This is a genomic window from Leptospira borgpetersenii serovar Javanica, from assembly GCF_003046425.1.
GTDB lineage: Bacteria > Spirochaetota > Leptospiria > Leptospirales > Leptospiraceae > Leptospira > Leptospira borgpetersenii.
Genome location: NZ_QAJG01000001.1, coordinates 175,001 through 260,000, shown reverse-complemented (window position 1 = coordinate 260,000; position 85,000 = coordinate 175,001). Strand labels below are relative to the sequence as shown.

Genomic DNA, 85,000 nt, shown 5'->3' with positions numbered 1-85,000 from the left:
TTCTTCTTTCGTAAAGTATTGGTATTGGACTTCTTCGCTGGCGAGCGCAAACATTGCCTGAACGGCTAATTTTCTACTTTTGATTTTTTTAGGTAATTCGAGTCTTTCAATCCGATCCAACGTATGGAATCCGGCAACTGCTTTTTCATATTTGTTACGCTTTGCTAATTCGATGAGAGTTACGATGTCAAATTCTGAATTTTGGTTCATTCGGATTCCCTGAATAGATTGGAAAGAAGCTTAAAAACACTACGAAATCAGGCAACAGAGGGATGTCAATCTCTTTCTTGATTGGATTTGTGGAAAGCTTGATTTTGATAAATTGTTTCCTTTTGTCTATCAAGAAACCTGATCCTCTCGTTTGTGAATGGAATGGGGAATCATATTGATTTATATACTTAAGTCTCCAAAGTTTGGTCGTCTTTTGTTTCCCGCTTGATTTCTTTGGATATGGACCGTTTCATAATCCTAACTCCGAACAAAATCGCCAATCGCGAACATTCAACGGAAAACATACATAGATCTCAGGAAACAAAATGTCTCATAACTCTCAAATTCAGAAAATTCAAGCCAGGGAAATTATCGACTCTCGAGGAAATCCAACAGTAGAAGTGGATGTAACACTTATGGATGGTTCTTTTGGTAGGGCGGCCGTTCCTTCCGGAGCATCTACCGGAGAATACGAAGCCGTCGAACTTAGAGACGGTGATAAACAGCGTTATCTCGGGAAAGGAGTTCTCAAAGCGGTAGAGCATGTAAACGTAAAAATTCAAGAAATACTAAAGGGTCAAGACGCCCTGGATCAAAACCGGGTAGATCAACTGATGCTCGACGCAGACGGGACCAAAAACAAAGGTAAACTCGGAGCCAACGCGATTCTCGGCACTTCTCTTGCGGTAGCAAAAGCGGCTGCTTTTCATTCTAAACTTCCTTTATATCGTTATATCGGCGGAAACTTTGCCCGTGAACTTCCGGTTCCTATGATGAACATTATTAACGGAGGAGCGCACGCGGACAACAATGTGGATTTTCAGGAGTTTATGATTCTTCCTGTGGGGGCCAAAAATTTTCGTGAGGGACTTAGAATGGGGGCCGAAGTGTTCCATTCTTTAAAGTCGGTCCTCAAAGGTAAGAAATTGAACACCGCGGTTGGTGACGAAGGCGGCTTTGCTCCTGATCTTACGAGCAACGTGGAAGCGATCGAAGTTATTCTCCAGGCGATCGAAAAAGCAGGGTATAAACCGGAAAAAGACGTTTTATTGGGTTTAGATGCGGCTTCTTCCGAGTTTTATGACAAAAGCAAAAAGAAATACGTACTCGGTGCCGAAAATAATAAGGAGTTCTCCAGTGCAGAACTGGTGGATTATTATGCGAATCTCGTCTCCAAATATCCGATCATTACGATCGAAGACGGACTGGACGAGAATGATTGGGACGGCTGGAAACTTCTTTCCGAAAAGTTGGGAAAAAAAATTCAGCTCGTGGGAGACGATCTTTTTGTGACGAACATCGAGAAACTCTCCAAGGGAATAACTTCCGGAGTCGGGAATTCGATTCTCATCAAGGTGAATCAGATCGGTTCCCTCTCGGAAACTCTTGCGTCGATCGAAATGGCGAAAAAGGCGAAATACACGAATGTCGTGAGCCATAGAAGTGGAGAAACGGAGGATGTTACGATTTCTCACATTGCGGTTGCGACTAATGCGGGGCAGATCAAGACAGGTTCTCTTTCTAGAACGGATCGAATCGCGAAATATAACGAACTTCTGAGAATCGAAGAAGAACTCGGAAAATCCGCGGTTTACAAAGGTAAGGAAACTTTTTATAATCTATAAGAATGTTTTCCGATCATTTGGACTGGAAGTTCTAAGAGTCCATAAAAACTAAGAATTCGGTTCGAATTTTTGTGTGAGAATCGATTTCGGGAAAAAGGAATTTAGGAAACGGGATCAATGATGACTACTCTTTCGACAAAAGTCTTTTGGTTCTCTTGCTTTCTTGGCGGACTCTTCTATTTTGTCGTTCTGGGTGAATCCGGAATCGTAGTAAGGTCCCAACTTGAGGAATCTCTTGCATCCCTACGGCTGGATGTGGAAAGACTTACCTACGAAAATCGACAATTGGAAGAGAAGCAGAAGATTTTAAAAAACGATCAAGTGGCTTTGGAAAGAGAAGCTAGAAGGTTTTATCTTTTGAGCGAAAACGCTCATATCGTGAAATTTCGGGAAACTTCGAACAATAACGAACTGAAACCCGTTCTGGCTTCCAGATTGAATGCATTTCGTCCCGGAAAACAATTTCCGCTTCCTCCCATCCATTTTATTCGGATTTTCTACGCAATCTTCTCTAGTTTTACTTGTATTGGAGTTTTCATAAAAATGAGGAAGAAGAAACTGGACTTTACCAACTAATAAAGGAAAGGTTCAGGAATGCCAGAAATAGAAAAAATCACGGAAGTATTCGAAGAACTCACAGGAAGTAAAATTTCCAAAAAATTCCTCGACCACAGAAAGATTTTTCTTTGGGGTCCGGTAACCGACGAATCATCCAAAGACTTGGTCGGAAAACTTCTCTACCTGGAAATGAAAGACCCGGGTAAACCCATTACGTTTTATATCAATAGCCCCGGCGGTGTCGTCACTTCTGGAATGACCGTATTCGATACGATCAAAATGATTTCTTCTCCCGTTCACACAGTTTGTATGGGAATGGCGGCTTCTATGGGTTCGGTTCTGCTTGCGGCGGGAACAAAGGGAGAACGTTCCATTTGGCCGAACGGAAAAGTGATGATTCACCAACCGAGTATTGGAGGACAGATCGTAGCCCCTGCTACCGATTTAAAAATCCACGCCGAAGAAATTCTCAAGACAAAAGCGAAGTTGAATCAGATTCTTGCGGACGCTTGTGGACATCCAGTTTCTAAATTGGAAGAAGACACGGACCGTGACTACTACATGGATGCGGAAGAAGCGATCCAATACGGGATCGTAGACAAACTCGCTACAAAAATCGATTTTAATTAATCGGAATTTTTTCCCTTGTCTAAGACGTTATCCTTAGAGGAATTCTTAAAAGAATTTTTAACTTCTCCGTATCAGAAAGGAAGAAATCCGAAAGAGGATCAAAACTTAAGCGAACTCTTTCTGGAATTTTCTTCCCTTTTATTTTTAGAAGGAGAAAAAGAGACTCAGGAAGAAGTTCTCATCAAGGACATCGGCTCCTTTGAACTCGACGAGTTCGTAAATTTTTATCTTTCCGATATGCACCCGGACGACCCGGCCATCGTAAAACGGGGAGTTGATTTTCTAAGAAGGCTTCATAAGTTCGCGAAGAAAACCTCTCGTATCGACAAAGAACAGATGGAAGATTGGGACGAATTTTTTCAGGGAATCTAATCGGAACGTTAGATGTCTTTTATGAGTTTCCAATCCTTCAAACCGAAACGATTCTTTAAAAGCGGACATCTTCAGACCGTTTACAGTACTTTCTTTCCTCCCGAAAATCACCTCAGAAGTAAGTTTTATTTTGAGGATATTCTCCTGCAACTTTCGGATAATTCGGGAGATGCTCTCTGGTTGGAACACAATCCTCCGATCGCTCATTATTCTTCTTCAGGTCCGGTTTGGAACGGAATTTATCTCGTAATGATTCACGGAATGGAGGGAACTTCCGACAGTGCATATCTAGTGAGCCTCGCGCAGAGCGCTTTACTGAGAGGTTACGGGTGTGTTCGAATGAATCTCAGAAACTGTGGGCGAGGTCAGGGATTTTCCAAGGGAACGTATAACATCGGTCAAACGAAAGACGTTCAGGACGTGATCGATTTCGTTTGGAAGAAGTTATCTCATAGGATTTTTCTTTCCGGTTTTTCCCTTTCGGCGAGTCTCGTCTTAAAGTATCTCGGAGAAAAAAGAAATCACAAAGTGGAAGCTTTTTCTTCCACAAATCCTCCTTTGGATCTTTTCAAAGGTTGTAAATTTATTGATTCGAGGAAGGCAAGATTTTATAGGAATCGTTTCGTGTCGGGATTTCGTAAAAAAATCAAAAACAAAGTCATTCAACTTCCACCCGAACTAGAAAAAAACGCGTTTCGGGTAAAAACGTTCTTCGAATTTGACGATCAGGTTACCGCTCCGTTTTTCGGATACAAAGGGGCAGTTGAGTATTATCAAGACTGTTCGAGCATTCGATACATTCCTAACATCCGTCATCCGGGAATCGTAATCCATTCGGAAGACGATCCTGTCGTTCCTCCATTCGATTGGGAAACGATTTGTTGGGATAAACTTCCTCAAATCCAAACCATTCTCAGTCCCAAAGGCGGACATGTGGGATTTTTGACGGATCCCACCCCGGAAATTCCGGATGGAAGGTGGTTGAATAAAATAATTCTGGATTATTTCGATTCGAAAACGAATTCTGGGAGTTGATTTGGATTCCTCAAAGAAGAATACGCCTATCAAGGGAAAATTGGCCAAACCACCTGGAGCTTCTTTTTTTATCGTGGTCGTTTACGAGAATGCGGAAATCTTCTATTCTATCAAAACAAAGACCGAAAAAAAATTTTCCGCAACTTTGTATGAAAGTAACTCAATGCCTGCTTGGAAGGATCCGGAAGAGGAACTTTGGAATCAGTCTCCTGGAAGACACACTAAAATCCTTTCCTTCAAAAGAAGAATTCATAGGGAAGAACTTCCTTCCATTCAGAAAGAATGTCTCTCGATTCAAAACGCTGCAATTGAAAGAGATAGGGGCGTTCGTATTTTTCCGGGATATCTTTGCAACCATTCCGTCGTGATTTCGAGTATCCAAGACGATTTCCATAGGATTTATCTATTCAACGGAGTGTATGCCGAAACGGTTTACAACTATCAAAAACAAAAAATGGTCTATCGTGAAACGGCGCCTTCCTTTTTCAAAACGACGGAAGCGGTTTACTTTTTTACGAGTTTAAGAGAATCCTATGTTCAGAATATCAGTAAAACATAATATTGTTCCTTTTGCATTCTTATTTCACTTGTTGTCTTTTTCGGGGGCCTGTGTTCCCGTACAACTGGAAATAACTTCCGTCACTCTCTGCGATCATTTCAATCGTTCGGGGGAGTGTCTCGAACCTGTGGAAAAGGATCATCATTACAAGGTGGAAATTCCCCACATCAAAAAGCCGGATACTTGGGAAAAGTTTGCGAACTACCTTTACTTTCATGCGAGAGAAACTCCCGGTTTTCTCATTCGGTTCAATCGAAAGTTGACTCCTTCCGAGTCCAGGGCGATTCAGGATTCTTACTATGCGACTATGAGTTTTTCAGGGACCGTGGAACGGATGGAAGGGTTTGAAATAGGGGAAGATTGGATCGGCTCGTTTCAATATTTAGGTTCTATCATTAAGAACAAATTGAAAAAAGAAAACCGTCTCGGTTCTTATCCTTATACAAATATGATTTTTCCCGCGGAAGTGGAGTTCAAGTTCAATTCCTCTCTTTTTGAAGGAGGAGAAAAGACAAAGATCAATTTAAGCTATATTGTACTTCCTCCGGAAAAGTGATGGAAAAAAATTATCTTTGTTTTTCATTTTGAAAGTTGAAGGTCTATTTAGAGAATAGGCGAGCGTCTTTCGATTAAACCGGTTTTCGCAAAGGGGAGTAAAAAAAGATAATTCGATAGAAAGGATACCTTCGATTTTATTCCTTGAATTTCCATCTGTTAGGCTTTCTTTTGGTATTATCCATGAACTCGGAACCCCATTTCCGTATCATTTCTTCTTTTTTCTTAGGAAGTTATATCTACTTGATGAATCGGATTCTTCTCTGTTTTGTTTTCTGCATATTGACGGTTCATTGTACATTGTCGGAACAACCCAATCTGGGGATTCATGAGTTCCAAGGAATTACTTTGGACGGAACACTGGTTCGGCTTTCAGAAGTCGAGGCGCCTCGGTTGGTCTTAAACGTTTATGGGCCGAATTGCGTTCCTTGTATCAAAGAAATTCCCGCTCTCAACTACCTTTATCAGGATATGCAAAAAGATCCTAAGATTCAATTTTATATGGCAGTGGATCCGACTTTGTTTTTTGATGAAGCGGAGACGATGTCGGAAGAGGAATTATTGACCAAGGGGATTTTTTTGGTCAAGGAAGAAATTCGTAAGTACGGAATCCAAGTTCCGACGCTTCTTATGAAAAAACCGTTTCGGGTAAGTAGAACGGGTTCTATCGTTACGGGGACTCCTGAAACGCTTCTTTTTAAAACGAAACCTTTTGTACTCTATTATAATTTTATCGGACCGATCAGTGAAGAGGCGAACCCGCAAAGGTTAAGCGTGGATCAAAAAGTCCTTTTTTTCAAAAGAATGGCGGGATCTTCATGAGGAGTTTGATCGTTCGATTTAAGGATTGTGAGGGGCCTGGTATTCTACTCGATTCCTTAAAGGAAAGAAATTATAAAATCACCTATCACAATGCATACGATTCGAGGGTAAGGCCGTTTCCCGACGCACATTTGGTTTTCGATTTGATCGTTCTTCTCGGAGGACCTCAGTCCGTTACGGATCCGGCACTCGTTCCTTTCTTCGAGCCTTGGTTAAATTTAGTACGTTACACGGCATCGATGCCTAATCGCAAAGTGATCGGAATTTGTCTCGGTGCGCAAATTATTTCCAAAGCGCTTGGTGGGGAAGTCCGACGGGGTGAGAAAGGACCGGAAGTAGGTTTTTACGATGTTCAGGTTCAGGAGCCTACTCATCTTGTATTCGACGGAATCACTTCTTTTCCCGCGTTTCATCTTCACGAAGATATCTTTTCGATTCCACAAGGGGCAAAACATCTTTTAAAGAGCGAAATGTATTCCAATCAGATGTTTTCCTTTCAGGATCGAATTTTCGGAATTCAGTGTCATATGGAAGTTACGGCTTCTATGCTCAAGGTGTGGCGAGTGGTACATTCAGATTTTATCCGAAGTTGGGTTCCCGGACCTGACACGGAGATTTTGAGGTCTCAAATGGAAAACGTCGGGCGAAGAGTTTTCGCAGCGATCCTCGATCTTACACCCGATTCTACAGTGGATCGGTCCGCTTTCATTCCGCAAAGCCCCGACTTTGTTGCGGCCGAAAACGGATGATCAAACTTAGAGGAGTTTGGGAATCACGAAAGGTCCTTTGCGGACTTCTTTCGGATCGGGTTTGGACTTGATAATCTTAAAAGAAATGATTCAAATGATAGAATATACGGAAAAATGAATATGATTCAGAACATTCTCCGGGTGATCCTCGGAAGTAAATTCGAACGAGACTTAAAGAAACTCATCCCGATTGTCGGACAGATCAATTCTTTGGAAAAAGAAATGAAAGAGATGAGCGATTCTCTACTTTCCTCTCAAACGCAAAAGTTTCGCGAGAGGATCGCTCGGGGAGAATCTTTGGATTCAATTCTTCCCGAAGCCTTTGCGACGGTACGGGAAGTTTCCTTGCGCACGATGGGAATGAGACATTTCGACGTTCAAATGATGGGAGGAATCGCTCTTCACAGAGGAAATATCGCCGAAATGAAAACCGGGGAAGGTAAGACTTTGACTTCCACTCTCGCGGTTTATCTCAATTCCCTCGCGGGCAAGGGGGTTCATGTAGTCACAGTAAACGACTATCTCGCAAAGAGGGACGCGAATTGGATGAAGCCGATCTACGACTTCCTCGGGATTTCCGTGGGAGTGATTCAACACGATATGGACCACGAACAAAGGAAGATTGCTTATTCCGCGGATATTACGTACGGAACTAACAACGAATTCGGTTTTGATTATCTGAGGGATAACATGGTTTCCCACAAGGATCACAAAGTTCAGAGATCCCATTTTTTCGCAATCGTGGACGAGGTCGATTCGATTCTGATCGACGAAGCAAGGACCCCTCTGATCATTTCGGGTTCTTCCGACGAGACCACCGATAAATATGTTCGTATCAATAAGATTATACCTAAGTTGGTCGCAATCGAAGATTTCGAGGTGGATGAAAAGGCGCGTAACGTTCTTCTTTCCGAAAAAGGGGTTTCCCACGTGGAGGAAATTCTAGGGATCGAAAATCTATATGCTCCGGAAAACGTGGACCTTGTGCATCACGTTCACCAGGCTCTAAAAGCGCATAAAATCTTTCAGAAGGACGTGGACTACGTCGTTCAAAACGGAGAGGTTATCATAGTGGACGAATTTACCGGACGTTTGATGGCGGGAAGAAGATATTCCGACGGACTTCATCAAGCTCTTGAAGCCAAGGAAAGTGTTACAATTGCAAAAGAGTCCCAGACTCTCGCTTCGATTACGTTCCAGAATTATTTTAGAATGTACGACAAACTTGCCGGTATGACGGGAACCGCAGACACGGAAGCGGAGGAATTTAGGAAAATCTACGATCTGGATGTGATTGTAATTCCGCCTAACGTTTCGGTTCGGAGAAAGGATTCCCCCGATCGTGTATATAGAACTGAAAAGGAAAAGTTCGACGCAATTCTTGCCGAAATTCGGGAACTCCAATCCAAAAAACAACCGGTTCTCGTGGGAACGATCTCCATTGAAAAATCGGAGATGCTTTCTAAAATGCTTTCATCCGCGGGAATTCAGCATAACGTGTTGAATGCGAAATTTCACGAGCGGGAAGCGGAGATCGTCGCCAATGCGGGAAAACCGGGAGCAGTTACGATTGCAACGAATATGGCGGGAAGGGGGACTGATATCGTTCTCGGCGGCGCGCAGCTTTATAAAGAGAATCTAGAAACCTGGAAGGACGACGACGATCTTGTCAGGCGGTTTAAGGAGTCGATTTTAAAACAGGAATTGGACAATGCGGAGTTGCTGATTCGGGAAATGGATTCTTCTGTTAAACAAAAACGTGCATCTGAAATTCTCGAGTCTGTCAAGATCTGGAAAAAAAATCACGAAGACGTTTTGGCTGCGGGAGGTCTTCATATCCTCGGAACCGAGAGGCATGAGGCGAGACGGATCGATAATCAGCTCCGAGGCCGTTCCGGCCGTCAGGGGGATCCTGGCTCCAGTCGTTTTTACTTATCTCTTCAAGACGATCTTATGAGAATTTTCGGATCGGATCGAATCTCCGGACTTATGAAATGGGCGAATATGCCGGAAGGACAAGAGATAGAAAGTAAAATGGTGAGTAACGCGATCGCGCGCGCTCAGAAGAGAGTGGAAGGGCATAACTTCGATATCCGGAAACATCTTCTCGAATACGATGATGTAATGAATCGCCAGCGAATCGTAATCTACAAAATGAGAAACGAAGTTCTCGAAAACGAGGATATCTCTTCTTTGATTTTGAGTTTTATAGAAGAGGCGGTGGAGAATCAGATTGTTGCTCACTGCGAGGGGAATAATCCTTCCAGTTGGAATTTGGATTCTTTAAAAGAATGGCTGGAAGGTCTTGAGCTGAACTTAGAAATCAACGAAGAAGATTTCAAAAAAACCAAAAACCCTCAACTCGCTCTTTTTGAAAAAGTGAATGCGGCTGCGAAACAGAAATACGAAGATAGAGCCGAAAGGATCGGTAAGGATATTTGGAAACTTCTGGAAAGAAATATTTTTTTGGACATCCTAGATCATCGTTGGAAAGAGCATCTTTATTCCATGGATCATTTGAGAGAAGGAATCTGGACCGTAGGTTATAGCGAAAGAAATCCTCTCGTGGAATATAAACTTCAAGGTTTTAGAATGTTCGATGTGGCGATCGAGAATTTGAAAAACGAAGTCGTAAACTTTCTTTTTCGTGTGGAAGTATCGGAAAATTCCAAACTACCGGAAGAAAGGCGGGAATATAAAAAAGTAGGGCAAGAAGTTACTGGAGGATTTCAAGAGCTTTCGAGTGGAACTCCCAGTCCTACGGTAACTGTTACGACCAGTTCGGGAGGAGGGACCGAAAGAAAGACAAGTCGGAGACGAAAGCGCTGAAGCTTCGTATTATTACGTTTATTTTGGTTTGTGAATTGGGAATTCTGAGTTCCTGTACCACTGCGCCCCAAAAGGAATCGGTGAAACAGATCTACGCCGATTGTATGGAAACTTTCGGAGATCGGGAAAAGTGTGAGAAACTTGTTCTCAAGCAACTGATCGGTCCTGAAAAAACGGAGGAATCTTCTCAAACGAACCGGGCCTCTGAACTTGTCGCTTTGGATCCGGAAATCGAAAAGAGCCTTAGATTGAGATCCGAGATCAAAAATACCTTACAGGGACAAAATAGAATTTTTGTGAAGGAATTTTTAGGAAATCCCGATCGGATTCAATTTAGAACCAACAGCATCGAAGCCTTTGTTTATACGAGACCGATCAGTCGTTACAAGCCTGGTGCAAAACCGGATTTGGAAATTAGGGTTTTAATGCGAAATGGAACGGTAGTGCGTGTAGAGCACGTAGCCCCATGACTTATTAGAATCTATTTCAAAAATAACTTATCATGCCACGAACCTCGTTCCAAGACAAAGTGATGGATTTTCGAGAAAGGACCCTATAAATCCCAGTAATAGTATTATCTTTTTAAATATTAAAAATCGAAAAACGTTTGTAAGCCTAAACCTACTTTAGAATTGTGGGACTTAATGAAGGTCCGTTGGATCCATCGATTCCTGATTCTTGTTCTGACCACGGTAATCGTATTGCCGTGCGAGGAAGATGGAACCTTTGATCTTGCATTTCTAGACGTTCGAGGTGGAGAAATTCATTTCGCTCTTGCGAAAAAGATTCAAAATCAATCGCATCGTAAAACGCGTTCCGAAATTCAATCCGGTATCGAAGCTAAAGATCTTGTAGTTTGTCTAAGAGGACGTTACGACTTTTTAGATCTCGTATTCTCCGGTTTTTTCGAACTTTCCAAGACGGAAGTTCACTTCTTTTCCGGAAAGTTCAGCGCACCTAAGACTCATTTTAGTTATTTATTATCTTCTCTCCTTCTGAATTTACCACCTCCAACAGCTTGATTTTCTTCTTCCGGATTACATACTTTCCGGAATTCAAATGTAGATAATTCTTTCGTCACGAATTGGATTCGTACGCAAGGAAAAGGGAAAATAAATGCAAACGCGTAGAATTGTACACTGGACCAGCAAACAATCATTCTTGAGAAGCCTATGAGAAAGATTTTTACGTTTTTACTTCTTTTATGGATGGTTCCGATTCTATCGGAAGGGGGCAAGACCGGAGCCGATCCGGGATTGGGAATTCCCGAATCTCCGAACCAATCTCCAAATCCGATCCAACGCGAGGTGGTTGCAACACCGGACAAAGAAAGAACTTTGGATTTGAAAACCGCGGAGGAGAAACTCTGGAAAAACAACTTACTTCTCCTTGCTTCACGCTTTAACATAGACGCCCGCAAGGCCGGAATCGAACAAGCCGGACTTTATGCGAATCCGAACATCTTCATCGATCAGAGTATTTATGCGGAGCCGACGCAACGTTATTTCGATTTTACCCGCTCGGGGCAAACCGTCGTTCAGATCCAACAGTTATTTTTGCTCGGAGGTAAGATCGGGAAAAGAGTTCGAGTCGCCGAACTCAACGCGAGAATGGGGGAACAGGAGTTTTATGATCTTGCGCGGGAACTCGTAACGAAACTCAGAAAACTTTTCTATGCGATCTACTACTATAGACAAGCGATTTCCTTTTACGATCAGAGTTTGGAAGCCTTGGGAAGAACGGTTACTTCCGCGGAAATGGGTTATAAAAGAAGGGCGATTCTTCAAGCGGAAGTACTTCGTCTAAAGGCTCTTTATTTCTTTCTCAAAAAAGAAAGAGAAGAATTGAATATTCGAATTTTGGAAAGAGAAGCTGATCTTCGTGTTTTGTTAAATGACGATTCTTTCCGAAGCGCGGACGTGAAAATCGTTCCGATGATCGTTGAAAATCAGCTCGACAATCTGGAACCGGGAAAGTTGAAAAGGGACGAACTCTTGGAACTTGCCCGTAATAAAAGGCCGGATCTTAAAAAAGCGATTCAGGCTCTTCGATACGAAGAAGCCAACTTGGAATTACAACACGCAAATGCGATTCCTGATCTTGCTTTCGGTCCGATGTACAATAGAGGGGGAACGGCCTTCCAAAACTATTGGGGAATCACTGCTCAGTTGAATATTCCGATCTTTGATAGAAACCAGGGAAACATCAAAGCGTCGGAAAAAGCCATTCTTTCCAGAAAACAGGAACTCAAAAACACTCTTTTGGAAGTGGAGAACGAAGTCGCCGTTTCCATCGAAACCGCGAGACTCAAGGACGAACTTTACAAAAAGTTCAGAAACACGTATACGAAGGAATACACGGATCTTTCCAAGGACATGATTCTCAGTTACGAAAAACGTTATATTACGATATTGGAATTTACGGATTTTTTCGAAACCTACCGTTCCAGCGTTGTGGAAATGCTAAAACTGCAAACCGATCGAATGGACGCGATAGAAGGAGTTAATTTCTCCGTAGGGCAGGGAGTTCTTATTCCGAAATTCTCTGATCCTGTTACGGAAGAAAAGTGAGGAAGCCGATATGAAGATACATTTTACTAGAAGAACACTTTTAATCGCCGGAGCGGCCGCAGTCATTGCAATCGTTTCCATTGCTATCTTAGCCTTATCGAATAAGGGAGATAAGAAAACGAAACTACCTCCGAGCAAGCCGATCGTTTCGGAAAACGGGGAAAAGATCGAGTTTAAGGAAAACAGTCCGGGTCTTGAAATTATCAAAACGAAGGAGATCGGAAAGGACGGAGAATTCATCAATGTAGACGCTCCTGCCCGTCTGATCGCTTCCACTTCTCCCTCGGTAAGCGGAGATGAAAGAATCATTCTTTTTGAATCCTCTGATCTGAACGATCTTTACGTTGGTTATGTTCACTCTCGAAACAGTTTTGCCCGTTCGATAAAAAATTACGAACGGATCAAGGACATGTTCAAACATAGAGTGGCGACCGAAAAGGATCTGATAGAGGCCGAAACACAGCAGAACAACGATCAGGCGGAACTCGCGGAATACGAAGGAAAACTTCGTGCGGTCGGTTTGAATCCGGCTTTGCTCGGAAAATCGGGCGCGCAGAGCGCTTGGATCATCAGCGACGTTCCCGAATCCCAACTTTCCAAACTCAAAAAAGGAAAACGGGTCAAAGTCCGATTTTCCTCTTTCCCGAGCGAAGAATGGACCGGGACCGCCGAGGCCCTTGGAGACAACGTGGATCCTATGACGAGAACGGTTAAAGTTCGTATCGTGATTTCCAACACGGGATATAAACTCAAACCGGGAATGTTCGCCAACGTGAAATTTCCAGAAGACACCGCCGGAGATACGGTTGTTGTTCCTTTTAATGCGATCGTGACCGTGGAAGGACAAAATTACGTTTTTGTGGAGGAATCTCCGCACGAGTTTGTCAGACGTGAAGTGACTTTAGGTATTTCTACCATAGATCGTGTAAACGTAATCGAAGGATTGTCCAAAGGTGACAGAGTTGTCGTTCAAGGTTCGATCCTTTTGAAAGGGCTGAGTTTCGGTTTTTAATATGAGAAAATTGAAATTCTTAGTCCTACTTATAGCATTAGGGTTTTTGAATGTATCTATTCTGGCCCAAACTCAAAAATACAACTCCGATCCTAAGTCTGATGATCCTTCCCCCGAGTGGATGGAAGATCCGGATAAAAAGACCAGAATCGGTAAAGAAGAATCGGGTGAGGATATTCTCAAAGGAAAACCTCTTCCGAAATCGACCAACTTTCTGGTTTACGGTGCGAGCATCGGCTCTCCGGGAAGTATCAACCTCAATCTTGGCTACTATTACAAGGATGTTGTTCTGCGCGTTTCCGGAGGGAAATGGAACTCTCATTGGTGGGGAGGTCAGGTGGATATCGGTTATAGTTTTTGGAAAACTCCCGTGATTGCACATAGTATTTCTCTTGTATTCGGAAAGTTTCAGGTAGATCCGTTCGAGTCGGAAATCGGCCGGGGTGGGCAGAATTCTTATCCGTCCGGCTCTTCCTTTCCCGGTTATACTCATAGAGATCCCACCTACGAGGATTTGATCATTCGTTCGTATGTAACGGAACAGTCTTCCGATTTGGCCTTATATCTCGAATACGAAAGCCGTGACAGACAAAAAGTACATTTGAATCAGCAATACGTGGGACTTACCTACGATTTTTTGCTCGGTAATTTTTTCCTCCAGGTCGGAGGCGGAATCGGCAAGGGGGATTATAAAAATCCTCAGCTGCTCATCCAAGTCGGCTACTTATTCGATACGAGATAACATCCATGAAAGTTTTAAATTTACTCATTGAAACGGCGCTTCGTTACAGATTTTTCACGTTAGCCGCGGCTACATTATTATTGGCGGTCGGGGTTTGGTCCTGGCTTGATATTAGAAAAGAAGCATATTCGGATATCGCAGACACTCAGGTTCGTCTCGTCGCAAAGTTTCCGGGTAAGGCCACGCTGGAAGTGGAAGAAAGGGTAACGATGCCGATCGAGCGCGTTCTTCATTCCACTCCGAACTTGATCGTAAGAAGATCCAGAACCATCAACGGTCTTGTGGTGTTTCAGTTCGTTTTCGAGGAAGGAACGGACGACTACTTTGCCCGTATGCGTTTGATGGAGAAAGTCCGCGACGCGGTCATTCCCGAAGAAGTCACTCCAACTCTCGCACCGATGAGTTCTCCTGTGGGCGAGGTGTATCGTTACGTGGTCGAGTCTACTACGGGAAATCATACTCCGATGGAACTCAGAACCATCCAAGACTGGATCGTGATTCCGAAGCTGCTTCAGGTTTCCGGGATCGCGGATGTCGTGACGTTCGGAGGTTTGCCGAAACAATTCCATGTCGTGACTTCTCCCGAAAAACTGATTCGGTATAGCGTGACCGTTGGGGACGTGATCGACGCGATCAAAAGTAATAACTTGAACACGGGCGGTAACTTCCTCTTACAAGGGGAACAATCATTGCCGATCCGTTCTTTGGGAGCGATTAGAACTCCCGAGGACATCGAGGACATCGTCGTCAAAACAGTAAACGGGGTTCCGGTTTTCGTAAGAGACATCGGCTCCGTGGAAATTTCACATCCGATTCCGAGCGGTGTTTTGGGTTATACGGTCCAAAACGATCAAGAAGGTTTGATCGACGTCGATTCTGCGGTGCAGGGACTGGTCGCGATGAGAAGATGGGTGGAACCGAACGCCTTCGGGGATCGAGTCCGTGCCAAAGTCCAAGAGATCAACGATCGTTATATGCCGGACGGCACAAGACTTCGGAATACATACGACCGAGGAGATCTCGTAAAATACACTCTAAGAACGGTGGGAACCACCTTGCTCGAAGGGATCGCGGTTGTGAGTTTGGTGGTGATCTTTTTTATCGGAAGTTTGCGGGCCTCGATTGTGGTCGTAGCAACGATTCCGTTTGCACTTTTGTTTTCGTTTACGATGATGAACGCTTCCGGAATTTCAGCGAGTCTTTTGTCACTCGGCGCTGTGGACTTCGGGATCGTCGTGGATAGTGCGGTGGTGATGGTGGAAAACATCATGCGCCGTTATAAAAATGCGACCCCCGCCGAAAAACAAAAAGGAATCATTCGTTTCACATACGACTGCGCGACCGAGGTGGGAACGGAAGTTTTGTTCGCGATTCTCATTATCATTCTTGCCTATCTTCCGATCTTCTCTTTTGAAAGAATCGAAGGACGTCTCTTTAAACCAATGGCGTTCACGTTGTCCTTTGCGATCTTCGGAGCCTTATTATTTACGATGACGGTCGTTCCGGTTTTGATGTCGTATTTTTACAGAAGATACTTCGAGTCGAAAAATCCGGGACCGATTGAATGGCATAACCCCGTTTACGAATGGGTGGAACGAAAATACGAAAAGATCGTACATTTTCTCGTAGAACGTTCCAAACGGGTCGTTACGATCGCGTTCACGGGAGTTACTGGGCTTTTGATCGTCGGTATGATGTCTCTCGGAACGGAATTTCTTCCTTCTCTAGACGAGGGGGGGATTTACTCTGCGTCTGTATTTTCCCGTAGGGATTTCTCTTCCCGAAGCGAAAAAGTTCATTCCTAAGATTCGAGGGATGATCTACAAAAACGAACAAGTCAATATGATTCTTTCCCAGTATGGAAGGAATGACGACGGAACGGACCCGCTTCCTCCGAACCGGTTGGAAGTCTATGTCGGTTTAAAGGATTATAAAAATTGGCACGAAAAGATCACCAAAGAACAACTTCTCATCCGAATGCGGAACGATCTTGAGGAAGGATTGCCCGGTGTGAAGGTGAGCTTTTCTCAGCCGATTATGGACAACCTTTCCGAGGCGATCATGGGAACGATCGCCGATCTTGCGGTTTTCGTATCGGGACAGGACTTAACGGAGATGCGTCATATCGCGCAGCAGATTCTGGATATCGTTTCCAAGATGAAAGGAGCAAGCGAATACGGAATCGAACAGGAAGGTCCGGCTCCTCAACTTGTGATCCGTCTCAAACGGGCCATAGCGGCACGTTACGGAATCAATATCAGCGATATTCAGGACGTGATCGAGGCGGCGGTCGGGATGGAACCAATCAGCTATTTGTACGAAGGTCCTATGGACACTCCTCCCAAAGAAAGAGCGTTATTCGGAATTGCTGTTCGTTTTGCAAAAGACTATCGTCAATCTGCAAGAGAGATCGCAAACATTCCGATTATTTCTCCCAAGGGGGAAAGGATCCCTCTTTCCGAGCTAGCGGATATAACGCAGGAAGATTCTCCGACGATGATCTTTCGACAGGACGGAAAAAGAACGATTACGGTTCGTTTGAATGTGCGCGGACGAGATCAAGGCGGTTTTGTTTCCGAACTTCAGGAAAGAGTAAAGAAGGAAGTGAAGATCCCGGAAGGGTTTGAAGTTCGCTATGGAGGACAGTACGAAAACCTCGCACGGGTTGGTAAGCAGCTCGCGATCGTGATTCCAGTCACGATCGGAATCATTTTCGGACTTCTCTTTATGTTGTATCGAGATCTCAGATCCGTGATTGTTGCGCTTTCTTGTATTCCTCTTTCTCTTTTGGGAGGAATCTACGCGCTTCTTGCTCGAGGATATTACTTCAACGTTTCCGCTGGTGTGGGTTTTATTTCCCTCTTTGGAATCGCAACGATGGCGGGAATTTTGTTTGTCTCTAAGGCGAATCACCTGCGGCACGACGATATTATGATGTCTGTCAGAGAATCCGCGATTCTTTCCGCGGTCACTCAGCTTCGACCTCGATTGATGACGATGTTACTTGCGTTATTGGGACTAATTCCCGCGACGATGGCATCGGGTGTAGGTTCCGACGTGCAAAGACCTCTTGCGACGGTGATGGTAGGAGGTTTGGCATCTGCGTTGTTTTTGGTTTTAACCGTGATGCCGAGTCTTTATATTCTCATCATGGGAACCGAAGAGGATCTGAAAAAAGGTTCGCATTCCGTTTCCAAGGGCTCAAGCAGCGGGGATTATGCTTCACCTCATCCGGAGTCTGAAATTTATTCCACGATTGATTACGATGATGAGCCCGAAATTTCCGTCGATAATGAAAAGAGCGGAAAAAAACAAAAGTCCGTCAAAGTAAAAAAAACGAAGAAGGGTCGGGCTTAGGTGCGTCTCAAAACCTTAGAAAGTAGAAACTACTACAATAGAGTTTTTGAAAATTCCATAGTTCAGAGGAACGAAACTGCTTCGATCGACCGTTTTCATAAAACAGAAACGGACGGAGAATTAATTTTTCAACAACTCTAATTTTAAACGATACCCCAAGCCAATACAATCTGCAAGTCGCCACCTGTTCGTTGTATTTCGAACTGAGTGGTGATTTTATGTGGTTTTAAATTCTCGCCTAATGTTCCCCATTTCGATTTGTCCTAAAACGGGAATTTATCCGGTAAGCTCTTAAAAATTAAGCGATGTGGATTTCGAATAAACGAGGCTGCGGTTCTCGTAAAATCCACAACCTTCAAGTAGTTTGAATAGTAATATCCAGAGAATGAAGAAGGATTTCCCAGTGAAATTTTCTCTTGAGAAATTCGATTGCTCAATAAATTGCTTCTATTTACTACTTCGTAACGGATCTTGTTTGCATTTTGTTTTTGGAATCGACAAGATTTTTCTTGGATTCCTTCCATAAGTTCTTATGTTCGAGTCCGATCGATTGTTTGCAAATCTCATCTTCAAAAAATGGTGAGTTTTTCGACTTCCAAAAATTTTTTAAGCCGCTTTGTCGGAAATAAGGAATGTAATAACGATACGTAGTTTACTCGAAGGTGTTCTGCACTGAATCAGTATCCGCTGAAGGAATAAAAAGTGGGCTGATTTATCAACGGAAACAAAAAAGACGATTTTGAAAGAGAAAAGGAAATAAAAATCTTCGGTTCAAAGAAAAAGAAGAAAGAATAAATCGTATAAAGATGACGTAAATTTAAAATTTAGAACGCTTTTTTTTGCGTTTACCGCTTGCTGCTTTGAGAGTTTTGGATTTTTTCTCGGAACCTTCCGGCTTTTCATCGAATTGAAAGTAAAACTCGAAGGATTTTCCGAGAATTTTATAGATTCTCCAGAATTCAATGACGTCGAGTCGTCTTTCACCGGATTCGATTTTGGAGATATAAGATTGAGGTTCACCCAAACGTTTTGCAATCTCAAGTTGAGTGAGGTCTGCGTTTTTTCTAGCGGCGATTAGATTTTTACAAAAGATCTTCGCTTCTCGTGAATGTAAGGACTTAAACAAAACGAGATAATTCTACATCCCGGAATGGAATATGCCAAAACGGGATATTTTTATGGCAAACACACGGTTCTGTGCCGGATTGATTCTCTTTGAAACTTTTAAGATTATAGAATGGCGCAATTGTAAACTTATAGAATGGATTTCAATTTACTAAAGCGAAAAGCAATTTGTAATTCGGTTTAAAAAGTAAACCCTTCCGAAAGTTCAAGTTTTTGCTTTCCCTATAAAATTCAATTCGAATTTAAAAGAAGTGTAGGTTGATTTTTAAAGTCTGGTACAAGAGTATTATCCTTCGTCTCTGAAAATGAGGAAATTTTCCTTTTTAAAGCAATCTCTCCGGTTCAGAAAGTATAAAGCTTGCGCGATTCTATAAGTGAAAAAGAAGTTCCAGTCTATACCGAAAAAAAATAGGCATTTATGTTCTAACTATGCGTAACTTAGTTTGAATATAGATTAACGTGAATTTGATGTAAACAAGTTTGGCCGAATCGTCGCAAATCTCATAGTTGAAACGCTTTCATAAAAAGCGTTTCAACTGAGTTTTTCAAACTAAAATGCTGCCCTTTCCTATCGAGCGATTCATAAAGAGCGAGATGCTGAGTTTCCTCGAGCGATTCATAAAGAGCGAGATGCTGAGTTTCCTCGAGCGATTCATAAAGAGCGAGGCTTGAGTTGCATGAAGATTCTTAGTGAAGCTAAGAACTCGTCTCAAAACCTTAGAATGTAGGAGCTATTACAATTTTTTAAACGACAGGAAAAAACCGTCAACCTGAGACGGTTTCTGTAGGAACTCCCACATTCAGGAGGATTGGTGACAGTGTCGCGGTAATGTTGCTCTGACAGAAGACCGTTTTGGGACAAGCTTTTAGTTCCTTCTATTGCTTATCTTGCTTTGTGGTAAATGCTTCGGATCTCTAACCTACGGTTTTTCAAGTCCAGAAGGGGCGCCATTTTGTCTAAGGAGGATTTTGGAATCGTAAAATCTAAAACACATTTTTTTAAGTGTTCCGACAAGAATGAGGTTTTTTACTTGCAAAAAGTATGATCTTCTGATAGAGAAAAATTACCGGTATCTATGTATAATGCTGTAATTCTAAATGTGCAATTAAGTGAAGATCAAATTTCAAACGCTCCGCGTAATCAGGCCGGATATTTTTTGTGAAAGCATTTCGTGTCGCTCTATTTTTCAACTAACGTTGAAAGACAAATTTGAAACGCTCCGCGTAAATTTGTCTAACTCGCTCACTATGGATCGCTCGTTATGTTCTTTTTAATAAGTGAGCCGTAATCGTTTGTCCGATTAAATTCAGGATTTGAACGCTAAGGAAACTTATCATTAAAATTTCTTTTTCCAAATCGAGAACTTGAAAGGAATTTTTCCACCATCGGAACAAGATGAACGCGAAAAGTAAAATTACGAATAAAATCATCCTCGCTGAATACCAGAAAAGAAGATCCTCGGATAAGAGATTTAATCTGGAATAAAAACTTAACTCGGGTGTTTTACGAGCCGCGAGAAACAAGCCGATCGCCCAGATCGTCTGTCCGAATGTCGCTACCAGAAGGAAAACGGTGAGAGAGTGGATCCCGAAGATATGGAAGGGGCCGATTGCAACGATTCCCGTAAAATAACCCAAAATCGTAAACGCCCAGCCGATCCAGAAAAGTATAAGGCCCGTGTAATAAAAAAGCTGTTGAGAATGAATGAGAATCTGCAGAAGATGCCTCATGCCGTCTCTCCAAGTTCTCAAATGAGGAACTCTTCCTTCCACGTCCGGATACAAACTGATCGGGACATGGGAAAGTTTGACTCCGCTTCGAAGCGCTTTCACGAGCATCTCGGATGCGAATTCCATTCCGGTACTTTCAATTTCCCATTCCAGAAATTTTTTTTTCAAAAAGCATCGAAAACCGGAATTTGCGTCTTTAACACGATTTCCCTTTTTAGAATATAATAAATTGATAATCCAATTGATCACCGGAGTGCCCAGATAACGGTGTAAGAACGGCATTGCCCCTTTATGAATCGATCCGTCTAGACGGGAACCGATTACGAACTCCGCGCCCTTTTCCATCTCTGCAAGAAGCGCTGGAGATTCCAGGAAGTCATAAGTGTCGTCCGCGTCCGCAAACAGAACGATTTCTCCACTTGCGTTTTTGATTCCGAAATTGAGCGCTGCCCCGTATCCTCTTTCTTCGCAATGAACGACTTTTGCGCCGTATTTTTTAGCGATTGATATCGATTTATCTTCGCTTCCGTTATCGGAGACAAGAATTTCCACATTGTATTGTTTTAATTCCTTTTTGAGCCGCGCGAGTTTTTCCAAAACGAGAGGAAGAGTTTTTTCCTCGTTCAAACAAGGGATTACGTAAGTGACGTTCTTTTTTTTCATAGTTTTAGATTTAGAAAATTACCTTTTGCGGATGGTGATGACTCTCATTCCGTAGAACAACTGATCTTTTCGATCGAATATTTTTTGAGCGAATAACGAATCCAAGTCTTCCGAGTTCAGATATTTCCAAGAAGTTTCCAAAATCACTAAATCCTTTCTTGTTGGATCCTGAACGAAAAGATTGGCTTCTTTCTTCGTATAAATCTTTGGAACTATTCCCTGAATTTTTGCCGTTTTCAAAAAATATTCCATGTTGTACGTATGAGAAGAGCAAAGAAGAGTAAATTCCAGGGGACGATCCTGAATCGTAGAGATGATGTATTGAGAACTTTCTCTCCATTGTTCCTTAAAAGGTTTGTAGTAAAACCGGGTAAAATAATAGAGGGAAACGATGGAAATTAGAATTAGGATTAATTCGAGTCTTTTTCCTTTGTAGATCGGAAACAGAGAAAAACCGGTGGTGATTAGAAAATACAAAGCGGGGGCGGTGACTAAAAGATTTCTAGCGGTAATCAAAGGTTGAATCAGGGAAAGAATTCCGAGGACGACAGAAAAAATCAAAAAGACAATTCCAAGTAAAATCACGAATTTTTTATGATCTGGTTCTAAAGCAAGAGTCTTCATTTGATTTTTCGGAAAATAAATAGAAACGAAACCTGCGAGTAAGGCTAAAGAAGCCACAATTCCGGGAATAAACTTTTTTAGAATTCCGGAATGAAAGATCAGATCGAAAAAAACAAGAAACGCGGTGAAACCCGCCTCCGGAATCCACGAAGCGATTCCGATCTTATCCGAGTTGAACAATAGATAAAGAACCGGAATGAATAAAATTCCGAATAAGATCCCGAAATAGAATTCCACTTTAGGAAATTTTTTCGTAAAAATCCACTTCGTTATAAAAATTCCGAGAAAAATGGAAGCGGACCAGATAAATCCGAAAAAATGAGTATAGGATGCTAATAAAGAAATTCCTAATAAACTCCAGTATATACGGAAATTTTTTTCCTTTCGGTTTTCGTAGACGGATTTTAGAAGAATCGCAAGCTGAATCGTGCTAAACAAAACCAAAAGACTATAGGATCTGAGTTCCTGGGAATAATAGATGAGCCCCGTAGATAAACTTAGGAAAACCACGACGGAAGTTTTGATTCTTCCGCTTAGATTATGCGGTGAAAGAAGGTAAAACGAAAAGGGAACAAGAATACCCACGATCGCACTGAACAATCTTCCGACAAAAACCGTCGGTTGAAAAAGTTGAAACCAAAAATACAAAAGCGTTTGGTACAACGGAGGATGCGGATCATTCTTCATCCAATCCCAAAGATTGCCGAACGAAGTTTCGGAAGAAGCTCGGATTGAAAAAAGCTCGTCTTCCCAGGGACTTTGTAGATCTAAACGAAAAAATCGGAAGAAGGCTCCTAATCCCAAAAGGAATAGGAAAACCTTATCCTTTTTGATTTCTATCAAAAGTGCATTCAGCCGATTCATAAAACAAATCACCAGGTTCCTGTAATTCTTCTGTAGAGATCGGTTTCTAAAATCCCTTTCGGATCGAATTTCCTTTTTAAGGAATAAAACTTCTCCAAATTTTTTTTCGGAAATGCTCTTTGAACGGTTTCCGGTCTGAGAGTGCTGTCTTTCGCAAAATAGAATTTTCCTCCGAACTTCAACACGATTTCGTCTAACTCACCCGCGAGTTCCCAAAGTCTTTTTCTATTTCCGAAAGTCACTGGAAAATCCATAGCCATCGAATAACCGTCCAATGCGTGTGTGAGAAGAAAAGGATCAGATTTATGTTTTTTGAATACGGCAAGCCAGGTAACGATTCTCCTTTTCTGGCAAATCTTTAGAATTTCACAAAAAGCATCCACCGCATTCTCCTTGGGAATGAAACTCTGGTATTGAATCATGGAACCGGGCTTATACATGAACTTCCAGTTTGGAACGTAATCCAATAAAAACGCATATTCTGCGTGACCTTGAAAATACGGTTTGTTATTCGTCAAATAACCGGAAACGAATTTTGCAAAATTGACGAGCCTCATCCCCAAGTTGTTGGCGAAAGGAATCATGAATAACCACATCCAAGATTTAGGAATAATTCCGAGAAATGTGCTTGGTAAATTCTGTCTTTCTAATTTACAATTTTCAGGAAAGTCCGGATCCTCTCCTTTTTTCAAATGTACTGCTTTGTGGATTTGTCCTCTTCCTAAAGAATTTCCGGATGCAAATGCATCGATCCAACCTACGAGATAGTCCGCGCTTTTATATTCCCTTTCAAAATAGTCGAACATATCCTGCAGATTTTTGCTGACCACGGGCCATACCTTCATTTTTCCCGCGTAGATAGCTTTCAGTTGGATCGTTACGTTCAAAAAAACTCCGAGCATTCCAAAACCGGAGATTGCGGCAAAAAAAAGTTCCTGATTCTTTTTACGGGAACAGACGAAGACTTTTCTGTTCGGAGTCATAAATGTAAATTCAAGGACGTGATCGCCGATCGAACCCACCGCAAAGTTATTCTTTCCATGGATGTTCATCGATAAGGCGCCACCTAAAGTAGGAAACATCGTTCCGCTTACGACCGGAGGCCAGTAACCTTTTTCGATTCCGAATTCCCAAAGTTGTTTGATCGTAACTCCGGATTCCGCTTTGATGATCCCCGTTTTTGAATTAAATTCCAAAATTCGATTGTACCTCGAAATATCGATCACCACGCCCTTCGTATTTGTGGCCGCGTCTCCGTAACTGCAACCTCCTCCGCGAAGTGTCAATTTCAGTCCTTTATTGTTTGCATAGGAGAAAAGATCCCTAAAGTCTTCTTCCTTTTCCGGAAAGAAGACGGGAGAAAGCGAATAATGGTTCATCCCCCAAGTTTCCACTTTACTTGGAAGCGGAAGGGTTATTTCAATTGGAGACTTTTTTACTTTTGCCGTTTTTGAAGTTTTTGCGGAAGTTTTCTTTTTCGGAGAAACTTTGGATGCCCTTGCCATAGTATTACCTTTGATCGATTCAGGTTCGTTCAAATAGAAAGACGTTTAAAAAGAAAAGATGGAATCAAACGGATAATCAAACCCACGAGTCCCCAGCGGGCCGGAACGTAGACACATTCTTTGCCCGAATCGGCCGCCTTGACGATGATAGTCGCCGCTTCTTTGGCCGAGATAAGCCAGAAAAGACCTTTCATACCTCGGGTCATGGCAGTATCGATAAAGCCGGGTTTTACGGTGAGAACTTGAACACCTAACGTCGAAAGACGATTTCGAAGAGCTTCGAGATACGTGTTCATTCCCGCTTTGGAAGTATTATAAACGGGATTGCCTCTTCTTCCACGATCTCCTGCGATCGAAGAGATCCCGATGATCTTTCCGCTTTTTTGTTTTTGAAAAAGGACTGCTGCGGGATTGAGCCATGCCACACAACCCAGAAGATTTGTATTTAACATAGCGATGTCTTTTGTAACATCGAACTCATCCGGTTTCACGTCGTACATAATTCCGGAAGCATAATAAATCTCGTCGACACCTTTCATAGATTTGACCGCTTTTTGAAACGCGGAGTCGACTTGATCAAAATTGGTGACGTCTTGTTTGATAACGAATGCGTTTGTTTTACCGGGAGAATTAAACGGAGCCGCGATTGCCTTCAATTCCTTATCACGACGGGCTACGAGAGTGACCGTATGTCCTTGCTCCAAAAGGAGAATCGCTAATTCTTTTCCGATACCGCTAGATGCACCGACGACGATTTTTTTTGCCATATTCATCCGTTCTATGGAAAGAAACGGAACTGACAAGTATGATTTAAAGGAAGATAGAATGAACTTACCCCAAAACTTTAGAGTTGCAGGAACTACTAGCTTAACTGTGAAAAGACGATTTACAAACTTAGAAACTCTCGAGGAGACGTAATAATGAATCGCGTTTTATTATTTGCGATTTTAAAATCATAAATTTCTCTTCGGATTTTGGGATAAGTTCCATGTATTTTCAGTAATCTTCTCTCGTCTTGAAGTTAGGTTTTATGAAAATAGAAAGCCGGTTTTGAGGACTTACCAGGAAAAGTCGGCGTATTTTTTTTGGAATTCTTCGAAGGAGATCCAATCATTCGTATCAAGTTCGCGAATCTCCGATGGAACCCAATACTTTTTATAGTCCATATCCGGATGTCCCGGAAGAAAATAACCGAGGTGATAGTATTTCATTCCCAGTTCTTTTGCGTAAAGGATGGAATAAAGAATTGCAAAACTTCCAAGGCTTCGATCCGGATAATCCGGGTCATAAACGGAATAAACCGCGGAAAGAGAATCGGATGCGGAGTCTAAGATCATAAAACCGAGAATTTTTTCATCTAAACTAAGGGTCATCTCTAAAGAATTTTCCGGATATCCGAAAAGATTCCAACGCATTCCTTCTAAAAGTTCCTGATCCGATTCTCCGATTACAAAACTTTGGTAACGAGATCTTTGATAACGTAAGTAGAGAATTTCTTTCTCTACGGTCAAATGGGGAGATCCGAAACGAACCACAAGGTCCGAGTTCTTTTTTAAAAGTCTCTTCCGGTTTCGGCTGGGAACAAATTGGTTTAAAGGAACCCGATAACTCAAACATTCGCGGCAAGCGTTACAAGAAGTTCGATAGAGAATATTACCGGTTCTTCGAAAACCGGAATCGAAAAAAAACTGTAAACTATCTTTTTCAATTTTTCCCTGAAGTGGAAGATATTGAATCTGACTCAAACGATCCGGATAGTAAGAGCAGCTTCTTTCCGGACTGATTGGAAGAGAATTCACGAAGTTTTGGAGTTTATGCCGGATCATCTAGGAAATGATGACAAACTGCGTCGGACTCGTAAAGTTTTTTAGGGAAAACTCGACGAAAGAGACGGTTCTTTTCAGTATGGCTTTTAATACGAATTACGTACAAGATTCGGAATTTTCAGATGCATAACCTCTTTACGAACTTCGAAGTAAAAAAACGCGGCCTTCGTGTCGCCTTATTTTTTACGATTGTCAGTCTGATTTGTTTTTTAACCGAAAACACGATCCTTCAATTTATTTTTTTGGGACTAGGATTCGTTTCTTTCGTGTTCACTTTGGTTCAACCGGAGATTTTTTATTCTTTTACAAACTGCTCTTTGGAATTCGTTTTGGTCTTTCTAAGTGGAATTGTAAAAGTCGGCTTATTACTTATCTATCTGATTGTCTTTAAGCCGATTCGGTTTATGATTGGCCTTTTTCTCGGGGAAAAAAAATCTTGATCTCCATTTTTTGCGATGGGGCATCCAAGGGAAATCCGGGACCTTCCTCGATCGGAGTCGTGGCGTATAAGGGTGACAAGGAAGAATTCAGAATCTCCGAGCGTATCGGAGAAACCACCAACAACGTGGCGGAATGGACTTCTCTCAAAAAGGGCTTGGAGGAGTGTATTCGAAGGAAATTCGATACAATTCATGCGTATATGGACTCGGAGCTTGTGGTCAAGCAGGTCAGCGGAAAGTATAAGGTAAAACATCCCAATCTTTTGGAATATAAAAAGGAAGTGGACAAGCTCGTTTCTTCCTTACAGAATTTTCAAATCACCCATGTTCCTCGTGAAAAAAATTCGGTCGCAGATAAGCTCGCAAACGAAGCCTTTCAAAAATAAGAGCCGACTATTTTCTCTTTTGTGGAGAATTTCGTTCTACGTCTTTTTGTTTTATACGGCGTCGAATTGCGGTCGATCTTTGAAGGACAAGTTGGTTGTTCTTCAAAAAGAAGAAAAGTTCGAAGAAATGCTTCTACTTTGTCTTTCTGAAAAGGAAACTCAAGACACGAAGGAACTCTGTCGTCTCGCTATGGAAAAGACGGAGGCAGGAATTGATAGAATTCTATCCGAAAAAGCGGAACTACCTTACAGTCAAATTACGGTGGATCCGGAATGGAAAAAGAAAATCGATATCATTCTTGAAAATAACCGAACTCTCAAAAATCGATACGGGAATCTCTGGAAAAAAATGATTCAAAATGACTAACGTGGATCCGGACGAATTAATCAAAAAAATTCCCGAAAACTTTCGGGAAGATATAATTCGGATCACACAAAACATCCGCAAAGAGGGCGGAGAATGTTATCTGATCGGCGGATCCGTGCGCGATTTGTTGCTTTCAAAAATACCGGACGAATTCGATTTGACCACTTCACTGTTGCCAGACAAAATTCTTACCTTATTCAAAAGAACGGTTCCGACCGGGATCAAACACGGCACAGTTACCGTTTTAATACAAGACCGTTCTTACGAGATCACTACCTTCCGAAAGGACGTGGACTATATAGACGGGAGAAGACCGGAGGCCGTTGAATTCGGAGTTTCGTTAAGCGAGGATTTAAAACGAAGAGATTTTACTATGAATGCTTTGGCGTTGGACTTGGAAGCGAAACGCCTGATCGACGAGCATTCTGGACTTGAGGACATTCAAAATAAGATCATTCGAACGATCGGAGATCCGATCGAAAGATTTACCGAAGACGGTCTTCGTCCAATCCGTGCGATTCGTTTCGTAAGTAGTCTCGGTTTCACTTTGGAGTCGGAAACCGCAAAGGCGATTATCCAATGTAGAAATATAACCGCGAAAATTTCTAAAGAAAGGGTTCACGACGAATTAAACAAAACCCTCAAAAGCAAAAATCCGGCTCCTTCTTTGAAGTTATTCAAGGAGTTTCGAATTTTAGAATTATTTACGAATCTCAAATTGTATCCGACGGAAAATACGAACGTAGAAAAAAAAATCCGGGAAGTTCCTGTAGTTCCTTTGAGCCTTAGGCTTTCTTTTTTACATGCTTGGTTGTTCGGAAGTTTTCAAGATAGAAATTCGGCAAAACAGTTTATGAAAGACCTCCGATATTCCAATCAAAACACGAAGGATTCACTGTTTTTCTCGGATATGCTTTTTATGATGTTGAACCGGAAGGATGATGTGTCTTTGACCGATGCGGAAATTCGAAAGGCTGTTTTGCATCCGATTTGTGTGTATGCAGGAAGAGAAAATCTAAGGATTTTGACGGAATATATTCTTAATCTTGCATATACTTACGAGCCCATTCTCAAGGATATTTTTGATTTTCGGAGAATTCTGGATCTGACCGAACGATCTCAAACTCTTGTTGTGACTGAATTGGCGCTTCGAGGAGAGGATATCCTAAAGGCTTGTCCGAATCTTCCTCCTAAACAAATAGGATCCGTCCTTGAGAAACTACTGTTTCATGTTCTGGAAAATCCGGATGAAAATCGAAAAGATTTCCTTTTTCCTCTTCTTTTCAAGTAACTCATTTTATTCCTATCGAGCGATTCATAAAGAGCGAGATAGTCGTAGCCAGCGAAAGCATTACCGAGCGACCCTAGAAGCGAGGTTGAGTTATTCGAAGACTCTTAGCGTAGCTAAGATAAGCGATTCATAAAGAGCCATAACCTTACCCACAAGTTAAGAAGGATTTTGGAATAGTAAGAATCAAAACGCACATTTTTTGAAGTATTCCGACAAGAGTAAGGCTTTTTACTTGCGAAAAGTATGATTTTCTGATATAAAAAATCTCCCGAGTCTTCCCACCGCCCTAAAACGCAGGGGAAACTCAACGCAGAGCTTTCCTGAACTCAATGCATCGCTTCCTACGGGTCGCTCTGCAGGTCGCTCTGAAAAACTCAACGCAGAGCTTTCCTGAACTCAATGCATCGCTTCCTACGGGTCGCTCTGCGGGGTATAGTTTCACGGAGGATTGTCGTAATTCCGACAGATTTATCTTCAGATTCAAGTATTTGTGGGTTAGGTTATGGTTGGGAGCGAGATGCTTTCATTTCCTCCACCGGTATTCTTGGCTCCGTCGATCAAGAATACCGTATTCGGAACTGTATTTTCAAGAATCATATGAATCTATGGATTGCAGTATAACCATCGCTTTCCTACTTGTTAATTCATGTTAATTTTTGTATAAAAATTAGGCATATAATTTAAAAAATGAAATTGTTTGAAGATTTATTCTATTTTTTAGACATAATATATGCTTTTAATAATTAAGTTACGTCTATTTTTTTAGTTAAATGCTTTATTTATAGCATTGGCATGTATTTTGCATGATGGGGAAACATAGGAGATTTAGAAGAATGATGAGAATAAAAACAATAAACCTTATTGGTCCTGTTCTTTGCTTCCTGGTTTTTTCTCAGGTCTTTGCTCAGGCTGGAAAAAAATCAGGAGCAGATGCTTCAGTCGCTCCGGCGCCTACTTCCCAAATGATGGAACAAGAAGATAAAAAATGGTATGATCAAGTTGAATTTTCCGGGTTTGCTGATGTGTATTACATGTACAATCTCAATCCAAAACAAGGAGGAGACATTGATGCGACCCGTGCTTTCGAAACAAGCAATAAGAACTTTGCGGTTAACGCGGTGGCGCTTACGATCCAAAAAGCTGCTGAAAAAAGTTCTCCTTGGGGGTTTCGGATCGATCTCCAAAACGGCCAGAACAACGCATTTCAAGAAGCTCCTTATTCTCAAAGTAATGGCATTTACAATTACAACATGCTCAAACAGGCATATTTAAGTTTATATTTCCCCGTTTTAAAAGGAATGACCTTAGACGCCGGTAAGATGGCTACCCATATCGGTTACGAGGTTCTTGAATCTATGAGCAATCCGAATTACTCGATAGGTGCAATCTTCCAGAATACGATTCCCTTTATTCATACCGGTGTTCGACTTACCACTCAGTTCACGGATAAATGGGCAGGAACATTTTATCTCTACAACAGTGGCGGCGGTACCGGCTATAATTCTCCTGCAGCTACGACTATCGCACCATTGAACGTAATTACGGATCCAACTTACAGCGGTAATGCGGCGGGGAAAAGCTACTTTGTGGAAGGTCAGACTGAAAGAAAAGCGATCGGAACTCAGATCAAAGGCCAGTTGATTGAAGACAGACTTTCCGTTACTTGGAATACTCTCTATTCCAGCGACGGAGCTTATGCTCGTGTCGATCCTTCCAAAGCGGCTATGGCTACGGAACTGGCGAACATATCCGGAGATCCGAATATAGGAATGTATAATGTTGCCAATCCTCGGAGAGCGAAGTATAACAAAGATTACTGGTTTATGAACCACGTTATTCTTTCCATCACTCCTTCGGACAGAATTACGATCGACTTGGATTACACTTGGAGTGAAAAATCCGGAGCACTTGCAAACAACAATTTGGATCAAAAACGTTATAATGTGGATGCAACTGGCGCGGAAGTTTTCAACAAAGACACTCTTTTTTGGGGGTTGAATAACAAGCGCGATTCTAAAACCACTTACAAAGCTTACGGTATTTTTGCGAAGTTCAAAATCAACGAAACTTGGGGTGTGAACGTTCGCTTCGAATACATAGACGATAAACATAATAACGGTGCTTTAACTACTTTCAATCCTTTTATGGGACCTAACGCTTACATAAGCACATATAAAAAAACTACGGATCTTGCGATCGCGGACACGGTGGCGACGGCTTTTGCGGCAGACGCTAATTTAGGATCTTTAGGAATTACCAAAGAACAAATTCTCGAAGTGATGAGTGACGATTACAAAAACTACTCAGGAGTCAGAAACGCGGGACAATACAAAACCTTTACCGTTACTCCCGTTTGGAATTTTACCGAAAATCTACTGATCAAACTTGACCTCCGAAGAGATTGGGCGACCGGTAAACAATTTGTGGATCAAAAAGGCGATAAAACGGATCATCAATATGGCATAACCTTGGGAGCTGTCGCAAAATTCTAAAATTGGAATGAGAGATATTCAGAGGCGTTTTTCTAAAAAACGTCTTCTTCTTCTTCTTCTTTTAAAAAGAAAATGATTCAAATACGATTGTTCTTTAGAGAAGTTTGTATTGAAAGATACTATAAAATTGAGTACCGTAAATTTTGATTCCAAAGCCCTGTTACAGTGCAATATATTAGGTACTCTTTTATGTAGTTCTGAGTAAAAGTTTGTCCCAAAATATAGAGATGTAAGAATTTTTTAGATGTTAGTGAATAGTGGACTCTCACTTTTTTTCCACATGCGTGGGATTGATGTATATAAAGTCCTAAAGTTAGATTTACAGAAATCAGACTTTTGTTGAATGAAATGAGGGGTAAAAAGTCCTAATGCTTCATTCCTAATCCACTGAAACGTTGGAGCTCCTACATTCAAAAGACTGATGAAAGTGTTGCGGCAATGCCGCTCTTACAGAAGACAGTTTTGAGATAAATTCTTAGAGCCGGTCTCAAAACCTTAGGAATGTAGGAGCTATTACAATTTTAAACGACGAGAGAAAACCTTCAATACGACGGTTTCTGTGGGAACCTTCACGTTTTTTAAAAACTTGCCGGATCGTCTAGAGATATTTTTCTTCAGGTTTTGAGACCGGCTCTTAATTCCTTTTTTTGTTTTGTGGTTGATGTTCGCATCTAACCTTCGTTTTTCAAGCCCGGAAGGGGGCGCCATTTTGTCTAAACGGTTTTTTAAATGATTCAACAGAGGAATGATTTTAGAATATTCAAAATCATTAATTCTTATATAGTTGATAAGTTCTTAGGGAAAAGTTCAGAATCTTCTTTTGGTCTTTTACTCTGTAATAACGATTCGGATCCGGAAAACGAACTGCGATTTTTTCTTTAAATTGTTTTTCGGGAAGATTCGGATCTTTAGGAGGTTCCGGCTCATATTCTAAGATGGAATACGAGTCGACTCGATTCTTTTTGAAAGTTTGTTCCAATTGAATCGCATCTTTTTCCGTGTATACCGTGAAATGGAGGGAATTTAGGTAAGAAAAACCGATTAAATAATTCGTAAATTGTCCCTTGTGAACGATGATTCTCTTGGATTGAAACTCATTTTGTATTTGCAAATAAGGTGCGATCGATCCGAATAAAATTTTGAAACCTTCTCTCGTGAATTTGTAGTTATAATATAAACTTAAAAAAGTCAACAAAATCAAAATCCTTCCGATGTTTGGGAATTCGATGTTTCTTTGGTACAAAAAGATCAGGATTCCCGCGGATAAAAAGATAAAACCGGATTCCAAATAACGGAGCCCGAAATGGTGAACTCCTGCCGTATAAGGGCTGAAAAAGGAAATTGAGAAGAGAGTTCCAATTCCTACAAGGCCGAGAATCGACCCACCGGAAAGTTCTTTCTTACGAATAAGATCGGAAAAAATACCGAAGATTAAAATTGCGTAAGGAGACGCTTTTAGGAATCCGGATTTGGTCGCGTCGCCCAAAAGATATCCTTCAAGAATTACGATTTGTTTTCCGATGGAAAACTGACTCATCGCGTCTTGTGAACTGACGAGAAAACGAATTCCCATCGGATGACCGGAATAAAAGAAATTCAAGACGCCTATAAATCCGAAAGAAAGGACTCCACCAGGAACCGAAAAGATCAAATATTCTTTAAGGTTGTTTCTCGTTTTTTGGGAAAAAAAGGCAAGAAAACCGAATAAGAAGATAGGAAATGCGGATTCGGTTCTTAGAAAGAACGCAGTTACCGCCAAAAAACCGGAAATAAACGAGAATATTCTAAAATTCGAATTTAGATTTTTGTTTTGAACCGTGATTTTATCCGCAAAAAGGGAACGAATCAAAAAATATCCGAAAGACAATAGAAGAAAATTATTGAGAGGAACTTCGGAAAACTCGACCGAGGATAGGGCCGGAAAACTGAGAGTGAACGGAACTAGAGTGCCGATCAAAATGACCCAGGTTTTATCAATAAATAAGGAAAGAATTTTATCAAAGATCAAAAGACATCCGAATAAATAGAGAAGAGGTAGTAGTGTAATGATTTTTGCTCCGAAAAAATATGCCGGAATTCCGTTTAAAAGTGCAAATAGAGGAGGATACTGAAAGATACATTTTCGGTTCTCGTTTTCTTTTAGAAAAGCCCAGGGATAGTCGAAGGGAAAATACCTAAATTCAGGATCGTAAATCTTTCCGGGATAGAGGCATTCTGATTCCGCGACAGCCTTGAATCCTTTTTCAAAGAACATTATGGTTTGATAATACTTAATCTCTGAGTCGCTGGAAACGAATGGAACTTTATCGTCGAGTTTGAAACGATTGAAGATCAGGAATAATACCGCGAACAAGTAGATGAAATAACGAGAATAGGTAGAAAAAATCAATCGATTGAACATTATTGTTTATTCCGTAAAAATGATATGAAACGGATCCGTTTTTTTTCCTTCTTCCAATTCTTTTCGGATATCTAAATTCGGATCTTTTTTTCTAAGAACATCGACTTTTTCTTTCCAACAAACGGAAGAATACGGATTTTTTCGGACACAACGATCTAAGAAGGATTCCATCAAATCCGAATGACCCGGACTTTTGCGAAGAATTAGGGAGGCCAAAACTAAATTTTCCTCGGAACGGATCCAGATTTGATTGCTGGTGATTTCTTCGATCGGATGAGAAAATTTTTTACGGTTCCCGGAAACTTTTTTTTCTTTGTATATTAGGAAATTATCAAGTTCTATTTCGTCTTGAATGGAAATTATGATCAGATTTCTGAGTCTTTGTTCCCAGACCAACTGAAAAGAAAGATATCCTAAAAGAATCAATGAGATTGCGTAAACGGCTTTAAACGAACTGTTTTGACCGAACGTTTTCATCGTAGAACTGGATCGGGTCCGAATCAAAGATAATGCAAGCGTTACCGGAATGAAGAAATGTTGTTCTCCCAAATTGTAATCGAAGAACTCGTGAACAGCCACAAACACAAGAACTCCTGAAATGAATATCCCTATATCGGAAATCTTCTTACTTTTGGAAACTAACATTCGGTAGGAGAGAAGAGAAAGATAAAGGGCGATCCAAAGAAAAAAGAGGGAACCTAAGATCCCGAGACTCGTAAACGTTTCCACGTAGAGATTATGAGCTTGCGGATAGGATCTGAAAGAATGCAGAAATTTATAGAAATCGTCGTAGCCGATTTTTTGTGAATGTGTTCCAGGCAGATGAGCCAAAAGAGAATCTGCATCCAATCCGATTCCGAAGATCGGAGCATTTTGAAGTACCGATTGAAAGTGAAAGTTCCACAGGGAAAATCGAATGAGAAGGGTTTTTGGATCGAAATATTGGGAAACGGTTTCTTGAGGAAAGAAAAACACGCTTCCGACCGAGAGTAGAACTATTAGACAGAATGACGGAATGAAAATCCGGAAGAAAATTTTCTTTTTACTCCAACGAAAAAGAAAAATGCAAAGGGTTGCGAGACCAAAAGCCAATAAACTTGCGCGCGAGTGATTGAAATACGTAAGATAAATAGCGATAAGACCTCCTGGAATTAAAAACCAGGAATATCGACCATACTGATAGGCAGTATAAAAGGCGACTAACGCGGAAAATGCGGAAATTACCGCGATCGACGACACGGGGAAACCCGCGTATGTAAGCAAAAGAGAAGGTTGCAAAAGATCAAAGGGCCAGATCGTATGGATCGCGGAAAACAAGTTTATGGTATTCAAAAGAAGATTTGAGGAAAGGATCAAAAGAAGCCCTTTTTTAATGAACCGACTTGGATAAGAAGAAACCAAAAAGAAAATCAGAATTCCGGAAAATAAAAGACAAAGTTGCAAGAGGGCCGCTTGGGATTTATAGGAAAGTAAGGATGAAATCAGTAGCACAAAAAAGGAAATGGAAACGACGACATACAATTTACGAAGTCGAATTTTTTTCGGAGAAAGATAAAACAAGGAAGCGGCTACGAAGAGTAAAAGCGGAACCGATTTGATACTTGAAAAAAGAGGAGGGGAGCATGCAAACGCAACTGTGTGAACGAATAGGAAAATCGGATGGATGTTTTTAAGGAATAAATAAATTGCAAGACACAAAGCTGCTACATAGAGAAGTTTTAAATTCAACTTTTGGGAAAAATAGACGACCGGAGCCCGGTTAATTCCGTTGACCGTAGAAAGTCCGATTAATAATAAACATGCCAATAGGAAAAGGGGATGAATTCTGAATTTCTTTTTCCGAAACGAAATTCCTAAAGAAACGAACCAAACAAAAAAACTAAATACCACCGAATCTCTGGAAAGAGAGGGATTCAAAGGATCGAAAAAAAACAGCAAAGCGAGAGAAAAAGTAAGTACTATAAGTGGAACCGTTTTTAAGTTGAGAAGTAGACTCATTTATTGTTTTATTTGGTTTTGTAAATGATAAATAAATGCAGGGTGTCTTCGCTACCCAATTTTAGCAATCAAGATTCTTCCGAAAGAAAGAGGAGGTCGTTTTGAAAAAATTATAAATTTTTTAGATACCATTCCCGTCTATTTTTATCTTCTCCGCTTCGGAAGTAATAAGAATCGAATTCGGAAAATTTTTTCTTTCGGAGAATCGGATCAAGTCTTTTATATTCTTGTTTGTAAGCATCCAAATAAGATTCGAAATCCACCGCTCGAAACGAAGGAATTTTAAGAAGTTCTTTCATTACGGAAGGTGAATACATTAAAATCCTCCAAGGTGCGGAAAAATCTCCTGTGAGAAATTCGTCGTATTCCGTTTTAATCGGAAGTCCACTCGAATAGAGAAGAAGATGAACGTTTCTGTCCCGAAGATACTGTAACGGAGCGGGCTTTCCATGTCCGACTCTTTCTCGATTCTCAAATTCCATCCTTGCGATTACCGGATCGGTGAGGCCTGCTTCCGTTTCAATTGCCAAAATCGGATTTAAATAATAAATCAAAATACATTCCGAACCGGTAAAGGCGACTCGAACTTTGGAATTCTCAAAATGTTTTTTCCAGGGAAGAATTCGATTTCGGATTTGTTCCACCGATTCCCTTTTATAGATTTGATTTTCGTCCGCGATTCCGGACACGACCGGTAATGGAAGTCCTTTATAAATATCCCAACGTAATAGAATCAAAATCGGAATCGAATAAAAAATTATGTTCAGGTTTTTTTTCCCTTTAGAAAGAGATTCTCGAAGCGAAAGAATTTCTTGCTCTGTCCAAATGAAAACGATAGGAAGAATTGGAAGATAAAACCGGGAGAACATAAAATCCCCTCCGATCCAAGTGTAATAACCCGAATAAAGAATTGGAAATAAAACAAATAAAATCCAGCGAAAGTCCTTTTTTTTCTGAGTTGGAAAGGAATATTTTCGGATCGTTTGAAATAAAGAAAAGAAAAGAAATCCGACGATCGGGATCATTCCGTAGTACATCGTCAAAAAAGAACGGAGATAAACGAGGCCTTGTAGAAGATTGACGTTTCCTCCCGACTTCGCATAGAAAGTATTGGGAAGTAGGTTTCCATAATATTCCAATTTCCAAATATAGAAAAAGACTGGGGATAGATAGGTAATGCAAAAAATTCCGAAAGAAGGTTTTAAAAGTATCGAGCGTGCGTTATTTGGTCTTACTTCTTGGAAAAATTTTAGGATTAGAAAAATTCCGACGAGTAAGTGGAATAAAAGCCCGTCCGGTCGGTTAAGACAGCTCAATGAGGAAAAAACGATTCCGGGTAACATCTTGCAAAAAGTGACGGCTCCGGAATTTGTAAAATAATAAGAAGCGGCTAAGAATAGAAATCCGTGCAATGACGTTTCCAAGCCTCCGGTTGCAAAAACCCGATTGTGGTGGAGTAAAACGAAGCAGGAAAGTGCAAAAGGGAATTCCGTTCTTGAGAATTCCTTGCGAAAGAGAACCAAATAGATGCAGGTTCCCAAAAAAGAAAGGATTCCGAAAAAGTAACTTGCGTTTACGGGATCGATATGATCGGAAAGATGAAATGGAATGAATAGAATTGTCCAAAGAAAATTCGTATAACCCTCCACAAATTCCCCTTCATTAAAGACTAATCCTTTACCGTCGGCAAAATTTTTGGCATATCGTAAACTAATAAACGCGTCGTCCGAAATCCAACGCATCCGATAAGCGGATATAATGCCGAATAAAATCAGTAGAATCATAAAAATGAAATAAAAGATACGCTTCAAAATCGAGTTCCTTTGCCCATAAAGTAATGTTGGAGAGATACGTTGTTTTTTACGGTTTCCTTGTCGTAGATCGGGTTTTCGTCCACAAACTTGCAACTGAATGATTCAATTTACAAAAATATTTTCGAAAACGAAACGGGATGTTTGGCTCCAATCCGGGAAGATTATTTCCTTTTTTCAACCGATTCTGTGGTGAAAAGAGATTCTATTTTCGGTTATAAAACTCCGAGAAGGCTTCGGAATCAATCCGGAAAAATTCATTCTTTTTGAATGTAATGACTCTGTTTATGACCTATAAAAACGTATTATTTAGATATATTCAAACTCTTGAATGTTTTGGATGCCGGATTTTAATCCGAAATCAGGGTTGAATTTGGCCGCTTTCCGCGAGAAGTCGGTTGACGTTATCTATATATTTTTTTCTTTCCCCCGGCCTTGAGGAATTACCTTCGATCGAAAGGCCTACGTAAAGATTTCCCTCCACATCCTTGGTAATGGAACGAATGAGTCCAAAAGCGGTGAGAGGAGCCTGCATCTTAAAAAAGATATCAAACGTAAATCCTGCCCTTTTTGTAAGATCTTGATTTAAGTCCGGGTGATTGATTTTAACCTTTAGACCTCCCGTGGAAATATTCACAATTGGAAATCTTTCTTTCACTAAGATTGTGTTGGATTCTCGGATTCGATCCACCATTTCGAAAGTGAGGGTTTTAATTTCCATCACTTCCAAAATGTCGATTTCTCTGTTTCGATTTTGGGCGTGAACGAATCCGATTGGGATTGCCTGTTCCTCGTGACTCAAATAAATAACGGGAACAATCAGTTCGGACTTGATCTTTTGATTTGCATATTCTATGATTTTTTTACGAATGTCTTCCGAGTCCCCTAGTTCGGAAGCGTAGTCGATAAAACCTTCCTGATCATAGGCCGCATAACTTTCTTCCTTTTGAGTATTCGGAATGAAAAGAATTTTACGTGTTTTTTTGACGAGATCTAACTTGTCCCCGATCGTTCCGAACACGTCGATCTTTAGGAAGTCGTACTTTGATTTTAGTTTCGTTTCGTAGTCCGCAAAGTTTACCTTTACGGAGGTGGGAATGTTAAAAAGATTCGCGTCGATTGTAGTTCTGCTCGTACGGATGTTCGTAATCCAAACGGCTCCTTCGGGAGGCGAGATTCGGCTGAGACTTCTTTCTTTACTTGCAATCGAAATATCCGAAACGGAAAGAATCAATTGGTTGTTCGGTCTTTCGTCTATAACTTCGCAATTGAGCTCTACGTATTTTGCAAGAAGTTTTGTAAGGGTGATATGACTGTTTAACGGAAATGCATTTGGTATTTCCGTTTGAATCAGGATTTTTGTGGCGTCTTTAGAAACTTGTAGGATTTTAATGATCTGAATTGTGGAGCCCGGAACACGTGCGATGATATCTGTTTGTACGAGAAATTTCGAGATAATGTGAAACTTTTTAGTGGGGTCGGAGATTGTTTCCTTCTCCCTTTTTTTTCTCTGAATCGTTTCCATAGTTTTTCAAAGCGAACGAGGGGAAATTCTCTTGATCTTAGTTCTCAGTTTACCTTTTATGTACTAGGTAATGTCAAACCAAACTTACCGCGACTCCGAATATTTAGACGGACTATCCGGGGATGAATTATTTAGTCTTCAGATCGGTCTAACGTACAGAGATTTTCTCGTCCTCCCTGGATTTATCGACTTTCATCCGTCCGAAGTTGAGCTTGAAACCAGACTAACTCGAAATATAAGACTCAAGAGACCTTTTATAAGCTCTCCGATGGACACGGTAACAGAATCCCAAATGGCGATTGCGCAGGCTCTCATGGGAGGAATCGGAATCATTCATTACAACAACACGATCGAAGAGCAAGTCGCTCTTGTGGAAAAGGTAAAACGTTTTGAAAATGGATTCATTACGGATCCCGTAGTTTTAGGACCGAAGAACATTATCCGTGATTTGGATCGGATTAAAGAACACAAAGGATTTACGGGAATTCCGGTAACCGAAGACGGCACAAGAAATTCTAAACTGATCGGAATCGTTACGAATAGGGACATTGATTTTGAGAGGAATCGAGAAATCACTCTCGACGAAGTGATGACTAAGAATGTGATCACCGGTAAAGAGGGAATTACTTTGCAGGATGCGAACGACATCATAAAGAAATCTAAGATCGGAAAGCTTCCGATTGTGGATTCCGATGGAAAATTGGTGTCTCTTGTGAGCCGTTCCGACTTAAAGAAGAATAAAGAATTTCCGGATGCTTCAAAAGACGAAGGAAAAAGACTTCGTTGCGGCGCTGCAGTTTCCACTCTTCTGGAATCTAGAGATAGGGTGGCGGCACTTTATGAAGCGGGAGTCGATGTAATCATCATCGATTCCGCGCAAGGGAACTCGAATTATCAGATCGAAATGATTCAGTTCATCAAAAAGGAATTTAAGAATTTGGATATAGTTGCGGGGAATGTGGTGACTCGTGCACAAGCGGAGAATTTGATTCGAGCCGGCGCAGATGGACTTCGAATCGGAATGGGGCCGGGATCCATTTGTATCACACAGGATACGATGGCCGTCGGACGAGCTCAGGCGACTGCGGTCTATCAAACCGCAAAACATGCCGCAAAATACGATGTTCCCGTCATGGCGGACGGGGGAATTTCTAATATCGGTGATATCGCGAATTCTCTCGCAATCGGCGCTTCTACTTGTATGATGGGATTTATGTTCGCCGGGACCACGGAAGCTCCCGGAGAGTATTTTTATGAGAACGGAATTCGTCTTAAGAAATATAGGGGAATGGCGTCGATCGAAGCGATGAAAGCAGGCGGTGATAAACGTTACTTTAATGAAGGTCAAAAGGTAAAGGTCGCTCAAGGTGTCAGCGGGTCGGTCGTGGATAGAGGATCGATTTTGAACTTTATTCCGTATTTATCCCAAGGTCTTAGGTTGTCCTTTCAAGATATGGGTTATAAATCGATACCTGAAATTCATAAAGCTCTTCGGGAGGGGAAGCTTCGTTTTGAAAGAAGATCCGAATCCGCACAGGCTCAAGGTTCTGTTCATGGTCTTTATTCTTTCAGCGCGCCGACGATGAGGGCGGAATAAATTGGATCGGATTCTTGCGTTTATGGTAGGTCTTTTTGCTCTCACTGTGCTAAGCAAAGAGACAAATTCGCAAGGATCCAATGTGAGGATCGCCCAAGAGTTAGTGGCCAGACTTGATCAGGCTCTCGTAAAATCCAACCAAGGTTTGATCAAAGGAAACCTAATTCTCATTCGACGCAGCGGAGAAACCTGGAGTTGGGACGTAAACATGTTCCGGAAAGAAGAAGACACGCTCTATTTATTTGAAAGTAGGGGAAGGGGACTTGAATACAAGATATTGATTAAGGACGAGGGAGAACTGATCTATACATTCAACGTGCTTTCCAAAAAGATATTTCGAAAAGTGGACGAGGAAAAATACGAGTCCCACTTAGCGACCGGATTCAGTTTCATCGATTTATCCGGCGCTTCCTATCAAGCCAATTATAATCCGATCGTTCAAAGCGATCTAAAAATTGCCGATCAAACTTTCAAAAGGATTACGCTCAAGCCGATCATACCGTATTTTTATTCCAAATTGATTCTGCTTTTGAATTTGGATTCTTTAAAACCCACACGATTGGATTTTCACGATCGGGACGGGGTATTGTTCAAAACGATGAACATCAAATACGGACTCATAAAAGTGAAACAAAATCAAAAGACTACAAAGGAAGAATACGCAAGCCGACTCGAGATGTTGGACTTGAATACCGGATCTATTAGTGTATTGGAATATACGGAAATAGATAAGGAAGTAAAACCGGATTCTTCTTTGTTCGAACTTGCGAACTTGAATCGATAAGGACTTATTTTGGAAGAAGCGATTCTTTTCAGAAGAGAATTTCTCTGCGAACCGCAGTTTTGTTTGAATAAAGAGGAGGTTTCTCATTTAAAGGCTCTTCGGATTTTTTCCGAGGATAAAAATCTTAGAATATTAAACGGAATTGGATCGGAATGGATCTACGAAGTAAAGGGAAATTCACGACAAGGAATTCTCAAAAAAACCGAGGTTCACGTAAAACCGGAATCTATTTCCGCGATCGCGACGGCGATTCCTAAAGGGAATCGTTTGGAATGGCTTTTACAAAAAGGAACCGAGCTGGGTTTAAGTCGTTTTTATTTTTTAAACTTTGAACAATCGGATCGAAGGGATTTTAATTTGAGTCGAGCTCAAAAGATCGTGGAGGAGGCGTCGATCCAATCGAAAAGAATTTTTCTTCCCGAAGTATTTGTTCCGGTTTCCTTAAACGAATTTTTAAATTTGCAGGAAAACCTAAATCTTTCCATTTATCAATTCGATCCGAAGGGAAAATCGGAACCGAAACCGGAATTTTTTCAAAATTCGATTTGGATTGTGGGACCGGAAGGCGGATTTCGTGAAAAGGAAATTCGTTTATTACGAGAAAAGAATATACTCGGGGTTAAAGCGGGAAACGCTATTTTAAAAATCGAGACCGCGGGAATTTTTGCGGCCTCGTTGTTTCGCTATTTTAACGATTGAGGTTGCTCAATTGAAGATACAAACCGAGAACGTTGCAGTTTGTTGTACAAGCGCTTGTAAATTCGCATTTGTTGCGTTTGTTCCGTAAGTCGCTCCACAAGCTGCGTTACAGGAATCGATCGTTCCACCGGGGCCACAATATAAAATATAGTTAAAAAGAGCTTTTTCCTTTGTTTCGTCCTTTCTTGAGTTACACATCAAGACGAAAAAAAAGGATAAGAAAAGTAAAATCGAAGATAATTTCCTCATAAATGTATGGTTGTTCGTTCTGGAATTCCGCGTAAATCAAAAAAGATTGGACGTTAAAGATTCTTAAGTAAAACTTTCTAGAGAGCCTATTTATGAAAGTAAAGGTAAAATTATTTACTTCCTTTGAATTGGAATCTATTAGAATTTTTTCTCTATTAGAATATTTGAAACTTATTTCCGGCGTGTTTGCCATTCAAAATAAGTTGGGGATTCTTTTGGGAAAAAATTTGAAGTTAGGTCAATGAGAGATTGTTTGGGGTAGTAAAACTTGTCGCTACAAATTCAAACTCCTGTTTGGCCGTTGCCTGGAATTTATCCGATTCTTGATTGGGATTTTTGTAAAAGGAAAAACCTCGATCTTTTAACTCTCCCCAGGATTTGGTTGGAATATCCGGATCTCGTTCCTTTTGTTCAGATCCGCGCCAAGTCGGCTTCTATTCTCGAATTGGAATTTCTTGTTAAGTCCCTTCAGGATCGATATCCTCGCTTACTTTTGATTTTAAACGATTTTTGGGAACAAGCGATCGAATGGAATTGTTTTGGCGCTCATGTTGGAAAAGAAGATTATGAGGCTTTGAATTCCGAAGAAAAGAAAGTTTTATTCAACTCGAAGCTCTATCTCGGAACCTCGTCTCATACGTTGGAGGAAGTGAACGGATTGGATTCTTCCCTTTGGAATTATACCGGGCTTGGGCCGATTTTTCCTACCGATAATAAAGAAGATGCAAAGCCCGCAATCGGGACGGAAATTTTAGGGAAAGTTACAAGGGAATCCCTATTACCTGTAACTTTAATCGGTGGAATCCAAGTTGGAAATTTGGATCTGATTTTGAAAAAGGGGGCGTTTTTACTTTCAAGTATCTCTATGGCTTGTTTAGAAAGAGAATTTAGAGCGGCTGCAACGAAAATACGAAAGTAAAATCGCTAAGTTTCAATTGACTTTGAACTTATGTCTTATAGGATGCCTTTAGATGAAGAAGCCGGATGAAATCGTACATCTCTCCGCCAAAGACGATAGGGATTATCTTTTAGATTATCAGGTCATTCAAACGGAAACATTAGGAAAAACCGATATTCTCGGGGTTCCATTTGATAATGTGACCCAGGATGAGTCTGTTGCCAAGATTTATAGGCTCTTAGAGGAAAAAGAAAAGTTTCATCACATTCTTTTTTTGGATCCGGTCAAAATCATGTCGGTTCGAAAGGGGAAAAAACTCCATAGAATCACGGAAAAGGCGACTATGATTCTTGCGGAAGGAGCAGGACTGCAGTGGGCTGCAGCCCGTCTAGGCAGGGTTCTGAAAGAACGGATTTCTACGATTGCTTTGATGATGGATCTGGTTCGCCTTTGTGAACTCAGAAATTATTCCATTTTCATGCTCGGTGGTAAAGAGGATGTTATTGAAAAGGTTTATTTTACTCTTTCCAGACATTTTCCCGGGGTGAGAATTGTTGGAAGACACGCAGGATATATGAATCCCCAAAGGGAGTTGATGGTAAAGGAATCGATTCGTAAGACGAGTCCGAATCTCATTTTTCTTGCTATGGATTTTCCGGAACAGGAAATCTGGATCGAAAATAATACGGCTTTTTTCGGTCATTCCGTAATCATCGGAGTCAGCGGCTCCTTAGATATTCTTTCCGGTAAGGTAAGAAAAGCTCCTAACTTTTTCAAACTCAGAGGATTGGTTTGGCTGTGGAGAATTTTGAGCAAACCTTGGAGATTATTCCGCTTTTTTAGAATGTTTCAGTTTTTTACGGTCGTATTTTTTAAATCTCTCTTTCAAAAAAAATCTTAAAAAGCGATTTTCCCTTTTTGGTTTGTCGGAAAATATTCTAAAAGAGTATATTCTTTTTCCTAAATATACCTCCTATTATAGGAAAAAGAATTGATTTCGATCTTTTTCACATGGATTCTTCTGAGCATGACGGATATTTCTTTTCTTGCGTTGATCGCCACAACCCTGGTCGGTTTCGGTTCCCTTTTCAGATTTCTTCATGTAATCTGGAAACAATTATTCTCTCAAACTCAGGAATTGAAGTTGGAATTGAAAACGGAAATTCAGGAATTGAGAAAGGAAACGAAAACGAATATCCAGGATTTGAGAAAAGAAACAAAAACGGAAATTCATGAGTTGAAGACGGAAATGGCAAGCTTCCGATCCGAGGTCAAAAAGGACTTTCACCGTTTCGAAGTTCGTTTTGAGACTGCAAATTCCGCGCTGAGAGATCGAATCGACGTTTTAGTCGATACGTTGGCGATCCGATTTATAGAAGATCTGCCTCGCAAAAAGAAACGTCTTCCGGGATAATTGATTCATTGCAGCCTCAAAACCTTTCCACTCGGTTTTCATGGAGTGAATTGGTTGCAAATTTCCTGATCCGGTTTTGCGCATCTTAGAATGAGCTACGAAATCTTGATGATTCAAACGGACAGTTTTTTCGTGACCGGAGTTATTCCATAACCTTACCCACAAATTAAAAAGGCTTTTGAGATAATAAGGATCAAAAACTGATATTTTTCAAGTGTTCCGACAAGAATGATACTTTTTACTTGCAAGAAGTATGATTTTTTAATAGAGAAAAATTTCCCGAGTCTTCCACCTATTTCGCGACCCGTAGAGAGCGAAATAGAGTTTATTCGTCCCACCACCCAAAATTAGGGAGGAGGTAAGTTTCACTGTCGTAATTCCGACAGATTTATCTTCGGATCCAAGTACTTGTGGGTAAGGTTATGGAGTTATTCCGGTCTCATCAATGGAAACAGAATGGTATCCCGAATAGAATGGGAATTGGTCAAAAGCATTACCAAACGGTCTATTCCGATTCCGAGTCCTCCCGTCGGAGGCATTCCGTATTCCAACGCGCGTATATAATCCTCATCCATCATAAATGCCTCATCGTCTCCAGCTTCTCTTTGTTGAACCTGATCTTCGAATCTTTCTTTCTGATCGAAAGGATCGTTTAACTCCGTGAATGCGTTTCCGATTTCCCTTCCGGCTACGTAAGGTTCAAATCGTTCCACATAACCCGGCTTATCCGGATTGGATTTTGCGAGAGGAGAGAGTTCTTTCGGATAATCGATGATAAAAACGGGCTGGATTAGATTCGGTTCCGCTTTTTCGGAAAAGACCTCGTCCGCCACTTTCCAGATTGTATTACATTTGGAAACGTCCACATTCAATTCGGAGGCTTTTTTCTTCGCTTCTTCCAAAGAAGTGATCAGACTGAAATCGATTCCGCTATATTCTTTGATGATATCCGTATAAGTTATTTTTCTCCAAGGAGGAGAAAGATCGATCAGATCTTTGCCGTATTGAATTTTTAATGCTCCGTGGATTTTTTGCGCTAAGTGTGTGATAAGTCTTTCGGTAAGGTCAAGCATCGTATTCATGTCCGCGAATGCGATGTATGCTTCCATCATCGTAAATTCAGGGTTATGTTTTGTCGAGGTTCCTTCGTTTCTAAAATTTCGATTGAGTTCGAAAACTCGATCCATACCTCCCACGATCAAACGTTTAAGATAAAGTTCGGGAGCGATTCTTAAAAACAACTGCATGTCCAGTGTGTTATGATGGGTTACGAAAGGTCTTGCCGCAGCACCTCCTGCGATCGGTTGCATCATCGGAGTTTCCACCTCTAAAAAACCTTCGTTGGTGAGAAAATTTCTGATTTCAGAAACGATCCGGCTTCTCGTGATGAACGTATCTCTGACATGATCGTTTACCACAAGATCCACGTACCGCATTCTATATCTCTGTTCTACGTCGGCAAATGCGTCGTATATTACTCCGTCTTTCTCTTTTACCACGGGAAGAGGGCGAATACATTTGGCGAGAAGTTCCACAGATGTGACGTGTAACGTGACTTCTCCTTTTTGGGTTTTAAAAAGATAACCTTCCAGTCCGATGATATCTCCCAGGTCGAGAGATTTAAAAATTGAGTAGGAAATTTCCCCTAAATCGTCGCGGGTTGCATAAAGTTGAATGATTCCTGTGCTGTCTTTGAGATGGGCGAAACTCGCTTTTCCCATCACTCTTTTAGAATGTAATCTTCCGCCTAATTTGAATTTGGTTTCCGGTCCGGTAGGATCTTTTTCGAACTTCTCAACGATGTCTTTCGATTTTGAGTCCGGAAAAAAACGAACCGGGTACGGATTGATTCCCTGTTTTTTTAAGTCTTCGATCTTTTGAATTCTTTGTTGGATGAGTTCGTTTGAGTCTAACATTTTAGATTTTATTTTCCTAAGAGTATTTGATAAAACATTCTGGCTATATTTAAAAAGACAATTTCGAATCCTTCTTCGCTTAAGAACCAATTTCCAAGTCCGATTTTATCCGACAAAGGGACCACATGAATTTTTAAACCCGCCGGACCCAATACGGATTCATAGAGCTTTTGATTTAGAGATGATTCGAATCTTTTGGAGAGGATAAGAATATTCTTAAATTGTCTATCCAGACAGATTTTTAGAAGAGATTTAGGGAAATTCCTCGCGCCGATCGGATACGATTCGAGTTTATAGATTAGAATTTTCGATTCTTCAACGCCTAAGGCCACTAGTGAATTTTGGATTTCGGCCGTTAAATCTTGAATCACACCTAAGTTGGAGTTTGTTGTGGCGGGGGAATAAAGAACGATGAGTATTCCCGCGTATCCTTTTTTGAATCCGTCGGCTGCATTCTTGAGTATGTCTTGCGGGATTGTTTCCTTCGCCTCCAGTACTAGGACATCGCTTTTCGGAAAGGGACGGTCTAGGATCAAAAAGAGAGGGCTTAAGGCGATCAATCCGAAGATTAAAAGTAAACTGAGAAAGAATCCGGAAAAAAATAACCGCGCTTTGTGTAAAACTTCCTGTACGGATATCGGTCCTGGATGTGCAGACATATAAAACGAGAGTTTTTTCCAGGAATCAAATTACAAGAGGAAATTAGGAGATACCCCTTCCCTATTTTTTGTTTGTAGATTATGGTTCTCCTTCCAGATCGATTGTAACCCTGGGTTCTACCAAATGAGCGACCTTTTCAGAGATCTCCACCGGAGGTTTATTTATGGAAAGCAGAATGTCTTCCCAACAGAATCGGAGCCCTATAAACTTAATGATTCCATAACCTAGGAGGAAAGCGTTTCCTAAGTTGTAGATCGAATAAATCCAGTTTTTGTGCAGATAGTTCGTGATAAATCCGAAAAGCAATTGGGCTAAAAGAGAATATTCGGCGACTACGTAAAGGGCGGGAATCGCAGTCCTGCCGATCACTTTCGGAGTTCTACTGAATGGGATTTGCTTTCCCGTAATTGCCTGGTTGATCGACATGAAAACACCAGCTAAGTTTACGGGAATCAAGAGTAAGTTGAGAGAATAGACCTGAATTAGATCTATCCACTTATATCCGATTCTTACTAAGTCCATCCCGTATAAGATGAAATATGGAAGAGAAGAGACCGCTATCCAATACGTTTCCATTCCTTCTCCCAGAGGACTGCCCATAAGAATGACAAGGCCTATGTTCACTGCCGCGATCGATCCGAGATAGTGGACTCGAAAAAAAGCTTCCATGAATTTTACAAAACTCCAGGGTCGTCGAAATACGTAACGAAGAAGTTTTGGAAGAATGATGAGACCTCCATTAGCCCATCTTCTTCTTTGAATTAAAAGTGATCCGAAGTCAGGAGGAGTTGCACTGTAAGCGAGCCTTTCCGGATAGTTATAGAGATTCCAATTTACATCTAAAAGATCGATGCTTGATTCCGTGTCTTCGATGACCGTGTTATCTTGAATGTATTTATGAATTTGAAAACCGCGTTCTTCGTAAACGGTCCTGATATCCAGAAGGGCTTTGTAGCGAAGCATCGCGTTTGCACCTACCCAGAACGTGGCTCCGAAATGAGTGAACCCTTGATGAATCTGATACTGAATGTCTGTGGTCGCTCCGGCCATGTTTTCTAAAACGTTAAGCGATCCTGAAAAAGAACTGTAAGGAGTCTGTGCCACGGCGATTTTTTCATTTTTGGGAGAGGACAGGACGTGGGACAATTTCAGAATGTAATCGGGGAGAAGAACACTGTCTGCGTCTAAGGTAACGAGCAAATCCGCCTCGGGAATTTCAAAAGAAAAATCGGTATTGTTGGATTCTTCCAAAAAAATTCCGTGAGAATCTTCTCGTTCTTTCCATCTTTTTCCCAAGAGGGCTATGTAGCTGTTCAGGTTCATTGCTTTGTTGGGAAGATGGGAAAGGTTCAGGTATTTCTTTCTTTCAAAAGTGGAAAAATTTACGCAAAATAAAGACGCAAGACGATTGTATTCTTTTTCGATTCTTTTCGAATCGGCTCCGCCTTTCGCCCAAAGCGACTCCAGTTCGGAAACTCTCTCTAAATGAAGTATGCTCCATTCCTTAAAAAAGAAATCCCTCATAAAAGCGCGGATATGTTCCGGTAGTTCCTTTTGGATCGCAGGATCGTCGTATGAGTTCACTTGATTTTGAAACCAAAAAGTGACGTCCTTATAAAGTTGAATCAAACGTTCCGTTTCTTTCAAAGGTTTCGATTTGTGGGCAAACTTACGTTCCAGATATTCCTTCCGGGCTTGAATGAAAGGATAAGCAGTATCGTTGAATTTCCTTTGGAGAGAATTCGGTAACGCTCTCATATTTTGTAGAGATTCAAAATCCGCATAACTTTTTGGTTTTGGAGGATCGTCGATGAGTAATACGACTCTCCGATTCGGATAATCTTGAAGTGCCGCAGAAAGAAGAGTTTCGCGAACGACATCTAACTCTTCCTTGTAGGAAGGGACCAATACCACCAAGGGAGGACAATCCTGTTTATAGATTTTTTCTAACTCTGCCCGGCTTATGGGGGAATGTTTCAAAAGTCTTTTGAAGTAGCCGATTCGGGTAAATTGATAAACGAAGTTACCGTAAGTCAGAAGGGTGATGGTGATGAAAAACGCGACTTGTCCTATAGCCGCGAACGGTCTATGATCAAGAAGCTGTTCCCAGAAAATTCCAAACATCTCGAAACCCGCGAAAGAGCAGGCGACGATTGTTAAGAGAAGAAAAATTTTTGTGATCCAGATTTGGTTCCGGTAATATCGGCTGTTCTTCAAATGTGTGGATTCCGTTGCAGTGATGCTCATTCAAATTTACTTAGATTTACAATAAACAAAACTATACTTCCACGATGAAATCATAATAATTCTCCAAGAAAGAAAAATTTATTTTGGGAGATAAATTTAAAAAATTTTAATAGGAATAGGGAGAATTTCCCTGTGTGGGTTTTTTAGACTTTTGGCATACGATGTATCTTGGATTTTCCAATTGTTTAATAAAAGAAGTAAGATCACATTTTCCATCTATGAAGACACGTTTGATTCTCAAAGGATCTCCCCCCGGTAGATTGGTTCCATCCTCCGTCGTAAGTATCGCTTTATAACCTGACTGCACCGCTAACTGTACGAGTTTATCATTATACCAGCCGCAGGGCCAAGCTATATAGTCGACAAGGATGTCTAACTTGGATTCTAGAATTCTTTTGGATTCTTTCAGTTCAAAGAGGGCATCTTTTTCACTTTTTCCATCGACACGGTTGTCGACCCAAGTCACCAAGTTATCATTTGGATTCCAGGGGTGGCTGTAGGTATGAGATCCGATTTCAAATCGAGGATTCTTGGCAAGTTCTTGGATGTCGGACCATTCCAGATATTCTCCGTTTCCAATACCCTTCGGGCCGGCTATGATCCAAAAAGAAGCCGGAAAGGAGTATCGATTGAGTACTGGAACTGCGTTTAAGACGTTTTTCCAACCGTCGTCGAAGTTTAAAACCACGGACTTGTCCGGTAAAACTTTTTCTTTCCGTATATAAGAAAGAAGGTCTTTCATCGTAATCGGGTTATAACCTTTGGAAAAAAGATATTTCATCTGTTCTTCGAACTTTTGCAGAGAAATCACGGTTTCTCCGGATTCTTTTTTGGGATCGGTTACGATCTCGTGATAGATAAGAATCGGGATTCCGTTCGGATTTGTTTTTGAGGAGGTTTTGGGTTCCCGAAAAGGAGAATTACAAACATTGAATGTGATCCAAAACGTTCCGATCCAAAAAATCGGCCATCTTAGAATTACGAAAGACTGTTTCAAGAAGTCCTCTGTGAGTGTGGTTTACTTTTAAGCGGCATTTTGCCGAGGTAATTTTTCTTTCCGATATCGATCCGGTTTTGCCGTATCGCAGACGGTTTGAATCTGTTTGATAGATGGAACTGATCGGGGGCCGACCTAAAGTTCGGTAGGACTTGGGTATTGAACTTTTTAGGTTCTGCGTGTTTCAGGATAAGTTTTAGATTTTTGAGCATTTTGGAAAATTGAAAAATCGTGATTTCATAGAACATAAGCTTTGTCGCTTATCATTTTTCTCATTTTTTGGAAAGGCTTCCATCGAGATAGAATTTTTCGATAAGATGACGAGTTGCGTATTGGAACTTTTGTAGTTTTTTAACGTCAATTCGGTATAACTAATGCGAAAGCGATTATTATGCTACAATTCGCAGGAACAACACTTTCGTTTGAAAAAACTTAGAACCCGTCTCAAAACCTTAGGAATGTAGGAGCTATTACAATAGAGTTGTTGAAAAATTCCATAATTCAGATTAACGAAACTGCTTGAATCGACCGTTTTTATGAAACGGAAACAGATGAAGAATTAATTTTTCAACAACTCTAATTTTAAACGACGGGAAAAAACCTTCAATACGACGGTTTCTGTGGGAACTCTCACGTTTTTTAAAAATTTGCCGGATCGTTTAGAGATATTTTTCTTCAGGTTTTGAGACCGGCTCTAAGGTGAAACGCTTTTTACGAAAGTGTTTCAGGTCACGAGCTATTTTAGTTAACGTAAGTTCGGTGGTTGGAAATTCATTTTTCTAAAAAAGTTGGAATCTAAACTTTACAGATCGATTCCTGAAATACGAGAACTACTGTAATCATCATTTTACGAACAAATTCTAAAATTGTAGGAACTCATACTTTTAGGGCGTCTCTATAAAAATCCAAAAATTTAGATTCTAAGGTCAAATCTAGATGAAATCACCGTTTTCAAAGCGATCGTCCTATGAAAAATTCATTTTATATTAGAAGCTTCTCAAAACACTTTATCTTTGCTTAAAACGTCGATTCCAATCATTCTAAGATATTTTTGAAATAGTTCTAGAAAATTTTTTCTCATTTTCTCCGCGAATTCACGTTCAAATAGAGAAGTTCTTACAAAATTGTACCGAATCCGGAATTGTTGGTTTTTTAAGAAGGTCCTACATTCTAACTTTTGAAACAAACTGATTTGATTACGGTATTCTTTTCATGCGTTCGAGCGGCAACAACCTCACTCGTCTGAAATCTTCTTATCTTTTTCTAAAAAACACGGAATAACCTAGGAGTGTCAAAAGAATTCCCAAATTTAAAAAAGTAATCCATTGAACGTTACTAATTTGATCTTTAATCTCTTCTAAACCACTTGATATTCCTTCATTAGTAGGAATTATTGAAACAGGAGAGACTCTTTCCGTATTTTCGATAATTCTTGCGGGCAGTCTTAAATTTTTTCCTTTTGGAATACTGTTTAAGTTGTTAAGGCATTTTCGAATCTGACTTTTAACGTGAGGATTGTTTGCCCATTCCTTATCAACTTTCGAATAGTAACTCAAAGCTAAGTCGATGGATCCTTTTTGAAAAAAACTGTCCGCATAAGCAATCCACAATTTGTTCTGATATAATTGTAAAACCGCGTCGTCTGGATAAATTTTTAAAAAATCCGATAAACTTTCCTGTGCAGTTTTTAGATTTCCTCTTTCAATATAAGATTTTATACTTTGATACGGTTTGCTAAATTCTTCTCCGATGAGATCAAAGGCGAAAAGTAGAATGAGTAAATAGATAAAAGTTCCTTTCATGTTAATGACTCAATAGAATCGATTTGTGGCCGTATCTTGGAAGTGGCATTTTAGAATGTACGAATTGCCATTGAGAGGTAGTGGGAGCGGAAAGATCTAGGCTGAAAACCTCGTCGCTTAAGCTACCTAAGGATGTTTCGCCGCCAAAAACAAATGCACTTCGACGGTCGTATGAAATTTCCATGGAAGGGTAATAAAGGTTGTATGGAAGGGTAGCATAAGAATTGAAAGCGGAGGGATTGATTCGGCTATATTCGAATGAATTTGTCGGCAAAATCCCAGAGGAAGGTTGGATTAAATTTGATGAAGTAGATCCTCCCGCTATTAAGATTGCCGGGGGATCCGATGGAAAAGGATCTTTTGAATTGGGAATATAACAAGCAACAGCTGATCCGTGTCGGGCTACGTTCAACGGACTTTCGACGATAAAGGTTGTGGAACTTATGCCCGGAATATATCCGTCGGAAGTAGCGAAAGGGCTTCCGTCCGACGTCCTTCTACCTCCGGCAAAAAAGAGTGAACTCCCTGCATTACAGGAAGTCATGTCGATTCTCTGGAAGATTGCACTATTGGAAACGTATTTTGTCCACGTTCCTAAGGAAGGGGAGAATTCGTAAACAGTATTTATCAATGTGCCTGTTTGCATCGCCTCGGATGTGGTTCCGGCTATGATTACGATTGAATTTTCAATCGATAAGGAATTGCCACTTTGGTGAGTATCTGGCATCGGAGAAAGGGTTCTCCATAAATTTAAAAATGGATCATATTCATCCACTCGATCGGTAGCGTTGAAAGAAGTTCCGGACTTTGTCAAACCGCCCATGACATAGATTTTATTTTTATGCGCAGTAATATTTGCGAAAGCTCTCGGAGTTGGCATTTGCGTAATATTAGGATACCATCGGTTTTCCACCGGATCATACAAATCGATTTGTGAAATCGGATTCCCGTCCATTCCTATACCGCCTATAAGCCAAATACCTCTGGTTTTGATCGGATCGTCGCTCACTGAGGATTGAAAGCTGTTAATCCAAGTTATATCGTCGAGATTCTTTCCGCAAGAAACGGTATAGACGTAATCCGTTTGTGGAATGAGTCCGTTTAGGGTGACTATATGCGATTTTCCGAAATTTAAACTAGGAATTATTTTATCCAAAGTTTCTCTTCCATAAGTAACGTAAGCGTCCATTTCTTCTTCGCAATTCCAGGCTAAAGTTGCCGAATTCGGTCCTATGTTTAGAAAGAAAATACTTTCGACATTGTTTTTGCGGGCCTTACTCCCCTCGAATAAAGTGGAATCTCCACACGACCAAAATAATGTGAATATAAGGGTTAAGTATCTCATAACAAATACATCGCCCCCAATTCGATTCCTGTCGCGCAAAATGTACCGGCCCTTTCCAATGTACAAAACGAGTTGATTCCGATTCGAAGTTGAATCGAACGAAAATTAATTCCCTGCCATCCGAAACCTAAAATTGTAGAAGGGCTTACTCCGTTACGTTGTTCTCCATTTCCTGAAAAACTTGTAATCGAGGCGCCTAATCCGATATTAAAATAAAAATTCAATCTGGGATTGTCGAAGAACATTTTTCCTTTGTTGAAATAGACAAACTGATTTAGAAATAAGTAATTCGATTCCGAGGTCTTAGATTGAAAATAATCCATTCGAAAAGATAACCGGTAACCGGAAAAATCGAAAGCGGAAGGTTCGATAAAAAGAGAACCTCCGTAGGATGCAGGGTTTGATCGGGAAATTGGAGAATGGTTTGCTAAAACGTTCATACTGAATCCGAATCGATTGTTCCAAATTTTACTAAGATAAGATAGGTATTTTCGATCTAATTTCGGGTGGGGTTCTATGTTTGAATATGCTTCTGCGAGTTTCTGTTTTTCAATATTAATAAAACCTAAATTCGTTTTTATGACGATTAGCTCTACCGATTCTTCGACTACAACGCCTACAATTACACTTCCGTCTTTTAACTTGAGGGAAGAATAGCGGTAAGAGGCGTCTGCTCCTTTTTTCTTTCTGTCAATCGAAGAAATATCGGATTTGGGAATTTCATATTCTTCTCCTTTCCATAAAAACCTCGTTTTTACTTCCGTCTCTTCAATTACGGATCCGATAAAGGAATCTCCGTTCTTTAAAAGCAATTCCGCCGCGCTCAGATTCGAGAAGCAGATCACAAATACAATCATTGAATTCCGACCAAAATGTTTCTTGAAAAATGGCATTTTAAATGATTCGCAAGTCTTCGGAAGCGGGGGAAAAATGAGTTTTCCGGAAGTAAAGGAATTCAATCCATAGGATAAACAAAATTTTCTTATTCCATATTAGGAGGGACAAAAACGGCCCTCCTGATTTCAAAATTATTATGAAACGCGGTCGGAGAATCCCGAATTACCTGCCAGATGTAACCGATTTGATCGGAAGAGGTGCTTACTAAAAAGCTGTTTCTCTCACAGTAAGTGAGGTTAATTCTGGCAAATAATTCAACTAATCTTCCGCCGGTCCAATCGTTGGGGTTGGTTGGATAACTCGCCAACGGAAGAATTTTGACAGAGGATTGGGAACGAGGGGAAATAGTTCCAAAATCGTAAACAACTGGAAGTCCAGGATACTTCGGGGTAGTATTCGGGTCACAAGCGGAATTATCGTAGATCGCCGCCGTAACGGGAATGTCTCTTTGGTTGTCGACTCGTATGAGGGTGTTCATTTTTAAAGTAGAGCCGAGTAAAAAGAGATCCTCAAAATTATTCATTGTAATTTTGTTCTCTTTCGGTTTATTAAAGTTTTCGCATGAAACGAAGGATAAAAACAGAACGGAAAGTATTAAATTCTTATTGATATTCATGGTTTTTTACTCACTCTACTTGAATGGATATTTATTGTTTTCTTTTTTATCCGCAAATCCCGGCAAAGAAACAAGCCGCAATTTCATCAATGGAATTGATTACGACCGGAAAAGCTTGTATATTTCCGGTTGCATCGATAACGATCACGGAGAACGGGTACAAACCTAAAAAATTTGCGGTTGCAGGTCCGGTCAGTAGGCCGGAAGTCGATAAATTCACTCCGGGCGGATACACATTCGGATCTCCGGCAATGTACCATTGATAAGGTGGAAATCCTCCCGAAGCACTGAATTGTATGGAATAAGAGTTCAACCAATTCACTTGGCATTCCGGTTGGCATGTCGAAGTTGTTGGATCCATTGGAACACCATCTTGTTGAACCGAATACACGAGCGTTACATTGATTTCTTTACCGTCGATATCTAAGCCTTTTACGCTTAACGTTCTTCCTACGCCCACGGCTCGGTTCGATTGGCCTGGGATGACAAGTCTATCGTTAAAAAGATCAACTCGATTGATCTGAAATTGATTCCCGATACTGGAGCCAATCGGGCCGGAAAATGTAAAGGAATCCGATTGAGTGGATTTATCAAATTGAATTTGAATCGGAGAACTTTGGTAAATTCTCGCGGTATTGGAAGGACTTAGAGCTTTTAGGATTGGAGGTAGAGGAATAAAATTAGTATCATTGATATATTCAGAGTTATGGTAATTTTGGGCTATTCCACCATCAGATTTAACACAAGTACTTACATCCATACAGCCCGTCGAACCGTTAGGAAGCTCGACCGTTTTTCCACAATATTTTCCGTTAGGATTTGTTTCCCAGTGGGATGAATAACCATAAGGAGAACCATATCCGATTTCATCCTGTTTGCAAGAACCGAATGCAAATCCATATTCACATCCTTTGCAAGCTGGGCTACGCAAGCTTGTAGTCGCTTGACTTACAAATGCACACACTGGAGGTTTGGCTCCCCAATCTGCGGGCCAAAATGTACACGTTCCAATTAAAATGTTTTTTAATTGTTCTTTGCTGATTTTACAATTGTAATAACTGTAGCCTAAACCAATAACTGCGACGATTACTAATAGTTTCGGAAAATAGTTTTTTTTCACAAATTCCCCTTCCAAGATTGAACGATTTCTTTTATGCCGGGCTGATCGAAGATACTTTTGTTCGGATCATATCCGCCTGAGTTCACTAAATTCTTAAATGCGTTTTCAATGGAATCCGATTGAACCGGTAAAATCCATTGAAAGTCTTCGCTTGGATTATTTGCAGAGTCTTTCAAAATTTCTAAGGCAGATCGATTGGAAACATAAAGGTATTCGTTCCTTTTTGAGATTAAGATCTTATGGGGATTGATAATTTTTTTATAAGGCCTTATCTCTGGAAGAAATTCGTAAACGTCGGTGATTCTTAAATCTTCGTCGAATGAATAGATCGCATCTTCGGAAGGGCAAGTTGTGTAGATGACGCCGCTTGAATTGACTGCGATGCTTAAAAATTGAGGGGAGTTGTACCTGATTCCTTTTTGTGTAACGAAGGAAAAGTCTTCTAGGGAGTTTGTAAAATTGAATCGTCCGTTTCCTTCGGAGAATAAAGTTAATTTAGTCCCTTTGTTTTCTAAAATACCTAGGAAACCGTTATTATAGGCTAAAGAAAAAATTTCTGCCGGTTGCGGATTTATGTTCAAAGCGGTTAAAGAATTGTCGGTTATATTGAATTTTTTTAAACGCTTCTGGTGATCCAATAAAATCACTTCTCCGTTATCCGGCTTAAATTCAAAAATTGAATAGGCACTTATATTCGTTTTGGTACAATTTGGAGTAAAGGTAATGTTACCAGTTGCATTGTATGTGTAACACAGATCTAAAAGGTTATCAGAGGAAATGAAGAGGATTTTTCCGTTGGGAAGAACGTAAATTTGTTTATAGTTTTCGATACGATCGTCATGAAAATACCGAATACTTTGATTTGAATTGGAATAAATAACGTTTCCTTTTGGCGAATCTAGGATGAAAAGATTCACATCGGCCTGTAGAAGACTCGTATCGCGAACAGAATCGTTTAAATGAACCACCGAAAAATCCTGAATTCTACGTAATTCGGGGAAATTCAAGTTTCGGGTGTAAAGGAAACCTACGTTCTCGAAAATTTCCGGATTAAGTTGGAATTTTGAAACTAACCGAGAACCCTGGAGGTTTGTTGATTCACCGTTTCCCTCACCGGAATGACTTATTGGAGAACTATTTTGAGAAAAGAGGCTCATTATTTGAAGTGAAATGGCCGGGGTGTCTTGATCCCCTTTTTGATTCTTGCAATGAATGATTGTTGACAAAAACACAATCAATGTAAATTTTCTAAACAAATTTGACATATATGGCAACATAGGACTGGTTAATTGTTATATATGTCAAATAATAAAATATAAGACGAAAATAATTTATTATATTTTGATTTTATGTTATTTGGGTTATTTGGGTTATTTGGGTTATTTGGGTTATTTGGGTTATTTGGGTTATTTGGGTTATTTGGGTTATTTGGGTTATTTGGGTTATTTGGGTTATTTGGGTTATTTGGGTTATTTGGGTTATTTTGTTGTTGCGTGAATTATTTTCAAATTTTCGAGTTTCATTTGTTTACTGAAATTTTATCCATTGAAACTTTTTGAAATGAACAGCCTTAGCTTTTTTGAAGAATAGAAAGGATCAGGAAAAAATACGATACTGATGTATTGCTTTCTATGGGGCGCAATACAGCTCGAAACGATTTACCAAAGTTCGCTTCGAGTCCCGATATTATTAATAGTAAGTTTGTTTAAAAAGAGAAGAATTTTTGCTCGAGAGGGGACTCGAACCCCTACACCTAAACGGCACAAGCACCTCAAGCTTGCGTGTCTACCAATTCCACCACCCGAGCGGAGTTGCAATGACAGAATGAGAAAAGAGTTTTGGGAGTCAAGGAACTTACGATCAAACCAATTCGTATTTCTTTCGAGTCTTTTTATCCGCTGGGTCGATTTGAATTTTTTCCGGATGAAATACGATATCCCAGTAACGTTTGGAATAAGCGAAGATTCCCGTACAAAGGATTAGAACGAGAATATAACCGGAGATTTCGGGGTGTTTCAGAATACTTTCTCCTGGAATTTGAAATTCAATAAGAGGAATACACATATACCATAGAACTGTGAGCGCTACGAGCCCGACTCCGAATTTTCCCCACCAATTCGGTTTTCCTTGAATTCCCCGTTTCAGATAAAGAAAGCTTCCCAGCCAGATTCCTAAAATTTCGCGGATGATGTAAGCGATTAGGATCCAAAGTGGAAACCGAAAATAATGAACGATGACTAAAAGTCCTCCGATTGTCACAATCTTGTCGCAGATAGGATCTAAGTATCTACCAAGAACGGATTCTTGATGGAGGAGCCTTGCAAGAAATCCATCGAGATAATCGGTAAGGACCGCTAAAAGACATGTAAGTACGGCATAAACTAGGAATTCAGTTTTTTCCGACGAAGCCATATAAGTTTTTGTGAAAGTGATGAAAAAAGGTAAAAGAAAAACTCTACTGATCGAAAGCAAATTGGAAATGGTGAAGATTCTGTCTTCTAAAAGTTCCTGGGGTTTTTTTTCCTGAACGATCATTTTTATTTTCGTTCCAATATTTTTATGGAGAGAATTCTGTATTCCAGTAAATGAAAGAATGAATTTCAGGAATAGAATTTTTCGAATTAATTTAAGTGAAATCGATTGACCGGAGATATTCTTTTGAAAAAGTATCGAGAGAATAAGGAGCTGTAGCTCAGCTGGTTAGAGTGCCTGCCTGTCACGCAGGATGTCGCGGGTTCGAGTCCCGTCAGCTCCGAGATTTTCCTCTTTAAAATTCCATTTAACGTCACAAGTGTTTAAGGACTCGAAGCTTAGAAGCGAGAGAGTTTTTCGCTTTCGTAAAAAGCGTAAAAACGCGAAGCGAACCCATGGATGGACGAGCCGCGACTAAGACGCCGTGGAGCTTACTCTTTCATGATGAAAGAGTGCGTAATGGCGAGTCCCGTCAGCTCCGAGATTTTCCTTTTTAAAATTCCATTTAACGTCTACAAATATTTAAGGACTCGAAGCTTAGAAGCGAGAGAGTTTTTCGCTTTCGTAAAAAGCGTAAAAACGCGAAGCGAACCCATGGATGGACGAACCGCGACTAAGACGCCGTGGAGCTTACTCTTTCATGATGAAAGAGTGCGTAATGGCGAGTCCCGTCAGCTCCGAGATTTTCCTTTTTAAAATTCCATTTAACGTCTACAAATATTTAAGGACTCGAAGCTTAGAAGCGAGAGAGTTTTTCGCTTTCGTAAAAAGCGTAAAAACGCGAAGCGAACCCATGGATGGACGAACCGCGACTAAGACGCCGTGGAGCTTACTCTTTTAGATAGGTTCTAACCCAAACCCAAAGGGGATCGGCACAGCTAAGCTGTATGGTGTTTGTCTTCTGTTGCTTCTGACGAGACGACTAACTTATGCATGCTCTGCGGGAAACTCAAGCAGAATACACATGCAAGGATCGCATTTTATCTTAACTCTCTTTGATTACTCACTGACATTTTATTGTATAGGCGAGATTAGACCGAGCTTACGTATATGATTCACCTATGAAATAGAAAACTTTGTTTGTTTTTGAATAGACTCGAGGCTTTTTTCGTGGAAAATATGAGGTTATAAACGTATTTGGAGAGGAAATCATGAAAAAGATTATAATTTTAATACTTTTCCTATTTGGATTTTCCAGTGGAATCTTTGCAATTTCGGAAATAGAAGAATTGTTAATCAAAGAGGCAACGAATCCGGAATTAAAAAAGATCGCAAAGGAATATTTAATTAAGAAAGCGAAGGACCATAAGGATCTTGCGGAAAGGTATAAAAGCCTATCCAATCTGAGTAAGGGTGGAAAAGCGATTTCTTCTATTGAAGAACACAAAAAATATAAAAAATTAGCGGAACATTGTGAAAAAGAAGCGAGTATTTACGAACAGGAAGCTAATAATCTTTGATAGAAATCTTGAATAAACGAAAATTTTAAAAGACTCAGATAATTTCTACGCAGGTTCAAAAAAAATTTCACATTTCGGAAGGAGTTTCCGAATTCTTTCTTTTTCAGGAAAAGAATTAGAATTTTGTAAATATAACTCCTTTAGATTCTGAAGAGCTCTCATTTCTTCAGGAAGCGTGGTAAGCCGGTTTTGTTCTAAATGTAAAATTTTCAGATTTCTAAGATGTCCGATTCCGTTCGGAAGAGTTGTGAGTCGATTCCCTTCTACAAACAGAGATTCGAGTTTTTCCAATTTTCCGATTTCTTCCGGAAGGGATGTAAGCTGATTGCCGGTCAATTCCAGAACTTGCAAATTCTCCAATTGTAAAATTTCTTCCGGAAGAATCTTAAAACGATTGTAATTTAAATTCAAAAATTCTAATGATTTTAATTGCGCGATATCTGCGGATAAATGTTCGAGTTTGTTGTCGAGCAGGTTTAAGGATTTCAAATTCTGAAATCCTTTAAAATCCAATGATAAACGTTCAATCTTATTCTTGCCTAAGTCCAACCAGATTAAATTCGATAGCTGCGAGATTTCCTTAGGAAGAATTTTGATTTTGTTTTCAAATAAATTAAGAATTTGTAGATTCTTAAGTTCAGTTATTTCTTTCGGAAGAGTTGTGAATTGGTTTCTAAACAATTCTAAAATTTCCAAATTCTGTAGTTGTGCGATTGGGAGAACCGACAATTGATTTCCGCTTAAATTCAATTCTTTTAAATTTTCAAGTTTTCCGATTCCATTCGGGAGATTCGAGAGTTTATTTTCGTATAGGTCTAAAGTTTTCAGATTTTGGAGTTGTTCAATTTCATTCGGAATGGTTTTAAGTCTATTTTCGGCTAATATCAAAGTTTCTAGATTCCGGAGTTTTCCTATTTCTTTTGGAATAGCTGTAAGTCGATTTCTAAATAAAATCAACTTTTCTAAATTCTGAAATGTTCCGATTTCTTCTGGAAGAGTTTCGAGTTCTTGCGAGCTTAAATCTAAAATTCGAACTTCCGATGGGTTTTGAAGCGATTTTTCTAAATTGTTATGGGTGGAATGGTTCATGTCTATTTCTCCTGATTCATATGACGGGATCGGATTCAATCTATACGAATCAACTGAAAGTGGGCTTCGTTTAGAATCGGTTTAGCGTAACGTTTCATGTCGCAAATTCAATCATGGATTTCGAAGCGACATACGAACTAATTTCTGGGAAAAATAAAAATCTAATTCCCGCAAATGTTTAAATATATTCCTCTCCGTCCTTTTTAACGAAGATGGTTCCTTCTTCTTCCAATTCCCGGATGAGATTTAAGATGACGTTTCTTGCGTCGTTGATTTCCCGTAAGGTGAGTTTGCCTCTGATTTCCATCATGTCCAAAATTTCCGCAGCCCGGTTTCGGGACATGGCGTTCAGGAAATGATTTCTGAGTTCGTCTCCGGCTCCACGCAGAGCCATACTGAGGCAGTCGTCGTCATTTAAACGGTTGATTAGAATTCTCATTTCCTTCTGATCCAAAGCGAGAACGTCTTCAAAGGTGTATAACTTCTCTTTGACCTGTTTTGCGAGCTCCGGAGAATTCGCTTCTAACTCTTTGAGAATGTTCTCTTCTTGGGATTTATCCATATGATTGAGAATGTTTGCAAGTGCTTCCGCTCCTCCCGCCTCGCTGTATTCGGAACGATCTCTTTGTTCGTATTTTTTCTTTAAGACCCTTGCAATTTCTTTGATCGCATCAGGATGGGTTTTCGTCGTATTTGCAAGACGATAGGCGACACTTGCTTGCAGTTCGCTAGGAAAAAATTTTAGAATGTCGGCGGCTTTTTTGGGACTCATGAACGCGAGAGTAACCGCGACTGTTTGGGGAGATTCGTGTTGAAGCAGGCTTGCAAGGGTTCCCGGTTCGGCTTCGCTTAAGAATGAAAAATCATCTTCTATATCTTTTCGGGAAAGTTTACCGAGAATATTTTCCGCTTTTTCTTTTCCTAGAGATTGTTGTAGAATTTCCCGAGCCGCGTCCATACCACCTTTGATTTCTCCGTCGCCGGGAAGAACTGAATTCTTAAACTCTAAGAGAACTTCTTCTTTTTCCTTTTTGGAAACCGTTTTAATCTGTGCCATTTCCAGGATGATCTCTTCGATCATGGAATCGTCGAGTTTCGATAGAACTTTGGCGGCGTCTTCTTTATTTAAAGAGAGAAGGAGCAGGGCTGATTTTCTGATTTTTTCTTTTCGAGCCGATTCTTTTTCCACTAAAATAAAATCCTTAGCCTGTAAGTAGGCGAAGGGGATGCTCCATAAGCTCTCGGAATAAGGAAAGAAATCTAGATCCCGTCGCTCCATCTATGACTCTGTGATCACAAGAAAGCGTAACGTTCAAGATTTTTCCCGGAACGATGTTTCCAGCCTTGAGCACCGGTTTTTCAACGAGAGCGCCTACCGCAAGAATTGCCGCTTCGGGTTCGTTGATGACCGCGGTGAAGGAAGAGACTCCAAACATTCCGAGGTTGGAGACGGTAAAGGTGCCGTCCGTGTATTCCCCCGGTTTGAGTTTTCTGTCTCTTGCCCGGGATGCAAGTTCTTTTATCTCTCGACTGATTTCGAGGACGGATTTCTCTTCTGCGTTTCGAATATAAGGAGTAATGAGACCTCCTTCGATAGAAACTGCGACTCCGATATCGACTCTTCCGTGCTCTAAGATATGATCTTCTCTCCAGGAAGAATTCACTTCCGGGACTTGCAACAAAGTATAAGAACACGCTTTGAGAATGAGATCGTTTACGCTGACTTTTCCCTGGCCGCTGAGTCCGAGATCCCTATTGATGGAGTTTCTGAGATCGTCGATCGGACCCGCATCCAATTCCGTCGTAAGATAAAAATGAGGGATGGTCGAAGTGGAATGTGCAAGACGGGAAGCGATTGTCTTTCTCATTCCCGTGATTTCCAACTTACGGTCTTGTCGCTTAACAAAAGTATTTCCGCCACCTGACTGATAGGAGAGAATGTCTCGTTTGATGATCCTTCCTCCGGGACCGGAGCCGATCACTTCTGTGAGATTGATTCCTTTTTGAAGGGCGAGATTTTTTGCCAAAGGGGAGGCTTTGATCGGACGTCCGCCGCGTGTGGATCGAACAGGAGAATGTTCCGATTCTCCCGGGCCGAATGAGGGCGACGTTTTGAATCCGTAAGTTCGTTCTTCGTTTGCGGTTATGCCGCTGTTTCCGGTATTCTGCGAAAGAGAAACGCTTGTTTTTGTTTCGAGATTTTTCCCTGCGCTGGACGTTGAGGCAGAAGTTCCACTTTGTGCGGAAGAAGTCGGAGCTGTTGAGGATGACGTGCTTTGTGTTGAGGTTGAAGTTTGGCTAGGCGCGGCGGAACCTTCCTTTTTAGTGGAAATGGATTTCTTTGCGGTTTCGACTAACGCGGAAACATCTTCTCCTGATTTCCCGATGATTGCGACGGGGGCTCCGACGGGGAGAAGGCTTCCTTCCGGAGCCAAAACTTCCAAAAGAACTCCGGTTTCAAACGCTTCCATTTCCATGACGGCTTTGTCCGTTTCCACCTCCGCGATGATTTCTCCGGGAGAAACCGCGTCTCCTTTTTGTTTGAGCCAACGGACGATCTTCCCTTCCGACATCGTGGGACTGAGCTGGGTCATTTCTGCAATTTTAGCCATTTTGAATCTTCCTTGCTCCGTTATTCGAGCATCTCTCGGACTTTCGCGATGATTTTTTCTTCACTCGGAAGAGAGGCCTTTTCCAAATTTGCGGCATACGGCATCGGAACATCTTCTTGCGTTATGCGCTCTACCGGTGCGTCGAGATCGTCGAAGGAATTCTTTTGAATGAGATAAGCGACTTGCGATCCGAAACCGGCCACTTCCCAGCCTTCTTCCACGATCAAAGCTCGATTCGTTTTACGAACGGAAGCGTAGATCGTTTCCTCGTCCAAGGGGCGAATGGATCTGAGATCCAAAACTTCCACTGAAATTCCTTCCTGCGAAAGCCGTTCGGCCGCGGGAAGAACGTATTGCAAGGCTCTCGACCAGCTAACAATCGTTATATCCGAACCTTCTCGTTTGAGATCCGCCTTTCCGAAGGGAATCGAATATTCCTGATCGGGAACTTCCCCTCTGCTTCCGTATAACACTTCGCTTTCGATAAAGATCGTAGGGTTGTTGTCCCGGATCGCGGTTTTTAAAAGTCCGCAAGCGTCCGCGGGAGTATAAGGCGCGATCACTTTCAAACCGGGGATATGCGCATACCAACTTTCAAACGATTGAGAATGTTGAGCCGCCAATCTTCCACCCGCGCCACCCGCGCCCCGAAATACGATCGGAATCGGAAACTGACCCGCGCTCATGTAGTTCATCTTGGCGGCCGAGTTGATGATCTGATCGATCGCCACGAGTGAAAAGTTCCAGGTCATAAATTCGATGATGGGGCGAAGGCCGACCATTGCGGCGCCGATTCCCACTCCGGCAAAACCGTTTTCGGAGATAGGAGTATCGATGACTCTTTTTTCTCCGTATTTCGCGAGCATTCCTTGCGAAACCTTGTAGGCTCCGTCGTAGTGACCGACTTCTTCTCCCATGAGAAAGATGTTCGGATCCTTATCCATCTCTTCGCACATCGCGCGGTTGAGAGCTTCTCTGTATGTTAAGATAGCCATCACACATTCTCCGCGTAGACGTTTTTATACAACCAACCTAACGGCGGTTCTTCGCTCTGATCCGCAAACGTTATCGAGTCTTCCACCTGAGCCAATAGATCTATATCAAGTTTTTCTAATTCTTCTTCCGTCCATTCCGAATGGAGAAGATCCTGTTTGGCTCGGAGCAAAGGATCGCTTTGTTTGTAACGATCCAATTCTTCCTTGGTTCTGTATTTCGCGGGATCGGACATGGAATGACCTCGAAATCGATATGTGGAAATTTCCATAAGAGTAGGGCCTTCTCCTCTGCGCGCTCGTTCGACGGCAACACTGACGTGATCTCGGACTTTACGAACTTCGTCTCCCTCGATGTGATCTCTTGCAATGTCATATGCGCCTGCACGAATCGAAACGTCTTTTACGGATAACGCGCGATATTCGGGAGTTCCCATTGCGTAGTGATTGTTTTCGCAGATCATCACGAGGGGAAGTTTCCAGATTGCGGCGAGATTCATTCCTTCGTGAAAGGAACCGATGTTGGCCGCACCTTCTCCGAAAAAACAAATCGTGACCGAGTTCTCGTTTTTAAATTTGGACGCATACGCAATTCCGGCGGCGAGAGAGATATGACCCCCCACAATTCCATGTCCGCCCATAAACCGTTTGCTCTTATCAAAGAAGTGCATGGAACCTCCATAGCCACTGGAGATTCCCGTTTTTTTTCCGAAGAGTTCCGCCATCAAAGCCTTCGGGTCCAAACCTCTTGCAAGTGCGTGACCGTGGTCTCTGTACGTGGAAACGATGTAGTCTTGTTTTTGAAGAGCCGCGATCGATCCGACTCCGACCGCTTCTTGACCTATGTAGAGGTGGCAGAATCCGCCGATCTTCCCGGTGCTGTAGGATTTTGCGGCGCCTTCCTCGAATCTTCGGATGAGGAGCATTTGTTTGTAGAGTTCGAAAAGATCCAGGGTTTCTTTTTTGGTTTTGGGATGGTTGTTCATAAAATTAGATTTTGAAAACAATCGCAAAGTATCTTTCCAGAAGCGACTTATGCAAACCGATTTCGTTTCCACTTAAAAAAAAATCCGAAGATTTGGATTGGAAGTTATCTCAAAAATACTTTATCTTTGCTTGAAATTCGGATGTCAGTCATTCTAAGATATTTTCGAGATAGCTTCTAGACAAAAACTTCTTTTCGTAAAAGAAGAGTCGAATTTTCATTTATTGTATGCGTACGATTTTACTCACGGAAGACGAACCGGGGATTCGAGATACGATTCGAGTCGTTTTAGAATCGGAAGGTTTTAAAATGATCTCCGCGATGACCGGTAAGGAATGTCTTTCACTTTTAAAAGAATCTCCCGATCTGTTGGTATTGGATGTAGGACTTCCGGATGGAAACGGTTTTGAAATTTTGAAAGAGCTGAGAAAGAAAAACTCCATCCCGGTCATTTTACTGACTGCCAGGGAATCGGAACTGGACCGGGTTCTCGGTTTGGAACTAGGCGCGGACGATTATATGGTAAAACCGTTTAGTCCTAGAGAGTTGGTTGCTAGAATCAAAGCCGTTTTGAGAAGATACGACGGAAGCTCCGAAAAGAAACAAATCGAGTTTTTAACGGACGAGGATCGTAAGATTATTTATTATTACGGAAAATCTTTAACTTTGACTCCTTACGAATACAAAACACTTCTTTTATTTTTAAAGCGACCCGGAAAAATTTTCACTCGGGAAGAAATTATGGACAGTGTTTGGACGGAACCAGAAGAGAGTTTTGATCGGGCCGTGGATACTGTAATCAAAAACATTCGATCCAGGTTGAAGGAAATTCGACCGGATACGGATCCGATAGAAACTAGACGAGCCCAAGGTTACGGATTGAAGGAAATATTATGAGTCTTTGGATACGAATTGTAATCGGTTTTTTTTTTGCCTTTTTTGCGGGTTATTATTACTTCGTGGATAAAATCGAGGATTCGATTCGACCGCGTTATATGGAAACCGTGGAGGAATCTTTAAACGATACGGCGTATCTTTTAGTCTCTTTATTGGAAAGTGAGCTATTTCAAAAAAACGTTTCCTTGGAAAAAACGAGCGAGCGTGTGTTTTCTCCTATATTAAGAATCTCTAAAGAAAAAAAATTAAATTCTAAAATTTTCGAAATCACCAAGAAAAAGATGGATTTACAATTGTATGTGGTTGATGAGCGTGGAATTGTAATCTACGATTCGGAAGGAATTAGAAAGGGACTCGATTATTCCAAAAAGAACGACGTATATCTCACCTTACAAGGGAAATACGGAGCTAGGTCTAGTCCCTTAACGATTTCAGAATCCGATAAAGGATTGTTTATCGCAGCCCCGATCCGAAAAAACGGAAAAATCATCGGCGCGGTTACGGTAATCAAACCCAAAAAAAGTCTGATTCCTTTTATCGAATCAACCCGAAAAAAATTTTGGAATCTGAGTTTGTATGTGGCTCTTTCTATAATTGTTTTGTTTATTAGCATTTTATATTTTTTGTTTTCACCGATTCGAAAATTATCCGAATATGTTTCGGCTCTAAGGTTTCAAAAGCGGGTTCCTTTTCCGAAAATCAGCGTGCCCGAAATACGAGGATTGGGAGAGGAAATGGACAGATTGTTTCGGGAACTTGCGGGAAAGGAATACGTGGAAAATTATGTACAATCCATGACTCACGAGATCAAGAGTCCTTTGTCCTCTTTACTTGCTTCTTCGGAGTTGATTATCGAAAACCCGGATCGATTGGAATTTTTAATTTCTAATATTCAATTGGAAGGAAAAAGAATCCAAACGATTTTAGAGAAACTTTTAGAACTCAGTTCTTTGGAAAATCAATCTCAGTTGGAAAAAACTTCGAATCTCAATTTACAAGACTTGGTTCGAGAGACGGTTGTTTCTTCTATTTCGGAAGCCGTTCGAAAAAAAATAAAACTAAAAGAGTTAACCGAGGCCGTATGGGTGGAAGGAAATTCTTTCTTTTTAGGAATGGCTCTTCGGAATTTAGTTCAGAACGCATTGGATTTTTCAAACTCGGGGTCTGAAATTACGGTTCGTTGCGGTAAAAAAAACGGATTTCCCTTTTTAGAAGTGGAAGACTCCGGTTCTGGAATTCCATCGTATGCTTTGGAAAGAATTTTTGAGAAATTCTATTCTTTGCCTCGTCCTGACACTGGACGTAAAAGTTCCGGATTGGGTTTGGCATTTGTAAGAGAAATCGCAAAATTACACGATGCGGATTTGCAAATAAAAAACGGAACTTCAATGGGTGTAGTCGCTCGGATTTGTTTCAAAAAAAAATTTCAACAATAGAACCGGTTTTTAACTACGGATTTTAACGGCAAATTCTTTGTCCCAATATAGAATTTCTTTCAAAATTCAGGTTGTTTAATGAGGATTGGAAGTTATCTCAAAAATACTTTATCTTTGCTTGAAATGCGGATGCCGATCATTCTAAGATGTTTTTGAGATAGTTTCTAATAAGAATCGGTCTCAAAACTTCGGTGGAGTATCATCTCGAATTTTTCACAAAACGAAGGAGTTCCCACAGATTAAGTCTCTTCGGCTATTTATTGGCTTTTGAGTAGACTTTATTGTTGTTACACTCCCGCTTACGTTCCGACATCTGAGGTATTGAGACCGGCTCTAAGTGCGAGTCCTAAAATTCTCACACAATCCTCACAATTCGCCCATCAGTTTCTCATTCTTACGTTACATACTCTTAAGGCAAGGGTAGGTAGTATGATTAAAATTCAATCTTTTGTAAGTATCAGGATGTTGTTCTTTTCCGTATTTTTGATCGGACTTTTAATTCCGACTTATATGGTCTGGGAAAGTCGAGGAAGAATCTTAGTGGAAAAAGCCCATTTGAGTAAGAGTGACATTTTGAGCAGGGAAGAAAAAATGAAATGGTGGGAACAATCATACCGGACGCACGAAGATGATGGATGCGCGGATTGATCATTGGAGAAAATAATATGTTTAAAATTCAATCGTCTGTAAGTTTTAGGGTTTTAATTTTAGGAATAATGCTTGGTTTATTGTTGATTCCGATCAACTTGGTCGGTTCGTTGGTTTTTGAAAGACAGGAAAGAGCCGGAGAAGCGGTAGGGGAAATGAGTTCCAAATGGGGTGGTAAACAGGAGATGGCCGGCCCTTTTTTAGTGATCCCTTATCAAGCGCTCGAAGAAGAAAAAAGAGAAGATGAGCACGGAAAGGAAACTCGTGCTCAAGTAGACGTATTCAAAAAAATGTATTTTCTTCCGGAAAAACTCCAGTTAGAGACGGATTTAAAAGCAGAAAAGCGAAAGAGAGGAATTTATGAAGCGGTTCTATATCATGGAAATGTAAAGTTCCAAGGGAATTTTAAACAACCGTCGGTTTCCGATTTTCCAATGAATACAAAAAAGATTTTCTGGGCGGAAGCAACGATGGTCGTTGTTGTCAATGACGCCAAGGGAATTGGAAATGACGTTAAATTGTTTTTAGCTGAAAAGGAAAAAACGTTTCAACCGGGTTCTTCTTCCGAACATTTTACATCCGGTTTACATTCTAAGATGAATCTTTTGGATTTTAAGTTTCCTCTTACGTTTCAAATTCAAATTCCGATTCAAGGTTCCGATTCTATAGGTTTAATCCCTCTGGGTAAAGAAACTAAGATCCAGATTTCTTCGAATTGGAAAGATCCGTCTTTTGAAGGAAGTCTTTTACCAAAAGAAAGAAGTATTTCTGAAAACGGATTTCAAGCAACTTGGGAATCTTCTTATTTCTCTAGAAATTATCCGCAAGTAATTTCTTCCGAGGAACGTTCCACTTTGGGCACTATCTTATCTTCCGGACTTGGAGTTCGTTTGATCGTTCCTGTGGACCATTATTTAAAATTAGATAGATCTATCAAATACGCGATTTTATTGATCGCGGCTAGTTTTGCTCTTTTCTTTTTATTGGAAATTTTCGGAGGAAAAATTCTTCATCCATTTCAATATCTGATGATCGGATTCGTTATGGTTGTATTTTACGTTTTAAACCTATCTTTGTCCGAACATTTAGGTTTTATATTTTCTTATGCGATTGCATCTCTTGCCGTTTCCGGTCTCATATTTTATTATGCGACTTCCATTTTACAAAGTAAAAAGAGGGGATTTATTGCCGGAGGATTTTATTTCGGTTTATATTCTTTCTTGTATGTGATTTTATCTTCCGAGGACTATGCCTTACTCATCGGTTCCGTTGTGGTGTTCGCATCTTTAGCGTTTTTCATGCATCTGACCCGAAAGATCAATTGGTATTCTTTTGGATCTTCAGGGGAGACAGAAAGATAGCTTGATAGAAAGTGAATCTTCCCCGAGTTGCTGGACACGGACGTGCAAAAAAATTCGCATAACTGTAACTGTGTTCGTTTTTTCCGGGGAAGTTCAATACGTTGTAGTTGTATGAACTGATGGACTTAGAGCCGGTCTCAAAACCTTAGGAATGTAGGGGTATTACAATTTTAAACGACGGGAGAAAACCGCCAATGCGACGGTTTCTGTGGAAACTCCCACTTATCATATTCCGCGGTGAAATTCTAGGAATGTAGGAACTATTACAAAAATGGTGTATCTGTTTTTGTAGGAGCCTCCCGTTTTCAAAATTTAGCTGTAAAGTTCGAATTTAGGATCGTCCCACACCATTGTATATCGTACAAAAATTTGAATTGGGAGAAATATTTCATAAATAGATTTTTTAGAGGCTTTCCCTTTTTGGAAAAAAGCCCATTTGAAAATAAAAAATACTTACGAGAATTTTGAAATCGATCGAATTTAAGAGATAAGCCTAATAAGAATCAATTTTTTTAAAAAAAAGTATAAAATTAAAATTCTTAAAAAACGCTAAAATTCTCCGAAAATGGGTAAAAATATCCGTTTTTGAAAAAAAATATCAGTTTCTGCAAAACTTAATCCTCCCTGGCGAATCACCGAAGATAGAGTAGGAAGAAAAAGGACTCGGGTGCGATTTCCCGTTCGTTTCCTTCCAAAATAAAGAAATCAATTAGGCCAAAACCAAACTCACAAGGGGCTCGGGCACGGATGCCGGAGTCATGATCAGTTTCAAGGAGGAAACCCATGATCATCAATCACAACTTAGCCGCGATCAATTCCCATCGCGTTCTGAAATTTCAGAATAACGAAGTAGCGAAGAATATGGAAACTCTATCTTCCGGTATGCGTATCAACCGTGCCGGTGACGATGCTTCCGGCCTCGCCGTTTCTGAAAAAATGAGAACGCAGGTAAAAGGTCTCAGACAAGCTGAGAGAAACACCGAAGACGGTATGTCTCTGATCCAGACTACGGAAGGATATCTGCAGGAAACCAACGATATCATCCAAAGAATCAGGGTTCTTGCTATTCAGTCTTCCAACGGAATCTACAGTGCGGAAGATCGCCAGATGATTCAAGTTGAAGTTTCTCAGCTCGTGGACGAGATCGATCGTATCGCTTCTCAGGCTGAATTCAACAAGATGGCTCTCCTTCAGGGGGACTTTGCAAGAGGTTCTAGAACTTCTTCCATGTGGTTCCATATCGGACCGAACCAGCACCAGAGAGAAAGAGTGTACATCGCGACTATGACCGCGAAGTCTCTCAACCTCATCAAGGCTGACGGTTCTCTCCTGACTCTGTCTACGGCTGAATTTGCCAATGACTCTATCGGGGTTCTGGACGACGCTCTGATGAAAATCAACAAACAAAGAGCGAACCTCGGAGCATACTTCAACAGACTGGAACATGCTTCCAAAGGTCTGATGGTTGCTTACGAAAATATCCAGGCTTCAGAGTCGAGAATCAGGGACACAGATATGGCGGAGGAAACCGTTGCATTCACGAAGAACCAAATTCTGGTTCAATCGGGAACAGCAATGCTTGCTCGGGCTAACGTAAGACCTCAGTCGGTTCTCCAGCTTCTTAGATAAGATTTTAACCTCAACGGTTAAGGTCTTACGGTCGCCGAAAGTTTTGGCGGCCGTAAGGGCAGGTGAATAACTGACCGGAAGAGGAATACATTTCTTCGGAATGTGTTTCCTTCCGGAATTGATTCCTAAATTCCATCCGGTCTGTTTCGATCCGACCTTATTTAAGAAAGCCGCTTTGAGCGGCTCTTTGTGTTTGAGAATTCCCGAAGTACGACGGAAAGTTCGGCTAAAGAACATTCTTATTTTAGAATATTCGCTTTCCGTGGTCCTTTTGGGGGCCAGAGGGTTCGTTGAAATAACAAATTCGCGATTGATAATTCATTGTTACTCCGTGATAGGAGGACGCCTGGTCTGTCAGGTGGTCTGAATACTGTCCATCCCGGAGCACCGGACAGACCATGTCCGGCCGGCAGATAGGGAGATTTGCCGGTTCATCTCTACAAAGGAGTGTAGAATGATTATCAATCACAACCTGAGCGCGGTGAATTCTCACCGTTCTCTAAAGTTCAACGAGCTTGCTGTGGACAAGACGATGAAGGCTTTGTCTTCCGGTATGCGGATCAATTCCGCGGCGGACGACGCTTCCGGACTCGCGGTTTCTGAAAAGCTAAGAACGCAGATCAACGGTCTGCGTCAGGCCGAAAGAAACACCGAAGACGGGATGAGCTTCATTCAAACTGCCGAGGGTTTCCTCGAACAGACGTCGAACATCATTCAGAGAATCCGGGTGCTTGCCATCCAGACCTCGAATGGTATCTACAGCAACGAAGATAGGCAGCTTGTGCAGGTGGAAGTATCTGCGCTGGTGGACGAAGTCGACCGAATCGCTTCTCAAGCTGAATTTAATAAGTTCAAGCTTTTCGAGGGGCAATTCGCAAGAGGTTCACGGGTCGCGTCCATGTGGTTTCATATGGGACCGAACCAAAATCAGCGAGAGAGATTTTACATCGGCACGATGACTTCGAAAGCCCTGAAGCTTGTAAAGGCGGACGGGAGACCGATCGCGATTTCTTCTCCGGGAGAAGCCAACGATGTTATCGGTTTAGCGGATGCAGCTCTTACGAGGATCATGAAGCAGAGGGCGGATATGGGGGCTTATTACAATAGGCTCGAGTATACCGCAAAAGGGCTGATGGGTGCATATGAAAATATGCAAGCATCGGAATCCAGAATTCGGGACGCCGATATGGCGGAGGAAGTTGTCTCGCTGACCACAAAACAAATACTCGTTCAGAGTGGTACGGCAATGTTAGCGCAGGCAAATATGAAACCGAATTCGGTTCTCAAGCTTCTGCAGCATATCTAAAGGAAGCCTTCCAGGAGGGAAGGTAGACAAAAAGGTTCCACCGGGAGGCATCTCTTCCGGTGGATTTTTTATAAGAATTTCGAATTATAAAGTTTTAGAAAAACCTCCGTAGATAGTTCATAATCATTTTTAAGAATATTCTAATTTTTGAATTTAAAAAATTAAGGCCGGTTCCGGAATCGTCCGATGCCGTATCTTGCGGAGATTTTTCGCGAAAAAGCGGTTTAAAACGGCAAAGATAATGCGACGACGGAATTTATGGTAATTCCTGCGTTTTGCGAAAAATTCACGATGATATTTCTTTCCAGGTTTTACTGATCCCTGCATGAATAAATACCGTTCATTTTGACACAAATCCCCGTTTAAGGATGGAAACTTGGGAGCTCTATTATATAGAAATTAGTAATAGAAGACCGGGCCGATAACCCGTCTCTTATCTCAAGTTTTCATGCATTCTTTCATGCCGATCATTTTGTCGAGGTTTGCTCGGTTGATTCGTTCAGGTCCAATTCTTAATTTCAACACCAAACAAATGACTTACTGAGATTCCCAATTGCTCTCTATACAAACGGATTTCAGTTTATTCGTTTTGATAGCTAAAGACATTCCATATCCTTTAAGTGTTTTCTAAAACTAAATTCTCCCGAAAAAGCAGACCTACGGGAGTTAACAACGGTAAAAAGTCCGTCCCAAAATCTCGGGATGTAGGAACTCCAAACGGGAATTTAACAATTATAAAATATGTTCGAAAGCTCGTAGGGACGTAATCTGCGGGAATTGCTATATTTTATTACGAAGTTATGAAATAGTTGTGCTGATTTCTTTTGAGTTTTTGGGACAACCCCAAGTATTTTGACGTAAGGGAGCAAAAACCCACTTTTTATTTCGGACTTATCGCTTTGTTTGAATTAGAGTTATATCTCTTTGCTCTGGTTCTTGGTGTTTTTGTTACTATAGTGTGGGTTTTATTCTCATTTTTTACGTTAGGCAATTTCTGTTTAGTTTTGTATTAATCGTATTTGTCCAAGTTCGTTGAAGGTGAATTGGGTTTTAGCCTTAGGTTTTTTGCGAACTTATTGAGTTTCTATCCGTGCATCACCCCTCAAAGGATGGTCTGATGATTAATATATATATTATTAAAATTTAATATTATATTTATAAATATTTTTTATTTGACAGAAGTTTATAATTTTTATAAAAGTTAACGTTATGTGAAATTATATTACGTTTTATGTAATCGATTTCCTGTGTATTCCTTGTGTGACGTTATTCGGATTTACTGTATAAATTCGGGCTTATGGTTCTGTGGTAGTACAATGAGGCTTGATTTGGCTCTATGGCATTATGTTTTTCGAATTTTTAGGAGCGAGATGTCTTTATGAGGAGAGAGAATGTGATCGGGAGGTTGATTATTTTAGTGTAAAGGCGATAAAGCGAAATTCGATTTTATGAAATGTTCGGTGCGTCTGAATTTAGAAAACCGCACCTTGCGAGTATTTGTGTTTTGTAAAATAGAAGCGAAGTTAGATGGCTTAGACTGAAAATGAATTAAGCAAGGGCATGGTGTTAGGATGAAAAAAGAACAAGAAACTTTGAAAGCAAAGTTTTCAAAATTATATTTATCAAGAATGACTCGAGTAGGGAGTAGGTTTTTTCTACTCGTTTTTGTTTTTTCGACGATGTTGTTTTGTATTCCCGGAAAAAAGACTTCGAACAGTAAGGTTATGCTTCTGGCATGGTTAGTCGGGGAGATGAATTCGTATAAAGAGGGTCAAGTATATCAAAACGCTAAACATTTAACCGGACCTCTGGGGCAAGTCGAGTACCGAGGTTTGGATTTTTTTGATAATTTTGCCTTCAACGGGATCGGAAAGTATAATTGGCAGGAAGCCGGGGATGCAACTTTTAATGTTGGGGTAACCCTAGGCGCGATGGCCTGGAGGTATAAAAATACTCATGATCCGGATACGCTCTCTCTTATAAAGAGATATGTAAATTATTATAAACTAATGCAGTCTCTGAATAACGGAGGGTTCGGTCGAAATTTTGTCAATATAGAGGCGTATGACCAATTTTTATCTTGTAACAAAAATGGAACGGAAGGCGCTCGTGCTGACAATGCGTCTTGTGGGACCATGAGATATACCGATTATGTGTTTGAAGGTCAACACTATAAATTTAGATACGATTTTTCTCTGGACGCTGTGGTTCATTCTCTCGTAGGGCTTTACTGGACTTATGTATTTGTCGATGAATTGAAACCGGATATTGTCCAAATTTGTGAAGGTCTTTTGCGATATTATGAAGCAGCTAGGGATTACCGAGTTCGAGATTCTCGTAACGTAGAACTTCGATATGGTAATCATAACCCTGCAGTCAATCCGGTGGCTAAAATCAACGAAGTGATCTTGAAATACATTGCCCAGGGACAGATGACGAATTTGGGGGTTTGGAGAGAAATTATAACTCTTGGCTCCTCCGTCATAGGAATAGTGGTTCAGTCCGAAGATGCCAATTTTTTCAACCACTACATGCTTCTCAAAGGAATTGGTGTTTTAGTCCATATGGGATATCCGTTGCAAAATGGATTAAAAAATTTAATCAATGCCGTAAATGATCAAGGTCATGAACTCGCGGATTCCATGGATATTTATTTTTTTCAGACTTCTAAAATACACGTAAAAGATAAAGGTGGATTTCCTCTTTACAATTATCATTGTTTAGTAGATCAAACTTTTTCAGATATATTAGGACTTTTTGATAGAAAGCCTTACAATAAGTGGGAGTTTTCTCCTTATAGAAGATGTGTCGTGAGACAACCTTCCGCTTTAGGATTGAATTCGGATTTCTTAGAAGCTTATTGGTTGTGGTAATCGTCAGAAAAACAATCGAGAGAGAGTTTAGTTGAAAACTTTGCGTTGAAACTTCGCTCAATTCATCATAACTTCGTTATGATGAATTGAATTGTTTCTTCAGATGGATTTATAATCATGAAGGCGGGTTGAAAAATACAATCCCGCCTTTGTTGTTTTTAGAGAGAAAAGATGCAAGAAAGAAGTAAAATGTCGGATCAAACAAAATATGACGCTGTGTCATTAACTTATTCAAAGACTGCGTTCTTGGTTATTTTCCGAAAGATTGAAATTTAAAGTCTGTCCCCAAAGTTTTAAGAAAAATCACGATCACGATCGCAATCATAATTGTTAACGTGAACTAACTAATGCGAAAGCGATGAAGCGTAGGGGAACTCAAGCCGCAGAGCTTTCTTATATCGAGTTCATGTTAATTGTTAAGTCGTTACTAATAGAGCGAGTCGTTTCCACAAGATTATGCCGTTTTGGGGAGTTTATATATTTTTAAATCGTTTTTCACCCTTCAAGAAGTGGGAGCTCCTACATTTAGAGGACTCATGACAGTGTCGTGGAAATGCCACTGCTACAGAAGACAATTTTTGGGACAAACTCTTAGAGCCGGCCTCAAAACCTGAAGAAAAATATCTCTAAACGATCCGGCAAGTTTTTAAAAAACGTGAAAGTTCTCACAGAAACCGTCGCATTGGCGGTTTTCTCTCGTCGTTTAAAATTGTAATAGTTCCTACATTCCTAAGATTTTGAGACCGGCTCTTCGTTCTTTCTGTCGGTTTTCTTGTTTTGTGGTAAATGCGCATCTAAACCACGGTTTTCAAGCCCAGAAGGGCGCCATTTTGTCTAAGAACTTGTCCCAAAACCTGAGAAGAGAAATCGGCTCCCAAGGCTCGTAATAAAGCGAAAACGTAGGAGTTCCCACGGATCATGGCTCTTTAATAATTTACGGGCTTTCGAACAGATTTTATTTGTTCGTGTACTTTTGTCGGAGTTCTTACGATTCCAAGGTTTGGGGATAAGTTTTAAGTATAAAAAATACCCGAGAAAAAACTTCCTCGGGTATTTTTGATTTCTCTTGGAATGAAATGAAAAGCTTATTTCAAAGGTTTGAATTCTAAGTTCACCACACCACGACTTGCGGATTTTACTTCCAAGGTTTTAGTCGCTAAAAAGGAGAAGCCTCTGTCTTTTTTATAAACCAATTCCTCTTGAAAGAGAGAATCCTTACCGGGATAAATTACTTCCCATTCGGAACCGTTCGTATCGGAGGTTCTAACGTTTACTTCTTTCGCGGCGGTAAACTCGGTAAGATCATCTTTGAACTTAGTCGCTTCGTCGGCACTCAATCCGGTGAACTTCAGGACGATTGGATTATTTTCCGTAAGGTTGAACCATTCTTCTTTCAATTGAGCGTTTACTTTCTTAGAAACGGAAGTGGCCCACTCGGAAATCGCTTTCTCTCTGGAAACTTTTTGAGTGATGTCGGCTCCTCGACCATCCGCGCTACCACTATCAACGATTTTTCCGTCTCCCCAAAGAAGAACCACTTTATAAGTACCGGTCGCTGCTGTGTTATAGATGGTTCTTTCCAATGCTTTTCCGTTTACGGAATCTAAGGGTTGTTGGTCTTCGGTTTCTACGGTTCCAAGAACCAACACCTCGGCCTGAAGCGCTTCCGCCAGAATTTTAATCAAAGGAGAGCCTTCTACGTTTTCCGCATCCACTTGAGTTTTACTTACTTTCTTGGCAGTAAGAGCAGGATCGATGATTTTGTTTCCGTTTTTTTTCAAAGCTTTGATGATTTCGGCTTCCCCGAAATTATTCGCACTTGCGGGTGCGACCGGCATGCCACCTACTTTACCGAGAACTAAAACGGCAACTCTCGGATTGCCGACGTCGGCGAGCAGATTGTCGACCGCAGTGGAAATTTTGGATTCTTCTACTTCGCATCGAACGGTAAGTTTCAACATAGGTTGAGTATCGATTTTACCTTCGGCTTCGTCGATGATCTCATAACTTTTAACGAATGCATCCGTTTTAGAAAGAAGGCTGGAACCTAAACTTTCTCCGTCGGACGCCTTACTTTTATTACTGATTTCTTCACCGATCACTTTACGAACTGCGTTGATTTTAGCATCTTTTAAAGCCCTTTGTTTTGCGATTTGTTTGTCGCCGTTATAGATGGGAGCTTCTCCAATCACGGTAACTTTGTTACCTTCTTTTTCGTAGAATTCTTTCTTTTTACCGCGAGTGGATCCGGAGGAACCGCAGTTCACTGCAAACGAAATAATTGCTAATGTTGAGATAAGCCTGGTAGTAAGGAAACGATTCATTTGTCGTTTTTCTCCTTGAAGAATAAGGTTTGAGAAATTTTCTTAAACAGAATAGGAAGGAAGTCTCAGATGCTCAACACAAAAATAAATAAAAAATTCTTTCTTTCGGTTATTTTTTTTCTTTTGTTCCCTTCGATTGCGTGTGCGGAAAAAAGTTTTCGCAAACATATCTCGGATTCGAAATACGTTCCTTCCGAAATCGAATTTTATACCAATGTTCTTCCCGGCCTTTCCGGAAAGAACGTGATTCTAATCACAAATCCATCCGGAATCGGCAGAAGTCCCGAAAGAATTCTGAGAGAATTTAAAAAGCATAACGTAAAAATCAAACATCTGATCGGGCTCGAACACGGATTTTTGGGGTTGGAAGAAGATTTCAGCAAATCTCCGGTTACAGTGGATGAATTTTTCAATCTTCCGATCTATCATATCTATCGGGTGAAAAATGCGGAACTTCCCGCGATTTTGAAAGGCACTGATGTGATTCTTTTCGACGTTCAAGATATGGGAATGAGATGTTATACTTACTTAACGGTTTTAAAAAGAATCATGGATGGAATTCCGGACTCGAAGAATACAAAATTGATCGTTTTGGATCATGTCAACCCCGCTCTTTATTTAAAAGGAAGGGGAGAGATGATCGATAAAAGATTTCTTAACTTTGCGGGAGAATTTCCTTCCCTTTTCTTCGGAGGTTTAACTTTAGGAGAGTCGGCCGCTTATTACAACGCGGAATACTTGGAAAATAGAATTCAGTTGGAAATCATATCGCCTAAAAACGCAAAACGTTCTTTCGATTGGGATAAGGAAGGAATTCCTTGGATTACACCTTCTCCGAATTTGCCGACGGTAGATTCCGCGATCAATTATCTAGGGCTCGTTTTATTGGAAGGAGTGAATGTTTCTGTGGGAAGAGGAACGACGGCTCCTTTCGTATATTTCGGAGCGCCTTGGATGATCGAACCTGAAAAATTAGCGGAAGAATTAAATCAAAATTCCGGAGGAGACTATTATTATCAAACCGTATTCTTCAAACCGGTATTCGGTCCGTATAAAAATGAAATCTGTAGGGGATTGCGACTAACGGTTGTGAATCGAAAATACGATCCTCTCAAAATGGTGTTTCAATTGATCGTCGTCTTAAAATCGAATTATAAGGAATTTAAATGGAGATCGTATCCGGATGGAACTTATAATATCGATTTCCTTTGGGGAACGGAATCCTTTCGAAAAGCGGTCGACTCCGGAAAAAGCTACGATCAGTATTCGAAATATTTAAGTTTTGCCGAGAAAGAATACAATGAGAAGATCAAGAAGTATTATCTTTATTAAGATGGATATCAAATACGGCGTTTTTTTAAGTACGATCGTGTTTTGTGGTCTATTCTCATTTTTGAATATTTCTGTCTTTGCACAAAATTCGGATTGGAAGGAATATTCACTCAGAGAATTGGTAGGGCGACTCAAGTATTACACGTATGCGAAGGTCGCGCAGAGTTTAAAAAAAGAATACACGATCGATCAAGAGCAGGTGTGGGAAGACGGAGTTTGTACGATTCCCGTTCCTCCACTTCCCGGTCCTTTTTTCTGCGGGCTCTTAAAACAGCAGGTTCCTTCCGAGTCTCAAAAGTTGCCTGAAACGATGTCCTCTTCTCCAATCTCCGAAAAACTCCCTACATCCGCCTCTGAAACTCTTTCTCGCGGATTCAATCCGAGTTTGAAAGTATATAAGAATATTCAATTGTACTCCGGAACCACGATTTCCGGAAAAAACGTGGTGAAAATCGATTCGGAAGAAAATCCGGGAGAATTTTTACGCGCATTTTATCTAAACACCGGGCAACTCAGTCATTACGAGTTTCAGGACAGGATTCTCATTTTTGACTGGGTTGGCTCCAAATTGAACGCGATTTTGGAAGTGAAAACCGATCCGATCCGCAGACCGCTTGGCGGAAGAGAAATTTCGTTTCCATGAAACAAATTGCTTCCGGTTTTTTGAGGATGATGGATCATCAGGGGATCGATCCTGTTCAGTATATCTGGGTCACAGCGATGTACGATTTGGATTCTTCCGAAAAACAAGAAGCCCGTATTCAAGAAAATTCTACTATTCTAAATTATTTGAATAAAAAGATTCGGTTGGAATTTACCGGAAAGATACGCTGCGTTTCTTGCGGAAGAATCACTAAAAAAAGTTTCAATCAGGGAAATTGTTTCACTTGTTTTCAAACTCTTGCGGAAAACGATCTTTGTATCTTAAGGCCCGATACTTGTCATTTTCATCTCGGGACTTGCAGAGAGCCGGATTGGGGGGAATCTCACTGTTTTATTTCCCACACGGTGTATCTTGCAAACAGTTCCGCGATTAAGGTCGGAATCACCAAAGAAAATCCGGTATCGAATCGATGGGTGGATCAGGGGGCCGTTCAAGGAATTCCTCTTGTGGAAGTCGTTTCGAGAAGGGACGCTGGGATTATAGAAAAAGAACTTTCCAAGGTTTTGTCCGATAGGACGACTTGGCAAAAAATGGTGGCAGGTGATCCTGAGCCGGTTGATCTTATCGAACGAAAAAAAGAATTCATCCAAAAAATCGAAGAGTTTGATTTTGATCTGGATTATAAGATTTCTACCCAAGAAACTCCGACTAATATCCGTTATCCGATTCGGTCTTATCCGCAAAAAATACAATCGCTCGCGCCTGAAAAAAATCCACTCATCGAAGACGTTCTCACAGGAATCAAAGGACAGTATCTTTTGTTTCAATCGGGCGTGATCAATATCCGCGCATACGGCGGTTATGAAACCGTTCTGAGTGCGGAGTAAGATAGTCGTTTTTAAAGTCTCGAGTATCCCATTCTCAGGAGTTGAAACGTGAGAACTCCTACAAAATGGATGATTGATACCTGAAAAATATCGATTTTAAAATAAAGATTTTCCGAACTCCGACAATTTTTCGGTTTTTAGAAACAATTTCGAGAATTGTTTCCAAAGAGAGTTATTCTTTTATGGCCGACACGGACCCATTTTAAAAAGAAATAACTCAAAATTCTGCTATGAATCTTTCGTTCTTTTAAAAATAAATACTTTCGATGAAAAGGTTTTTTTCGAAGATATTTCTACTTTCCACCTTCTTTTTGTTTTCCGCATGTGACGCAGTCATCGATTCCGTGGTCCCTATCGAATTGGATCTACAGATTGGAAAATCGTTTTTAGAAAACGCAAAAGACGGAAAGGAAGGAATGCATATTCTAAAGAACGTTGTCCTTGAAAAATACGTAAAGTCCGTCGCGGACCGAATTCTAAAATCGGATCAGATCAAATACAAAAAAGAATTCCCCTATAAGATCTCTATTTTGGACGACGATGATACGATCAATGCCGTTTGCACTCCCGGCGGTTATATCTTTGTTTACACAGGCTTATTGAAACTCATCCAGAACGAAGCTACATTAGCGGCAATCCTTGCACACGAAATTGCGCACGCGGAAAAAAGGCATTCTGTAAAACAAATCATCAGTTCTTTAGGAATCTATTTTACGATCTATATCGGTCTGACGATTTTTCTGGGGTCGGACGCGGCTAATCTCATCAATCTGGGTTCCAGAATCGGAGGGGAAATTCTCACCCTGGCCAACAGCCGTTCTTCGGAGGCTGAGGCGGACACGATGAGTTTTGAATATTTGAAATCCACGAAATACTATCCCGGCGCTCTCGAATCATTTTTTATACTCATTGAAAAAAAGGAAAAGGAAGAAGGGGAAAGAAGTCCGGATAAGAGAATTATAAAATTTTTATCCACACATCCTTTGAACGACGAGAGAATTGCAGAAAATGCCAAAAGGCTCAAGAGTATCGGAAATCCGAAAGCTACTCGGGAAAATCTGTATACAGAACGTTATCAAGCTGTTATGAAACGTACGTTTGGAGAGGAGGACTGACTCGTTTATACGAACTCAAAGGCATATTCTAAAATCGGATTGGAAGAAAATAACGTGGAAAAAGATTTCAAGGGCGGCTCTATAAAATAGATTTCGGTTTGTGTTTTTCCGTTTTCTCTCGAAATCGGATGGACTACGGTTATGAGTAGGATTGAAGTGCAACTCTATGTCACTCTAAAAACTTCTTGCAATCGGTTCGATTTTCCCTAAAGTCTTTCCATCTATGCGTTTGGAACAAAAACTAAAAAGATGGGTGGGGGTGGGTCTCATCGATTCGGAACAATCGGATGCGATTCTAAATTTTGAAGAGACCCGAAAAACTTCTTATCTTCATTATTCGTTTATCATTTTAGGCGTGATCGTCATCGGCATCGGTATCATCGCAATCATTGCCGCCAATTGGGAAGAAATCCATGATTTCGTAAAGTTAGGCGTCGGTCTGAGTATCCTTGCATTTACTGCCGGACTTGCGTTTTGGAAACGAGAAAATCCTAATTTGCTGACTGCTTTTATCGTCCTCGAATCGATTTTGATCCTAGGGATGATCGGACTTGTATCGCAGGTTTATCACTTGGAAGGGAAATATTACGAAGCGGCAAAACTTTGGTGTATTCTTACTTTTTTATTTTTGATTGCAACCGATTCCAAAACTCTAATACACCTTTGGTTGATCGGATTTCAGATTGCGGTTACGGGATGGATCTTTGAGCAAATCCAGAATCGAGGGGGGCACGAGTGGGGGTATTATTGGAATACCTACTATTATTATTCGATCGTAGGTTTTACGGGAATTTGGTTGGCTGCGGAAAAATTCACTTTAGAATCCAGAAGAGCTACTTTGTTTTTTTGGGCCGTATTGTTTTTGATCGCCGGAACTTTTTTCCGGGGATTTTTCCAGAATTGGAGTAATGATTATGATAACCTTTCGGAAAACGTAAAGTATTTCGGTTATACGACGGATTTTCCTTGGCTGATTGTGGGGCTTAGGTTATTTGTTTTGGTCCCTCTCTTTTATCTTCTATTCTACAATAGAGACATTTCCTCTAATCAGAAGAAATCTTTGAGTGTAAGTTTATTCCTACTATTTTTATTGTATTTTCCACATCCGTTTCGATACGTTTTGGCCGAGTCGATTGGATCTCATATTTGGAATTATTCCGTGAGGTTATTGCCTTCCTTTTTGTTTATTCTTTTTTGGCTGGGAATCGCGTCCTCGTTTCGAAATCACAAAAAAATATTCGATCTTTCTTTGGCGATTGTGGGAATTCGATTCTTATATTTTTATTTTGATCTACTCGGAACTTTGACTTACACAGGATTCGGGCTTATCATTTCCGGACTACTTATCATAGGACTTACGATCGGATACTTGAAATACAAATCCAAGGTGAGAATTTTATTGGGAGGTGAAGAATGAAACTTCTAAAACCGATCCTTCCGGTCGCATTAATCCTTCCGGTTTTGTTCTTCAGTTGGGAGATTGTGACTCTCGAATTTTCAAAGAGTTCGGGAAAAGAAGTGGTTCTTCCCATTACTGGATACGATCCGAGAGATCTTCTTGCAGGACATTATCTGCGTTATGACATCTTGTATCAATCGGATTCCATCTGCCAAAATCCCAATACAAATTCCCATAATAAAACCGACTTAAATCAACGACACTGTGTTTGTTATCCTCATTCCGGAAAGATAAAAGAAGGAGAAGGTGCTTTTATAAGTGATTGTAATCCGGATATACTGAAGGATCAAAGAATTTGTAGGTTGTATTTACGTGGGACCTGTCGATATGGAAGATTCAAAATCGGCAATGAACGTTTTTATGTGAACGAAACCAAGGCTCTCGACTACGAAAAACGTCTTCGGGAAGAGAAAGTTCATATTCGTTTAAAAGTTGACTCCGAAGGAAAGGCGATTACGGATTCTCTGATTTGGGAGGACGGATCTTCGCTGTGACCTCGTTTAGACTACAGAAGTCGTTTTCTCCAAAACCGGCATTCATTCCCGCGTCGTAAATCTCGGGAAGATTTTGACAAAGGGAAAGGTTCGTCTTGTTTTCTTTCGCGAGTTCCATCGCGTGATAGACGTCCTTTCTCATATTCTTCAAAGAAAAATGAGTTTCATAGTTTCCGGAGAATACAAAGGGAAACTTAAATTCGGCGATCCCTGATTTTGCAGCGGACCCCAGAAGAATGTCTTTTAGGATTTCCGGTTCCACCCCTGAATTTTTTGCGAGTTCGAAGCCTTCCATATAAATTTGAAAAATTCCCGCTTGAATCATATTGAGAGCGAGTTTCGCCTTCTGTCCTCCGCCAACCTGACCGCAATACACCGTGTTCTTACCGCAAATCTCGAAAAAGAAGCCGATGTCGGAAACATCCGCCTGATCTGCGCCGATCATAAATAAAATCTGTCCGTCTCTCGCAGCGTTTTTAGAACCGGTCATCGGAGAATCGTAAAAGCGAATCTGTTTTGCCGAACATAGTTTCGCGAGTCTGAAAGTCATGGAGAGGGATGTGGTTCCGCAGTCTAGGATAATCGGAGGTTTTGTCTCTAAAAGTCCGGATGTGATCACTTCTTTTTCGATGACTGTGTCTTCGGTCAGACATAATATGACTAGATCCGCATTTTTAACCGCTTCCATGGGAGAATCGAAGATCTGAACGTTGTCGCTTATCAAATCGGCGATTTTGAGTTTGTTTCTTGCGTAGAGTCTGAGATTTTGATCCACTTTTGCAAGATTGGATGCTATGCCTCTGCCCATGATTCCGGTTCCGATGATGGATATCGTATGTTTCTTCATTGGTATAAAAGTAATTTATAATATTAAAAAGCGCTTAAGGCAGCTCGAATAAAGCTTGTGACAGGGGCTTGTTCCCTTGTGTCCTCGAGTCCTTCCCTAAGTTCGCGAAGTACGATTTGTGCGTCCGTTAGAACCGTGTTTACGTTTTTATGAACGTCGTCATTGTTGATAAGTCGACCCAAACTTCCGTCACCTGTGTTTATTTTAGTCGTAATGTCCGCGATATTTGAAAATGTCTTACGAATATCTCCTCTGTTTTCGGA

At 40.8% G+C, this 85,000-nt stretch carries 74 protein-coding genes, 2 tRNA genes and 5 pseudogenes (2 of these 81 cut by a window edge); 45 read left to right on the top strand and 36 right to left on the bottom strand.

The window, feature by feature from the left end:
- On the bottom strand, window positions 1-210 hold the 5' portion of the coding sequence (locus CLV95_RS19035; protein ID WP_107694840.1) for a DNA primase. 273 nt of this gene lie to the left of the window's left edge; 210 of the gene's 483 nt are visible here — the first part of the coding sequence; the start codon lies at window positions 208-210; its stop codon lies off the left edge, out of view.
- Window positions 211-536: 326 nt separating this feature from the next.
- Between CLV95_RS19035 and eno the strand changes: the two genes are divergently transcribed.
- The 16 genes and pseudogenes from eno (at window position 537) to CLV95_RS01135 (ending at window position 17,625) form a co-directional block, all read left to right on the top strand.
- Window positions 537-1,835, top strand: a complete 1,299-nt coding sequence (gene eno / locus CLV95_RS01210) for a phosphopyruvate hydratase (protein ID WP_002721586.1) — start codon at window positions 537-539, stop codon at window positions 1,833-1,835.
- Between the two features lie 120 nt (window positions 1,836-1,955).
- The gene (locus CLV95_RS01205) at window positions 1,956-2,411 is read left to right on the top strand and encodes a septum formation initiator family protein (protein WP_026054062.1); all 456 of its coding nucleotides are present in this window, start codon (window positions 1,956-1,958) and stop codon (window positions 2,409-2,411) included.
- 18 nt (window positions 2,412-2,429) lie between these two features.
- On the top strand, window positions 2,430-3,023 hold the full coding sequence (locus tag CLV95_RS01200; protein WP_002721522.1) for an ATP-dependent Clp protease proteolytic subunit: 594 nt from the start codon (window positions 2,430-2,432) through the stop codon (window positions 3,021-3,023).
- A 15-nt stretch (window positions 3,024-3,038) separates the two neighbouring features.
- On the top strand, window positions 3,039-3,395 hold the full coding sequence (locus tag CLV95_RS01195; RefSeq protein ID WP_002721615.1) for a hypothetical protein: 357 nt from the start codon (window positions 3,039-3,041) through the stop codon (window positions 3,393-3,395).
- A 21-nt stretch (window positions 3,396-3,416) separates the two neighbouring features.
- Window positions 3,417-4,430, top strand: a complete 1,014-nt coding sequence (locus tag CLV95_RS01190; RefSeq protein WP_026054061.1) for a YheT family hydrolase — start codon at window positions 3,417-3,419, stop codon at window positions 4,428-4,430.
- Between the two features lies 1 nt (window position 4,431).
- Complete coding sequence (locus CLV95_RS01185; protein ID WP_002721562.1) at window positions 4,432-4,989, top strand: DUF4416 family protein; 558 nt, start codon at window positions 4,432-4,434, stop codon at window positions 4,987-4,989.
- Window positions 4,964-5,545: a complement regulator-acquiring protein LcpA gene (gene lcpA, locus CLV95_RS01180; RefSeq protein ID WP_002721652.1), complete on the top strand. Its 582-nt coding sequence runs from the start codon at window positions 4,964-4,966 to the stop codon at window positions 5,543-5,545. Before CLV95_RS01185 ends, lcpA begins: the two co-directional genes overlap by 26 nt.
- A 182-nt stretch (window positions 5,546-5,727) precedes the next feature.
- Window positions 5,728-6,366, top strand: a complete 639-nt coding sequence (locus CLV95_RS01175; protein ID WP_002721567.1) for a TlpA family protein disulfide reductase — start codon at window positions 5,728-5,730, stop codon at window positions 6,364-6,366.
- Window positions 6,363-7,115, top strand: coding sequence for a type 1 glutamine amidotransferase (locus CLV95_RS01170; RefSeq protein ID WP_002721524.1), 753 nt, complete (start codon window positions 6,363-6,365; stop codon window positions 7,113-7,115). Before CLV95_RS01175 ends, CLV95_RS01170 begins: the two co-directional genes overlap by 4 nt.
- A 120-nt stretch (window positions 7,116-7,235) precedes the next feature.
- Window positions 7,236-9,944: a preprotein translocase subunit SecA gene (secA, locus tag CLV95_RS01165; RefSeq protein WP_002731875.1), complete on the top strand. Its 2,709-nt coding sequence runs from the start codon at window positions 7,236-7,238 to the stop codon at window positions 9,942-9,944.
- 104 nt (window positions 9,945-10,048) lie between these two features.
- On the top strand, window positions 10,049-10,414 hold the full coding sequence (locus tag CLV95_RS01160) for a hypothetical protein (protein WP_369746730.1): 366 nt from the start codon (window positions 10,049-10,051) through the stop codon (window positions 10,412-10,414).
- Between the two features lie 174 nt (window positions 10,415-10,588).
- Window positions 10,589-10,966, top strand: coding sequence for a hypothetical protein (locus CLV95_RS01155; protein ID WP_002721537.1), 378 nt, complete (start codon window positions 10,589-10,591; stop codon window positions 10,964-10,966).
- A 150-nt stretch (window positions 10,967-11,116) separates the two neighbouring features.
- Window positions 11,117-12,514, top strand: coding sequence for a TolC family protein (locus CLV95_RS01150; protein ID WP_002731749.1), 1,398 nt, complete (start codon window positions 11,117-11,119; stop codon window positions 12,512-12,514).
- A 10-nt stretch (window positions 12,515-12,524) separates the two neighbouring features.
- On the top strand, window positions 12,525-13,526 hold the full coding sequence (locus tag CLV95_RS01145) for an efflux RND transporter periplasmic adaptor subunit (protein ID WP_002731744.1): 1,002 nt from the start codon (window positions 12,525-12,527) through the stop codon (window positions 13,524-13,526).
- A 1-nt stretch (window position 13,527) separates the two neighbouring features.
- Window positions 13,528-14,268, top strand: coding sequence for a hypothetical protein (locus CLV95_RS01140; protein WP_002730670.1), 741 nt, complete (start codon window positions 13,528-13,530; stop codon window positions 14,266-14,268).
- A gap of 5 nt (window positions 14,269-14,273) precedes the next feature.
- Window positions 14,274-17,625: pseudogene (locus CLV95_RS01135) on the top strand (efflux RND transporter permease subunit).
- A gap of 817 nt (window positions 17,626-18,442) precedes the next feature.
- Here the strand turns inward: CLV95_RS01135 and CLV95_RS01125 are convergent.
- The 6 genes from CLV95_RS01125 to CLV95_RS01100 all read right to left on the bottom strand — a co-directional run bounded on the left by CLV95_RS01125 (window position 18,443) and on the right by CLV95_RS01100 (window position 25,963).
- Window positions 18,443-18,751 carry a helix-turn-helix transcriptional regulator gene (locus CLV95_RS01125; RefSeq protein ID WP_002721633.1) on the bottom strand — a complete coding sequence of 103 codons (309 nt, stop codon included), beginning with the start codon at window positions 18,749-18,751 and terminating at the stop codon, window positions 18,443-18,445.
- A gap of 1,259 nt (window positions 18,752-20,010) precedes the next feature.
- The gene (locus CLV95_RS01120; protein WP_002727159.1) at window positions 20,011-21,144 is read right to left on the bottom strand and encodes a glycosyltransferase family 2 protein; all 1,134 of its coding nucleotides are present in this window, start codon (window positions 21,142-21,144) and stop codon (window positions 20,011-20,013) included.
- An 18-nt stretch (window positions 21,145-21,162) separates the two neighbouring features.
- Entirely contained in the window at window positions 21,163-22,632 is a 1,470-nt protein-coding gene (locus CLV95_RS01115) for a glycosyltransferase family 39 protein (protein ID WP_002727199.1), read from the bottom strand.
- A gap of 8 nt (window positions 22,633-22,640) precedes the next feature.
- On the bottom strand, window positions 22,641-24,137 hold the full coding sequence (locus CLV95_RS01110; RefSeq protein WP_002731720.1) for an FAD-binding oxidoreductase: 1,497 nt from the start codon (window positions 24,135-24,137) through the stop codon (window positions 22,641-22,643).
- Between the two features lie 29 nt (window positions 24,138-24,166).
- A complete protein-coding gene (locus CLV95_RS01105; RefSeq protein WP_002731773.1) occupies window positions 24,167-24,904 on the bottom strand; it encodes an SDR family NAD(P)-dependent oxidoreductase in 738 nt (245 codons plus the stop codon).
- A gap of 291 nt (window positions 24,905-25,195) precedes the next feature.
- Complete coding sequence (locus tag CLV95_RS01100) at window positions 25,196-25,963, bottom strand: arginyltransferase (protein ID WP_107694837.1); 768 nt, start codon at window positions 25,961-25,963, stop codon at window positions 25,196-25,198.
- A gap of 122 nt (window positions 25,964-26,085) precedes the next feature.
- On the opposite strand from CLV95_RS01100, the gene CLV95_RS01095 reads away from it, so the two are divergent.
- The 5 genes from CLV95_RS01095 (at window position 26,086) to CLV95_RS01070 (ending at window position 30,939) form a co-directional block, all read left to right on the top strand.
- Window positions 26,086-26,403 carry a hypothetical protein gene (locus CLV95_RS01095; RefSeq protein ID WP_002727154.1) on the top strand — a complete coding sequence of 106 codons (318 nt, stop codon included), beginning with the start codon at window positions 26,086-26,088 and terminating at the stop codon, window positions 26,401-26,403.
- A complete protein-coding gene (locus CLV95_RS01090; RefSeq protein WP_002731795.1) occupies window positions 26,400-26,789 on the top strand; it encodes a ribonuclease HI family protein in 390 nt (129 codons plus the stop codon). Before CLV95_RS01095 ends, CLV95_RS01090 begins: the two co-directional genes overlap by 4 nt.
- Window positions 26,790-26,808: 19 nt before the next feature.
- Window positions 26,809-27,156: a hypothetical protein gene (locus CLV95_RS01085; protein ID WP_002727136.1), complete on the top strand. Its 348-nt coding sequence runs from the start codon at window positions 26,809-26,811 to the stop codon at window positions 27,154-27,156.
- Window positions 27,149-28,447, top strand: coding sequence for a CCA tRNA nucleotidyltransferase (locus CLV95_RS01080; RefSeq protein ID WP_002731909.1), 1,299 nt, complete (start codon window positions 27,149-27,151; stop codon window positions 28,445-28,447). Before CLV95_RS01085 ends, CLV95_RS01080 begins: the two co-directional genes overlap by 8 nt.
- A gap of 833 nt (window positions 28,448-29,280) precedes the next feature.
- Window positions 29,281-30,939, top strand: coding sequence for an outer membrane beta-barrel protein (locus CLV95_RS01070; RefSeq protein ID WP_002731867.1), 1,659 nt, complete (start codon window positions 29,281-29,283; stop codon window positions 30,937-30,939).
- Window positions 30,940-31,708: 769 nt separating this feature from the next.
- On the opposite strand, the gene CLV95_RS01060 is transcribed toward CLV95_RS01070, so the two are convergent.
- From CLV95_RS01060 to CLV95_RS01040, 4 genes are all read right to left on the bottom strand, one after another.
- A complete protein-coding gene (locus CLV95_RS01060; protein WP_002731798.1) occupies window positions 31,709-33,340 on the bottom strand; it encodes an LA_3751/LA_3752 family putative glycosyltransferase in 1,632 nt (543 codons plus the stop codon).
- Between the two features lie 6 nt (window positions 33,341-33,346).
- Complete coding sequence (locus CLV95_RS01055) at window positions 33,347-35,338, bottom strand: O-antigen ligase family protein (protein ID WP_002731920.1); 1,992 nt, start codon at window positions 35,336-35,338, stop codon at window positions 33,347-33,349.
- Between the two features lie 110 nt (window positions 35,339-35,448).
- Entirely contained in the window at window positions 35,449-37,149 is a 1,701-nt protein-coding gene (locus CLV95_RS01050) for a hypothetical protein (protein ID WP_002731765.1), read from the bottom strand.
- 361 nt (window positions 37,150-37,510) lie between these two features.
- A complete protein-coding gene (locus CLV95_RS01040) occupies window positions 37,511-38,674 on the bottom strand; it encodes a DUF1577 domain-containing protein (RefSeq protein WP_002727128.1) in 1,164 nt (387 codons plus the stop codon).
- A 70-nt stretch (window positions 38,675-38,744) separates the two neighbouring features.
- Here CLV95_RS01040 and guaB point away from each other — a divergent pair, with 70 nt between their 5' ends.
- From guaB to CLV95_RS01025, 3 genes are read left to right on the top strand one after another with little or no spacing between them, the layout of a single operon-like run.
- Window positions 38,745-40,271: an IMP dehydrogenase gene (gene guaB / locus CLV95_RS01035; protein ID WP_016749677.1), complete on the top strand. Its 1,527-nt coding sequence runs from the start codon at window positions 38,745-38,747 to the stop codon at window positions 40,269-40,271.
- 1 nt (window position 40,272) lies between these two features.
- Entirely contained in the window at window positions 40,273-41,055 is a 783-nt protein-coding gene (locus CLV95_RS01030) for an outer membrane lipoprotein-sorting protein (protein WP_002727188.1), read from the top strand.
- Window positions 41,056-41,064: 9 nt separating this feature from the next.
- The gene (locus CLV95_RS01025; RefSeq protein ID WP_002727209.1) at window positions 41,065-41,754 is read left to right on the top strand and encodes a 16S rRNA (uracil(1498)-N(3))-methyltransferase; all 690 of its coding nucleotides are present in this window, start codon (window positions 41,065-41,067) and stop codon (window positions 41,752-41,754) included.
- Here CLV95_RS01025 and CLV95_RS01020 read toward each other — a convergent pair.
- A pseudogene (locus CLV95_RS01020) lies at window positions 41,744-42,003 on the bottom strand (hypothetical protein). The gene CLV95_RS01025 and the pseudogene CLV95_RS01020 sit on opposite strands and share 11 nt — an antisense overlap.
- A 92-nt stretch (window positions 42,004-42,095) precedes the next feature.
- Between CLV95_RS01020 and CLV95_RS18685 the strand changes: the two are divergent.
- From CLV95_RS18685 to CLV95_RS01005, 4 genes are all read left to right on the top strand, one after another.
- Window positions 42,096-42,248 carry a hypothetical protein gene (locus CLV95_RS18685; protein WP_002731936.1) on the top strand — a complete coding sequence of 51 codons (153 nt, stop codon included), beginning with the start codon at window positions 42,096-42,098 and terminating at the stop codon, window positions 42,246-42,248.
- Window positions 42,249-42,304: 56 nt separating this feature from the next.
- On the top strand, window positions 42,305-42,922 hold the full coding sequence (locus tag CLV95_RS01015; protein WP_002727211.1) for a thiamine phosphate synthase: 618 nt from the start codon (window positions 42,305-42,307) through the stop codon (window positions 42,920-42,922).
- Window positions 42,923-42,974: 52 nt separating this feature from the next.
- Window positions 42,975-43,802, top strand: a complete 828-nt coding sequence (locus tag CLV95_RS01010; RefSeq protein WP_002727195.1) for a WecB/TagA/CpsF family glycosyltransferase — start codon at window positions 42,975-42,977, stop codon at window positions 43,800-43,802.
- 126 nt (window positions 43,803-43,928) lie between these two features.
- Window positions 43,929-44,315 carry a hypothetical protein gene (locus CLV95_RS01005; RefSeq protein ID WP_026053927.1) on the top strand — a complete coding sequence of 129 codons (387 nt, stop codon included), beginning with the start codon at window positions 43,929-43,931 and terminating at the stop codon, window positions 44,313-44,315.
- 428 nt (window positions 44,316-44,743) lie between these two features.
- On the opposite strand, the gene lysS is transcribed toward CLV95_RS01005, so the two are convergent.
- The 12 genes and pseudogenes from lysS to CLV95_RS00945 form a co-directional block, all read right to left on the bottom strand.
- Complete coding sequence (gene lysS, locus CLV95_RS01000) at window positions 44,744-46,231, bottom strand: lysine--tRNA ligase (protein WP_002731865.1); 1,488 nt, start codon at window positions 46,229-46,231, stop codon at window positions 44,744-44,746.
- A gap of 8 nt (window positions 46,232-46,239) precedes the next feature.
- Entirely contained in the window at window positions 46,240-46,890 is a 651-nt protein-coding gene (locus CLV95_RS00995; RefSeq protein ID WP_002727171.1) for a hypothetical protein, read from the bottom strand.
- Window positions 46,891-46,969: 79 nt separating this feature from the next.
- A complete protein-coding gene (locus CLV95_RS00990; protein ID WP_002727157.1) occupies window positions 46,970-49,108 on the bottom strand; it encodes a glycosyltransferase family 2 protein in 2,139 nt (712 codons plus the stop codon).
- Between the two features lie 136 nt (window positions 49,109-49,244).
- Complete coding sequence (locus CLV95_RS00985; protein ID WP_002727139.1) at window positions 49,245-50,135, bottom strand: polysaccharide deacetylase family protein; 891 nt, start codon at window positions 50,133-50,135, stop codon at window positions 49,245-49,247.
- A 75-nt stretch (window positions 50,136-50,210) separates the two neighbouring features.
- Window positions 50,211-50,383 (bottom strand): annotated as a pseudogene (locus CLV95_RS00980) (DUF1993 family protein); the annotation flags it as partial.
- A 749-nt stretch (window positions 50,384-51,132) separates the two neighbouring features.
- Window positions 51,133-51,321 (bottom strand): hypothetical protein, encoded by a 189-nt coding sequence (locus CLV95_RS00975; RefSeq protein WP_002727174.1) that lies wholly within the window; start codon window positions 51,319-51,321, stop codon window positions 51,133-51,135.
- Between the two features lie 67 nt (window positions 51,322-51,388).
- Window positions 51,389-51,937 (bottom strand): tetratricopeptide repeat protein, encoded by a 549-nt coding sequence (locus tag CLV95_RS00970; RefSeq protein WP_002731871.1) that lies wholly within the window; start codon window positions 51,935-51,937, stop codon window positions 51,389-51,391.
- Window position 51,938: 1 nt separating this feature from the next.
- Complete coding sequence (locus CLV95_RS00965; protein WP_002731768.1) at window positions 51,939-53,282, bottom strand: Kelch repeat-containing protein; 1,344 nt, start codon at window positions 53,280-53,282, stop codon at window positions 51,939-51,941.
- Window positions 53,279-54,268, bottom strand: a complete 990-nt coding sequence (locus CLV95_RS00960; protein ID WP_369746715.1) for an LA_3334 family protein — start codon at window positions 54,266-54,268, stop codon at window positions 53,279-53,281. Before CLV95_RS00960 ends, CLV95_RS00965 begins: the two co-directional genes overlap by 4 nt.
- Window positions 54,265-54,795, bottom strand: a complete 531-nt coding sequence (locus CLV95_RS00955) for a hypothetical protein (RefSeq protein WP_002731797.1) — start codon at window positions 54,793-54,795, stop codon at window positions 54,265-54,267. The genes CLV95_RS00960 and CLV95_RS00955 overlap by 4 nt, the downstream gene beginning before the upstream one ends.
- A gap of 46 nt (window positions 54,796-54,841) precedes the next feature.
- Window positions 54,842-55,930 (bottom strand): hypothetical protein, encoded by a 1,089-nt coding sequence (locus CLV95_RS00950; protein WP_002731860.1) that lies wholly within the window; start codon window positions 55,928-55,930, stop codon window positions 54,842-54,844.
- Window positions 55,912-57,129: an LIC_11904 family protein gene (locus CLV95_RS00945; protein WP_026054905.1), complete on the bottom strand. Its 1,218-nt coding sequence runs from the start codon at window positions 57,127-57,129 to the stop codon at window positions 55,912-55,914. Before CLV95_RS00945 ends, CLV95_RS00950 begins: the two co-directional genes overlap by 19 nt.
- A 127-nt stretch (window positions 57,130-57,256) precedes the next feature.
- Between CLV95_RS00945 and CLV95_RS18680 the strand changes: the two genes are divergently transcribed.
- Window positions 57,257-57,412 carry a hypothetical protein gene (locus tag CLV95_RS18680; RefSeq protein ID WP_017853484.1) on the top strand — a complete coding sequence of 52 codons (156 nt, stop codon included), beginning with the start codon at window positions 57,257-57,259 and terminating at the stop codon, window positions 57,410-57,412.
- 227 nt (window positions 57,413-57,639) lie between these two features.
- Here the strand turns inward: CLV95_RS18680 and CLV95_RS00935 are convergent.
- Window positions 57,640-57,722, bottom strand: a tRNA-Leu gene (locus tag CLV95_RS00935).
- A 53-nt stretch (window positions 57,723-57,775) separates the two neighbouring features.
- On the bottom strand, window positions 57,776-58,450 hold the full coding sequence (locus CLV95_RS00930) for a CDP-alcohol phosphatidyltransferase family protein (RefSeq protein ID WP_002727127.1): 675 nt from the start codon (window positions 58,448-58,450) through the stop codon (window positions 57,776-57,778).
- A gap of 146 nt (window positions 58,451-58,596) precedes the next feature.
- Here CLV95_RS00930 and CLV95_RS00925 point away from each other — a divergent pair.
- Window positions 58,597-58,670: transfer RNA gene (locus tag CLV95_RS00925), tRNA-Asp, on the top strand.
- 868 nt (window positions 58,671-59,538) lie between these two features.
- Window positions 59,539-59,847 carry an LIC_10421 family protein gene (locus CLV95_RS00910; RefSeq protein ID WP_002727185.1) on the top strand — a complete coding sequence of 103 codons (309 nt, stop codon included), beginning with the start codon at window positions 59,539-59,541 and terminating at the stop codon, window positions 59,845-59,847.
- A 45-nt stretch (window positions 59,848-59,892) separates the two neighbouring features.
- Here CLV95_RS00910 and CLV95_RS00905 read toward each other — a convergent pair whose 3' ends face one another.
- The 5 genes from CLV95_RS00905 to pdhA all read right to left on the bottom strand — a co-directional run bounded on the left by CLV95_RS00905 (window position 59,893) and on the right by pdhA (window position 65,526).
- Window positions 59,893-60,936 (bottom strand): leucine-rich repeat domain-containing protein, encoded by a 1,044-nt coding sequence (locus CLV95_RS00905; RefSeq protein ID WP_002766916.1) that lies wholly within the window; start codon window positions 60,934-60,936, stop codon window positions 59,893-59,895.
- A gap of 178 nt (window positions 60,937-61,114) precedes the next feature.
- Window positions 61,115-62,125, bottom strand: a complete 1,011-nt coding sequence (fliG, locus tag CLV95_RS00900) for a flagellar motor switch protein FliG (protein WP_002731856.1) — start codon at window positions 62,123-62,125, stop codon at window positions 61,115-61,117.
- A gap of 13 nt (window positions 62,126-62,138) precedes the next feature.
- Entirely contained in the window at window positions 62,139-63,548 is a 1,410-nt protein-coding gene (locus CLV95_RS00895) for a dihydrolipoamide acetyltransferase family protein (protein WP_002731927.1), read from the bottom strand.
- Between the two features lie 20 nt (window positions 63,549-63,568).
- Complete coding sequence (locus tag CLV95_RS00890) at window positions 63,569-64,543, bottom strand: pyruvate dehydrogenase complex E1 component subunit beta (protein WP_002727177.1); 975 nt, start codon at window positions 64,541-64,543, stop codon at window positions 63,569-63,571.
- Window positions 64,543-65,526, bottom strand: a complete 984-nt coding sequence (pdhA, locus tag CLV95_RS00885; protein WP_002731697.1) for a pyruvate dehydrogenase (acetyl-transferring) E1 component subunit alpha — start codon at window positions 65,524-65,526, stop codon at window positions 64,543-64,545. Before pdhA ends, CLV95_RS00890 begins: the two co-directional genes overlap by 1 nt.
- A gap of 227 nt (window positions 65,527-65,753) precedes the next feature.
- On the opposite strand from pdhA, the gene CLV95_RS00880 reads away from it, so the two are divergent.
- From CLV95_RS00880 to creD, 4 genes and pseudogenes are all read left to right on the top strand, one after another.
- Window positions 65,754-66,422 carry a response regulator gene (locus CLV95_RS00880; RefSeq protein WP_002727130.1) on the top strand — a complete coding sequence of 223 codons (669 nt, stop codon included), beginning with the start codon at window positions 65,754-65,756 and terminating at the stop codon, window positions 66,420-66,422.
- A gap of 4 nt (window positions 66,423-66,426) precedes the next feature.
- Window positions 66,427-67,858 (top strand): annotated as a pseudogene (gene creC, locus CLV95_RS00875) (two-component system sensor histidine kinase CreC).
- Window positions 67,859-68,287: 429 nt separating this feature from the next.
- Window positions 68,288-68,506: a hypothetical protein gene (locus CLV95_RS00870; RefSeq protein WP_002721850.1), complete on the top strand. Its 219-nt coding sequence runs from the start codon at window positions 68,288-68,290 to the stop codon at window positions 68,504-68,506.
- Entirely contained in the window at window positions 68,494-69,867 is a 1,374-nt protein-coding gene (gene creD / locus CLV95_RS00865) for a cell envelope integrity protein CreD (RefSeq protein ID WP_002731761.1), read from the top strand. Before CLV95_RS00870 ends, creD begins: the two co-directional genes overlap by 13 nt.
- A gap of 598 nt (window positions 69,868-70,465) precedes the next feature.
- Here the strand turns inward: creD and CLV95_RS19695 are convergent.
- Window positions 70,466-70,652: pseudogene (locus CLV95_RS19695) on the bottom strand (hypothetical protein).
- On the opposite strand from CLV95_RS19695, the gene CLV95_RS00855 reads away from it, so the two are divergent.
- The 4 genes from CLV95_RS00855 to CLV95_RS00840 all read left to right on the top strand — a co-directional run bounded on the left by CLV95_RS00855 (window position 70,651) and on the right by CLV95_RS00840 (window position 75,675).
- A complete protein-coding gene (locus tag CLV95_RS00855; protein WP_107694835.1) occupies window positions 70,651-71,496 on the top strand; it encodes a flagellin N-terminal helical domain-containing protein in 846 nt (281 codons plus the stop codon). The pseudogene CLV95_RS19695 and the gene CLV95_RS00855 sit on opposite strands and share 2 nt — an antisense overlap.
- 100 nt (window positions 71,497-71,596) lie before the next feature.
- Window positions 71,597-71,863: a hypothetical protein gene (locus CLV95_RS00850; protein WP_002721927.1), complete on the top strand. Its 267-nt coding sequence runs from the start codon at window positions 71,597-71,599 to the stop codon at window positions 71,861-71,863.
- An 87-nt stretch (window positions 71,864-71,950) separates the two neighbouring features.
- The gene (locus CLV95_RS00845) at window positions 71,951-72,802 is read left to right on the top strand and encodes a flagellin N-terminal helical domain-containing protein (protein ID WP_002721855.1); all 852 of its coding nucleotides are present in this window, start codon (window positions 71,951-71,953) and stop codon (window positions 72,800-72,802) included.
- Between the two features lie 1,571 nt (window positions 72,803-74,373).
- A complete protein-coding gene (locus tag CLV95_RS00840; protein ID WP_002731784.1) occupies window positions 74,374-75,675 on the top strand; it encodes a hypothetical protein in 1,302 nt (433 codons plus the stop codon).
- A gap of 794 nt (window positions 75,676-76,469) precedes the next feature.
- Here CLV95_RS00840 and CLV95_RS19605 read toward each other — a convergent pair.
- Both CLV95_RS19605 and CLV95_RS00835 read right to left on the bottom strand, forming a co-directional pair.
- Window positions 76,470-76,595, bottom strand: a complete 126-nt coding sequence (locus CLV95_RS19605) for a hypothetical protein (RefSeq protein WP_002731939.1) — start codon at window positions 76,593-76,595, stop codon at window positions 76,470-76,472.
- Window positions 76,596-76,760: 165 nt separating this feature from the next.
- Window positions 76,761-77,999 (bottom strand): lipoprotein LipL46, encoded by a 1,239-nt coding sequence (locus CLV95_RS00835; RefSeq protein ID WP_002731632.1) that lies wholly within the window; start codon window positions 77,997-77,999, stop codon window positions 76,761-76,763.
- Window positions 78,000-78,068: 69 nt separating this feature from the next.
- Here CLV95_RS00835 and CLV95_RS00830 point away from each other — a divergent pair, with 69 nt between their 5' ends.
- From CLV95_RS00830 to CLV95_RS00805, 6 genes are all read left to right on the top strand, one after another.
- On the top strand, window positions 78,069-79,331 hold the full coding sequence (locus CLV95_RS00830) for an exo-beta-N-acetylmuramidase NamZ family protein (RefSeq protein ID WP_002731808.1): 1,263 nt from the start codon (window positions 78,069-78,071) through the stop codon (window positions 79,329-79,331).
- Entirely contained in the window at window positions 79,300-79,974 is a 675-nt protein-coding gene (locus CLV95_RS00825; RefSeq protein ID WP_016749682.1) for an LIC_11883 family protein, read from the top strand. Before CLV95_RS00830 ends, CLV95_RS00825 begins: the two co-directional genes overlap by 32 nt.
- Complete coding sequence (locus CLV95_RS00820; RefSeq protein WP_002721908.1) at window positions 79,971-80,822, top strand: DUF2797 domain-containing protein; 852 nt, start codon at window positions 79,971-79,973, stop codon at window positions 80,820-80,822. The genes CLV95_RS00825 and CLV95_RS00820 overlap by 4 nt, the downstream gene beginning before the upstream one ends.
- 266 nt (window positions 80,823-81,088) lie before the next feature.
- Window positions 81,089-81,937: a M48 family metalloprotease gene (locus CLV95_RS00815; RefSeq protein ID WP_002721906.1), complete on the top strand. Its 849-nt coding sequence runs from the start codon at window positions 81,089-81,091 to the stop codon at window positions 81,935-81,937.
- A gap of 223 nt (window positions 81,938-82,160) precedes the next feature.
- Window positions 82,161-83,354 (top strand): DUF2157 domain-containing protein, encoded by a 1,194-nt coding sequence (locus tag CLV95_RS00810; RefSeq protein WP_002721874.1) that lies wholly within the window; start codon window positions 82,161-82,163, stop codon window positions 83,352-83,354.
- Window positions 83,351-83,890, top strand: a complete 540-nt coding sequence (locus CLV95_RS00805) for a GDYXXLXY domain-containing protein (protein WP_016749683.1) — start codon at window positions 83,351-83,353, stop codon at window positions 83,888-83,890. Before CLV95_RS00810 ends, CLV95_RS00805 begins: the two co-directional genes overlap by 4 nt.
- Here the strand turns inward: CLV95_RS00805 and CLV95_RS00800 are convergent.
- The gene (locus tag CLV95_RS00800; protein ID WP_002721866.1) at window positions 83,850-84,737 is read right to left on the bottom strand and encodes an NAD(P)-dependent oxidoreductase; all 888 of its coding nucleotides are present in this window, start codon (window positions 84,735-84,737) and stop codon (window positions 83,850-83,852) included. The two genes, CLV95_RS00805 and CLV95_RS00800, sit on opposite strands and share 41 nt — an antisense overlap.
- Before the next feature lie 23 nt (window positions 84,738-84,760).
- Window positions 84,761-85,000 carry the 3' portion of a mammalian cell entry protein Mce gene (gene mce, locus CLV95_RS00795; RefSeq protein WP_002721848.1) on the bottom strand. Its footprint extends 510 nt past the window's final position, so 240 of the gene's 750 nt are visible here — the last part of the coding sequence; its start codon lies beyond the right edge, outside the window; the stop codon is at window positions 84,761-84,763.

What these genes read in the sequence shown, in the direction of transcription:
- CLV95_RS00830 (WP_002731808.1), top strand. Translation starts at nt 78,069, where the DNA reads ATGCTCAACACAAAAATAAATAAAAAATTCTTTCTTTCGGTTATTTTT.
- CLV95_RS00850 (WP_002721927.1), top strand. Translation starts at nt 71,597, where the DNA reads ATGTGTTTCCTTCCGGAATTGATTCCTAAATTCCATCCGGTCTGTTTC.
- CLV95_RS00820 (WP_002721908.1), top strand. Translation starts at nt 79,971, where the DNA reads ATGAAACAAATTGCTTCCGGTTTTTTGAGGATGATGGATCATCAGGGG.
- CLV95_RS01170 (WP_002721524.1), top strand. Translation starts at nt 6,363, where the DNA reads ATGAGGAGTTTGATCGTTCGATTTAAGGATTGTGAGGGGCCTGGTATT.
- CLV95_RS00910 (WP_002727185.1), top strand. Translation starts at nt 59,539, where the DNA reads ATGAAAAAGATTATAATTTTAATACTTTTCCTATTTGGATTTTCCAGT.
- CLV95_RS01055 (WP_002731920.1), bottom strand. Translation starts at nt 35,338, where the DNA reads ATGAGTCTACTTCTCAACTTAAAAACGGTTCCACTTATAGTACTTACT.
- CLV95_RS01155 (WP_002721537.1), top strand. Translation starts at nt 10,589, where the DNA reads ATGAAGGTCCGTTGGATCCATCGATTCCTGATTCTTGTTCTGACCACG.
- CLV95_RS01040 (WP_002727128.1), bottom strand. Translation starts at nt 38,674, where the DNA reads ATGGAAACGATTCAGAGAAAAAAAAGGGAGAAGGAAACAATCTCCGAC.
- CLV95_RS00930 (WP_002727127.1), bottom strand. Translation starts at nt 58,450, where the DNA reads ATGATCGTTCAGGAAAAAAAACCCCAGGAACTTTTAGAAGACAGAATC.
- CLV95_RS00895 (WP_002731927.1), bottom strand. Translation starts at nt 63,548, where the DNA reads ATGGCTAAAATTGCAGAAATGACCCAGCTCAGTCCCACGATGTCGGAA.
- CLV95_RS01120 (WP_002727159.1), bottom strand. Translation starts at nt 21,144, where the DNA reads ATGAAAAAAAAGAACGTCACTTACGTAATCCCTTGTTTGAACGAGGAA.
- CLV95_RS00970 (WP_002731871.1), bottom strand. Translation starts at nt 51,937, where the DNA reads ATGAAAGGAACTTTTATCTATTTACTCATTCTACTTTTCGCCTTTGAT.
- CLV95_RS00890 (WP_002727177.1), bottom strand. Translation starts at nt 64,543, where the DNA reads ATGGCTATCTTAACATACAGAGAAGCTCTCAACCGCGCGATGTGCGAA.
- CLV95_RS01070 (WP_002731867.1), top strand. Translation starts at nt 29,281, where the DNA reads ATGATGAGAATAAAAACAATAAACCTTATTGGTCCTGTTCTTTGCTTC.
- CLV95_RS01175 (WP_002721567.1), top strand. Translation starts at nt 5,728, where the DNA reads ATGAACTCGGAACCCCATTTCCGTATCATTTCTTCTTTTTTCTTAGGA.
- CLV95_RS00905 (WP_002766916.1), bottom strand. Translation starts at nt 60,936, where the DNA reads ATGAACCATTCCACCCATAACAATTTAGAAAAATCGCTTCAAAACCCA.
- CLV95_RS00805 (WP_016749683.1), top strand. Translation starts at nt 83,351, where the DNA reads ATGAAACTTCTAAAACCGATCCTTCCGGTCGCATTAATCCTTCCGGTT.
- CLV95_RS01005 (WP_026053927.1), top strand. Translation starts at nt 43,929, where the DNA reads ATGACGGATATTTCTTTTCTTGCGTTGATCGCCACAACCCTGGTCGGT.
- CLV95_RS01200 (WP_002721522.1), top strand. Translation starts at nt 2,430, where the DNA reads ATGCCAGAAATAGAAAAAATCACGGAAGTATTCGAAGAACTCACAGGA.
- CLV95_RS00835 (WP_002731632.1), bottom strand. Translation starts at nt 77,999, where the DNA reads ATGAATCGTTTCCTTACTACCAGGCTTATCTCAACATTAGCAATTATT.
- guaB (WP_016749677.1), top strand. Translation starts at nt 38,745, where the DNA reads ATGTCAAACCAAACTTACCGCGACTCCGAATATTTAGACGGACTATCC.
- CLV95_RS01060 (WP_002731798.1), bottom strand. Translation starts at nt 33,340, where the DNA reads ATGTTCAATCGATTGATTTTTTCTACCTATTCTCGTTATTTCATCTAC.
- CLV95_RS01095 (WP_002727154.1), top strand. Translation starts at nt 26,086, where the DNA reads ATGCATAACCTCTTTACGAACTTCGAAGTAAAAAAACGCGGCCTTCGT.
- CLV95_RS01110 (WP_002731720.1), bottom strand. Translation starts at nt 24,137, where the DNA reads ATGGCAAGGGCATCCAAAGTTTCTCCGAAAAAGAAAACTTCCGCAAAA.
- creD (WP_002731761.1), top strand. Translation starts at nt 68,494, where the DNA reads ATGCGCGGATTGATCATTGGAGAAAATAATATGTTTAAAATTCAATCG.
- CLV95_RS01100 (WP_107694837.1), bottom strand. Translation starts at nt 25,963, where the DNA reads ATGATCCGGCATAAACTCCAAAACTTCGTGAATTCTCTTCCAATCAGT.
- CLV95_RS01190 (WP_026054061.1), top strand. Translation starts at nt 3,417, where the DNA reads ATGAGTTTCCAATCCTTCAAACCGAAACGATTCTTTAAAAGCGGACAT.
- CLV95_RS01115 (WP_002727199.1), bottom strand. Translation starts at nt 22,632, where the DNA reads ATGAATCGGCTGAATGCACTTTTGATAGAAATCAAAAAGGATAAGGTT.
- CLV95_RS01080 (WP_002731909.1), top strand. Translation starts at nt 27,149, where the DNA reads ATGACTAACGTGGATCCGGACGAATTAATCAAAAAAATTCCCGAAAAC.
- CLV95_RS00815 (WP_002721906.1), top strand. Translation starts at nt 81,089, where the DNA reads ATGAAAAGGTTTTTTTCGAAGATATTTCTACTTTCCACCTTCTTTTTG.
- CLV95_RS01140 (WP_002730670.1), top strand. Translation starts at nt 13,528, where the DNA reads ATGAGAAAATTGAAATTCTTAGTCCTACTTATAGCATTAGGGTTTTTG.
- CLV95_RS00870 (WP_002721850.1), top strand. Translation starts at nt 68,288, where the DNA reads ATGATTAAAATTCAATCTTTTGTAAGTATCAGGATGTTGTTCTTTTCC.
- CLV95_RS18685 (WP_002731936.1), top strand. Translation starts at nt 42,096, where the DNA reads ATGAAAGTAAAGGTAAAATTATTTACTTCCTTTGAATTGGAATCTATT.
- CLV95_RS00845 (WP_002721855.1), top strand. Translation starts at nt 71,951, where the DNA reads ATGATTATCAATCACAACCTGAGCGCGGTGAATTCTCACCGTTCTCTA.
- CLV95_RS00810 (WP_002721874.1), top strand. Translation starts at nt 82,161, where the DNA reads ATGCGTTTGGAACAAAAACTAAAAAGATGGGTGGGGGTGGGTCTCATC.
- CLV95_RS01160 (WP_369746730.1), top strand. Translation starts at nt 10,049, where the DNA reads ATGGAAACTTTCGGAGATCGGGAAAAGTGTGAGAAACTTGTTCTCAAG.
- CLV95_RS00855 (WP_107694835.1), top strand. Translation starts at nt 70,651, where the DNA reads ATGATCATCAATCACAACTTAGCCGCGATCAATTCCCATCGCGTTCTG.
- CLV95_RS19605 (WP_002731939.1), bottom strand. Translation starts at nt 76,595, where the DNA reads ATGATCCGTGGGAACTCCTACGTTTTCGCTTTATTACGAGCCTTGGGA.
- CLV95_RS00800 (WP_002721866.1), bottom strand. Translation starts at nt 84,737, where the DNA reads ATGAAGAAACATACGATATCCATCATCGGAACCGGAATCATGGGCAGA.
- secA (WP_002731875.1), top strand. Translation starts at nt 7,236, where the DNA reads ATGATTCAGAACATTCTCCGGGTGATCCTCGGAAGTAAATTCGAACGA.
- CLV95_RS00880 (WP_002727130.1), top strand. Translation starts at nt 65,754, where the DNA reads ATGCGTACGATTTTACTCACGGAAGACGAACCGGGGATTCGAGATACG.
- eno (WP_002721586.1), top strand. Translation starts at nt 537, where the DNA reads ATGTCTCATAACTCTCAAATTCAGAAAATTCAAGCCAGGGAAATTATC.
- CLV95_RS01105 (WP_002731773.1), bottom strand. Translation starts at nt 24,904, where the DNA reads ATGGCAAAAAAAATCGTCGTCGGTGCATCTAGCGGTATCGGAAAAGAA.
- CLV95_RS01010 (WP_002727195.1), top strand. Translation starts at nt 42,975, where the DNA reads ATGAAGAAGCCGGATGAAATCGTACATCTCTCCGCCAAAGACGATAGG.
- pdhA (WP_002731697.1), bottom strand. Translation starts at nt 65,526, where the DNA reads ATGAACAACCATCCCAAAACCAAAAAAGAAACCCTGGATCTTTTCGAA.
- CLV95_RS00840 (WP_002731784.1), top strand. Translation starts at nt 74,374, where the DNA reads ATGAAAAAAGAACAAGAAACTTTGAAAGCAAAGTTTTCAAAATTATAT.
- CLV95_RS01145 (WP_002731744.1), top strand. Translation starts at nt 12,525, where the DNA reads ATGAAGATACATTTTACTAGAAGAACACTTTTAATCGCCGGAGCGGCC.
- CLV95_RS00995 (WP_002727171.1), bottom strand. Translation starts at nt 46,890, where the DNA reads ATGTCTGCACATCCAGGACCGATATCCGTACAGGAAGTTTTACACAAA.
- CLV95_RS00825 (WP_016749682.1), top strand. Translation starts at nt 79,300, where the DNA reads ATGAGAAGATCAAGAAGTATTATCTTTATTAAGATGGATATCAAATAC.
- CLV95_RS01150 (WP_002731749.1), top strand. Translation starts at nt 11,117, where the DNA reads ATGAGAAAGATTTTTACGTTTTTACTTCTTTTATGGATGGTTCCGATT.
- CLV95_RS00965 (WP_002731768.1), bottom strand. Translation starts at nt 53,282, where the DNA reads ATGAGATACTTAACCCTTATATTCACATTATTTTGGTCGTGTGGAGAT.
- lysS (WP_002731865.1), bottom strand. Translation starts at nt 46,231, where the DNA reads ATGTTAGACTCAAACGAACTCATCCAACAAAGAATTCAAAAGATCGAA.
- lcpA (WP_002721652.1), top strand. Translation starts at nt 4,964, where the DNA reads ATGTTCAGAATATCAGTAAAACATAATATTGTTCCTTTTGCATTCTTA.
- CLV95_RS01205 (WP_026054062.1), top strand. Translation starts at nt 1,956, where the DNA reads ATGACTACTCTTTCGACAAAAGTCTTTTGGTTCTCTTGCTTTCTTGGC.
- CLV95_RS00955 (WP_002731797.1), bottom strand. Translation starts at nt 54,795, where the DNA reads ATGAATATCAATAAGAATTTAATACTTTCCGTTCTGTTTTTATCCTTC.